We start from the raw sequence: 115,343 nt of genomic DNA, 5'->3' as shown, positions 1-115,343 counted from the left end.
ATATTAAATGAGCAGATGAATCTTCGATAAGTACATTAACTGTTAACAATGCAAAAGAATTATTAAAAAGAATTGTACCTGCTTTTGGTACAGCGAACGTTGATGAGAAAACACTTAAAGAAGCAATTTATATTAATAATGTTTATAATTTAGCATCTCCTTCTCAATGAAATACAGTTTTATTTGATGGAAAAGAATTAAATTCACAAAATAGTTATTTTGATCTTGTTGCAAGTTATCCAACAAAAGCTGATGATTTAAATTTGAATACAAATACAGATAGTGAATTATATGGATTTTTATCAAATTCGCAAAGATTTGTTGTTGACAGTTTCTTTCAAAACCAAAAACCACTTGCAATAACTGAAGTTGTTTTCAATAAGGGGACAGGAGATTTAGCAAAAGAAATCAATGGTGAAGCTTTTTTTGATAAAACTACAACTACTGACGCTAAACAATTTACTGGTTTAATGGACTTTTTAAATAACTATGTAACTGGAGCAAAAACGATTGAAGGAACATCACAATCACCTTTTGATACAATATTTGCAAATCAAAATAAAGCAAATAATGGGAAAATTTTTGTTAAGAATAATGAAGCTTGAAATACAGACAGTTCAAATTACTATACAACTAAAAACGATAGTGAGTTATTAACACTAAGTGATTCAAGTCATTCTAAAATTACTAAATATTCTGTTTATGATTTCTTGCAAACTCAGGGTAATATAGAAGAATTTGATATTGCAGATAATGCAATTGAAGTTGAAAGTAGGGATGATTTAGAAGACCCAGAAAAAGGTGCTTTTTTACCTGACAATGCAACAGCTATTGCGAATGTGATCAAAAGCTTACCTGATGAAAACCAACAATCTGAGGCTTGAGCAAAATTAGGGCAAGCATTGGGATTGATTAAGTCTTTAAACAGAAAAGTAAATCAAGATGGAACCGGGGAATTTTCTACTTCTGATAAGCAATCTGATAACAAAGTTTATAAAGTTCTAAACAAAGAATTAGGGATAATTGCTTTCATGGATACCGATGGTTTACATATTACCAAAATTTCGGGATTTGATATTCTTAAAGGTTCAGAATTATTATCGGCTCAAAAAACTGTGGATTTCGAAAATGATAAAGTAGGTTATCTAAAAGATGCTCAAACTTTACAAAAAATAAATAATTATGCCAAAGGCCAAACTAATGGAGACTATCGTTATATTTTTGGGGATTATAAAGGAGCATTTAAACCAAATTCAGTTTCATCTTCTCAACTAAACAAAACAAAAAATAAAGCTGCTAATGATACAACAAAAGAAGAAAGCATGGAATTCATTTCCGCTGATAGAATTGAAGATATTAAGAAACTTGGATTGGATTATTCTCGTATCAATAGTTCTATTTCGAATAAGTACGAACAATACTTAGTAAACAATTCAATTGGAACTAATATTAAAGATTCAAACTCAACAATTGACACAATTGCTAAATACAACATTATTGATGCTGCATTCAATTATGCAACTGCCAAAGATTCATCAACAACCGAATTATCATTAGGTGCTTCATGAATGTTTGATTATTTCGTCAGCATTACAGGACAACAGCAAATTGATCAAGTTATTGAATGGTTAATTGAATTTGATGAAACTAATTCATTATCAAAAAAATTCAAACAAGATTTAACGAACAAAATCAATTATTTAACTAGTTTGACTATAATGAAAGGCCAAAACGATTTTAAAGATGGTTGAGATGAATGAAATAAATCAATTGATGATTCTAAACTTGAAAGTGGTTTTGGTGGTAAAAATAAAGACTTACCTTTAAGCAAATTAGATTACAATACAAAAAGCGAACAAGAAAATTCAGTTGATGAAGCTAAACTTTCTATAACTAAAGAGGAATTGACTTCACATATTGATAAATTAATACAGTTACAATGATTTGATCCATTTAAAACATCGTCAGTTTCTAGAAATAAATATGCAACACAAGCAAATGATTTGATTGAATGAAAATTTACAAAATCATTAATTAATGATTTTGTAAAAACTCAAACTACATATGATTTAAATAATAGAAAAATAGGAGGTAAAAAATAATGAAAAAGCTATTAACTTTTTTAGGGTCTTTTGCCTTGATTTCAGCAACTGCAGGAGTTGTTGTAGCTTGTGGTAACAATCAAAGCATTAAAAGATTTGACACTTTAACTTTAGAAAAAGAATTACGAGACAAAATATTAAATCAAATTAAAGGGGATAAAGATTTCAGTACGACTAACTTTGATATATTTAATCAAATTGACATCAAGACTGCGATGATGAATTTAGTTAACGATAAAATTAGTAAATTGTATTATGAGCAACAACAAAAAAAACAAAGCACAAACTTAAAATTAAAAGGTTTTGATCAAAAAATATATGATCAAAAAATTAATGAAATTTCTGCTAATATTGCTGGAGATAAACTCTTTTACGAATATACATCAGCAATCATTGATGGAAAAGCTGCTAAAAAAGAAAGTGAATTATTTGAGAAAAAATTAGGAATTAATCCTTCTAATTTACAAAAAAATGATACCGAAAACGAAGACAAATATACAGTTTGATTTAGTAAAGGTGGAGAAAATGATTCATACAGTTTATGACGTATGGCAAATGAATATATTTCAAAAGATGCATCAACTGAAATCAAAAAACCTAAACTACCATCAATTGAAGAATTAGAAGCAGGTAAATTTGTTGTTCTTTTTAAAGCAGAAAAAAATAAAGTTGAATTAAATAATGCAGAACTTGCAAGTTTGGGTAAATTCACTTTAGGTCAAGAAAAAGCCACAGGAACAGATACTAAAGTTTTAGGAATCGATGAAAATAATATTAATTACCTAAATGGGGTTGAAGCGTTACAATATCGTTTTCAAGAATACTTTAATTCAGAAATTAAAGCAAAAATTTACGATAGTGTATTAGCAATATCATATTTAGATGCTCAAATGTGAAGAACTAGTTCAGATGCTAATAAACCAGGATTGTTTTTCGACAAAAATTCACCAGTAGCTAAAAAGGTGCAAACTTGAAGTCAAGAAGATGGTTACAAATCAAATATTAAAATGGTTTGATCATTTACAATGAAAGATCAAGCAACAGCAGCATCAGTTTGGTCTTCAATTAAAAACAACCTTGATAATAACGGAAATATTAAAGATACTAATGTAACTTCACTCAAATCACTTTTTGACACTATGCTAGACATTGGAGACAAAAACAATACAGCAGCTGGAACAGATCCGTATTTAGGAATCTCTGGATTTAATGGTTTTGTCGCTAATGATGGAGAAACCATTAAATCAGTTGATGGTAACTTAATTATTGCTCAAGATGCGTATGCGGCTGTTAATAAAGCAAATGGACCCGCTATTCTTTCAAAAGGAAATTACGGTGAAGGTTATAATTCAAACATTAAAAACTCTAAAGATTTTTATTTAGTTTTACCACTATATATGATTGATTTACTACACGATAAAAACAATAGTTATACTAATGGACAAAAAACAGAAATTGAGGTTGATGCAACTGGTGTAAAAAATTTAGATGCTTCAAAAATAAATGACATTAAAGCTTTATTACCAAATTTAGAGGATTTAAAAATTAAAGTTGATGGTGTTGTTTATACTCAACAAAAGGCTTTAGATGTTTTCAAAGACTGAACACAGATAAACAAACCCAATACTGCTGGTTTCATAGATGGAAATGGCAAATCAACTATCGGAATGCCACAAGGTGCAACAAGTGTTTCCTTAATTGGTTCAGTTGATAATACTCATGATAATACTTATGGAAATATAGCATTTAATGCAAAAGTTAATTTGGGTGTGCTTGCTAATACACCAACAAGCACTGATACAATTAAATTTACTAAAGAAGATGACAACACTATTGTTGAAGTAACTCCAAGCGATGCTAATAAAGTTGGCAAAGTAGTTACAATTGGAAATATTAAATTATCATTTGATTCAGGAAATTCAGCTAATTTAATTACTGTTGATGGTTTGGACACAAATAACAAAACCGCTGGTTATAAAATTAATTTAGGAAACAACGAATCATTTCCAGATAGTTTAGTTCAAAGTGGAAATTTCGATTTTTATAAATCTAATAGTTCTAGTTTAGATATTCAAAGTTTAACTAGTGATAAAAAATGAAATATTTTACGTGAATTGCAATATATTGCTGCAAAAGATGAAAATAATATTGAACAAGCTAAAGTAACTATTTATCCGCAATTTATTACAAACAACGATATTCTATACAATGAGTTATATAACACAATTTCAAAATACCTACGTGATGATATTTTTAGCAACGGATCTTCAGACTAATGGAATGTTTATTTTGCAAAATCATTAATAATGAGATTCCGTGTTATAAAATTTATGAAAATGAAACAACTTTAGCATTTTTAGATATTTTCCCAAATGCTAATGGGCACTGCTTGGTAATTCCAAAAAAACATGTGGAATCTTTTAGCAAAGCTGATTCACAAATTGTTTGTGATGTAGCAAAAGCTAAGTTAGCTGTGATTGGTAAATTAACAAAATTAAATCCTAAAGGTTTCAATTTTGTAAGCAACGATGGAAACGAAGCTTTTCAAGAAGTATTACATTATCATGAACACATCATTCCTAAATACAAAAAAGAGGAAGGCTTTACTTTCAAAATTAATAAAGTTAATTTAGATGATGTTAACAATATTTACAATAAGTTAAAATAAAAAAATATCTTGAATTATTCAAGATATTTTTTTATTTTAGAGTTTAGGTAGTTATAATTATAATAATCACAAGGAGATTATATTATGAGTAAAAAAGTATTAGTTATTTCAGGAACAATAAGTCCAAAAGACAAATCTTATTCATGAGAACTAAGTAAAAAGTTTATTGAAGAATACACTAAAAACAATCCAAAAGATGAATTAATTTATTTAGATTTAAATCATGTACCAATGGCACAAAAATCGCTAACAGAACAAAATTTCGCCACTTACTTCAATGAAGAAGATGCAATGAAATATATTCAACAATTACGTGAAGTTGACAAGATTGTAATTTCTAGTCCTATGCATAACTTCAATGTTCCAGGAATTGTTAAAAATTATTTAGATCACATCTTATTGGCTAACGAAACATTTTCATATAAATATTCAAAAAAAGGTGATGCAATTGGATTATTAACTAATTTAACCGTACAAATTTTAACTACCCAAGGCGCACCATTTGGATGATATATGTGAGGAAATCACACAGATTATCTAAGAGGAACTTGAGAATTTGTAGGTGCTAAAGTTGTTGAACCAATTTTATTAGCTGGAACTAAAGTTAGTGGTTTAACACCAACTCAAGCAGTTGATAATATTGTAGAAGATATAACGGAAGCGGCAAAGAAATTTTAATTAAATTATAAAAAATCTCGTTTTATATACGAGATTTTTTATAATTTAAGTATTTTTTTTATTAAATTTTGGTTTATTAAAATCCGCTCAAGAGATTGCATTTTTATCGTAATCTGTTGAAAAAACAATTTCTTGACAAAAAGTTCATTTTGATAAATCCTTGTTAAAAGAATGAGCGTTTTCAAACATTGATCGAAAAAATTTAAGATTTACGATATTTCAATTGGAAATATCTTGATTAAATTCTATTGAATCCTTAAACATATATTTCATATTATGAACTCGAAATGTATATAAATCAGAAATGTCATTGTTAAATTTCTTAGCACCTTTAAACATTCCTTCCATGGTTGTTGCATTAAAAGCTCTTCAACGAGAAATGTTTCCGTTAAATTTTTTACAATTTTCAAAAACATATGACATATCTAAGATTAATTTTGTATCTCAAGTTTCAATACCTTCAATAATTTTGTTGGGATTATTACTAAAAAAACTTTTAAGACTTCTAATTTCAATGGGCAATTTATTGGGAACTTTTTTGCCTTTAAAATGATGAATAGTACATCCATTTTTGTCATAACCAAGTTTAAGGATTTCTTTTGCTTTAATTTTTTTAAAATTAAATTCCTTAGTTTTTTGTGAGTCATTATTAGAATCAATATATTCAGTTCATTCCGATTCTATTTTTTTTATCTCTTTGAATTCTTTCATTTATCAAATCTCCTTAATCCACTTTTATTAGTTAATAAAAGTTTTTTAATTAATTAATTTTTGAAACATTTCAAAACGTAAATATATTTTTTGAAATGTTTTATATTAATATATAAATTACTAAAAATAAAAATGCTAATTTTTTTTACTGTATTCATTTATTGTTTCAATTATGTTCTAAAATAATTTCTCCATTATATTTAAAATAATTATTTATATTTCCGTTTCCAACAAATTTTCAAGTCGTGGTGTGTGGTCCCCTTTTTTTAGAAGTATGCTTTATAGTTTCTCCTTCTTCAATAACAATTCCACCTTTAACATCAATATTCATTGAAATTAATAATTGTTCTAATTCAACTTTATCCCAACTTTTTCTTTTATAATCTTCAGAATTTAAAATATCTTGTAAAATATTTTGGATGTTTATAATATTTTCTGATGAATCTTTTTTATTATTTCAATTGTGTTCTAACGTGATATGGTTTGTGTATTTTCAATGATTGCTTTGATCCCCATGACCAATAAATTTTCAAGTTGTGTTTTGCGGACCTCCTGTAAAAGCTCGGGTGTTAATTGTTTTAATTTCTTCAACACTAATTCCCCCAGCATCATCGATATTTGCAGCAACTATGGCTTGTTCTAATGCTGTTTTGGTTCAACTCTTGTTTGTATAATCAGGGGAATTTAGAAGGTCTTGAAGTTGAGAATTGATGTTGATAATGTTTTGGGTTTTATCTTCAAGATTATTTCAATTGTGTTCTAACGTGATATGGTTTGTGTATTTTCAATGATTGCTTTGATCCCCATGACCAATAAATTTTCAAGTTGTGTTTTGCGGACCTCCTGTAAAAGCTCGGGTGTTAATTGTTTTAATTTCTTCAACACTAATTCCCCCAGCATCATCGATATTTGCAGCAACTATGGCTTGTTCTAATGCTGTTTTGGTTCAACTCTTGTTTGTATAATCAGGGGAATTTAGAAGGTCTTGAAGTTGAGAATTGATGTTGATAATGTTTTGGGTTTTATCTTCAAGATTATTTCAATTGTGTTCTAACGTGATATGGTTTGTGTATTTTCAATGATTGCTTTGATCCCCATGACCAATAAATTTTCAAGTTGTGTTTTGCGGACCTCCTGTAAAAGCTCGGGTGTTAATTGTTTTAATTTCTTCAACACTAATTCCCCCAGCAACATCGATATTTGCAGCAACTATGGCTTGTTCTAATGCTGTTTTGGTTCAACTCTTGTTTGTATAATCAGGGGAATTTAGAAGGTCTTGAAGTTGAGAATTGATGTTGATAATGTTTTGGGTTTTATCTTCAAGATTATTTCAATTGTGTTCTAACGTGATATGGTTTGTGTATTTTCAATGATTGCTTTGATTTCCATGACCAGTAAATTTTCAAGATGTGCTTTGCGGACCTCCTGTAAAAGCTCGGGTGTTAATTGTTTTAATTTCTTCAACACTAATTCCCCCAGCATCATCGATATTTGCAGCAACTATGGCTTGTTCTAATGCTGTTTTGGTTCAACTCTTGTTTGTATAATCAGGGGAATTTAGAAGGTCTTGAAGTTGAGAATTGATGTTGATAATGTTTTGGGTTTTATCTTCAAGATTATTTCAATTGTGTTCTAACGTGATATGGTTTGTGTATTTTCAATGATTGCTTTGATTTCCATGACCAGTAAATTTTCAAGATGTGCTTTGCGGACCTCCTGTAAAAGCTCGGGTGTTAATTGTTTTAATTTCTTCAACACTAATTCCCCCAGCATCATCGATATTTGCAGCAAATATGGCTTGTTCTAATGCTGTTTTGGTTCAACTCTTGTTTGTATAATCAGGGGAATTTAGAAGGTCTTGAAGTTGGGTTTTGACTTCAAAAATATTTTTAGTTTTATTTAATTTAAAATTATGAGCTAATTCAATTGAACCTGTATATATGGTTTCATCATTGTTTAAGTTATTGCCTGTAAATTTATATTTTTCAGTTTTTTGTTCAAAAGATTTTTGGGCATAGTTAAAAAAAATTAATTCAACATTAATTGCATTATTACCATATTTTTTATTAAGTTCTTCTTGTAATTCCTCTTTTGTTCAAAATTTATTTAATCTTTGATCTAAAATACTTTGTAATTCATTTTGAATTGATGATATATCTTTAGAAATTTTTTGAGATAATCCAAAAATAATAAAAGGCGTTGCTGCCAAAGGAACCATTAAAATAAGTAACAATATGATCTTTTTAAAATTGCTTTTTTCTTTTTTCATTAAATACCTCGATGATTAATAAAAATTTATATAATAATTCATTTTTTAAAAGAATAAAGGATAAACCTATATTTTGAAACTTTAACACTATTATGTGTTATTCATTCTACAAAAAAAAAAAAAAAAGCAATTGGTTCTTGGAAAAAACTAAATAAATTTAGTATAAACAGTTTGTCAAACAAAAAACTTATTCGTAAAATTATTTGTTCTTGCTCATTTATAATTTACAAGATAAAATTTATAAACAATAATGATTTAAATGTATAAAAACAATGTAGTAAATTTAAAAATGTACAATAAAAAATCTTGCAAATATTTGCAAGATTTTAAAATTTATAATAACTATATTATATTTCAAGTGTAAATTAATAACGTTGTTTCCATTAAAATTCAATTGATACTACAATATACAGCCACAACAAATGTTAATTGTTCTTTGTATGTTTCTGAACAAATAATTTACACAAAATTGCTATTAACTGAAATTATATTTATTTCATAAATTTTATTTAATTTATTTTGTAATTTATCTATTTTTTATTTTTAAAGTTTTTTTCATTTAGTAAAATTTGTATTTTAACTTAAAATTCTTTTATTAAAAGTTGTTAAAATAAGTAATTTTTTTATGTTTCAAAAACTTAAATCTTGATAGAAACTGATGGCAGATTTAAACACACTAATGATATAAATAACATTAGAAATATCACTATTAAATTTTTTCATTCCCCTAAACATGCTCTCCATTGTTTTTGAATTAAAATCTCTTTATCAAGAAATCTCTTCATTAGAATTATTACAAGTTTTAAAAACATATTACATCTAAATTATTAAATTGTACATCTCGACATTTAATTCTCCCAATAATTTTGTTGCCATTTTCATTAAAAAATTTTAAAACTTGCTATTTAGTTGGGTAATTTATTTGGAAGTTTTTTGTCCCCAAAGTGATTTATTATATTGATATATTCATCATAAGCGATTTTATTTATTTGCTTAAGTTTTATTTTTTGAAAATTAAATTCTGAAATTTTATAAAATTTTTATTATAATTCAGATATTTTTATTTTAAAAATCTATCATAAAATATATATTCTTTATGCAATTTTTATTAATTTAAATTATCTTAATTTATAAAAACTTTTTCTATTAATTATTAAATCTTGGTTTGTAATTTGATTGTCATTTATCAGCGCCACTATCATACATACTGTGATAACCAACAGATCTAACATCTCATTTTGATAAATCTTGATTAAAATTTTTGGCATTTCTAAATGCAACTCCCATAGATTCTAATTTCGTTGTTGTTCAGCTAGATATGTCGCAATTAAAATTTATAGCATTTTCAAATGCTCCATCCATAACAACGAGCTCACCTACTCATCAATTAGAAATGTCACCATTAAATGAGGTAGCATTTCTAAAGGTGTTTATCATGAATTCTAAATTTGATGTAATCCAATTTAAATCACGATTAAATGAAGAGGCTCCTTCAAATGCTGATGAAAAATTTATTACATTATTTGTTTTTCAATTTGTAATATTACCATTAAAGGAAGAAGCTCCTTGAAAGATAGATTCTATTGTTAAAGCATTTATAAGACTTCATTTGTCTAAATCTTGATTAAATTTTGAAGCATTTTCAAATGTTCCTTTCATACTTTTTATATTTGAAGTATCTCAATTTTCTATTCCAACAATTTTATCATTAGGATTTCCTGCGAACATGTAATCTATATTTTCTATTTGAGTGGGTAGCTCTTCTGGCATATATTTACCTTTAAAATTTTTAACTGAATTTTCACTTGTAGCAAGTGATAAAATAGCTATCGCATCAGTTTTTTCGAAATCAAAGTATGTTTGATAGGATAAATTTAATTTAGAATCTAGATAAATAATCTTAAAATTATCATTAATTCCATCACCAATAATATATTTTTTAAAAACATAATTACCTTTATATTTATTTTCGTTTTCGATTGAACCTGTTCCAGTTAATTGAATTTGTTGAAGATCTTCTGAGTCATCAATTTTAATTTCGAAAGAATTTTTGCCATATTTTTTTTCTATTGTTAATTTTAATTCTTCATTAAATCAAGCGCCTTTTTTAGAACCGATTATACGATAAAGGTCAATTAACATTTCTTTATCTTTTGTAAAATCAATGGTTGTATCTACTCGCTTATTTCAATTGTGTTCTAATTCAACATGTCCTTTATAGAGATATTGGTTGCTACCATTTCCATTACCTTGAAAAATATATTTGTCAGTATGAGGCTCTGGCTTTCAAGAATAAAAATCTAAATTATCATTTAATTTAGATGATTTTACAGTTATTTGTTTAATTCCAAATGTGTTATCAATCTCTTTTTGTAATTCTGCTAAAGTTCATTGTTTTTCTTGATATTCAGCAGAATCTACAATGTCTTGTAATTTTGATTGGATATCTGAAATTGGTTTGGTTGTGTCTTGGTAATTATTTCACTTTTGAATTAATGTAATTTCACCATTATATTTAAATGGATTTGTTGAATTTCCATTTCCAATAAATTTTCAAGTTGTCTGATGAGGACCACCGCTTGAAGAACGTAAATCAACAGTTTCAAGTTCTTGAACAATAATTCCATTAGCAATATCTAAATTTTGATTAATAATTTCATTTTCTAAAGATATTGCATTTCATTTTTTATCTTTATAAGCATCAGAGTTCAAAATATTTTGAAGTTTATTTTCAATAGTTTTAATATTAAAACTATTGTCTACTTTGTCATTTCAATTATGAATTATCGATATTTGTCCATCATATTTGAATTCATTTTTAATCGTTCCTTTACCGGTAAAAGTTCAAGTGGTTTGTTGAGCTCCTCCAGTTGATGAAAAATTATTATTTTCTTTTTGATTGCTGGTTATACTAATTCCGCCGGTAGATTCAAGTTCTTCAGCTATAATCGCTTGTTCTAAAGCTAATGATGTTCATTGTTTATTTTTATATTCTTTTTTATTTATGATATTTTGCAATTGATTAGCAATATTAAAAATACTTTGAGTAGTATTTTCAATTTTAGTTCAATTAAAATTAAGTTCTATTGTTCCTTTATATTTGTAATTATTATTTTCATTACCCTTACCAATAAAAAGTAATGTTTGTACCTCATTAATTGAATTAGAAGAACGTTGATTAATTATTTTTTCAGAAACACTGATTCCTCCAGGACTATCAATCTTTTTAGAATTATCTATTACATCTTGAAGTTGCTGTTGATTTCAAGGGGAATTTTTATCTTCTTTTTCATTAACAATTTCAACTAACAAATCTGCAATGACACCAATATCTTTGCTTGTGTCTTTATAATCATTTCACTGATGAAGTAGTGTGATCTGCCCTTTATAAAGAAATTCATTGTCAATAGTCCCATTTCCTGTGAATTTTCATTGATCAACATTTAAAGAATCAGTCGATGTTTGAGATTTGAATTCTACTTGTTCAACTTTAATTCCTCCAATCTTATCGATTTTAGAATTATCAATAGCTGTTTGCAAATCGTTTTGTGTTCAACCCTCATTTATTTTTTTTGATAAAAGTTCTTCCAATTGCGATTTTGCATAAAAAATGTTTTGAGAACTATCAATTTTATTATTTCATTGATGAGTTAAAGTAGTTTCATTTTTATATTTAAAATCATTATCAACGTTTCCTTGACCAATAAATTTTCATAAATTTGAATGTTCATCACCAGTTCAACTTCGTTCATCTTTAAAGCTAACTTCTTCAACTAAAATTGCATTTTCTTGATCTAATTTAGCAAAGTTAACCGCCTTTTGTAATTTTTGTTTTGTTCAAATTGAATTTTTATTGTTATCTAAAACATTTTGTAATTCAGTATTAATTTGACTTATTGAAACACTCGAATCTATCTTTGTTAACCATTTATGAATTAGTGTAATTTCATCTTTATAATTAATACCATTACCCACAAAAATTCATTCAGATGAGTTTCATTCATAGCTAGCGGAACGTGATTCTTGTTGTTTTACAGCTTTAACAGATATTCCTCCAGCAACATCAATATTATTAGAGACAATAGCTTGTTCTAAAGAAGCACTTGTTCACGGTTTTTTAAACTCTTTGTTAACAATTTGTTGTAAATTGCTTTGAATTTTTACTATGCTAACAAGGTCGTTCGTTTTTAAATTTCTTGTGTGTTTTAATGTTATTTCAAAATTTAAAAATTGTTTATTAAAACTTTTTTGAAAATTTTTAAATTTCCAAAAAGTTTCAATTTTTTTAACGTTATTAACTTCAATTTCTGTTGAATTTAACTCACTAATTGTAATTTGCTCAGCGTTATCGATGTTATGAGTGATTAATTCATTTTGCAATTCTTGTTCAGTTCATGAAGAATGATTTCTTGTATCTAAAATTTTTTGAATTTCAAATTTTAAACTATTTGCATTTTCATTTATACTTTGTGAATAATATTTTTTTGAACTTAAAATCAAGACCGAAAAACTTCATAAAGTTGAAAAGATAACTAAAAGTAATCCTATTTTTTTAATAGATTGCTTATATTTTTTCATAACCTCCCTTTCTTTTTTAATTCAAAAATTATTTAAATTTAGGTTTAAATTCAGAAATTCAGTTAGGATTTGCATTAGTGTCAAAATTAGCATGATTTGTAACTTTAGATACATTTCATTTACTTAAATCTTGGTTAAATTTTTTAGCACCACTGAACATAAGCGACATATCTATAACATTTCCAGTATCCCAGTTTGAAATATCTTGATTAAAGTTACTTGCATTTTCGAATGTACCATTCATTGAAATAACGTTTGAGGTATCTCAATTTTCTATACCTTCAATTTTAAAATTTAAATTACCTTTAAAGAAATCGGAAATTTTTTTAATTCCAACTGGTAATTTATCAGTTATTTTTTTACCTTTAAAGTTATAAACTGCATTTCCATTAGCATTATAACCAATTTGCAATAATTCTACAGCATCAATTTTTTCAAAATTAAATTTTTTATCAGTTGACAAAATTCCTAAATCTCCTTTTGAATCTATGTATTTAGAAATGGTTGTATCATTAGCATCCGTCAATGTATTTTTTATAGTTATTTCCCCAACATATTTGTAACTATTTGTTTCACTCCCATGACCGATAAATTTAATTTGTTGTTCATTTGCATTGTTGCTTATAATTACAACTGTAATTCCTCCAGATTTATCAATTTTTAAATCAACAGCTTTTTGTAAATCTAGCTGATTTCAAGACGAATTTTTTGAACTTTTTTCAAATATAAGTTTGTTCAATTGACCTTTTATTGATGCATCTTTTGCTAAATCAATTGGTTTATTAACTCCGATTCATTTATGTTTTAGATTTATTGAACCTTTGTATCAATAATCATTTTCAACTGAGCCATGACCGGTAAAAATGTATTCATCAATATTTTCTTTTTCGTTTTTCATGTTTTTATTAGCTTCAGATTTTACATAATCAACAGTAATTGAACCTGGAGGATAGTTATAATCTAATAATCATTGAATTTCATTTAATGTTCAAGATTTAAATTCATGCATTTTGTCATTTAATAATATTTGCAGATCTTCTTCAATTCTAGAAATATCAAACGAACCATCCTTAACAGTTTCTCAATAATGTAAAATACTTATTTCCCCAATGTATTTGTAAATGTTATCATCCTTACCATTTCCAACAATAATTCATTTATCTTCTTTTCAATCAGGAGTTGCTAAGCGAGTGCTTGGTTTTTTCTTTAATTCTTTAACGGTAAAACCACCTTTTGTATCAATCCCTGAATTATCAAGTGCTGTTTGTAGTTCTTCTTTTGTTCAAGCTTTTTTGGTGTGATTTTCTTCGTTGTTAATAAATTCTTTTAACTGATTTTTTGCATTTTCAATATTTTGAGTATTGCCAATTTTTTGATTTCAATCATGTTTTATTTCAATACTTTCATTATAAATTCAAGTATTATTTTCATTACCAAGACCTGTAAATTTAAATGTTTGTTGACCCGTACTTTCTTCATATGAACGATTTTTGACAGGTGGTGTTAAATCTTCAACAACGATTCCTCATTTTTCGTCAGGTCATTTTCTGTTAACGGCTTCTTGAAGATCCTTTACCCATAATTTTTTGTCTTTATTAACACCTTCATTAACAATGATGTTAAGTTCAGATTCTATTGCTTTTATATTTTGTGTTGAATCCTTTTTATCGTTTCAAATATGCTCTAAAGTTATTTCATCATTGTACAAGTAATTATTGTCAATTTTACCATTACCAATAAATTTTCATTTAGTTAATTTAGGTCCACCTGTTCAAGAACGTGTATCAACGTTTTCGACAAGTTGAACAGTGATTCCTTCAGCTACATCAATTTTTTCAATTGCTTTTTCTAAAAGTTCAGCAGTTCAAGATTTATTTTTGTATTCTTCTGAATTTATAATGTTTTGTAAATCATTTTGTTTTGTTGCAATATCAACAGTTGTCTCTTTTATATTATTTCAATTGTGTATCAATGTAACTTCATCTTTAAACATAGATGGGTTACTTTGGCTTCCAGTACCAATAAATTTTCAAGAATTTTTATTCTTTGACCCACTTGAAGAACGGCTTGATTGTTCTAAAATTGGTTGAACAATAATTTGGTTATGAGGATCAAGACGAGAATTATTAATTACTGTTTGTAACTCTGATTGTTCTCAAGAAGCATCTAATTTAGAATCTAGAATTATTTGCAATTCATCACTAATTGTTTTGATCTCATAACTTCCATCTTGTTTATCATCTCAATTGTGAAACAAAGTTATTTTTCCCATATATTTATGTTCGTTGTCAATTTTACCATTGCCAACAAAATCTCAAGTTGTAATTTTTGGCCCACCAATTGACACACGATTTTCAGAAATTGTAGTGCTATTTTCAGAAACTGTAATTCCATTTTGGTCAGTAAGTTCAGCATTGATAAGCGCTTGCATTAATTCTTTTTGTTCTCAAGGTTTTTTTTCATATTCAGAAGAATTTATAATTGATTCAATTACAGGTATAATACTTCGAATATCTTGAGTTGTATCAGATATAGTTTTTCAATTATGTGAAATTTCAATTTGATCAGTATATTTGTATGAATTTTCATTATTACCCTTACCAATAAAAATTCAAGTTTGTGTTCCTTCATTTTTTTGTGAAGATCTATTTAATATTTTTGATTTTTCTTCAACACTAATACCACCATCTTTTCCAAATTCAGAAGTGTTAATTGCAATTTGTAATTCTTCATTTGTTCATTGATATTCACCATTTTTTTTAGATTTTAAAATGCTATCAAGTTCGTTAGAAATAGTTGAAATTTGAGTTTTTTGGTCATTGGCAATTCATTTATGAGTTAAAACAATTTCCCCGTTATAAATTAAATCATTATCAATATTTCCGGTTCCTATAAATTTTCATAATACAAAATTTGTGTTAGAAGAATCAACTTTTGATTTATTTTCAACAAGTTTAACTACAATTCCGCTTTGCAAACCAATCGTTTCATCAATTTGCTTTTGTAAATCTTCTTGTTTTCAGGTTCCATTAACTTTTGAATCCAAAATTTTTTGAATATCATTTTCTTTTTCGATAATATTTTTAGAAGTGTCTACTTTATCATTAAAATTATGAACTATCTCTATTGAATCATTATATTTATATTGCAAGGTTGTTTGATCATTTTTATTACCTTTACCGATGAATCTTCAAGAAGTTTTTTGATCACCACCTTGAGAACTACGATTTTTAATATTTTCTACAGATTCAACAGCAATTGCTCCTTTAGCATCTAATTTAGCATTATCAACTGCAATTTGAAGTTCTTCTTTAGTTCAATTTTTATTTTTTCGAGTAGTTAAAATAGTTTGTAATTCATTTTCAATTTGACTAATTGATACGAAAGAAATTATTTGCGAAATTCAATCATGGGCAATTTCAAGATCACCTTTATATTTTTCTCCGTTACCAGTGAATTTTCATGTTGTCTGTTTTCACTCATAGTTAATCGTACGGAAAATTGGTTTAGTTACTTCTTTAGCAGTTATTCCTTCTAAACCTGCATCTATAATTGCATTATTTAACTCTTCTTCAACTCATTTTTTATTTATATTTTTGTTTAAAATTACTTCAAGATTCTTTTTAACTTTGACAATATCACTTGGATTATTTTTTGCTTCTTTATTTGAATTTTCAATGTTATATTTGCTTGAACTTATTGCAAAAAAAGCTGCTGATGATGCAGGAATTGCTGTTACTAACAATAAACCTAATTTTCTAAATTTTCTATTACTCATATAGTCTCCCTTTAATTTTTAAAAGTAAAAATTTTTAAACTAAACGCTAAAGCATAAATGTATGCTCAATCATTATTTTTCCGTTATACATATATTCATTGTCTATTTTTCCATTACCAATGATAATTCATTCTTGAATTATGTACTCTTTATTAGTTTTTGATGTTCCTTTTTTCACAGTTAAGGCACCAATTTTATCAATTTTTGCTTGTTCAATAGCAGTTTGTAATTCTTCTAATTCTCAACTTTTATTAATGTGCTCTTTATTGTAAACAATATTTCTTAAATCCTTTTGGACTTCAGTTATACTTTGAGTTGTATCTTTGATTTTAATTCATTCATGATTAATCTCGACACTACCAGTATAAATTCAAGTATTATTTTCATTACCAAGACCTGTAAATTTAAATGTTTGTTGACCGTTACTTTCTTCATATGAGCGATTTTTGACAAGTGGTGTTAAATCTTCAACAACGATTCCTCATTTTTCGTTAGGTCATTTTCTGTTAACGGCTTCTTGAAGATCGTTTAATCATAATTTTTTGCCTTTATTAGCATCTTCGTTAACAATAGCGTTGAGTTCAACTTCTATTGTTTTTATACTTTGAGTTGAATCTTTTTTATTATTTCAAATATGCTCTAAAGTTATTTCGCCATTGTACAAGTAATTATTGTCAATTTTACCATTACCAATAAATTTTCATTTAGTTAATTTAGGTCCACCCGTTCAAGAACGTGTGTCAATATTTTCTACAAGTTGGATACTAATTCCTTCAGCTACATCAATTTCTTCGATTGCTTTTTCTAAAAGTTCAACAGTTCAAGATTTATGTTTGTATTTATCCTGGTCTAAAATTTTTTGCAAATCTTCTTTTTTAGAAAATATGTTTTTTGTAGAATCAATTCTACTATCTCAAAAATGTTCTAGTTCTATTGATTCCCCAAATAAATAATTGTTTGTGACATCACCTTGGCCAATAAATTTTCATTTAGAAGATCCAAAATCACCATTGGCAGCCATACTTTGAATTTTATTAATTTCCTCAACTATAATACCACCAGGAGAATCAATTCCAAGACTATTAACTTTTTGTTGGAGTTCTTCTTTTGTTCAAGGTTGCCTTAAATTTTCATTTAAAGTAGTTTTTAATATTTCTTTAATTTCTTTAATTTCAATAGTTGTGTTTTCTGTATCATCTCAAAAATGGTTTATTGTTATTTCGCCATTAAATCTAAAATCATTTGTTGGATTACCTTGGCCAACAAATTTTCACTCAGTAATTTTTTGCCCACCAATAAAACTATATGAATTATTTTTTTCTACCGTTTGCAATTCTTCAACTACAATTCCACCGGGTTTATCTAATCCTTTTTGATCAATAGTTTCTTGCAAATCTTGTTTTTTTCAATAAGTGTGTTGATTTGTTGGTGTATTTAAAATTTCTTTTAATAAGTTTCCAATTAAAGTAATGTCATCAACTGTATAAGTTCACTGATGTTCGAGTTCTATCGAACCATTATAAATGCCTTCATTTTCTTCAGTTCCATTGCCGATAAATCGGTACAAATCATTAACAATTATGTCTTTGAAATCATAGTTTTTCTTTCTTACGATTTCAACGGTTATTTCTCCCTCGCCAAAATTTTCATCTACTCTTATTTGGAGTTCTTGAAAACTCCATGCTCTATCAGTTCTTTCTGATATGATAGTTTGTAATTCATTTTTTATTGTTGATATATTAGTTGTTTTGTTATATTTGTCACATGCTACAATTGTAGTAGCTGTGGTAGATGTTATTCCTAAGGTTGTTAAAATACTTAATAATTTTTTCATATTAATACTCCTTGTTTATTCAAATAAACTGGTGTATTCCGAAATATTTTTAAATATTGATAATCATTAATGTAAAATAATTTTTTATTATTTCCACCGTGCGATATTTACGGTTAGAAAATATGATTGTTTATCAGCGCTATTTAATAAAATAGTGTTAATCTTCATAATATAAAATCCTTCTAAGATATGTTATATTTGTAACCTTTTGTTCAAGAGAATTATAATATATAAAAATTCATTTGAATACATAAAAGTGTAAAAATTTACAAAAAATTTCATAAATTGAATATTTATGAAATTTTAAGTTTATTTTTCCAATCTCATTTAGACAAATTTTTATTAAATTCTTTAGAATTTTCGAACATTTATCTAGTAAATTTTATATTTATGAAAATGACAAATGTTTTGATTAAATTTATTAGACGTTGAAACATCTTTTTCATTGTAGCTACATTAAAAGTTGCTCATTTTGAAATGTCAAAAATAAAATTTTTAGTATTTTTAAAAGTATAAGACATATCAGAAATGTGACATACATCTCAATTTTCAATATCTTTAATAATTTTATTATTGTTGCCGCAAAACATTTTTTTATACTTTTTATTTCGTAAGAAAAAATTATTAGATACTTTATCTCCCATGAAATAATGAATTTTATTTTTATTTTGTCATATCCCAGTTTTAATATTTTTTCAGCCTTAATTTTTTAAAACAGAAATTTTTAGTCTTTTGAAAATTACCATTTTTATTTAAATATTCAATTCATTAAGAATCAATATTTTTTACAAAATTTGCTTCATTCATAACTTTTTTATACTACTTGCTATTTTCTAATTTTTTTAATCAACATCTTTTTGATAAAAAAATTAAGAAGTAAACGAATATTTTTTATAGTTTTTAAGTTTTATATAATTTATTTAAAATTCATTCTTTTTAAAAAAATCAAGAAAAAATTAAAATATTAAAAAATATACTAAAATTTTTAATAATTTAACTTTTAAAAAGTGTTATATAACCTTTATGCAACGCTATAATTTATTAAAAATGCAAATATTTAAAATCAATAAATAAATTTTTGAGTAAGTTTATAAAAAATATTATTAAAAAAATTAAACAAAAGCATATACACTTAAAAGTGTTAGTGCTAACATTGAAGTGAATAAAGACGAGATCAATATTCTGGCCAACTATTTGTTTTTGTTTTTATTCAAAACTAAATAAAGGAGGGTATTAAAATGATTAAATTAATAGCACTATTAAGTGGAATTATAACACCCGTTGCAAGTATTGCCCCTGTTGTTTCTACAGTGCAAAAAAATAATATTTTACAAGAAAAAAGTGATGATGCAAAAGCTGAGGAAAAGATTCTGTATTGAAATAACAATCATTCAAGAGAAATTAGACGTACCACATCATTTCCTGCCACAAAAAATGATTCACCAGAATTAAATTCAATTTGAAATTTTGACTTAGGAACAGAAAAACCCAATTACAAAACGTTAGATTTTATAAACGCCAATGGTATTTCTCTTAAGTGAGGAGGAGATCACCTAATGTGAAAGTGACCTACAAAAGTTAATTTAGAATTTAACGATTTAAATAAAGTTCAAATATATGGTGGTAAAGATCCAGCTTTTTATGATTATGTAAGAAAAAATAAAATTGTTGACCATGAATACACAGACATTTTAGCAAAATGTTTAGTTAAAACCTATTTTGGATATACATGATACCAAAAAGATGGACATTACTATATGCAATTTTTGGCATGACAAGTAGTCTTGGAATCAAATTCATTTTCTAAAGCTTACCTAACTGCCGATTTTGGTCTAGGAATCAGTTTAAAATAATAAATAAATCATATTTAAAAATTAAATAGCATGTATTAGAGTGAACCCTAAAGAGTAAATGCGAAAATGCAATAGTATTTATTTTTTGGAGTTCATTTTGATATGCCTAAAATTGAACATATAAAAAACTTATATTTGATTTTAAGTATAAGTTTTAATAAAGGCAAGTACAAATTTTTTAAAAAAAATGAATAAAAATTTGTGCTTTAAATAATAAATTTTAATTTGCATAATTAAAAAAAATATTTAATAAGTGATTTGCTAAAAAAATAAAAGTAAATTTCAATTTATAATTTTTTATAGTTAAGGTTTTTCTACAAAAAAACAAGCTTTTGCGCTTGTATTATCTTTATGAAATTATTTTTTATTTTTACTAAAATGATTAAGAAACATTTTCCCTTCTTCGCTCATAATTCTTGGAGTTCATTCATTATTTTCAACTTTATTAAGATCATCATTAACACGATAAATTCTTGCATCTAGACTATCGAATGTTGATAAAATAATTGCTTCAATAATTACAGGTTCTGTTGGAGACCCATATTCATTTTTTCCGTGACTTGCTAAAATCATGTGTTGCAATAAAGTTACATCTTTATTAATTGAACCATCTTCCAACTTATAAAGATTTAATTGTTCAGCGATTTTAGCAATTTCAGCATTACCAATTGAAATATGTCCCAATAATTTGCCTTCAAGTGAATAGTCAACTCCTGATTCATCAATAATTTCAATTATTTTCCCAATATCATGGAGAATTGATCCACAAATAACCAATTCTCAATCGATATTTGCATATTTGTAATTGTCCTTAATTGCTAAAGCGTTTTTTACTAATGTATAACTATGTCAAAACAAACCACCTCTAACATTATGATGAATATTCATTGCTGCTGGATAAATTAAAAAATCATTTTTATATTTCTCAATTAAATCTAATGTAATTTGTTTATATGTATTATTTTCTAAATTATTTAAAATTTCTAATAAATTAAAGTATTCTTTTTCAATATTAACTGGAGCAGAAATAAAAAAATCATCAAAAGTTAACCCATAATTACTCAATTCATCTTTATCAATGATTTTGTAATCATTGATCTTTAATTGTAAAACATTACGATATTCTGAAGCAGTTGCATTAGCAGTGTACAAAAATTTATTTGCCTTGATAATTTCTTTATCTTGTTCACTTATCGTTCACTTACGAGCCTCTAATCTTCCGGTTTTATCAGTTAAATGAATAATCATGTAACCACTACCATTACTGCCTGTAGAAACTACAACTTTTTCAATTCTTGCTAAAATTTCAATATTATTGTCTTCAGCTGTTACACTTTTAATTTTTTTCATAATACTACCTCAAATCTCTTTAATTTTACACTTTTATTAACAGGAATAAAATAACAACAAAAAACCAAAAGCAAATGCTTTTGGTTTATTTTCTAATTCAAGCAATAATAACTTTTAGATCTCCTGAAAATTCAACATTTTCAACTGCACCTAAAGAGATTGCTGATTCTCCTAAACTAAATCTTTGACCGTTAATTGTCCCACTTCCGTGAATTACAGTAAAAGTTAAAAAATAAGGATTTTCTATGGTTTGAAAATATTTTTCCTTTGTTGCGTCCATAATATAAATTGAAAAAAATTCAGAAGAAAATATTTGCCCACTTGCTTGATGAACAATTTGTTCAGCAGTATCAGGGATTACTGTACAATTAATTGAATCTTCGATGTCTAATTGACGTGGTAATCCTTGATCATCAACACGATCATAATCATAAAATCTGTAAGTTATATCACTAGATCTTTGGACTTCGCAAACTGTAACTCCTGGGGTTATTGCATGAACTTTTCCGGGTTCTACATATAAAAAATCACCTTTATTAACACTGACTTTTTTTAAAAGCTTATCTCATTGTTGAGTTGCAACCATTTCTTCTAATTGAAATAAAGACTGAGCATTGTGACCATAAATCAAAAAAGCATCATCGGGACAATCTAAAATTAATCATGATTCAGGTTTACCTAATGAGTGATGTTTTTTTAATGCATAAGCATCCGTTGGGTGCACTTGCACTGATAAATAATCATTGGCAGTAATTATTTTAACCAATAAAGGAAATTCGCCTTGATAGTTTCCAAATCATTGACGATTATTTTCAAAAACATATTTTAAAGATTTACCTTTTAAATCTTTTTCTTCAAAAAAAGTCATGCCGTTATTATGTGCAGAAATTATTCAGGCTTCACCGATTTTTTTATTTTCAGGAATATCAAAACCTAAGTTTTTTAACTTAGATCCTCCTCAAAGTTTCTCGGAATAGAATGGTTTTAATTTAACGATTTTCATGATTACTCCTTTTTTAATTAGTTTAATATATTTTGAATATCTTTAAAATATCTCAATAAGTCTTCTTTAGATTTGGAATAATAATCGTAATTTTCTACCCCTGGAGTTAATTTATCAACCAAACCCAAATTTGCTTTCATTGGATTAAATTTTTTAATTTTGCTATTAGTAATGTAATTTACCAATGATCCCATAACAATCGTATTGGGCATTTTTGGTAATTTTTTATTTTCTATTGTTGCAATAATTCCTAATGCTGCCATGATTCCAATTGCGGTTGATTCCACATAACCCTCAACACCAGTTATTTGACCTGCGAAAAAAACATTTTTTTTACGCATAACTTGTAATTTATGATTCAAAATTTTAGGAGAATTAATATAATTGTTTTTATGCATTACCCCATATCTAGAAATTTTAATATTTTGCATTCCTGGTAGTGATGATAAAATTATTTTTTGTTCTGGTCATTTCATATTTGTTTGAAAACCAACAAAATTATATAAACTATCTTTAACATCATCTTGACGTAACTGTACAACAGCAAAAGGTTTTTTATTATCTGGAGTTTCTAAATTATTAGGCGATAAAGGTCCTCTTAAAAGAATTTTATTACCTAGTTTTGCAATTGCTTCAATTGGTTGACAACCTTTAAAATAAATTTCTTTTTCAAAGTTCTTTAATTCTATAGTTTGGGCATTTCTTAATTTTTGAGCGAAACTTTCAAATTCTTGTTCGTTGAGTGGCACACAAATGTATTCTCCATCACCGGTTTTATGACGAGAGTTCTTATAAACTTTTGTCATATCAATTGAATCTTTTTCAATAATTGGAGAAGAAGCATCTAAAAAATACATCTTCTGATTACCGATTAGTCTTTGAATTTCAATTTGTAAATTATCAGTTGTTAGTGGTCCTGATGCAATTAAAGTTATATCATTTTCATCATCAATTTTATCAACTTCTTGGCTAACTACTTCAATATTAGAATTCGTTTTAATCGCTTGGGTAATGAAATTAGAAAAAATTTCACGGTCAACTGCTAAAGCATCATCTCCAGGAATTTTAGCAAATTCAGCCGCTTTTAAAATTAAAGAACCAAATTGCTTCATTTCTTCTTTTAGAATTCCAACAGCATTTTTAAAAGATTTACTTCTTAATGTGTTGGAACAAACTAATTCAGCAAATAAATTAGTTTTTTGCACATCATTTCTTTTTATCTCTTTAATCTCATAGAGTTTAACTTTATAACCTTTTTTAGTTAGTTGATAAGCTGACTCACAACCTGCCAATCCAGCTCCAATTATTTTTATGTCCTTCATTTGAATATCCTTAATAAATATATTTTACAAAATAAAAAGGTCTAGTGACCTTTCTAAAGTAAATGTTTTTTCATCTCGTTAATTTTTGCAATTGAAATAGGCACATTTCAAGATTTTGATTCACGAACTGCGGTTCCAACATGAACTTCATTAACAATTGAAACAATTTTATTGATATTAGAAAAATCAACACCACCACCAGCAAGAATAATTATTTGTTTTTGATTTGTTAAATCTTTTAACAAATCAAAAGATTCATTAATATTTAATTTACCAGATGTTAAAACAGTTTTAACCCCTAGTTCTTTTAAAATTGATAAAGATTTAATTGGATCTTTTAATTGTTCAAAAGCTTTATGAAAGGTAATAGTTTTATTGCCAACTAATGCAATAATTTTTTTCATTCTTTCAACATTAATTTCTCCGTTAGGAGTAATAATTCCTACGACCACTCCTGCAACTTTTGTTTGATCAATAAACTTTGCATCTTCAACCATTTGCTCAAATTCAGCATCTGTATAATAAAAATCTCTTGCTGTTGGTCGTAACATTACATTAACTGGTAATTTAGATATTTCACCAGCTTTAATGATATCTTTACGGTCAGGAGTTAATCCTCCTACTTCAAGTTCTGAACAAAATTCTATTCGATCTGCTGTAGATTTATTGATTTCAATAATATCTTGCAAATCTTTTGCAATAACTTCTAATTTCATATTTACTCCTATGTACAATTTAAAAAAATTTGTCTATTTTAGATATTTTTTTAGTAATGGAACTTTGTCTAGTTCTTCTCAAGCGAAATGATCTTTACCAAAATGACCATAAGTTGCCGTTTTTAAAAACACCGGTTCTCTTAATTTTAAATTTGTAATCATATCAATTACTGAAAAACTGAAATTTTCTAATAATGCTTGTTCGATAATTTTTTGATTAACGTGATTTGTTTTAAAGGTCTCTACAAAAATTGAGACAGGCTCAGGCTTTCCAATTGCGTATGAAACTTGAATTTCTAATTTATCAGCTAACCCTGCAGCGACTAAATTTTTTGCAGCATATCTAGCCATATAAGCGGCTGAACGATCAACTTTAGTTGAATCCTTACCAGAAAATGCTCCTCCACCATGACGTGCATATCCACCATAAGTATCAACAATAATTTTGCGACCTGTCAAACCTGTATCTCCTTGAGGTCCTCCGATTACAAATTTACCAGTTGGGTTAATCAAAACTTTAAAATCTGTATTTAAACCGAAATCTAAAGCTACTTTGTCCATAATGTGTTTTTTTACATAAGTTTTAAATTCTTGTTCATTAAAATTTTCATCATGTTGAATAGACATTAAAATTGTATCAATCACTGGTTTATTTTTATTGGTGTAATCAATTGTTACTTGTGATTTCATATCTGGTCTTGCTCATTTAAATTCTTTATTTTTGCGTAGTTTAGTCGCTGTATAAACTAATTCATGAGACAAGGTAATTGCTAAAGGTAAATATGTTTTAGACTCATTAGTTGCATATCCGAACATAATTCCTTGATCTCCTGCTCCGATTGTTTGAGCATTTAAATCAATCCCCAAAGCAATATCGGGAGATTGACCTTCAATTTTAATATCAATTTTGCAAGTCTCAGCATTAATTCCATAATCATCATTGTTATAGCCGATTTTTCTTAAAACATCACGAGCAATTGCTTCGTAATCAACTTTAGCAGTTGTTGTTATTTGTCCACCGATCAAAAGGTAGTTTGTTGTTGCAAAAGTTTCGCATGCAACTTTTGCATTTGGATCTTGTTTTAAAATTTCATCTAAAATAGCATCACTAATTTGATCACATATTTTATCAGGATGTCCTTCTGAAACAGATTCGCTAGTAAATAAATTTCTCATATTTCTTTTTTTCACTTTCTACAATTTTTATTATAACTAAATAGCCTTATAAAGGTAATAAAAAACGCTGTATTAAAGATTAAATTCACAGCATTTCTTCATTTAATTTAAACTTAAATTTTTGAGCAACAGCATTAATCAACAAACCAATAAAATTTAATGAAAATGAGTCAATTAAATTTCATGTCTTTAAATTGGCCAAGTAATTAACATAGCTAAAAGTTTTTGTTATATTTAAGATAAATCAATAGATTGATAAAAAGAACAAAACAATAATTAAAATATCAACAGGATCATATTCAACATAATTAAATCAAAGTTCACTGCGATTTAGAATCGGGCCAAAGTAATGAATTAAAGCTGTGATAATAATAACAATTAAGTTAAAGGCAATTGGTAAAACCATTCTTTTATCCATGTTTTTTTTAATATATATTTTTAATCCTGTATTTTTAATCCTATTAGTTTTGAACACAAATATAAAACTCACAATAATTAAAATTGGGTTAAATGTTATAACTTCCAAAATGGACATTCAAATTGGATATTCACGATTAAAATCTAAATAATATTTTTGAAACAATGTAAAAAACATCATCACAAGAAGAACAATATAAAGTATATAAATTAATTTTGTATTTAGTTTTGAAACAAAACCAGGATTGCCTAAAACTATAGCCAAAAAAATTGTTGTTCCTGTTAATCCAGACAAAATAATTCAATACATTGATCATGTTAAATAGTTTAAAGATACATGTCAAATGTCAGAACCTTTGCCTTTTATACGCATATCTTCATCGTATTCAGATAATCAAGAAAGCAACATTGGTTTACTCATACTGATTTTTAGAAAAACAATAGAAAACGGAGGAATTATTGAAAACATCGAAAAACAATTAACCGCTAAACGGGCACGAATTTCAGATTCTTCAAGATAAGCGTGTTTAGATTCCGAAATATTAAGCAAAGTAGAAAATCACATTGGAGGAACCAATATTATTGTTAAAACACTAAAAAACATAAATCAATTTTGTTGAAGTTTATTTTTTTTATTAAAATAAGCATCGTTAGTCATAATTAAAGAAGAAAAAGTTTCTTCTGGATCTTCATAATTATCTACAATATACTGGATTAACAATAATCCTAAAATATTTAAAGATAACATAGCTGCAATTTTTAAATCATTTTTACGATGAACGATTCGATAGTGTGGGGCAAATGCAATAAATAATCAAAAACCACCGTTAATTCCTAAATAAACCGAAACAACGGAAAAGGCGATAATTCCTTTAACGACAAATCAGTTATGAACATATTTTTCGTTTTCTGAAATTGCATCAACTATCAAATATCAATCAGTTACATAAAAAGTTGTGGACAGCACAAACAAAAATAATCCCAACATGAAAAATACACGATCTAAATCTCTATTTGAAAAAAGAATATTAGAAATATACTTTCAACTAAATCTTTTTTTCATTATTTTGTAGCTCATTTCTTAATTTCTTCAAATGCTAATTGATTCATATTTTCTTTTAAAATAAAATGTTTTGCGTTTTCGATATAAACAATTTTTAAATTAGTAAGAATTGTTTTTTGTATCAACTGTTGTAATTTTTCATAATTCAAATAAACGTCATTTTTAGGTTGAATAATTAATTGTTGAATGTTCATTGATTTCATTTTTTTTAAACTAATTTTCGAAATTCTTTTTAATTGATAATATTGTCTAGTAGTAATGAAACCTTTAGTCATCATATTTGTATCAATTTCATTTACAAAAACTTGGTTATTGGAAGAATCAATCCCTTTCATTAACACAGGAATTAAACGGTTGTGAGAAAAAAATCAAGAAGAAAAGATCTTTGCTCGATCTGCTGCTCCATAATTGTAAGGCATTCTTGTAATAGGTCCTAGAGCAACTATGGAACTTACATTAACATTTTTTCAACCTGCATAGAGCGCTAAATAATAACCAAAGCCCTCTCCAATTAAAATAATTTTTGATTGGGAATATTTTTCTTTAATAATATTAATCATATTGTTTAAATCAAATAAAACACTTGAAAAACTTGGAGATTGTTCAGGAATATTTTGGCCAAAGTTTCTTTGATCAAAACAAATAAAAGCATTATTTTCATCATCTTTAAAGAATTTCTCAAAGTCAGTAAAATCTTCTTTATTCATTCCTAATTCGTGAACTCCAATAAAAATATTTTTTGCTGTCGATTTTAATGAACCTAATAAATGCAATTGATATTGATCATCAGTAATAAAGAACTTATTATCAATAAATTCTGATTTTTGTTTTAACTCAGCTTTAAACTTTAATGAATAAAGATTTTTTAATTTGTAAAACAAAACACTTAAAAGCAAAACAATTAAAGAAGTTATTATTACACTTAAAATAATTTGTACAATTTTTAATACTGATTGCATATCCATAAAAAACCTCCGCAAATTTTATTTTAAAAATATTCTTTTAATCATAGATACTTTGTTAGTTAATTCATTTATTTCAAAAATAGAACCACAAAGTTGTGTAGCCCCTTCTGCTGGTTTAAATCTTGCTGGCAACTGAGTCCTTTCTTTGAAAATGACTTCTTTAGGATTAGCTCCAATCACAGAATTAATAACTCCTGTCATTCCTAAATCAGTTATAAAACCAGTTCCTTTAGGAAGAATTCGTTCATCAGCTGTTTGAACATGAGTATGAGTTCCAGCAAACCCTGTGATAATACCATCGTAGTATAGAGCAAAAGCAATTTTTTCAGCACTAGCTTCAGCGTGAAAATCCACCATTAAAATATCATAATCTAATGCAAATTCTAAAAAAGCATCCATTATTTCATAAGGGTTGTTACAAGGTTCCATGAAAGTTTGTCCCAAGAGGTTAAGAACGCAAATTTTTTTGTTATTTTTTTCTACAATCACAAATCCGGGCCCTGGTGTATAACTACTCATATTTGCGGGTTTTAATAAATCATTTACATCATCAATAAATTCCAAAGTAGTTGATTGTTTAAAAATGTGATTACCGCTTGTAACTACATCTATGCTCATATCTTTTAAAAATTTATAGTGCTCGTACTTTATTCCTTTACCATGTGAAATATTTTCTCCATTAGCAATAACAAAATCAATATGGTTTTCTTTTATAATTTGTTTCAAATTTTTAGCAATTGCATCACGCCCTGGTTTTGCATAAATGTCACCTAGCATTAATATATTCATACTATTCCTCTTCTAGTTTTCTAATTAGTTCTTGCGTTTCACTATTTGATGAGTTTTTATAATAAGAAATGATTTGATTTAAACGATCTTTTTTAGATTTTAATTTTAATTTGCTTTCAAAATTATAAATAGCTTCACTTGTTTTAGTAATTGAATCATGAACAGCTGCTCTAGAGATTCCAAACTCTTCGGCTATTTCTTGCAAAGATAAATCTTCATCAACATATAATTCAAAATATAGTTTTTGTTTTTCGGTTAATAAGTTTTTATAAATTAAAAATAAATTTGACAACTCCAACGTTTTTTCAATATTAGTCATAATTAAAACCTACTCTTCTATAATTTGATCATTTTCCATAAACCCAGCACCTAGACCATAAATATAATCTTCAATGTTGAATGGAATGATATCTTCAACTTGCTCACCTATTCCCATCATTTTAACCGGAATATTTAATTGATCTTTAATTGCTAAGGCTATTCCACCTTTGCTAGTTCCATCCATTTTAGTAAGTATAATACCACTAACATCAGTTACACTGCTAAATTCTTCTGCTTGGACAACACCATTTTGACCAGTTGTAGCATCAATTACCAATAATACTTCATGAGGAGCATTTTTATCAAAACGCTTAACAACTTCATGCATTTTTTGTAATTCTTTCATTAAGTTAATTTTATTTTGTAGTCTTCCTGCAGTATCAATTAATAATAAGTCATAATTTTCTACTTGAGCTTTTTTGATTGCATCAAAAATAACAGAAGCTGGATCTTGAGTACCTTTAGCACCTTTAATTAAATCAACATTGTTGTTGAGTCTTGAACTAACTCATTCTTCTAATTGTTCAACAGCTCCGGCTCTAAAAGTATCAGCGGCAGCTATCAAAACTTTTTTATCTTGTTCTGCATAATAATTAGCTAATTTAGATAGTGAAGTTGTTTTACCTGTACCATTAACTCCGATAATCATAAAAATATTTAATCTATCTTCTCTAAAGTCTAAATTAGTATTAACCCGGTTCTTGGGGTCGTAAGCTTCATAAAGTTCTTCGATTAATAATTCTTTCATTTCTTCAAAAGAAGTGTCTTTTTTAACACTTTTTTGAAGACTATTTGAAATTTTTAAAACCATTTTCATTCCCATATCAGTTTTGATTAAAATTTCTTCTAGTTCTTCAAAAAATTCGTTATCAGCTTCTTTATATTTTTTAGAAAGTTTTTTAATATCTTTAGAAAAAGCAAGTGAAGATTTTGCTAAAACTTTTTCGGCTTTTTCTTTTTTTAACTTTTCTTTAAGAATTTTTTTATCAAGTTTAGATTGTTTTTTTGGAACAATTTTTTTTGGAAGATTAGATTCTTTATTTTTTTCTTTTGGTGCAATATCTTGTATTGTTTCGGCTATTTGAGCATTTTCTTGTATATTAACTATTTTTTTCTTTTTATTTAATAACTTATCTCAAAAACCCATAAAAACAAAACCTCACTTTTTGATACCAATACTTTAATTATATTATATTTTTAAACTCAAATATCTCTTTATTACTATCAATATAATTAATAAAACACCTATGTTAAAATAATTTTGTATCAATAAAGATAGGAGACCTTATGGAAATTAATTATTTGTTTATTTTGTATTTATTTATAATTTCTTTAGGAATTAATTTATTATTTTTTGCAATTGCTTTCACTTTTAAATCTGATGTTTTTACAGATATCACTTATGCACTAACTTTTATAGTTTGTGCCACAACAATATTAATTTGAAAGCAAAATGTTTCTTGAATTCAAATTCTTATCTATGCTTGTGTAATTATTTGAGCTTTAAGACTAGGAACATATTTATTAACAAGAATTTTAAAAACTAAAGTGGATCATCGTTTTGATAAAATGCGTGATAGTTTTGTTAAATTTTTAGCTTTTTGATTATTACAAGCAACAACAGTATTTTTTATAATTTTGCCAATTGCTTTCATGTTGTCGATAAAACCAATTTATTTCGATACTAATAATTACTTTACAATTATTTTCATATTAATTGCTTTAGGAGGATTGATATTTGAAGCAATAGCTGATTATCAAAAATCTAACTTCTATAAAACAAAAGCCGTTGATGATTTTATGAAAACAGGACTTTGAAAAATTTCTCGTCATCCTAATTATTTTGGAGAAATGATTTTCTGATGATTTTTAAGTTTAGGGTTTTTATTTAACATTATTGTTAAAAATTATGGAACTAATTCTAATGTTTTAATTCATTTATTATGATTATTATCACCTTTATACATACAACTTTTGTTGTTATTTGTTTCAGGTGTTCCATTATTAGAAATTAAGAGCTACAAAAAATTAGAAGCAAATAAACTTTATTCACAGTACATCCAAAACACAAGTGTTGTAGTACCTTGAATTGGTAAAAAAGGTCACATTACCAGAGTTAAAAAAAGTTACATTAAATAAATGTAACTTTTTTTATTTTTTATTATTACTAATTTCGGATAACTCAACAAATTTTCCAAGACGAATAAAGTTCACTATCTCTTGAACATTGAATAAATGGTCTCCTGCTCGACCTAAATTTTTGATTTGTTTTAAAGCTTCACCAATTTCTTTGGCTTCTGCAGCGTTTTTACTTTCAAAAATTTGATTCATTAAATAATCATAAACATTTTCAACTTCAATTAATAATTTTTCTTCTAAATCTCTGACAAATTCGTTTTGATTTTCATTCACATTTCCAAATAAATGCGAAATTCCATCCAACATTTCCATTATTAAACTAAATAGTTCAATTATTGAATTAATATATTTTTTTGTTGGCTTAAATGTTGAAAAAAACTTTGCTAGATTTTTGGCATAATCAGCAATAATTTCAATTTCTTTTGAAATTAAAATTCCTCCAACAGCCAATCGCAAATCTTTAGCGACCAAGTTTTGTTTTGAAATTTTTCACAACGCTGTAGTTGTAAATTTATTTTGCATTTCATTAATAACTTGGTCGTGTTCAAAAATTTTAGCAGCAGCAGCTTCATCATTGCTTTTTAAAACTCCGAATGCTTCAGCGTATTGAATTTTAGTTTCTTCAATCATTATTTCTAAAGCATTTTTTAATTCTTGTAAGTCTTTATCTAATATTTTGTTAAATGACATATAGACCTCTTTCTAACCATATCTTCCAGAAATGTAATCTTCTGTTCTAGGGTCTTTGGGATTGGTAAATATTTTACGAGTTTTATTGTACTCAACAAGTTCCCCTTTTAAGAAGTAACCAGTCATGTCACTAATTCTTTTTGCTTGAGTTAATGAGTGAGTAACCATAACAATTGTATATTCTTTTTTTAATTCTAAAACTAATTCTTCAACTTTTAATGTTGCAATTGGGTCTAAAGCTGATGTTGGCTCGTCCATAAGCAAAATTCTTGGTTTCATAGCAATTGCTCTAGCTATACACAAACGTTGTTGTTGACCACCAGATAAACCTAGTGCAGGTGTATGCAAGATATCTTTAACTTCATCTCATAAAGCTGCCTTCATTAAAGAATCTTGCGCTGCTTGTTCTAAAACTTTTTTGTCTCTAATACCCCTTTGTTTTAAACCATAAACAACATTTTCATAAATTGACAATGGAAAAGGGTTTGGCTTTTGAAAAACCATTCCAACTTCGCTTCTTAATTTAGGCACATCTGTTCCAGGTTCGAAAACGCTTTTATCAAAAACGGTTATGTCTCCGTCGTGAACAGAACCTTCAACCAAATCATTTAATCTATTAATTGATCGTATTAATGTAGATTTACCACAACCAGAAGGACCAATAAATGTGGTGATAGAATTTTCTTTTATTGATAAATTAATATTAAATAAAGCTTGTTTTTTACCTTTGTTGTAATAAAAATTAAAATTCTTAATTTCAATAATTTCTTTTCTTTTAGAAAAGGGTAAAGTTTTGTTTTTATCTAAAGTTTGTTCTCGTTGTTGAACTGTAGTTTTATCACTCATTATTCTTCTCCTCCTTTTTTAATCTCTCTAATTTCTTTTTTGCGATTAATATAATTAATAAAGTTAGTTTTGATAGTAGAATATTTAATTTTACTAATAGCTAGTTGAAAAACTTTACTAATATAATTTATTTTATTTTTAAAAGCTGTTTTGAAACTGTAATTTTTAAAATCAACAAACCTTTCTTTAATAACTAAATATCATGCCTGTTTATTAATTTTTGAAATTGAAGTTGAAATTCTTGATGATGTAGTATTTAAAGCGAACACTAACACAATTGTCATTAATGACATTAAATAAGCAATGCTTTCACCTTTACCTGGACCAGCTTCACTTGCAAGTTTATAAATACCTGTTGTTAGAGTGGCTCCCGATGACAAGAACCCTTCAGTTGGCATTCTGATAGCAGTTCCAAGAGTTAAGTACACTGGTGCTGATTCTCCAATTATTTTAGCCATTGCTAAAATAATTCCAGTAATGATTGCTTCAGCAGAGTTTGGTAAAACAATTTTTAACAAGATTTTGGTTTTACTCATTCCTAATGCGGCTCCAGCCTCTTTATAGGATTCAGGTACAGAAGTTAGTGCATCTTCAAAGTTTGAAATTAACATCGGCAAAATAACGATTGCCATGGTCATCGATGCTGCTAAAACCGAAAATGGCAATCCTAGCATAACAATAAATACCGATAGTCCAAATATTCCAAACACAATTGATGGAGTTGAAGCTAATAAATTAATTGAAAATCTAAAAATTTTTGTTAACAAACTGTTTTTTCTTGAAAATTCCGCTAAGTAAATGGCGGCAGCGAGTGCTAAAGGAATTCCAAAAATAAGAGTTGAAAAAATTAAAAGAATAGTTGTTAATAAAGCTGCAAATATACCTGATTCGCCATTAATAGAAGCAAAAGCATCAACATGTTGGAATCCTATTAAACCTTTGAAGGCAACAACACCTAGTAATCAAAAAGTAAACCCAATAACTACAATTGTTGAAGATCACATCAAAAACATTGTAAATGTTGAATAAAGATTTTTACTTCATTTATTTGCTGTCCCTTTTTTAACTAATGTTAGCAATTCATAATTTGTGTATGCTTTAGTATTAGAACTTGTTATTAAAACACTTTTTGCAATGTTTTTTTCTTCTCTAGAAACTAGTCTTTTTCTTTTTGCTGTTTCTAAATTTGAAACTACTAAAATAGATATATTGATAATAAAAACTAAAATAAATAAAACTAATCCAATTGCAAACAATGCTGATTGATGATCGGTTCCGGCATTTTCTTGCATTTCTATCCCGATTGTTCCCGCTAATGTTCTTATTGAAGAAAATAAAAATCCTGCAAGTCCAGAATCTGTATTAAATCCTCCAGTTGCATTTCCGGCAATCATCATAATAGCCATTGTTTCACCAATCACTCTACTCATTCCCATTATTACTGCGGTAATAATTTTTGGAGTAGCTGATTTTCTAACGATCGAGAAGGTGGTCTTTTCTTTAGAAACTCCTAATCCTAATGAAGAAAATCTATATACTTCAGGCACAGCTTGAAAAGCATTGTAAGATAAAGAAATCATTGTTGGAATTGCCATAAAGGCCATTGTGAAAGATGCAACCATTAAATTGTCATTTGATGGGGCTCCAAACATTCTAAATAAAGCTCCAATTTGTTCTCTAGCAAATAAACCAAAAACAACAGAAGGAACCCCCGCTAAAACTTTAATAATACCCATAACAATTTTTTGATTGCGTCTTGATAAATATTCACTAATAAATAAAGTACTAAATAAAGTTAAAGGAACAGCAAAAATCATTGCAATAATTAGCATCACTAACGTAGTTGCAATTATCATCCCAATTCCATATTGACCCTTACCGTTTGATGCAGGATTTCAAGTAGAACCAAAAATAAAACTAAAAAATCCATCTTTAGCAAAAATTGTTGTTGATTTAACAATTACGAAAACAACTAAAACTAAAAGCACTAAAGCAACAATGATTGTAAATGCATAAATGAATGCTTTGAACAGTTGTTCTTTTTTAGATTGACGATTTTTAGGTTGTTTTGCTGGCAAGGTTTCAAAATTATTTTGCTTTTTTTTCATTTGTAGCATTATTTTGGTCCCTCACTTTTCCAAGGTCTAATCAAACCTTCGTTTAAAAATTCATTTTCAAGACTATCATCTAAAGAAAAATAATAAACAAAATCACAAACTTCTTTAATTTCATCTCTTGTTAATAATGTAGTATTAAATAAAGCGTTAAAATTTCTTGTAAGTTTGTATTTATATAATTGTTTATTCACAAATAAGCTAATTGGATTTTGTTCTTTTTCTTCTTGAGCGGTTGCACTTAAGTTAACAACGTTCATTCATTTTAATTTCAAATTCAAACTTGGTTCTGCTAAATATTTAGCATAAGACATTGAAACATATCCAAAAGCTCCTGATGAAGCTTTTATTTGTGAAAATACAGATCCATTGGATGGATAAATATTAACCGCTGTTCCTGGAGTTACACCAGAAAATTCAGTAAATGAAGATTTGGTTCCTGAACCTGGTGATGTAGAAAAAGGAATAATTTTATCGTTTTTCACTTTTAATAAATCGTTTTGAAGAATATCTAGAGATAGACCATCCTTAGATAAATCTATTTTTTCTTTTATTACATAATCTAAAATAAATTGTGCTAGTTCTCTTCAAGTCATTAAATCGTTTGGATGGTTAACATTGTAAATTTTATCTAACATTTTATGAGTAAATTCTGAAGCGACATATTTGCCTTTATTATCTTTATCTTCAATTTCTATTTTTAAAAGTTTAGAAAAGTTTTCAAAACCTTTGTCTTTATCGTTATAAATAAAAACTAATGAATCCTTTGCAAAATTAGATGCATGAATTCCAGAATTCTCTTGAACAAATTGATAATATTCATCTGCAGTTTTAAATTTATCTCCCAAATAAGCTTTCTTATCATCGATGAAATCTCCAACATCTGCTGGTACATTTTTAGAAATAAAACCTATTTTATAAACTCCATTATTCATATTGTTTATACCAGCTTGCGAACCTGTTGAAGAGTACACAAAATTACCAGATTCTTTGCGGTCGGTTTTATATTTATTGGTTAAGTGTTGAATTATAGGATCAACTGACATTGAGCCCCCAATACTAATGATTTTCCCAGGGGCAACTAGTGTTCATATTCACAATCCTGTTATCAAAATGGTAAACAGAATTAATGAAACGCTAATTTTCTTGCTCATTTATTTCTCCTTGTTTTCTCTTGTATTTTTTATAGGTTGATTATAACAAATTGTAATACTTTATAAAAAATAAAAGGGTAAACCTTTTATTGATTGTCCGGGTCTTGAACCGCTAAAGCTTTTGCATCAATAAGCTTAATTTTAACAATTTTTGTAACTCCTTTAGCTTCCATTGTAACTCCAAATAGTACATCACAATTTTCCATTGTTCCTTCACGGTGAGTAACAATGATAAACTGGGTTTCTTCAGTAAATAGTTTTACATATTTAGCAAATCTTTCGACATTGGCTGGATCTAATGGTGCTTCGGCTTCGTCTAAAATAACTAGTGGTAAAGGTCTTGCTTTCAAAATTGAAAATAAAACCGATAATGCCACTAATGATTTTTCTCCACCAGATAAAAGATTTAAGTTAGAAATCTTTTTACCTGGAGGATTAACTTCGATATCAATTCCTGTTTCTAAAATGTTATCAGGTTGAGTATAAATTAATTTTGCAGTTCCTCCACCAAATAATTTTTGGAAAGCTTCTGGTAGTGCTAAATTAACATCATCGACAACTTTTTTAAATTGTGTTTCCATAGCTATATCAATATCTTTAATAATTGTTTGTAGTTTTTCTGCAGCCTCATGAATTTCTTTAGTTTGTATAGAATAATAGTCAAATCGTTCTTTTTCAGCTTCGTATTCAACAATTGAATCAATATTAACCGGTCCAATATCTTTTATTTGTGTAGTTAAGAAAATTATTCTTTCACGAACTTCTTGTTCGTTTTCAAATTCAGGAATTTCCATTTCTAAAACAGTTTGTTCAGTTATTCCATAACTTTCGGCCAACTTTTGCAATGAACGTACATTTTTTTCTTGAATTACAGCTAATTCTGCACGAATACTTGCAAGTTCTTCTTTGTCTTTATCTAATTCTTTACGTTTTATGCTGTTAGTTTGATTTAATTCAATTTGACGATCAGCATATTTATTTTTATTTGAAGAAAGTGAATTAATCTGAACTTGGACTTCATCTCTTTCACTTTCTAATTTAGAAATTTCGCGAGTTATTTTAATTGATTCACTTTCATTTGAAAAACTATTTTGTTCAGTTTCTAATAAATTTTTACCTGCAATAATTCGATAATCTTCAGAAAATTCTTTCATCGATATTTTTAATGATTCAACACTTTGTTGTGAAGAACGAATCGAACTTTGAACATCAGCTAATTCATCTCTTATTCTGTCGCGTTCAATTTTTAAATCATTAAGTTTTTGATTTAATTCTTTTTCTTTTATATCTAATTGAATTAAAGTTTTTTCTATATCTTCAAGTGAGTTAACTGGTTTAACATCACCAAAAATATTTTGACTTTTGCTTTTTCCACCAATAATTGCTCCATGAGGAAGAATTCTTTCTCCTTCTAATGTAACAATATTAAATTTATAATTCATACTTTTAGCAAGCGCGACGGCTGAATCGTAATCTTTAACCACAATTATTGTTCCTAAAGCATAATCTAATGCTTTGCGATATTTGTTATCAATGCTTGCAAGATCATTTGCAAATCCCACAAATCCTTCAAAAGCTTCAATTGCTGTTCTTTGTGGACCTTGAATTGAAGAAGGGTTTAATGTATCAAGCGGCAAAAATGTTGCTCTTCCAGCTACATTTCTTTTTAAAAATTCAACTGCATTTTTAACATCTTGACTAGTTTCCATAACCAATGATTGCATTGACGCACTTGCAACAACTGAAATAGCAGTTTGAAATTTTTCTTGTACAGTAACCAAAGAAAGTAATGTACCAATTACTCCTTTTAAAGTATTAGATTGTTTAATTATTGCTTGGACACCAAAACTTGGTCCAAAAGATGTGGAATTACGGTTTCCATTTTCATTAACTTCTTTTTCGTTTTGTAAACGATATTTAGTTTTAGTTAATGATTGAATTTCATCGTATGTATTGTTATATTCGTTTGATAAATAATCATATTTTTCTTTTAGTTCTATAATACGATTGTTTAATTTATATTGTCTATCTTTTTCTGTTTGTAAACTAATTTTAGCTTGATCAAATTGCTTCTTGATTTGTTTAATTTTGATTTCATCTTGTGAAGAATTTTTATCTTGTAAATTTTCTCTATTTTCAGCATCGATTTTTTTAACTTTTAAATTACTAATTCTTTGTACATATTCATTAAACTTAGCATTTAGTTCTGTTAACGATTTTTCAGAAGAAGAATTTTGTTCAATCATTTGAGCAAATTCTTCTTCTGAAAAATTAATTTCATTAGAAAGTTTTTTAACTTTTTCTTCAAAAATATTTCTTTGTTCATGAAGTTCATCAATTCTAAATTTAAATGTTTTAACATCTTTTGCTAAAATTGCTAATTCATATTTTTGTAATTCTTCAATTGCTTCTCTATATTGCAAAGCTTTTTTAGCAGATTTTTCTAAATTAGGTAAACGTCTTCCGATTTCATTATTTATGTCTTCTAAACGCGATAAGTTTTCCATTGCTTTTAAAAGTTTAATTGTTGTTTCGCGTTTACGTTTTTTGTATTTAGCAACACCTGCTGCTTCATCAAAAATTTCGCGACGTTGTTCTGGTTTAGCTTCGGCAAATGTTGAAATTGTACCTTGTGAAATAATCGCAATAGATGATTTTGTTAATCCAGTTTCTAAAGCAATATCTTGAACATCTCTCATTTTGGCTTTTTGACCATTTATTAAAAATTCAGAATCACGAGTTTTTTTATTAAAGCGACGAGTAATTTCTACAATTGGTGAATCGACTGTAGAAAATCTATCTTTTTGATTATCAAAAACCAAAGTTACTTCAGCTTGATCTAAAGCAGGCTTATTAACAGAACCTGCAAAAACAACATCATCTAAATTTCCACCGCGTAATGATTTAGCTGATTGTTCACCTAAAGCTCAACGAATAGCATCAGTTATGTTTGATTTACCAGAACCATTTGGACCCACAACTCCAATCATGTCATGTGTAAAGTCTAAATTAGTTGGTTCAGCAAAAGACTTAAACCCATAAGCTCGGATTTGTTTCAAAAATAACATTAATACCTCCAGTTTTATTCTAATTTTAAAGAATAAAAAATTATTAAAATAATTCCATATTATTATATCAAATCAGGCCAACAAAAAAACAAACACAAGTGTTTGTTTTAGCGGTTTATCACAAGTTTAGAAAGACAATCTTTTGCTGCATTTTGCTCAGCTTCTTGCTTGGAAAAACCTTTTCCTACACCAAATTTTTGACCGTCTAAAACTACGTTGATCGTATATTCGGTTTTATTATCATTTTTTAAATTTTTTTCAGCAGCAACAAGATATTTTAATTCTCTTCGATTTTCGGCTTGTAAATATTCTTGAAGTTCAGATTTATAGTCTTTTACTTTATCCATAAAGCCTGGTTTACTAATTTCTTTGAACAAAGTTTTTTTCAATCATTCAAGCATTATTTGTTCACCTTGATCTAAATAAATTGCTGCTGTAAATGATTCAAATACATCAGATAAAATGGAAGGTTTTTCAAAACCTCTAGAATTTAATTCACCTTGACCCAATCTAATTAATTGACCTAAATTAATTTCTTTTGCAACCATAGAAAAAGATTCCTCACGAACAATATTCGAACGATATTTAGTTAAAATACCTTCACTAAGTTTAGGATAGTTTTTATATAAATAATTAGAAACATACATTTGGATAATTGCATCACCTAAAAATTCTAATCTTTGATATGTGTATTTTAAATGTTTTTCGTTTGCATAAGAATTGTGAGTTAAGGCTTCATCAAAATAATGTGAATTTTTAATTGTGATTCCAAACTTTTTTAAAAATTCTTGAACCGTCATTATTTTGTTAGCTCCTTTTTCATTTTTGTTAAAACATCCCCAGTTATTGCTGCATAAGTCATTCTTAAAGTTGCTCTAAATGATTTAACATCACTTGATCCATGTGATTTAAAAACAATTCCATCCACACCTAACAAAATTGCTCCGGCATGATTTTTATAATCAAAAGTTTCAGCAACTTCTTTAAAAGCTTTTAAAAGTAAAACAGCTCTCAATTTACGAAATAAATTTTTTTTCATTGATTTACTAATCACTGACATCATGTTTTTTAGAGAACCTTCCATCGATTTTAGAGCGATGTTACCTGAGAATCCATCTGTGACAATAATATCAACTTCTCCACTAATCATTTCGCGAGACTCAATATTACCAAAAAAATTAATAGATTTATCTTCTTTAAGCAACTTGTAAGTTTCTTTTTGTAAATCTTTACCTTTGCTTTCTTCAATACCCACATTTAATAAACCAACTTTAGGTTTTTTTATATTCAAAATTGTTTTTGCATAAATTGTTGCTAATTGAGCATATGTATGCAAATCTTGACTTGTGTTTTCTAAATTAGCTCCTGCGTCTAAAAATAGAGTTGTATTATTTTTAATTGTCGGTCATGTCGGCATAAAAGCTGGTCTAGAAACACCGTCAAATTCACCAATTATAAAATGTGATCCCCCAAGAAAAGCAGCTGAAGAACCAGCAGTTAACATACCATCAACTTTTTTATTTTTTACCAATTCTAAAGCTTTAACCATTGAAGCATCTTTTTTTCTTCTAACATCCAAAATAGAACCATTCATATCAATAGTTTCTGTGGTTGCTAAAATTTCATATTTATTTTCGGAAATATTGAATTCTTTAATTGCACTTTCAATTTCGGCTTTATCACCAACAAAAATAATCACTAAATCGTTTTTATCTTTTAAGAATTCACTAGCTGCTTGAATCGCAACTTTAGATCCATGATCTGAACCCATAACATCAAATGCTATTTTATACATAATTTCATTCCCCTATTCTATTTAGTTTCAATAAATTAATTATATATTTTAAATAAACAAAAACCCATATTTTTATATGGGGTTATAACTATTCAATTCCAATAATAAATGAGTAAATTTTTTGTCCACCCTCAATAATTTCATATTCAACATCAAAATTTTCATCTAAAAACTTTCTTAAATCATTGACATTTTTAGCATCTGCATCTTGACCAATAAAAATTGTTAAAATTTCAGTTTTATTAGTAATGTATTTTGCTAAATGTTTTTCAAAAACAGTTTTTAAGCTTTGAGCAACATCCACAATTTTGTTGTCAACAATTGACATTTGTTGATTCTTTTTAATTTTAATTCCATCAACAGTTGAATCTTTTGCTGCTTTTGACACACTAAACGAAACAACATTTTTAATTGCTTTAGTTAAGTTAGTGTTATTTTTAGAAGGTGAAGTTGCTGAATCAAAACTTAATGCCGAACTCATTCCTTGTTGAATTGTTTTTGTAGGAATAACATAAATTTTTGATTTTGTTTCTTCTTTTTCTGCTTGCTTAGCTGTCAAAATAACATTTGAATTATTAGGCATTATAAAAACAGTTTTTGCATCAACTTGCTCAATAGCTTTTAAGAAATCATTAGTTGAAGGGTTCATTTTTGATCCTCCATTAATAACTAAATCAATTCCTAATTCTGATTCATAGTAGTCTTTTAATTCTTGAGAAGGAACAACAGCAATTGTTGCCATTTCATTCCTTAATTTACGTTCAGCTTTGATTGATGAAGTTTCTTTTCATTCAGTTTTAACATTAGGGTTTCCACCTTTAATTTGTTTGTCGGCTTGAAGATTCATATTTTCCACTTTAACAGTTTTAAAGTCTCCATATTGTTGTAAGAACAACAATACTTGTCCCGGAGTTAATGCGTGTGTATGAATTTTTAAAATATCTTCATCAATAACAACAACCATTGAAGTGTTTCCGTAAATTTGCAATTGTTCTTTAATGGTATTAACTTCCAATTTGTCGATTCAATCTTGCGAAAGTAAAACAACCGCTTCAGTACAATAACCAAATTCAGAATCTTCTAATTGCATTTCAATGTTGCCACCTTCGTTGATTTCCAATTTATCAGTTTTAGGAATGATTTTATCTTCAATTGCCACTGATGCAATTCCTTCAAAAAATTTAACTAATCCATAACCACCGGAATCAACTACTCCAACATCCTTTAAGGCTTGTAATAAATTAGGTGTATTTTCCAAAGATATATTAGCAACTTTAACAATTTCTTTTCAAAATTCTTTAATATCCATATCATCTGCAAAGCTATCAGCAGCTTCACTTGTTTCACGAATTACAGTTAAAATTGTTCCTTCAACAGGTTTCATAACTGCTTTATATGAAATTTCTTTAGCACCTTGCAATCCTTGTTTTCACTCAGCTACAGATAATTCCTTAGCTGAAGTCATTCCGCGCGAAAAGCCTTTCATGATTTGCGAAAAAATAACTCCCGAATTTCCGCGAGCTCCCATAATAAGACCACGTGCAAAAGCCGACAATAAATCCCCTATTGATTTAAAATCACCATCAACAATGTCGTTGTATCCATTGTTTGCAGTTAAATTCATATTCGTTCCCGTGTCACCATCAGGAACTGGAAAAACATTAAGTTTATCAATATGTGGGTAATTATTGTATAAGTTGTTAACTCCACTTGTTAACATATTCATTAATTCTTGTATTTTTTTCATCTCTATTTTCACCTAAGTATTTATATATAAAATTTTCTTTTAAATCAACATTAAATCATCAACAGCAACGTCAACCATATATTTAACTGTAAATTTTGATACTTTTTCTAATTCGTATTTAACTCTAATTTGTATTTCATTTATTACATCTTTTATATTTACTCCGCCGATTAAGATCACGTGGATTCTAAAACGAGTAATATTATCGGTGTTTGTGTACTCAACGGCATTATCAATATCGCGTGTGGCAAGTTCGTTTATATCTTCTGTTTGAAAATTCGCAAATGAAGCTACACCAGGAACTGTTACTATCGCATCTTTGATGACCTTAATGACATTTTTGTCTATATTGTTCACAAAATTCACCGACCTTTACTTAAATAATTTTAACATATTAGAAAAGAAACAATAATATTTATAGTTTTTCAAATTATTCATAATTAGAGTTATTTTTTAATTAGTTTAATTAATTTTTACTTGATACAACAAAACGAAACGATCGTTTAAAGTTTGATAATTTTTTAATTTCTACGGTTATTACATTTCTATTATAATTTTAAAATTATATTAATGAATTTATTCGTAATTAGATATTTCAAATACTAAATTAAAATAAAAAAATAAAAAAGCACTTCATTTCCAATATTGTTGCTTTTTAGTAAATAATTTAGTATTATCTACAAGTATTGAAAAAAGTTTAGGGGTGAAACAAATATGGCAAGAAAAGATACATTAACAGGCAAAGGTGCTCTTTCAGGAAATTCAAGATCACATGCTTTAAACGCAACTAGAAGAAAATGAAACTTAAACTTACAAAAAATTAAAGTTATGGACGAAAATGGTAGAACTTTCACAATTAAGGTTTCTGCTAGAACTCTAAGAACTTTGAAAAAACAAGATAAAGTTGTTGGATAATAATTATAATGAACCGCTTTTGCGGTTCATTTTATTTTAAAAACTCTTTTTCTTTGTTATTTTTAAAGTTATAATAATTAAGTATTGCCCTTTTGGCGGAATTGGCAGACGCATCAGACTCAAAATCTGACGAGGAAACTCGTGTCGGTTCGACCCCGACAAAGGGCACCAATTCAAAAATAACCACTTCTTTTCTGTAAAGAAGTGGTTTTTTGTTAAAATGAAGTTAAGAAAAGTAGGAAATGACAATGAAGAAGTGAAAGGTTTTTACAGATAATAAGGGTGTTGTTAATATTATTGAAGCCAATGATGGTAATTTTTTTACATTAGAAGATGCACAAATTATGGCAAAAAAAATTGCCAAAGGTAATCGAGCAGTTATGAAATTTAAAAATATTGAAGATGATGATGTAGACATTACTTTAGATTACACAAGCATTTTAACAAGAGATGAGATTATTAATAAACAACATTCGGAAGTGAAAATATCTAAAGCTGAATTAATTGTTGCTAAAGCTCAAGCTTTAAAACAAAAACAACTATATCGTCAATCTACAGGTCAACAAAAATTTGAAAATAAGCGCAAATATAAATATACAAAAGAACGAATTAAAAGAGAAAAGATTGCTTTAAAAGATGCTGAAAGAAAATTAAAAGAAACATTAAAATCTAAAGAAGAATAAAAACGAACACATTTAATTTGTGTTCGTTTTTATTTTGTGGCAATGCAAATAATATCTTGATTGGTTTTGATATAGGCATCTTGAAATGTTATTAATTCATTTGAAATGCAAAAATTATCAAAAGGTTTTAATAAATAATTTTTTAAATTATATTTCATATTTTCAATACTAATTAAAGTATCGGTTCACGAAAAAAAAGAAATATAAGTTTTATCTTGAAAATCTTCGAATTTTAAAATTTGATTAGGTTTTAAAATTTTAAATATTGTTGTTTCATCATTAAACATTGTTATATTGTATTTAACAACTAAACCAAAAATTGATAAATTTTTGTCGTATCTTTTGGTTGCATTAGCTACAAAAAAGATTGGCGAATCAGTAATTTCTTTAGCCTTCAAAATTGCTAATTCACCATCTAAAAAATCTTTTTCAGAGGAAGCTAATTCAAAATTTTTACAATGAGCTTTAATTAAATTTATTTCTTCTAATTCCACCTTATCAAAATCACCAACGGCAAAATCAATTTTAATGTTTTTTTCAATAAGATCTAAACAACCTCTTTCTACACCAATAATTAAAGTATTGTCATTATTAAAATATTTATAATTTTGATTAGTTTTGGCAGTAACTATTAGAACTCTATTGTACATTTAGTTTCCACCCGCTAATTTTTTAGCTCTTTGAGCAAAATCTTTTTGACCAAATAAATAACTACCCGCAACAATTATGTCAACACCATAATCTTTTACGATTTTGCTAGTTTCTGAATTGATTCCGCCATCAACTTCAATAGTTGTTTTGTAATTATTTTGATCAATTATTTTTCTTAATAATCCAATTTTGCCTGCAGCATGTTCTATAAAAGATTGACCACCAAAGCCTGGTTCAACAGTCATAACCAAGATATTATCAATTATTGGTAAATACTTAATTATTTTTTTAATTGGAGTTTGCGGCGAAACAGCAAGAGAAGCTTTAATGTTATTTTTTTTGCATAAATCAATAAACAATTTAGTTTCTTTAGCATTCATAGATTCGATGTGCATTGTCATCATTTGAGGATTAGCTTTAATGTATTCAACAAAAAAATCTGTAAAATTTTTGGTTTTAACTTTAACCATAAAATGAATGTCAATATTCATTTTGATTTGACTAGTAATGTCTTGTAAAATTTTTGATCCAAAAGTTAAATTAGGAACAAAATCATAATCCATAACATCATAATGAATTCAATTAATATCATTTTCTAAACATTGAGTTAAATCGTTTTTTAGATTCATGTAGTTAGCACTTAAAACACTTGGTGCAATAATAAATTTTTTCATCTTATTTTATCCCCTTTTTGAAGTTGCCAATTCTTTAACAAGCTTTTTATAATCATTATAAATAAAATGTGGAATTAATTTTTGTTCAACAGCAATTTTTACTTGACATTTTTTTTCATTAAGATGCTTACAGTCATTAAATTGACATTTATTAATATAATTTTTAAAAATTTTTAAATTATAAAGTAAATCACTAATTTCAATAGATTTTAATTCAAAAGAAGAAAATCCAGGTGTATCAGCAATAAGAATATTTCCGTTAATTGGATAAAGTTGAATATCTGTTGTTGTATGTTTTCCTCTGTTTAATGACATAGAAATTTCTTGAGTCTTGATTTGTTTTTCAAAATTTAAAAAATTATTTAAGGTTGAAGATTTACCTGCACCACTTTGTCCTGTAAATACATTTACTTTGTTTTGTAATTGTTGGTGTAAATTATCAAGAATAATTTGGTCTGGTTTTTTATTGTCAATACAAAAAACTTCATATCCCATCTTTTTATAAGAAGAAATTTTATCAATAATGTATTGATCATCGGAAGTTATTAAATCTAATTTAGTGAAAATCAAAACTGGTTTAATTTTCATAATTTCAAGCATTCAAATATATTTATTCAAAATGTAAGTCGCTAATTCAGGTTCTTTAACGGAAGTTACAATTAAAACTTGATCTAAATTGGCGATTTTAGGTCTATATAACTCATTTTTTCGAGGGTAAATATTAGTTATTAATGCATGTTTCGTTAATTCATCAATAATTTCAATATCCACAACATCACCAACCAAAGGATTGAATGTTTTTTTAATATTACCCCGCGCTTCACAAATAAAATATTTACCATCTACCAAAACTTTACTTTGACGACTAGCAATAGAAACAATAATTCCTTTCATTTATCCTCCTTTTAACTAATTAATATGACTATTAATAAACCAATAACTAAAATTCCCATTGTTAAAAATAAAGGAATAATTCATTTTTTGGTAAACTTATTAAAAAATCTTTCATATTTTAGACCTTTATAAGAATTTAACGACCTTTTGACATTCTTATTTTTAATATCGTTAGAAATTTCAAGATTCTTAGCTTCCGATTTAACATTGATTTGCTTTAAATCAGCAATTAAATCTTTTAAATTTTGATAACGATTTTTATAATCTTTTGCTAAACATTTCATCACAATATTATCTATGAAAGAATTTAGATTAGGATTATAAACGCTTGGTAATTCAACTTTACCATATATGTTAAGTTTAGCAATTTTCTTTTGCACATTAGGGTCTTGAATTTTTTGTGTTGTAAATAATGTATGCGGCTCAACTCCAGTCAAAGAAACATACATCATAATACCGACAGAATAAATATCAGATTGCTCTAAATAAACTGATGAATCTAAAATTTGTTCAGGGGCAATATATTTAGGAGTTCCTTCAAAGCCTATATTATTAGGAGTTTCTTTATTTAAAATTGAACGTAAACGAGAAATACCAAAATCAGATATTTTAACAGTTTCCGTTTCTGTTATCATAATGTTTCCGGGTTTAATATCTCTGTGAATTATTCCTGCATCATGAATTTCACTTAGTCCTTCACAAATTTGTAAATAATAATATTTAAATTCTTCGGGGGACATAACCGAAAAATAACCCTTAGAGAATAAATTGTTTAAATCTTGTTTACCTTCAATTAAATCAATAACCATGTAAAACATTTTTTTCCAAATGTTAAAATCCTTCAAACTTACAACTTTATTAGAAAAAGAAAATTTAGCAAATGCTTCTTTTTCAATATTTAATGCTTGAGCTTGTGCTAAAGAATTATCTTCTTGAATTTTGATAAATTTAATTGCTACTGGTTTGTTTTTGACATAAGTATCGTAAGCCTTATAAATTTGTGCAAATGCACCTTTTCCGATTATTTCAACGATTTTGTATCTGTCATTAACCAAAGAATCTTTTGATACTCAATGTTCTTCATTTTTTTTAACAACCAAAGGAGCTGAGTTGATTTTAAAGTTTTGTTTATCAGTTTTTAAAAGTTCTTTGTTAACTTGTAGAGTTTTGCCTTTTTCCATAATTTTTACTTAACCTCCACTAATAAAATTGAAAGATTATCAGTAGAAAGATCACCTTTTGCATATTCAACAATTTTAGTACATTTGCTTTTTAACTTAGCTTTTGAACTTAAAATTTCAATCACTGATTCTTGGTCAATATAATCATGAACACCATCTGTTGTTAACATGTATAAACCAATTGGTTCTTTAATTAAATAAGTATCAATTTTTAAAGTTTTCTTAGGTCCTAAAGCTGAGGTTAAAACTTTTCAATAAGTAAATTCGTTAAATCTGTTTCCATAATTGGCTGCTTTATTAATTTTTTCTTTTTCTTCGTCAGCTGTTGAATTCCATAAGTTTTGATCTTTGGTTATTTGAAATAATTTTTCATTAACAAATTTATAAGTTCTTGAATCCCCAATATTAATTACAAAGCCCTTTTTATTTGTAAATAAAATAGCAGATAAAGTTGTTCCCATGTCTAAAGAATCAGGAAAATCTTCAGCATAGGAAAGCATAACTTTCATAGTTTTATTGGTTGTTTCTCTTAATCAAACATTTATTTCAGAATTGGTTAAATTATTAAACTTACTATTTTTAAAATTAGAAATAAATGTTTGTACTGCTAATTTGGAAGCGATTTCACCATGAGCATGACCACCCATACCATCACACACAATAGCGAATAAATCGCCATCTTTATTTTTTTCTGCAGCTAAAAAATCTTGATTGCTTTTACGGAAATTACCTATTTCAGAAAGACTTGCTGATTTAAACTTCATGAACTACCTCTATATAGATATGATTTTATCATTTAGTCCTAGTTTTTTCGTTTTTGTAGAATTTTTTTAATTAGGAATCAAATAGTTATCAATAATGTTATAAAGCCTAAAACTATAACAAGAATATAAATTATTTTAATTTTTGAACTTTTATCTAAATTTGAGGAATTCGGTTTTGTAATAATTTCTTCTTTATCGGTGTTTGCTGGTTGAGACACAAATCTAAAAATAGCAGATATGGAACCTTCATATTTTTTACTAGTTTTTTTAACTGTGATTTCTAAAATGTTGTTTGAAATAAAAAAGTTAAAATAATTTTTTGATTCGTTAAGCGTCGTTTTGTTTTCTTCAAACCAAATATCAAACAATTTGTTAGCATCATTAAGTAAATTTATATCTAATTCAATATAAGTAAAATCATTAATTAAGTCTAAATTATTGATATTGGTTTTAATTACTTCCACAAATGATTCAAATGTTAAAAATATACTTCCTTTGAAATGTTTATTTGTTTTTTTAGCAGTTAAATTACCAAATTCGTTATCAATGAATAGGAGAAAATCATCATATTTAAATTCAACAGTTTTTTCTTTATTTAAAGTTAACAATTTATTAAAAATAATTATCTCTGGGTTAATCTCATTTTCTAAATTAATTAATCCTAAATTAGTTATCAAATTCAAACTACCAATATCTATTTTACGATCCTCTGGTGTTTCTACTTGTAAAAAAATTTGCACTGTTCCATAAAATTTTTCATTATTAGTGGATGCTGTAATTTCAACAACTCCAGTTTTGTAACTCCCGACAATATAATCTTCTAATTTTTGTTCAATCAAAATTGGCATATTTTGGTTTTTTCATTTTTTAAAATAGAATTCATCAGATAAATATCAGTCATTTGTTTCAACTTGAATCAAACCTAAATTATTTTTTAAATTTAAACTATTTAAATCTTGTTTAGGTGGTTTAGGTTTATAAAAATTAATTTGAATTGATAAATTATTAGTTATTAAATCATTTTTTCCAGTTATAAAAATTTTTTTGGTTTTTATGTCGTATTCTAAAAGACAATTTTGCTCCATAAATGCTTTATAAACTATGTTGGTTTTGAGAAATTCTTTAATGGGGTTTTCGCCTTCTTTTAAACTTAGTTGATTTTTAATGTTTAACATTGATAAATCTACTTTTTGAGCAAATTTTACTCGCAAAAATTTATTGTTTAATAAATATTTGATAATCGGGTGATTATATTCTGGTTTTACCAAAATTTGAATTGAAATGTATTTTTGCAAGTTGACATCAAGATATAATAACAACGTTTTTTGTTCGTTAGTTAATTTTGCTATTTCTAAATATTTATCAAATTCTAAGTCACTTTTTAAATATTTTGCAATTTGAATATCTAAATTATTAATGCTATTAGAATCAACGTTATAAGGAACATTTATTTGATAATTATTTAAATTGTTAAATATCTGTGGCTTTTGAAAAATTAATTTAATGTTTTCAACCCTAGTTAAACGTTTTGAAATATAAGTATATTTTTCCATAATAGGATAATTAATGGTTCTATTGGTTGTAAAAGCAATGTTGCCTTCTTTAGTGAAAGAAAATTTTAACAAAGATTGATTAGGATAAGCAGAAGGTGCACCTCCAGTCATTGTAAAATACACATTATAATCATTTGTTACAAATTCATTTTGAAATTTCTTAAAATTAAGTTCTTGGACAACATGAGTTTGAGCAATTGAGCGATGACCTTCTGAAACAAGATTTTCTTCAAAATCAAATTCTAAAAAACTTGGAAATAAGTTTCTATTAATAAAATCTTTGTCATAAATATCTAGTTTTATTTCAAAAGTTCTTAAATAATTTTTTAATTCATACAAAGAGTTATTTGGTGATGATGCATCAATCGTTAATGGTTGAGTGTAAATTTTTTCAAAACTAGAATCTGTTTCTCGGTAATTTCTAATATTGAAATCTGGTTGTTTTTCTCTAGTTTTAACGTTGTTTTCACTTTTTATTAAAGATAAAGGTTGAAAGCTAAATATTGATAAAAATAACAAAAATAATCTAATCATATGTTTTCTCCTATATAAGATTAGAAAAAAATAAAACAATCCGAAGATTGTTTAAAAAAATTATTGTTTTTGCATTTTACAAATATAAAAACCATCTGTGTTATCTTCAAAACCAAATAATTGTTGTTCTGAAATAATTGTCATATTCGGGTAATGTTTGATAAATTCTTCTATTTGTTTTTGATTTTCTTCTTTATTGATTGTACAAGTTGAATAAACTAATGTTCCCTGAGTTTTTAAATTAGCAAAGGCTGTAACTAATAATTGCTTTTGAATAATTGTTATCTCATTAACAGATTTAATGTTAAAATTGTTTTTAATCTCCGGTTTACGCTTTAAAACCCCAAAACCAGAACATGGAGCGTCCAATAAAATATAATCAAAGCCTTGTGAATCATTAATTTTAGTAGCATCGCTACAAATTAATTCAACATTAGTAACACCTAATCTTAAAATATTTTCTTGAATATATTTGAATTTATTGTCTGCAATTTCGTACCCTATAATTTTTCCTGTATTATTCATAATCGCAGCTAAATGAGTTAATTTACCACCGGGAGCTGAACACATATCTAAAACTCGAGAATTCAATTTTGGTGACAATGTGTTTCCTACTAGAATTGAAGCTTGGTCTTGGATTGTAATTAAACCATTTTTAAAAATATCGGTTTTTACTATTGATTGATCTGTAGTAAAACAATCTGTAACTTTAGTTTTAACTAGAGCTAATTGTTCATGATAATTATTTCAAAATTTATCGCTGGAAATTTTTAAAGTATTGACCCTAAAACTAATTAGTGGTTTAGTTAATGAATTTTCAACAACTTTTTGCGCTATTCCCTCTCCATAATCAGCTAGTATTTTTAAATAAAGCTCATGCGGAAATGAATTTTCAATACAAAATTTTAAGGTTGGTGATTTAATGTCAATATTATAAAAAGTGTTTTCTTCGCGAAGAATTTTTTGTAAACAAGCATTAACAAAACCGGCAAATTTAGGATTAACACTTTTAGCCATATTTACCGCTTCATTAAGAATGGCGTAACGAGGAATTGCTTGTAAAAAACGTAATTGATAAATACTCATCCAAATAATAATTTGAATTTCTATTGGAGTTTTTTTAGAGTCAATTAACTTGTCGCTTAAATGTTGTAAATAAATTTTATAAGTAATAGTTCCGTGTACAATTGCAAAAATTAAATTTTTAAATTTGTCTTCAAGATCTTGTTTAGATATTTCGTTTAATAAAATGTTAGAGAAATTATTATGAATGAAAACTTTTTTTAAAAGATTTCAGGCTATTACTCGAGAATTATTCTTCAAATTTTTGCTCGATACTAAAGAAATTAATCTTAAACATTAAACGTTGAACTTGGTTTTCAACAAAATCTCTATCTAATAAATCACTAAATTCCCCATGTGCTAAAACACGATGATATAAACGCGCGGTTAATATATTAATCATTTTTTCTTTAGCATCAAAATCATTAAACTCTTCAGTTGTGATAACTCCATTATCGCGCAAAATTTTAACGTTCATTTCTCAGTTTTCGACAAAAAACATGTAATTGTTTTCAACAAGATTACCCATCATTACTTTTAAACGATCGAAAACTGTTGGACCATCACTTTGAGCTGCATTTTCTTTTTCTAGAATATCAGTAATTTTAGCAACAGCGTTTTCGACAGTGTCATTTTCTACAACATATTGGTAAGTATGTTTTAAAGGCACTTCTAATAAAGCTTTATCTAATCTTTGTTTAATTACTTCAGGAGTTTCTGATTGTCGCCCTTGCAAACGATTAGCTAATTCTTGTAAAGTTGGAGGCATCAAAAAAATTGAAAGAACATCTTTTTCGTTTTTAATAACTTGTGTAGCGCCATCAACTTCAATTTCTAAAATTACATTTTTACCATTTTGCAATTGCTGTTCAACATATTTCCTAGGAGTTCCATAGTAGTTACCAACAAATTGCGCATGTTCAATTAATTCATGATTAGCAATTGCTGATTCAAATTCTTCATTAGTAACAAAAAAATAGTGAACGCCATCAATTTCTCCGTTTCTTGGTTCTCTTGTTGTCATTGACACAGAGTATTCCAATGATAAATGTTTGTCTTTTCTCAAAACTGAATTAATGCTGCCCTTACCAACTCCACTTGGTCCTGAAATAACAACTATTCTACGCTTAATATTACTAGACATTTTAAACTCCCCTTTCTAATCTAAAGAAATATAAATGTTTATTTTTTCAGTCTTTGTATTTTAATAACGATAACTCAGGTAATTTTGTGAAATCTAACAATTCTGGAGTTTCAGTCATAATAATTCCTCATTCTTTTAATAAATTATAATTCAAAACTCGATTAAAGAAATCATAATAATATTCAATGTGTGGAAATGGTGGATCTAAATAGATTAAATCTACTTGCACCCCTTTATTTTCTAGTGTTTCTAAAAGTTCACCATAATCCAATTGAGATAATGCATAGCTTTGTTGATCAATGCCTTTTAAATTTTCTTTAATTACTTGAATCGCAGCAGGGAAATGATCATTAATATAAGCAAACTTAACTCCTCTACTTAAACCTTCAATTGATAAAGCTCCACTTCCGCCAAATAAATCCAAAGAAGTTTTACCTTCGTAAATAAAATAATTAGACAAAATATTAAACATATCTTCTTTGACACGTGCGCTAGTAGGACGGGTGTTTTTTCCTTCCAAAGCTTTTAATTTACGTCCACGATACTTACCACTAATAACAATCATCTCAAAAAGATCTCCAATATTTATTTATTAAATAAATTATAACTTAACATTTAGGCTAAAATATAATCTTTTATCTATGTATAATTTTAGTTGAGGTATTTATGAAATTGGATATTACAAAAGATTTATTGCAAAAAGACATTCCTTCAAATTCTTGACTTGTGAAAGACACAAATCCTCAAATAATTCGTTCAATTTCAACTAATGTACAAAACCCTGAACAATTAACTTCAGAAGAAGAAAATTGCATGCAAAGACTGATTGATTTTACTCGTTACAGCCAAGATGAAGTTTTAAATCATTCTGGAAATGCTGATCATTTACGCCCAGCAGTTGGTTTAGCAGCTCCTCAAATTGGTCTTAACAAAAACATGTTTTTTGTTCGTGTTGATTGAGGTAATAATGAAATTGAAGAATATGCTATGATCAATGCTGAAATTATTTCTAAAAGCTCACAAATGACAGCTTTAGAAGATGGGGAAGGTTGTTTAAGTGTTGATCATGATTGAGAAGGGATTGTTCCACGTCATTACAAAATTATTGTACGCGGTTATGATTATTTAGCTCATGAATATGTGGAATTAAAATTACGTAGTTATGTCGCTATTGTTTTTCAACACGAATTAGAGCACAATATCGGTAAATTGTACTACGATCGCATCGATAAAGACAAACCAAACCATATTGAAGATGATTGAATTTTAATTTAAAAAAATCCTACAGTTACAGTGTAGGATTTTTTTATTATTATTATTGTTGTTGTTTTGGGAACATTTTTAAAATGTAATTATCAAATAAATCGTTAGCTACACTTGTGTGAGCTCAACTTCCAGGATGAATACTATCTCAGAAGAAATAATTATCAAGATCAGCAACAGTTAAACCATCTTTAATTTTGTGGGTCATGGTAATTTCAAGAGTTTTATCGGTTATTTTTGGATCTGGAAAAGCGGCAAATAAGTCAACGCTAGGCTTATCCGCTATTTTTTTAGGGTTGTCTTTTGTGAATTCTTTTAACATATCGTCCATTTTTTTAACCAAATCATAAGACATCATTGTGTTGCCGTATTTTTTGTTAATCTTGTCAAATTGATCAAAGAATTTTTTGTTAAACTTTCCAGTTATGTAGTGAGCAAATTCTTTGACAGCTAGATTTTCTTCTTTATCGGGATTGTCTTCTTCGAATAGACTTGGATTATTGTATAAAGGCAATAAACTAACATCAGGAGCATTAGCTACTATAATTTTTTTAACATCATTATTCAATAAAGTTAATAATGCAGCTTTGATGTTACCGATGGCTTCGTCTAATTTAGTTTCAATTTGTTGTTCTCAATTTGATGTTTTATTTCTATTATGAAAAATATCAATTAAACTAAATAAATCATTACCACCAATTTCCATAAAAACTAAATCAGTGGATTTTGTTTGGTGTTGTTTTACTAGTGCCATTGCTTGATCATTAATTTGAACAGAATTTAAAAGTATACCAGTAAAATTATCAACAGTGCTTGAGGTTGCACCACCAATAGCGTAATTGTTTCCATTATATTTATCTTTGCTAGAACCATATTGCTCTGATTCTAAATCGAGACCAACAACATTTGTACTAACACCTGCTTTAAATTCTTTACCATTCGAAGCTTTAGTGACTTCGGCACTAGGATCAACAAAACCTAATTTTTCAGCAACTACAACAGCAGCTGGTTTTTGATTTGTAAATCCGTGACTATATCCGGCAACTTCAACACCATCTGCATCAGTCATTTGAATATTAAGTTTAACATTTTCAACTTTTTCCTTTTTAATTTTTATAACAAGGTGGGCAAGCTTTTTAGCTATAGGTTTTAATTGGTCAGGAATTTGTTCCATTCCATCAATAATACCATCAACCAAACCTTCTAACATAATGATAAGATCAGGTATTTTGTCTAATAAAGGTCTTACTAATTGGAAAATTTCATTAAGTCCTAAACTTCCAATAGTCTCTATTCCACCACTGTCACTTAAACTATCACCGATTGTATAAAAATTTGTAATTCCTAAGTCGTTTACAAGATTGCTATCATCAAGTGCTTTACTACGATCAATTCCTAAACCAACTTTTAAATCATAATCTTCTTTAATTTGTGGCACTGTACAAGAAACAACAGTGGCTGCCGCAGTTGCTGTAAGTCCAAGCGAACTTAATATGTATAATAATTTTTTCATATTAGTTGTCTCCTTTTTTTGGATTATTCTTTTTTATCAAATGAATACCAACACCACCAGCAATTAATGATAATGGACCTATTATAAATAGGAAAGAAATTCCAACTTGAGTTGTTCTGATTCCTCTAACAAAGTTAGGTTGATATAAATCACTTACCTTTGCTAGTGGTGGAATATCATTCATATCTTTGGGAGCTTTTTCAAAAATTCCTGTAAGTCCTCCAAGATTCATTTCCATCAGTAATTTAATATTTTCCCTTTGAATATTTAAAAATCAAACCTTATTATTAACAATATTTGCCCCAATAGAATTTTGAACATTAACACCTGTTAAACCTGGTCCTGTAGAAATAACTGAATTATTATATGTGTTTTGATCTATTGTCGTTTGCTTAGTAACAACATTGGTGTATCATTCTGTTTTTTTTAAATTAGGGTTGAAAAGCCTACCCAAAGTTCCAGGTTGAAAAATTCATGTCAATCCTGGATTGACATATCCAAAATCATGATAAATGCCTGCAAATGCACGATCAAATTCAATTAAATCTTTTGAAACATCATACAAATCAATAGATTTTTGATCTTCAATAACTTTTCCTCAACGAGTTTCAAATCATAAATTAGTATATGCTTCGTAAATTCGACGTTTATCAGCAGTTCCTTCAGAAGCGCTTCAATTAGTTGCACTCATTACATCGGCTAAATAACTTGATTTCAAACCATCAATAACCGTTTTACTAAAAGTCCCTGATGTTTTTAAAACATATTTTCCCTTTGGAATATTTTTCTCGATAAAATCGTCAACACTTGAAATAAATTTAAGTGATTCAATTCCCATTCCTGGCAATGTTAATGCCGCTCCCAAAACTATTGGAGTAGACATTGCGATTGAAGTAATAATAATTTTAGTTCTTCGACTAAGATTTTTTAAATAAGTTGGCGTTAAACTTATATTGAAATTTTTTAATTTTGATTTCATTTCTAAAATACCTTTTCCTTGAATATACAATTATCTCAAAACGAGACAATTAAAGACATTTTAGCACCGTACATAAGAAAAACAATAATTTTACAAAATTATTTAAAATTTCTCATTTTGAGATTATTAATCAATTAATTACTAAAAAAGTTTCATATGAGACACTCAGTAAACATTCTGATTTTTATTGTCTAATAATTATTTATTAATGTTATTATTAACATAGAAAACAAGTTTCCTTAAAAGATATACATACAAACTAATTTATAATAATAATTTTGATAATTAATCATTACTAATAATTACAACACTATACTTTTAAGATACTTTAGGAGGAAAAATGAAAAAAGAAACAATGGTTGACATTCCGGCTAACGGTGATGCTTTAGAAAAAGAAGTTTTAAATAACGAAGATATTAAACCATTCATTTTTAAACAAAAAGAAGTTAAACGTCGTTATTCAGAAACTCAAATATCAACAAAAGTTTTTGCATTAGGTGGTTTAGAAGAAATTGGAAAAAACACTTACTGCATTGAGTATGGCGATGAAATTATCATTATTGATGCAGGAGTTAAATTTCCAGATGCTGACATGTTAGGTGTTAACGCAGTAATTCCTGATTATTCATATTTATTAGAAAATCAACATAAAATTAAAGCAATGTTTATTACTCACGGACACGAAGATCACATCGGAGGAATTCATTACTTATTAAAACAAGTAAAAATTCCAGTAATTTTCGCTCCACCATTAGCTGCAGCTTTAATAAAAGATCGTTTAAAAGAAAATAAATTAACTGGGGCAACAATTGTTAACGATTATTTAGCAGACGATGTTTGAAAATCAGCAAATTTACGTGTTAGTTTTGCTGCATTAAATCACTCAATTCCTGATGCCTTTGGAATTTTAATCGAAACACCAAACGGAAATATTTTTTCAACTGGAGATTATAAATTCGATTGATCACCATTAGGTCATTATTCAGAATTATCTAAATTAGCAGCAATGGGAGATAACGGAATCGAATTATTAATGGCCGATTCTACCAACGCTGAGGTTGAGGGTTACACTCCCGGAGAACGTGGAATCATTGAAAATATTGATAAATTATTCATCAAAGCCAAAGGAAGAATTTTTATTACAACTTTTGCATCAAATGTTCATCGTATTCAATATATTATCGAAACAGCACAAAAATATAATCGTAAAATTGTCATTTTAGGACGTTCAATTGAGAGAATTATTAAAATAATTCGTCAAATGGGTCACTTAAAAATTAGTGAAAAAGAATTTGTTAAACCAAACGATATTAACAAATATAAAGCAAATCAAATTATGGTTATTTCAACCGGTTCACAAGGTGAACCAATGGCTGCTTTATCAAGAATCGCTAATAACAAACATCAACAAATTAGCATTATTTCTGGGGATACTATTATTTTTTCTTCATCACCAATTCCCGGAAACAGAGCTGATGTAGAAAGGTTAATAAACCGCTTAACCAGAGTTGGAGCTAAAGTTATTGAATCTTCAATATCAAACAAAATTCACACTTCTGGACACGCTTCTCAAGAAGAACAAAAATTATTATTTACTTTATTAAGACCTAACTACTTTATGCCAATGCATGGGGAATTTAGAATGTTAAAAAAACATGTTGAAACCGCAGAATCAGTAAACTTAGAAAAAGGTCATGGTTTTGTAATGGCCAATGGGGATACTCTAGAATTATTAAACGGCCATGCTCAAATCGGAAAAAGAATTGATGCTGATGCAGTTTATGTTGATGGAAAAGACATGACCGGACAAGCTTCAAACGTAATTCGTGAACGAGATATCTTATCCCGTGATGGTTTAATAGCTGTTGTTGTTTCAATTGATTCACAAACAAATAAACTTTTAAGTCAACCAAGAATTATTTCACGAGGAAGCTTCTATGTTAAAGATTCAGGTAATATCATTGGTGAATCTATTAATATTGTTACTACAGCAGTGCTTGAAGTCTTGAACTCTTCTAAACCAACTTTCGGTGCAATTAAAGGTGCAATCAAATCTTCTCTTTCGCCATATATTTTTAGAACTAAACGACGTAACCCTTTAATAATTCCTGTAATTTTAAATAAAAATAAACATTAACTTTTTAATAAAAACCCTTTGAAGGGTTTTTATTTTGTTAAAATATAGAAAACCAAGGAGGTTTAAGAAAAAATGTATAACTACAATCAAGGTTCGATTGTTCCTCGTACGTGAATTTATTTTGCGCAAATTCTTGGAACAGTCTTAGCAGTTATATCTATCTTTGCTTGATTCTATTACGCAGACGATATTTTAGCTGGTATATCAGGATCAGCAAATTTAGGTATATTTGCATTGGCAACAGCTTTAGTTGCATATATCGCCTGAAAAACTATTTACACAGCATTTGTTATTTGTTTATTTGTTAAAAATAACGATGACCAAACAATCTTAGCAAACAAATTTGTGTTGATTTCAATGAGTTTAACTCTTGGAGGATTTTTTACTCCATTTGTATTATCAAGCATGCCAAACATCAACTCAAAATCAACAATGAATCCTCGTGTTTTTATTTCTAAACAATTAGGAATGACATTGTTAGTAGGAACTGTAATTGCAGCAATCGCTTATTTTACAACTATCGCTGGGAAAAATGCTGCAATAGTTTTTGATAGCACTACTTTTGGAACTATTAACACTGTTGTAACAATTCTAATTGCATTAGGTTTTGCCTTTGGAGCTTCATCGGTGTTGTTATTTTGATCTAAAGATGCAAACACCAAATACCAAGAAAGCGGTTTAATGAAAGTTATTGGAGTTGTGTGAACAGTTATCATGACTGTTGAACTAGTCTTCATTTGAATATTAGCTTTAATTAGATTAATCGGTGCTGTTTTAGATGTATTTAGAACATTAGCTTCAGATGATGGTGGATTCTTCAAAATCTTCTATTTCTTATTAGCTTTAGCAAATCTTATGTTCACTCTATTATTCACTATCTTTATAATGCGTATGGTTGGGGAAACAATGGCTGGGCTTTGAAAAAAAGATCAAGTTATCGAATACAACATATATGAAAAACTTGCCCAAAAGAAAGCAAATTTAAATAAATAAAACAAAAAATCACCAATGGTGATTTTTTTATTTTTAAATGATAATTCTTGAAGAAAATGGAATCAATCTTCAGACTTTAAAATAATGTTTTAAAAGTTTAAGTTCTTCTAAAGATAAATATTTCTCTACTAATTTAATTAATTCTTCACCTTTAGAAATTGTTAAATTGTATCACCAAAAATAAATAGTTAAACATAAAAATCAACCTAGAATTGATAAACCTTCCACTCACACACGATTAATTCTAGCGATACTTCCATCAACTGTCATAAATGAATGTTTACTTAGAGAAATGATTAACACCAAGGCAATTAAGTCAAGAACAGCAATGAGTAACAAAACAACCACACCTAAGACTTGTTATTTATAACTATTTGTTTTATCTTTATTGTCTTGAATTTGATTAAACTGATACGAGATATTAAATAACGAATTTAAATTAGCGGCTTGTAAATGATTTTTAACAACAATCAAAGTTTTGGGTTTTTTGTGATTTCAAAATAAAATTGGTCTTCAAAAAAACTTCTTTTCAATAATGGTTAAATTGTCGATTTGATAGTTTAACGATAAGCTTTTTAAAAAATCTTTTCCGTTTAAATTAATTTTGCATTTATTGCCTCAAAAAAATAAGATGAGCCTGATAATTAACACTGAAATTATTAACATAGCAAATAATATAAGAAAAATAAGAAAAATAATTTCTGAACTTGTCGTTAATTTGTTATTAAACATAAACAAAATCCTTCCTAGTAAATAAAAATTACGGGTTGAAAATAGTTTACTTCATTAAATCGATCATACATAGGTTTGCCTATAATTAAATCTTGTTTATAGCATTCTAATCTAAAGAAATAATTTCCTTTAGAAACTATTACTCGTTCACGAAAGTGAGAGTCCTTAAAATAAAATAACTCACGATTATTTTTAGAGGATATTAAAATATTTTTAGTTCCAAAATTACAAATATTAATTTCTCCGCTTTCATCGTAAATAAGTTCATTATTTAAATATATTTTATATTCATTAGTTAATACGAATTTACCGGCAAAATTTTCAACAATTTTTAAAATTGGTTTCAATTCTGGTTTAGTCGAAACTAAAACCGGTGTAGGAATTTGATTATTGTTAAAAGTTAAATCAAGTAAATAACCTTGATATTGTGAGATTAAGGTCACATCAGTGAGTTGATGAGTTAAATTTGTGTGGTTAGAAAGTAATGGATCAGAAATAAATTTTCTTTCAATTTCATTTTTGTTATCAAGATTTTCTTTTAAAACCCCAATTGAAAGCATAGATAGTGAAGATTTATCTTTATCGCTTGTGGCATTGGTTAAGTACAAATAATCGCCTTTTATTCAAAAATTGGTTATCCAAGCTGATTCTAAAAAAGATCTTTGTTTTAAACCTTTTTTTAATTTTCTATTTTTATTTCAAAACATATTTAAAATCCTTATAACTAAATTATAAATAAAAAAGAACCGAAGTTCTTTCTCAAAAAAATTTACAAGCAAAATAACTAAATTAAATTTTGTTTATTTTGATAAATGATCTAAAAAAGTAATTGCTCCAAAATATTTTACAGCGTTGTTGGCAAATTGGTTTGCGCTCTTGATTATTTCAAAGATGTCTTCTTTACTAGTTTTTGAATTTACTTCTTTATTAACAAATTCGTTAATTAATTTAGCAACAAAAGCATCCCCTGCTCCTGTAGTATCAATTACCTTTTCTAATGAAATTGTGGGTACATTTAAAATTTCTTTATTTCAACCAATTAAAGTATCTTTGCTGCCTCTGGTAATGCAAATTAAAGCACGAAAATTAATTTGCATTAAATGATTAATAGTGAGATCTAAATCATGTATTTCTGTTAATAAAAATAACTTTTCTTCTGAAAACTTCAATAAATCGCAACCACTAATATAAGGAGAACATAACTTTCGAAACTTTTTAATGCTTTCTTTAGTTTTTCATAACTTATCACGAAAATTAGGATCAAATGAAAATTTAATTTCGTTTGCCAAACAATAAGCTAACATTTTCTTGTAAGAAGTTCTTAATTTACCTCGTAAAAAAGCGGTTGCACTACCAAAATGCACAAAATTCAAATCATTCAGGCTATCTTGATTAATTCTTGAAAATTTAAATTTATTATCACTTTTTCGTAAGAAATTAAAATTTCTTTCACCTTTGGCATCAAGAGTTACTTTAGCGATAGTGTTAGGCGCACTATATGTTTTAATAAAGTCTTTTTCAAGATTGAATTTATGAATAATTTTATTAATCTCTGTAGTGTATTTGTCGCTCCCCAAAGCCCCCATAAAATAACTTTGGTTATCTTTGATTGCTGCTATTGAACAAGCTACATTAAATGATGCTCCCCCAACTTCAACTTGAGAAATACCATCTTTTGTATATACATCTAACAAAACTTCTCCAATAGATATGGTTTTTTTCATTTTAAATTTCCTTTAACTTATTTTCAAAAATAATATTGTTTCATTGATAAGAATAACCTTTTAATTGATAAACTTCTAATTCATTAATATTTGTAAAAATTTGATTATGTTTATCAAGGTAAAACCTTACAGACATTGCATATTGGCCATCATTGACAAAAATTTCCATAGCACTTCTATCAATTAAAATTCTTATACTTTTTATTTCCACATTGTCAATAGTAACGATTGTGGGTAAATTAATTTCGTCTTGGAATGATGTTAAACCGCGGTCGACAATTAATTTACTTTTCTTTGCATAAATTTTAATACTTTCGTTTTGGTTATTATTTATAACAATTTCAAAATCGCTATTTAAGTTGCCGGCTTCAATTTCACAAAGTCCTTCTTCATATTTAAAAATAGAATTTTGAGATTCAAGTTTTTCAATTCTTAGATTCTCTAATTCTTTAATAGGAAGTTGATGAATTTGATTATTTTTAAAAGTTAATTCTCTCGGGATTGATAATTGATGACTTCAAGTTGTTAAATTTGAAGGCAATGGGTTAGATTGTGAATTACCTAATCAACCAATCATAATTTTACGATTATCTAAATTATTAAAAATCTGAGGTGCATAAAAATCATAATCATAATCTAATTTTATTAATGGCGTTTTGAATTTTATATTAAAATTTTGATCGATATCAACTTGACGATATTGAACAAAGTGACTACCACTTTCTAAATTGCCTTGTTTTTCTAAACAAGCTATCAAAAATTCTTTGTCAGCAATTTTTAAATAATTGGGGCACTCTAACATATAAGCATCTTGCTCATCATCTAAGTCCAATTTGATATCTTGAAAATTATTTCAAGAACCTTTTTGGAATTTATGGATATTTAATAATGCTTTTTTATCAATTGTTTGAGCTCCATTCAGCATGTACGAATGTTGATCTTTTTTTACTTAGTAATTTTAAAAAAATAATTTCGAAAAGATTTGAAATTTGGATTTTATTACTAAAAATGTAAAAATATTCAAAACCTTTTCAAATTCATTTTATTTATAAAATTTTAATTTGTCTTAAATTAAAGTTATAAAAACAACCTTATAATCATACCTTTTAAACTAATTGCTCTTAATAGATAAATACAAAAAAAGAAGCATCACTGTTTCTTTTTTGTAAAATTTATGAGCCAAAAACTGCATTGTTTAATTTTGCAACATCTTTTTCAAGTTTGTCCAAAAGTTCGTCAATCGAAGATAATTTTGTTAAAACTATTTTTTGAAATTCTTTTGTAGTCATAGTTGTTTTCTCCTGGGGTTCGAAAAGGTTGATTAAAATTTTAGAGTGTTTCAAAAGTTGGTTTTTGAAAATTAATTGTTCATGATTATTGCAATTATTTGCCAATTTAGCCATTTCATCAAAATCTAATTTAATATTATTAGATTTTAGATAATAAATTGCTAAAATTTGATGATTTTGTTTTGTATTAATTTTAATACCCCTTATAGGTATAGAAAAAAATATAAAATATTGTTCAATTAATTTCCTTTTTACAAATTAATTATAACAAAATAAAAATCTTGCTTTTAACAAATAAAGTCAAAAACAAGATCTTGTTTTAAATTAAATTATTTAACTTGAATAGCTTCAATTCCTGGTAAAACTTTACCTTCCATGTATTCTAATGAAGCTCCTCCACCTGTTGAAATTCATGAGAAGTCATCTTTAAATCCTAATGAAATTGCAGCGGCAGCTGAGTCTCCTCCACCAATCAAAGTGAAAGCATCTTTTAAATTGGCTGCTGCTTCACAAACCGCGATTGTTCCTTTATTAAAATGTTTAAATTCAGAAACTCCCATTGGTCCGTTTCAGACAACTGTTTTTGCTCCTGCTAATTCTTTTTGGAATAACTCAATTGTTTTTGGCCCAATGTCTAATCCCATTACATCTTCTGGTAAATCCACTCCTGAAAAAGTAGGAACTTCATCAGCAAATGTTGTTGAATTAGCTGAATCGATTGGTAAAACAATTTTACCTTTACCGATTTCTAAGTATTTTTTAGCATCTTCTAATTTATCAGCTTCTAATAACGATTTTCCAATTGAATGTCCTTGTGCTGCGAAGAAAGTGTATGCCATTCCTCCACCAATTAAAATTTTGTCACATTTAGTTAATAAGTTATCGATAACTCCAATTTTGTCAGAAACCTTAGCTCCCCCTAAAATAGCGATAAATGGTCTTTGTGCATTATCGATACCTTTACCAAGCATTTCTAATTCAGCTTGCACTAAAAATCCGATTGCTGAAGTTTGAATATAAGTTGAAATACCAACGTTTGAAGCGTGAGCACGGTGAGCAGTTCCGAAAGCATCATTAACAAAAACTTCACCTAAAGAAGCTCAATATTTTCCTAATTCAGGATTATTTTTTGATTCAAATTTAACTACTTCATTATTTTTGACATCTTCGAAACGAGTGTTTTCAACTAATAATACTTCCCCATCTTTTAAATTATTAATTGCTTTTTCTAGTTCATGTCCACGAGTTGTTGAAACAAAAACAACAGTTTGTTTTAACAATTCTTCTAATCTCTTAGCAATAGGCGCTAGCGATTTAACGCTTTTATCTTCTTCGGTTTTAATACGACTTAAATGTGAAAATAAAACAACTTTAGCTCCTTGTTCAACTAAATGTTTAATAGTTGGTAGTGCAGCTTGAATACGATTATCGTCAGTTATTTTACCGTCTTTTAAAGGTACATTAAAGTCAACGCGTACTAAGACTTTTTTCCCAGCAACATTAATATCTTTCAATGTTTTCTTCTTGTTATAATCCATAATTTTCTCCTCTTAATAATCTTTCTAATTATACTACTTTATCAATGGACTATGTAGTAAAAAAAGTAGCACAAAGTGCTACTTAAATATTGTTTGTGTTTTTAAAACTTATTCTTAAAGACCCATGAAGTACATAGTTGTTCTAACTAATTGTGAAGTATATGAATTTTCGTTATCATATCATGAAAATACTTTTACCATTTGATCTTTTCCTGAACCGATTACTTTTGTTAAAGTAGCATCGAAAATTGAACCATATGATGAACCAATAACATCTACTGAAACAATTTCTTCAGTGTTGTATTTAATTGCTTGTTTTAAATCAGCATCTTGTTCAATTGCTTCTTTCATTACTTTGTTGATTTCATCAACTGTTGTTTCTTTTCCTAATTTAACTGATAAATCAGTAATTGATCCTGTGATTACAGGCACACGTAATGCTAATCCATCTAATTTACCTTTTAATTGAGGTAATACTAAAGATACGGCAACTGCAGCTCCTGTTGAAGTTGGGATTATGTTTCATGCTGCTGCACGTCCACGACGTAGGTCAGAGTGAGGTAAGTCTAATAATTTTTGATCGTTTGTTACAGCGTGAACTGTAGTCATTAATCCATTTTCGATTCCAAATTTTTCATCTAAAATTTTAGCCATTGGAGCTAAACAGTTAGTTGTACATGAAGCACCTGAAATGATTGTATCTTCTTTAGTTAATGATTTGTGGTTAACACCATAAACGATTGTTTTCATATCACCTTTTGCTGGTGCTGAAATTACAACTTTTTTTGCTCCGGCATTAATGTGAGCTGCTGCTTTTTCTTTATCAGTGTAAAAACCTGTTGATTCAACAACTAAGTCAACTCCTAATTTTCCTCATGGTAAATTATTTGCATCTCTTTCAGCAAATACTTCTACTTTGTGTTTTCCAATCATGATGAAACCTTCACCATGCGAAACTTCACCTTCGTGGAATTTACCTTGAGCTGAATCGTTTTCCAATAAATATGCTAAAGTTCTTGTGTCTGTTAAATCGTTAATAGCAACAATTTCAACACCTTTGTTAAATAATTGTCTAAATGTTAGACGACCGATTCTTCCGAATCCGTTAATTGCAACTTTTTTTGACATTTTGTTTTTCTCTCTTTCAATACAAATTTAATTATATTACTTTCTCATAAATAATTAAAGATTATTAACGATACTAAATATTTAAATTAACGATAAAAATCAACTAACGATGACTATTTCCATTAAGTTGATAAACAACAGTTAAAGCCTTTATACGTTCAATAAAACGCTTTTGTTTAATACTTTCAATTCGACTGTCAGCACCTTTAATTTTATAGCTTAAATTTAATTTATTAAAATCAAAATTTGACGTGAAAAATGTTAATTTGTTATTTTCCATTCTAAAATTTAAAATAGAGAATAAAAGATCATCTCGTAATCAACTAGTTACGTTTTCAGCTCCAATGTCATCTAAAAATAATACATCTGCTTTTTTTAATTTTTCTGTCAAAGAAACATTTTTTTCACTCTTTAAATTAAAAGAATCTTTAACTAGGCTAATTAAATTAGGCACTGCAATAAAAGCAATTTGCTTTTCACCACGGTAAGCAAATTCATTAGCAATAACTTTCATTAATGTTGTTTTGCCAACACCAGGTTCACCCTGAAGATAAATTCCTTTTGTGCTTTGATTTTTTTCAAAAAAAGAAGTAACTACATTTTTGAAAAATGACTTACGAAAACCTATTTCTTCAGGGGTAAATAAGTTTGATTCAGGATTTAATTCATTAAGCAAATATTCTTTTATATTGTAATTAAATTGATCTAGATCATAGTCGATATAAATAAAAGATTTTTTTAAATTTTCATATTTGTGATCGTGATATCAATGTTCGCAATGTTTAATTCCTAAGTAAAATACTCCACTTTCATATGTTATAGAGTCTTCATATCCTTTATTAATTTGCAAACATTCATCTAAAGGGTTTGAATCGCATTGAATATGTTTAGCTAAGTATTCTTCAATTGTTTCTAAGTTGCCTAAAATTATTTTTTCTGTTTTATCAATTGAATCAGGAATGTTTTTAGAAATCAATTGACCCCGAATATCATTAACTAAAGTTTTTAATTGTTTATCATTAGCGATTTTATGGATCAATTCTTTTTCTAACATTATTTTGATTCCTTTCTAGAGTTTTATTTAGATATTCCTAAGATTTCGTCAATTGTAATTTTTGAATTATTTTCCAAAACATTAATTTGTACATCAGAATATAAGTCTTCTTCCAATTTAATAGATTTAGTTTCACGAGCTGTTTTCATAATCTTACTAAAATTTGATCTTTCAACACTGTTTTTAGCCGCTTTTAAATAACACATGACTTTTTTTGTTTCTGTTATATTTTTTTCTAATAATGTTGCAGCAATTTTTAAAATGTAATTAGCAACTATTTGACCGTTATTTTTATAAAAAGAATAGTCAATCAATGCATTAATAGCTCCATTTGAGAAACCTTTATTTTTTAAACTTTCAATCATTTGTAATTCATTTCTTTCGGTCTTTCTATCTGTAAAATTTTCAATAAAATCTTCAGGTTTATTCAAGTTAAATTCTAAGGCTTTAGAAATTATACTTGGTTCAAAAACTTCATTATCATTGTTAGAATCTAATGTGGCAATTTCTTTTTGAATTTCTTTTTCTATCAAATCATTATCTAACATTAAATTTTCGTGATCATAGCTTCTAACAATTATTCTTGCAAGTTGATCAAGATTAAAAGATTTAAAAGCAACAATTGAATCAAGTTGATTAATAGTCTTTTTATCTTTTAAATTTAGATTAATTGCATATTTTTTTAGTTCTTGAATTAAAGAATCTTTATTAATAACTTTTTCAAATAGATTTTTTTTCTTAGAAAAAGAAGATAGAGATATAAAAGATACTTTCAAAGTTTCGGGGTTCACATCAGCAATGTTGGTAATTTCATCTTTGAAAACATCAACAAAGCTGTTGGTTGTTTCGGTTCATTCATCCTCAATTATGGTTTCTTTTGAATCTTTTAATAAAAAACTTAAGGCTTCAACATTTTCTTCGCCTAATTTTGCTATTAATGCCTTTTTATAAATTGCATTACCAAAGAAATCCTCAACACCTAAAGGTGCTAAAATTGAAAAACGTTGAATTGATTTTTTGATATTAATCGAAGTCGTTATTAATCGCATTCCCGAAAGTTTCGCAATAGCATCGTTAAACTGCTTTTCGGTTAAACCGGTGATTTTATGTAATCTTTTTATATCAAATTTAATATTATTAAGTTTCTTTAAAGTTTTTTCTTCATGCAGAAGTGTTAAGTACACGCCAACTCCAGTAGTTCCCAAAATTGGTTGGTAAAGGTCAAATATTGTATCGATGTCAATATTAGAAAGAGTTTCTTTACTTACAACTGTATAATTGTTTGCCATAAAAACCTCTCTTTCAATAAAAAAATTTTAAACTTTTTCAAGCGTTTTTTTCATAAAAATTATGGAAAAAACTTATTAATGAACAAACAAAAACTCAAACTATTTATTACAAGGGTTTGAGTTAAGTTTTCCACATAATAACATTAATAATTAAAACTATTTTTGACATTTAGGACAAAAATACGTTCCTCGTCCACCAACGAACTCTTTTTGTATTTTTGAACCGCAATAAACACAGTTGTTTCCTGACTTTCCGTGTACTTTTAAATAATTTTGGTAGTTACCAGTAACTCCGGCTGCTGATTCAAAACTGTGAATACTTGTTCCACCTTGTTCAATAGATTTCTTTAAAATTCTTGAAGATTCTTTTAGAATATTTCCACAATTTTCCAAAGAAATTTCATTGGCCGGAGTATTAGGGTTTATTTTGGCTTCAAACAAAACCTCATTTACGTAAATATTGCCCAATCCAGATAAAACGCTTTGATCCAAAAGTACAGTTTTGATAGGTCTTTTAGATTTAGTGACAATCTTGTGAAAATTTACAGCATTTACATTTACTTTAGTTGGATCAGGTCCTAATTTAGATAGTGGGGGTATGTTTTTGTACTCATTTTTGCTCAATAATTCTAGAGTTCCAAATTTTCTTGTATCATAATATCTTAAAGCTTTATTATTATTTAAAATAAACTGTGCTTCTAAATGTCTTTCAGGATAAGCAAAAGATTCTAAATCTTCTACAATTCATTTACCTTCCATTCTCAAATGAGAAATTAAAACATCATTTGCTAATTCAATAACAATATATTTAGCGAAGTTAGAGATATTTAAAATCTTTTGATTAATCACTTTCTTTTTAAATTCTGATATTGATGGTCTTTGTAAAAGTTTTCCGTAAAAAATTTGAAAATCAATAATTGTCTTATTGACTATTTCGGGTTTTAACATTTTACAAACTGTTACGACTTCTGGAAGTTCTGGCATATATAAAATCTCCTATTTTAATTCAAATCAATTTTTTCCAATTGCTTGAGATACTTTTAATTCTACATTAGCAATTTGATTTGTATTCAATAAACCAAACATTTTGCTAATTGCATTAATCATTTTATCTTTAATTATTTTTGGCACAATATTTAGCTCAATTTCAGGGATTTCAAAAATAATTTCATCATGAATTTGAGCAATCATTTTGGTTTTGTAATTATTTTTTATAATTTCACTATAAATATCAATCATTGCGACTTTAAGTATGTCAGCTGCAGTTCCTTGAATAGGCATATTTACTGCAACTCGTTCACCAAATTGTCGAACTTGATAATTGAGTGATTTTAATTCATTAATTATTCTTTTTCTATTTGCGATGGTAGCTACATAACCGTTATCGTTTGCAAATTTGATTATTCTTTTTTTAAATTCTAAAATATCTGGGAAAGACTCATAATATTTTTGAATAATATTTTTAGCTTCAGGAATTGAAATATTTAAATCATTTGCTAAACCAAAATCGCTTAAACCATAAATAATTCCAAAATTAAAAACTTTGGCAACTCTTCTCATTTCTGGCTCTACAATTTGATTTTCATCTAAACTAAAAATTTTTCGCGCAGTTGCTTCATGAACATCACCATTATTAGCAAAAATTGATAACAATTGTCTTTCAGGTGCCATTTGTGCAAGGACTCTTAATTCAATTTGCGAATAATCAAAACTATAAAAAGTCGATGAATTTCTTACTACAAATATTTTTCGAACTTCCTTTTGATCTAAATCATGAATAGAAATATTTTGTAAATTAGGTTCTATCGAACTTATACGTCCTGTATTTGTTAGGGTTTGATTAAAAATTGTATGAACGCATTTGTCTTCAAAAATATATTTTTCAAAACCTTTTAAGTATGTTGAATACAACTTAGATAATTTACGATATTTTAACATTAAGGGCACTACAGGGTGTTGATCATAAATTTTTTCTAGAATATCTTTGCCTGTGCTTCCTTTAGAAACGTCAGATAATTTCAAATCTTCAAATAGTAATTTTTGCATTTGTTTAGGTGAAGAAAAATTAAAAGACAAAGGTATTATGTCTCCTAGAATGTTTCGCATCTCATTTTCGATTTCATTCAATTTTTGTAAAGTATTATAAGTTTGATTGTTTAATTCGGTTTTATCAATCATGACACCATTCTGTTCCATGCTAAAAAGAACTTTTCAAAACGGAAAATCAATTGAACTATACAAATCATACTGATTATTATTTTTTAATTTTTTAATAATGTCATTATAAGTTTGCATTATTAGAGAAGATTTTTTACTGATAAATTCAAATTTGATTTCATCATCTATTTCTTTATTAGTTTTGGCACCTTTACCATAAATAAATTCATCTTCTTCTATGTTAAGTTCTGTAGACGCCAGTTTTAAATAATTGGTAAAAGAAGATTTTAAATTAGAGTCAAGAACATAACCCGCAATCATCATATCGTATACAAAAGAATCATAATTTATTTCATAACCAAAATTTTTTAATAAAGTCACTGTTTTTTTAACATCATATGTATATTTTTTAACTTTTTCATTTTTTAGGAAAGTATTAAAAATTTGATCAAAAAAATTTACTGTTAAATCTTCAAAAAAATTAAGTTGTTGTTCTTGCTTTTTTTGAACCTTTAGAAAATAACTACCTTTTTCGTTCGTTATTCCAATTCCTAATATTGTTCCATTGTGGTAATTTTCTTCCAAACTTTCAACAAAAATATAATTTTTTTTACATTCGTAACTTGTGTCTCATTTTTCTAAAATTTTATACTCATGTTTTTTGATGTCGTTAATTTTTTCGGCCCTATTTTGCATTCTGTTTGTTAACGAATACATTTCATATTTATTCAAAAAATCAATGAAAGATGAAGTTGTTATATTTAATTTTCTAATTTGTAAATTGTCAATATAAAAATCTGTTCTAATAATGGCAATTTCTTTGCAAAGAAATGCCGAATCCTTATCGTTGATTAATTTCTGTTTTAGAGCTCCTTTGATATTTTCGATATTCTGATAAATTCCTTCTACTGTTAAGAACTCATTAATTAATTTGATTGCTGTTTTTTCGCCAACTCCAGAAACACCTTTTAAATTATCCGAAGTATCACCCATAAGACCTTTAAGATCTACAACTTGTTCAGGAACAATATTTCATTTCTCTTTTAATTCTTTTAGGCCAAATTCTTTCAAATCAGAAGTTCCTGAAATTGGAATTAAAATTTTGGTCTTATCAGAAATTAATTGAAACATATCTTTATCGCTTGTTAAAATTTCGACAGTTGCATCTTCAATATTATTTTCAATAAATTTATCAATCGCACCAATGATATCATCTGCTTCAAAATTTTCGATTTCAAATCAATCAATTCCTGCTGAATCTAGCATTTCTCTAACTAAAGGGAATTGAACAACTAATTCCTCTGGTGTTTGCAATCTTCCTGATTTGTAATTTTCTAATTTATCATGTCGAAATGTGTGTTTGCCTTTATCAAAAGCAACTTTAACATCATAATATTCGCCTTTATTTAAAAGGCTAGTAATCATATTCGCAAAAGAAAAAATAGCATTTGTAGGTGTGCCAAATGTTGTTTTTAAAATAGTGCCTGTATAAGCACTTGCGAAATATGCTCTAAAAATCAAAGAATTACCATCAATTAACAAAATTTTTTTTCTATCCATGACTTAATTCCTTATCTACATTTATATTATTTTACCAAATATAAAATAGAAAAGACCCTAATTAAAATTAGGGTCGTATGTATAAGGTCTGGAGGGGCTTGACCTCCAGTCTTTGACCTTATACATTTTAATTTTGAATTACGTAATATAAATGAACAAGTTGTTTTTTTAAAAAAATTGTACTAATTTAAAAAACCTCTCCGCATCTTTGGAATGATTATTTAAAGTAATAAAAAAGCTTATCAATTCAAGAATTTTTAAACTAGTTTTTTATGATTTTGATAATTTTGTTCAAAACAAATGAAGGCTTGTCATTAAATGAATCGATATTAATTTCGACACATAATACCGAACCTAAAAGAATGTCATTTTTAAAATTTTTAAATGTTCTTGAAAACACAGTTATTTCAATATTTTCTGTTTCATCAGACATTTCAATAAAAGCCATGGGGTCTCCATGCTTATCGTTTTTTTCTTTGATAGCAGATACATAACCAATGATAATAAAATTTCCTTTTTTATTTAAAAGATTAATAATTTTATGTGCTTTTAAAAATGAGTATTCTGTTCTAATTTTTTCAATAGGATGAGAAGAAATAAAAAAACCAATAAATTCTTTTTCTTTGTTTAACAAAATTTCTTCTTTATCTTCATAGTTAGTTAATTCAGGAATTAAATTGTTATTAATTATTTCAATGTCTTTATTAAAATTTGCAAATTTCAAAATCTCTTCATAATTTTCAACTAATGTTGATCTGCTATAACCAAAACAATCTAATGCCCCCGATCAAACTAGTGCTTCAAAAACATTTTTGTTTAAACCATGATTAAACATTAAAGTAACCAAAGAAAAAACCGAATCCATTATTTGCGGATTACTTTTGTACTGTTCACGTAACTTTCTAATAAATTCAATACCTACGCCTTTAATCAAAGTTAACGGCATTATTAAAGCAGTTTTAAAACCAATATAATTAAAATTAATGTTTTTTATTGAAGGTTTAATTATTTTAATTCCGTAATTATTTATTTCTTTTAAATATTGTGAAGTTTTTTCAACGTTTCCAGTAACTCCATTTAAAAGTGAACAGTAAAATTCCGCAGGATAATGAGTTTTTAAATAAGCTAACCAATAAGAAATATATGAATAAGCAATTGAGTGTGATTTATTAAATCCGTATGCTGCAAATTTTTCAATTCATTCTCAGATCATTTTAGCTTTTTGAATTTGATAATTATTTTCAGTAGCTTTTTCAATAAATTCATTTTTAGCTGCATGTAATTTTTGGAAATCCTTTTTACCAATTGCTCTTCTAACAAGATCTGCTTGAGCTAGAGAAAAATTTGCTACTTTACGTAATATTTGTATAACTTGCTCTTGATAAACAATAATCCCATATGTTGGCTCTAAAATAGATTTTAAATCTTTATCGATTAAATATTTTTCAACAGGAACATTCGAAAATTTTCTCTTTACATATTCAGGAATCATTTCTTGAGGACCTGGTCTAAATAAAGCTGAAGCAATGGAAATATCTTCAATAGAATTAGTTTTAATTTTCATTATCACATTGGTCATACCAGGTGATTCTAATTGAAAAATTCCTGAAGTTTTACCTGCTTGTAAATTTACAAAAGTTTCATTATCTTGCAAATTAATTTCGTCAAGATTAATTAATTTTTTTTCCGATTTGTAAACACTTGATAAAATTTCTTGTAAAGTTGTTAAATTTCTTAAACCTAAAACATCCATTTTAATCAAACCTAATGGTTCTAGATACTTCATATCAAATTGAGTTTGGTTAATTCCGTTATAGCCAATTCTTATAGGGACAATATTTTTAATATCAACGTCAGAAAGAATAACTCCCGCTGCATGAGTTCCTGTTTGCCTTGGTAAACCAATTAAAGCAGAAGCATGATCAAAAATTTCGGGATATTCTTCTTGATATTTTCTTAATTTACTTGATTTGTTAATAATCTCAGCAAATGATTGGTTTACAACAAAGCTAGGAAATAATTTAGCAATTTCATTAACAATTTTTAAATCTATTTCATAAACTCTAGCAACATCTCTAATTGCTGACTTCAGACCAATTGATTGAAAAGTTACAATAGTTGCAACTTTATCAGCACCATACTTTTCAAATAAATATTCGATGATTAAATCTCTTTTATCATCTTGAAAATCTAAATCAATATCAGGTAGTGATACTCTTTTTGGATTCAAAAATCTTTCGAATAGCAAATCATATTGAAGAGGATCAATTGTTGTTATTTTAAGCAAAAAAGAAACTAATGAACCAGCTGCTGATCCTCGTCCAGGGCCGACCATAATTTGATTTTCTCTAGCATATTTAACATAGTCTCAAACTACTAAAAAATAATCAATGAAACCTGTTTTATAAATAACATCTAACTCATAGTTTAATCTTTCAAAATAATCAACATTTGGATTTTTTTTGTTTTTTGCAAAAAGTAAATATGAATTTAAAGATTCTTCGCATAATTTTCTTAAAAAATTACCTGAAGGCATGTTTTGTGGAGTTTTAAATTTAGCAAAATTTCATTGCCTATTAGAAAATAATTCAAATGAGCATTTATTAGCTATTTCTAAAAGACTTTTGTTATTAATATCTAAATTAACATTTAATTTTAATAATTCTTCATCAGATAAATAATGTTCATGGCCAATGTTTTGAACTTCAGCAATAGTTAAATTATTTTTAATTGCGTTTAAAATTACAAAAGTCTCGTAATTTTTATCTTCCAAATATGAAATTTTTCGTAAATCAACAACGTTAAAATAAATATCATTAGTTTTGATTAATTCTTTAACTGAGTTTTTAAAAGTTAAACTATTAGTAACCATAATTAAATTATCACTAATAAATTTAGTTCATTGAAAATCAAAATTAAAGTGATTATTTTCATTCATTAATCAAGAAGACAAAATTGTTAAATTTTGATAACCTTGTTCATTTTTAGCGATTAAAATAGCGATTTGATGCTCAAATTCCAAGGTTAATCCTATAATTGGTTTAATATTATTTTTTTTAGCCAAATTCACAAATTCAGCTACTCCATACATAGAGTTCAATTCAGAATAAAAAGCAAATTTAAAATTATTTCTAACAGCAAAATCAATATAGTCAGGAACTTTAATTAATGACTCTTGAAAATTGTAACAACTACGTAAATTTATTTGTGGAGAAAATTTCATAAATGCCTCTTTCTTATATTTATTTTATTTGTTTACCTCTTCGAATTTATCATCATTTCAAACAAATTCTTTAATTAGATTATCCATAGTATGTTCTAAGATTTCTTCTCACATAATTGTTTGTTCATTAAATTCGGCTACTTTTAATTTAGGTTTAGTAATTGGGTTTTTAGGAACAAACATTGAGCAAACATCATCAAAAGGCAATATAGAAATATCATAAGTATTAATTTTTTTGGATATTTCAATAATCTCTTCTTTATCAAACGTTAATACTGGACGAAGAATTGGCAAAATGCTTGTTGAATTTATTACATTAATAGATTCAATTGTTTGTGATGCTACTTGTCCTAGAGATTCTCCAGTTATGATTCCTCTAGCATTAATTTTAAAAGCTAATTTATTAGCAATTCGAACAAACATTCTACGCATTAATGTTATTTTGTAGTTTTGATCAGGCATGTGGTTTAACTCTTGCAATAACATACTAAAGTCAACAACATATAAACTAAAATTTTGATAATTATATTTAGCTATTTGAGCAGCCAATTTAAAAACTTTATCTAGTGCTTCTGTACTTGTATGGGGAGGAGTCATAAAATGAATGAAATCGACTTGCATTCCTCTTTTCATTGTTAAAAAAGAAGCGACCGGAGAATCAATTCCCCCGCTTAACAATGATAAACCTTTGCCCGAAACTCCTACAGGTAAACCTTTAAGAGCAACCAACCTTGTGTCAAAAATATCTACATGATCTTTTTTAATAACTATTTCTATTTTCAAATTCGGATTGTGAACATCCACTTTTAAATCACCAATTGTTCTTAAAACAATTGGTGCAATTTGTTGTTTAATTTCTGTTGAGGTTAAGGGGAACTGTTTATCTTTACGATAAACCTCTAATTTAAAACGTTTATTTGTGCTTTTTTGAGCAATTTTAATAACTGCATTTGTAATTTCTTCCATATTCAAATTTGTTTTTTCAATGACTGATAAAGAATAAATTCCAAATGTTGTTTGTAATTTTTCAATAACAATTTCAACATAATTATCGACAACAGTTAAGGTTAAAGAATTGTTATCTTTTGTATATGACACAAACTCCTTATAAGCCTTTAATTTAAACTTGATGTTGTTAATTAATTTTGTAACAAAATAATTTCTATTTGCTCCTTTTAGAGTTAATTCTCCATATCTAACTAAAATATTTTTCATAATTTTCTCTTTTCTATATTTATACTAATTATTTTTAAATTTAATGATTGAATTGATTGCTATAGATATAGAATTTTCAAAATCATTTTGTCTATATGCTTCATTAACTTGTTCATAAACTGATTCGAAATCTTCATTATTCACAAATCTATTTAAATAGATTATTAACTCTTGAGCAAATGCTTCTTTAATTATTTTATTTTTTATTTCGTTTTTTAATTCAATAATTAAATCAAACAACTCATTAGCTGCTTCAATGTTTTGTATTATTTCTGCATCTTCATAAAATTTATTTATATTTTTATAAAAACTATGAATTTCAGGAACATTCATATTGTTAGCTAGAATAACTTCACAATTTGATAAAAGCGTTTGTATTTCCAATACCTTATTTTCGATTTCTTGTTTTAAAGAAGATGGAGTTCTTAAAGAACTTGCAATTTTAGTAAATTCAATATAAATATTTTGCACATCTTCTAAAATTTTTGTTAAAGAAATTTTTAATTCTTCCAAATTTATAAAGCCTTTATCGGCTTTAATATTGTTAATTGACTTACAAATTAATTTTCATTTTTCATCAATTTTAATTGCTTCTTTTCTTGAAAGTTTTAACATTGATGAAAATTGACTAACTTCTTGTCCTTGATTTTTATTTTCTAATGCTAAATTTTCAAGTTTGTTTTGGCTATCTATAACTGATTCACAAAAATAATTAAGATTTGAAAAATTTTGTACAAAAAAATCTTTAATCTTGCTTTCTCGTTTGATGTTGTTTTCGAAATCAAACACCATATCATTTATTTCTGACAGCAATGAAAATGCTTTTTCAGAATCTAGTTTTTTAAGATTTTCAAAAATTTCATTATAATAATCAATAAATTTGTTTTTTAAAACCGATATTGCTAATTGTTTTTTATCTATTTCTTCTTTTGTAAAAAGTATTTTGTTTGAATCAGTTTCTAAATCACGCATTTTATCTTTAAGCGTTTTATTTAACAGTTTATCCGCTAAATAAAAAGTATCAATAGTTTGTATTGTTTTAATAATTTCTTTTGTTGTTACAGATTGAAAATTTACAGCTTTAGAATATTCCCCTTTTTTTAAAGCAATATTAATCAACTTTAACGCTAAGTCAATTTTTTGAAAATTTACAATAAAAACTTCTTTATCAAAAATAAAATTAGTATCTTTTAAAAAATCAGCAACAATTGGTTTTAACGAATTGTAAACATCACGAATTTGAATACGTGTATCTCTTTGAATAAATTCTTTCATTAAAATTTTATCCATTTGTTTAAAAATAGCAAAAAGCTTAATTGAAATATTTTTGGTTTCATCTAAACATTTTTTAATTCTACGATAATTTAAAATTGTTGGTCTTCTATATTTGCTATCAGAGAATGTGTTTAAAACAATGTTTTGTTGGGAAATAAAAGTTTTGTCAATTAAATTTTTATATTCAATTCTTCAGATGTTTAAATCGTTTTCAATACCACTATTAGAATTATTTTTGACAATAAAATTTAATCTTTTTAAACGATTTTGAACAGGACTTTTTGCTATTTTAATTAGTTCTTTGTGAGCTTCATAAGCTGTTTTTAAAATATTTTTATATAAATTAAACAAACAAAAAAGAATTATTATCAAAATTAAACAAACAAAAAAAACCGAAAGACAAAGAATTTGTATAGTGTTTAATGAACCAGAAATATCTCATCCACTTAATAAGTTCATTTAATCACCCTACAGTCCTTTTATTACTATTAAATTATAACAAACAAAATTATTGAAAGAAAAGGATTATAGTTTATAATAATAAAGTTATTTACAAGTATTCTGCATGCAAATATTTATTAATTTCTGTCTAAAATTTTTAATTAAAAAGTAACTCTTGGCAGTAAGAGCGAAAATTTAGACTCCTTAATAAAAGAATTTGTTCAAAGTATTTTAATTAACACGATTTAAGAGGAGAATTTATGTCAAGATATACTGGATCAACATTCAAAAAATCTCGTAGATATGGTTTCTCAATTCTTGAAAATGGTAAAGAATTTAGTAAAGGTAAAAAAAGAACCACAGCTCCTGGTCAACATGGAGCTAGAAGAACTAAATTAAGTGGATATGGACAACAATTACAAGAAAAACAAAAAGTTCGTTTCATGTATGGAATTAATGAACGTCAATTTAGAAACACATTTGCAAAAGCTAAAAAAATTCACGGAGTTACAGGACTAAACTTCTTGATCTTATTAGAATCAAGATTAGACAACTTAACATACCGTTTAGGATTTGCGATGACAAGACAAGGAGCACGTCAATTAGTTGCCCATGGTCACATTTTAGTAAATGGTAAAAAAGTTGACATTCCTTCATACACACTAAAAATCGGAGATATCATCGAAGTTAAAGAATCAATGAAAAAAAACGATAAAATTGCTGAAGCATTACAAAATAATGAATCAACAGTGGAATTTGTAAAAGTTGATAAAACTAAACTAAAAGGTGAATTTGTAAGACTACCAGAAAGACAAGAATTGAACATCGAAATTAACGAAGCATTAATCGTTGAATGATACAACCGTTTAATTAAATAAAAAAGAAAACCACTTTTAAGGTGGTTTTTTAATTTCTTAAAGAAAACCTTCTTTGATGCAAAAAGAAGGTTTTTATTTTATGATTTTTACAGCTTTTTCAAGCTTTCCTATAAAAATGTGTAAATACAAGAGAAAAAGATTGAAAGTTATAAATAAACTTTCTATTTTTAGGAATAGTAAAAAAATAATTTGAACGATAATATTTTAGGTATGATAGTCGTTTCCAACTATCACAACATTATTATAATACTTTCCATTAAAATGTAAAGTTTTTGGAAATTAATTCCACAAATATTTAATAAAAAAATTCTTATGAATTTTATTTTAATTTAATAACATAATATTTCTTCTTACCACGTCTCACAACAATATACTTTTTGTTAATTGGAGATGTTTTTTCAATTAATTCATTTTCGTCAGAAATTATAGAGTTATTAAATGAAATTGCATTAGCATTAATAAATTCACGAGCCTCCCTTTTTGAAGTGGCAGCTCCCACAGCCACTATTGCATCAATGGCTGTAGTTTGACCAATTAATTCTAAAGATGGAATTGATGTTAAAGCAATTTCGAAAAGTTCCTTGTTTAAGTTGATTAATTCACCATTAAAAAATGCTTCAGTCAATTTCAAAGCTTTAATGTACCCTTCTTCTCCGTGCACGAATTTAGTTACTTCTTCTGCTAATTTTTTTTGCAAAATTCGAGCAGAAGGATTTTGATTATGTTGATGAATGACTTCGTTAATTTCTGATTCGTTTAGGAATGTAATAAATTTTAACATTTGTTCACAATCTTCATCGTCTTGGTTTAATCAAAATTGATAAAAATCGTATTCACTAGTTTTTTGCGAATCTAATCAAACAGCGCCTGATTCTGATTTACCAAATTTTTTACCATCCTTTTTAGCTAGCAATTTAATGGTTAAACCGCAAGCACCAGAATTTTCTCTTCCAATTTGAGTTCCAATATAGTCAATTCCTGAAGTTATATTACCTCATTGATCAGAACCACCAATTTGGACAAAACAGTTTGATGTTGTATATAATTGGTAAAAGTCATAGCCCTGCAACATTGTATATGCAAATTCTGTAACTGATAAACCAGTTTCAATTCTTGTTGCAATTGATTCTTTGGCCAATAAATAGCCTAATGTAAAGTTTTTGCCTACATCTCGCAAAAAATCAATTAACGATAATTTGCGCAATCATTTAGCATTATTTTGGAAATCAACATTAGGAATTAATCTACGCAATTGTGTTTCAATACCTAAAACATTTTTATCTACTTGTTCATTTGTTTGCAAAACTCGCTCAGCTGATTTAAATGATGGATCACCAATCATTCCTGTTCCTCCACCCAAAAGTGCAATCGGTTGAAATCCGACTCTTCTAAACCTTTCTAATAAAATGATTGGAATTAAATGTCCAACATGCAAAGAGTCAGCAGTTGGATCAAAACCACAATAAACACCACGATTTTCATTTTGAGCATTTAATAGTTTTTCTTCATTAGTGATTTGTTTTACCAAACCTCTTCAATTTAATTCTTCAATAATATTCATAGTTACCTCTTGTATTTTTTCTATTGAATTCTAATTAATCTTGTTGATTCAATGTTTTTTCTTCCAACCTTTGCTTCAGGTTTGCCGTTAATTAAAACCGCATCCCCTGTGAAAGAAATATTTATTTTACTAATCGCTTCTCCAACTCCATAAATATCTACAGGTGTGTTTAGAGATTCAAAATAAGCAATTTTTTCAGCGTTAAAACCTGAAGAAACAATAATTTTTACTTTATGATGACCAGCATTATCTAATGCTTTGCGCACTTCTTGAACCAAAAAAGGATTAACACCTTTTAAATTAGCATTTTCAGGATAATTATCATAATTTTGTTCTAGTGTTTTATCTATTAAATTACCAGCAGTATCTAATCTTATTGCAAAAAGTTTATCTCCAAAGTGGTTTGCTACTTTGATAGCATCAACAACACAATCGTTATTGTAATCAACCAAAGAAACTAAATTAACATTTGGAAAAGTTTCGTTAAATGCAATTGTAGCTTTTAAAATATCACCATCAAAAGACTGAATTAAGGCATGAGGCATTGTCCCACTGGGTTTAGGAACACTAGGATCATTTATTAAACTAATTGCGGCTTGAGACACAAACGCTCTAAATCCCCCAATATAAGAGGCATAACCATCTTCTTGCTGAGATAAATAAAGATCAGCACGATCATTCATATTTAATAAAGGTTTTCCTTTTGCTGCTACAACTATTTTTGCTGAGTTAGTTGCAATTGAACTATTTCTTGCTAAAATTCCGTCGATTATTCCTTCTAATCAACCAAAATCCTGATAACAACCCTCAATTTTTAAAACTGGTTCTAGTGGTTGAACCATGCTGCCATCTTCTAAAGCTCAAATTTTTAAATTATTAAAATTTGGTGAAGCAAATTTTAATAATTGTAATACATGCTCTATTCCACATAAAATAGTATCTTCTTTTCTTTGAAAAAATTGCATAGTGATGATTTGATTAGGTTTAGAAGAACTTAAAATTTTATTTGTTTTAATAAAATAATCTGCAAGGTAATAGCCTTTTTTAATTCTTTCATCAAAACTATATTTTGGTTTTTTGTTCATAATATTCACCTCAAAAACTTTTGCCGACTTTAGAATGATATGTTATAGGTAATTCAATAATTCCTTCGCTATTAAACAAATTATCTTTGATTCCTAATTCTTTCGCTGAACAAATCATTCCGTGAGAATCATAACCACGAAGCTTACCTTCAGTGATTATCAAACCATTAGGCATATATGTGCCAACTGTTGCAACCACCACATACAAATGAGTGGCAATATTTTTAGCGCCACAAACAATTGAAATAACTTCTTCACCTATATCAACAGTTGTATTATGCAGATGAGTTCCTTCAATAATTTCACATTTTAAAACTTTACCAATTTTAAATTGTGTCACTTGTTCCAATGGATAGATATTTTTTAATTTAATTTCTAAAAACTTTAAAACATTAGGATTTTCACTTTGTAGACCAGGGTTTAATTTGATACTTTTAGAAACATTGAAAATATTTATTGCAATGATTTCTTCTCCGTTTTTAAGAATTTTAATATCATCTTTATCAATAATGTTTTCAACTAATTTACTATTATCAAAATTTAACATTAAAACATCAAATTGCTCATTAAAAAATGCCCCAAACTTTATATTCATTGTTTCAACCCCTTTATCGTTAATTATATTATAATTATTTATAATACTTGGAGGTATTAATTATGAAAATAGCAATCCTTACCGATTCTTCATATGACGGTAAAGAAAAAGATTATAAAGATTTGTACGTCATTCCTTTGATGATTTCCAAACAAAACAGTGAACAAATCTATGATGATGGCAATTTAAGTAAAGATGCTTTTTATGAAATGCTTGATGGAGAAGCACTCAAAACTTCACAAACCTTACCAGGTGATATGATGAAAATGTGAGATAAACTATTAAGCGAATATGACCAAGTTATCTTTTCGCCAATTTCCAAAGGCCTTTCAGGACAATTTAATACTTATCGAATGCTAAGTGAAACCGAAGAAGCTTATAAGGGTAAAATTTTTGTCGCTGACACTAATGGAGTATCTGTTGTTGCCCAACAACAGATAAGAAATATTGCAATGTGAATTGCTGAAAATAAAACAGGATTCGAAATTTTAGAATTAGCAAAATTGCATTCTCAAAAATTTGTAGCATTTATTGTTCCTAAAACTGTAGAAACTTTAAAGCGTGGTGGACGAATTGGTTCTTCGGCAGCTGCATTAGCAAAAATGTTAAAAATTGTTCCAATTTTAAGATATGATGGAGAAATTGAAAAAGAACAGGTGGCAAGAACTTTTAAAAAAGCGATTTTAGAATCAATTGCATTTCTCAAAAAAGAATGCAAAGGAATTAAAAAAATAGATCTATCTTATTCGAGAACTCCGGACGAAACAATTACTTTCGTTAAAAGTTTAATTGAAAAAGAAGGTTTAAAAATTAATATTGAATCAGAATTAACTAATGTAATTTGTGCACACACAGGGCGTGAAACTATAGCTCTTGTAGGATGAAAGGGATAAAAAATGAAAATAGGAATTTTAGTTGATAGTGCTTCAACATCACAACCAGAATTATATAAAGGAACATGCGTAGAAATGATTCCATTGCATGTAACTATTTCCGGAGGAGCTGATATTAAAGATACAGCAGAAAACATTAAAAAATATGATTTCTATAATCAATTAGCAAATGGTGCCGATTGAAAAACTTCACAAGCTTCACCAGGAGAGTTAGAACAAAAATGAGACGAAATGCTAACTCGCTATGATCACATAGTTCATTTACCAATTACAGCAAATCTTTCTTCAATGTTAGCAACAACTCAAATGGTTGCCAATGAAGAAAAATATATTGGTAAAGTAACAGTTATTAACAATCAGTTTCTTGCAGCACAGGGTTTAAAAGAAATGGCTTTACATCTTCATAAGTGTCTTGAAGAAGGCAAGGTTTCAACCCCAGAAGAAGTTCTTAAAGAATTTTATGCTTTTGGAGAAAAAATTTATGTAGCAGTTATTGCTGGTGATTTAAGAAAATTAGCACGTGGAGGAAGAGCTGTTAAATTAATTTCAACTGTTTTAAATATTTTTAAAACTAAAGTTCTAATTGCTTGAGGGGTTGAACCTAAAAAAGAAGGAATTGCAAGAACAATTTCTAGTTTGGCTGAAAAAGTTGCCGAACACATTAAAAAAGACAAAATTTACCAAAAGGGTTATAAGTTAATTTTTGCCTCGACTCCATTAGCATCAGAAAAAATGTTAACAGCTATTAGAAATACTTTTAAAGAACAAAATATAAATTTCGTTGAAGAACCAGTCCCTCATTTATATGTTGTACATGCAGGCGTACAAACTGTAGGATTTACAATTATTCCTGCATAATAAAAAACGCTATTCATAAATAGCGTTTTTTTTCATTTTAATCTGGCAGGAGTAAAAGGAATCGAACCCTCAACGCACGGTTTTGGAGACCGTCGTTCTACCATTGAACTATACTCCTAAAAAAACGACACAAAAAGTGTCGTTTGTGATTCTAAATGGCAGGGGCAACAAGACTCGAACTCGTGACACTCGGTTTTGAAGACCGATGTTCTACCAACTGAACTATGCCCCTATTGTGATTTTGTCTAATAACGACTTTTATATTATAGCAAAAAAGTGTTAGACAAAAAATAAAATTTAATGTTCAAATAGATTTTATTTAAGAGCGCATTTGGCGCAAGTACCATGAACTTCAATCTTGAAATGATCAGCTGTTATAGAATGGTTTTTAGCAATCTCATTGATATTTAAAATTTGGATTTTATCCAATTCGTGATTTTTAATTTCTTGAACTTGACCACAATTATCGCATTTTAAATGCATTGATTTATTTGTTGCGATTTCATAACAAATTTGCTTTCCATTAAAAGTGTTAGAAAAAATTATGTGTTTTTGCAACAATAAATCAATGGTGTTGTAAACACTCATTACATTTATATTTTTATATTCTTTTTGTAGTTCTGCAATTATATCCATTGTTGTTGGATGATCTAATTTAATGATAACTTTAATTGTTGAAAGGCGAATTTCAGTTAGTCTGAAACCTTCATTTCTTAAAAAATTAGCAATTTTTTCATATTGTTGATTTTGTTGATTATTAAGTTTAGGCATGTGATTACCCCTTTAATTTTTCAATAATATTTAATAAATCCTCGATAGTTTTAATAGTTAACAATTCATCATCAGGAACACGAATTTCTAGAGTGTCTTCTAATTTGACAATCATGTCCATTAAATCCAAAGAATCAACGCCAACATTTGCAAATCTTGTGTTTTTATCTAAAGTGCCTTTTGCACCAGCTTTTTTTAAAGCTTTTAAAATTTCTTCATAAATGTTCATTTTTAATCACCTTTTATTTCTTTCCTATATTATACATTATTTATAAAAATTATATTTTTATAATACTGTAAAATCAGTCACCAAAATATGTATTATTTCAATAGTGGATTTTAATTTTTGTTGGACTAATAAGGCTATTTGTAAAAATTTCATAATTTAAAGCAAATGTTTTTGTTTTTTTGGCAAAGATTTCTTGAAATAATTTTAAATCAAAAATTTCTTGTTTCACTATTTGTTGTTCTTCATTAATTTCAATAATTGGTTGTTTGATTTCTGGTATTTTAGTATCAATATTTACATTTTTTTCTTTGGAAAAACCAAACTTGTAAATCGCAAAACAACTTGCTCCAAAAACCGAAATCGAAATCAAAAAGATAGAAAAGCTATTAAAAAAAGTTTTAATTTTCATTGTTTGCAATCTTTTTAAAAAGTTTTAATGATTGATCAAAAAAATAGTCATAAGAAATTTTAGAATTAAAAATTTTTTTTGATAATTTCAGAGTTTTGCCAAAATATACAAATTTTAAATTTATTGTTTGAACATTTTTACAGTAAGGATTAAACAATAAACCCGAATCTCCAATTTTTTCTTCGATTTTTTGATTGACATTATTCAATTTTAAATTGTTTTCACAAATAATTTTAAAACCGTTAATACTTTTAATAATTTTTAATGATGGTTTAAATTTATAAAAATCACTAAAGTCATGTTCAGCAATGTCTATTTTGAAATCTTCAATTTGCGGATTATCTTCTCAAATTTCGTTTTTAATAATATCGATCATGTTTTTAATTGGAGATATATTGGTATAAGTACTAGAATTTAAATCGATTAAATTATTTGTTATCTGTCCGATTTGTTTATAAGTTTGATTAGAAACAAAATCATTAAGTTGAGAATTAATTGTCCTTGCAAACAAAGGCACTGAAATGCCATTTTCAAAAACATTTAATTCGTTAATTATATAATCAGTGTCAGTGTTAAGATTTAAATTTATTTCACCTTTATTATTGTTATTGTCGTGCACCAAATTGTAATATAGTTGATTAAAATCAGAAACGTGTTCTATTGGTAAGTTAAATTCTAAATAACATTGCTCATTTGTTTCCATTTGCTTTCAAATTTTGTTCGGTGGAATACTTAATAATCCGATCTTAGTTTTTAATTCCAAATTAAATGCAAAATTTTGCAAAAGTTGTTTGTCATTATTTTTAAATCAAATTAATATTTTATAAAAAGATTTTTTGTTTAATGTGATTTTTTTATTCATAAAAACAATACGCATTTTTGTGTCGCTTGAATTTATAGTTGGATACTCTTGAACATTAATTACTTGATTAATACTTTGTTGTGGAATACTAACAATCATATAAACCTCCATAAAGGTTTAGAAAAAAATAAAAAAATCGATCATAGACCGATTTTGTTTTTTAAATTAATGGGGCGCCATAAGGGGATCGAACCCTCGAATGTCAGGACCACAACCTGATGTGTTAACCACTTCACCAATGGCGCCATATATGTGTTTTAACAACATATAGATTGTATAAAAACACATACGCAAAGTCAATTACTTGCTTAATTATTCTTTAGCACCACTGTTTGATGTAATTCCTTTTACTAAGTATTTTTTAGTAAAGACAAAAATGATAAACATTGGTAAAATTGCAACGATTGAGGCTGCCATTTTTAAGTTTTGTGGGTCTAATGAACCATCCATGTTTCAAACATCTCCACTGATGCCCGAAGATTGCATAATTTGTCACAAAATCATTGGTAAGGTTACAAATTGTGAATCTTGTTTAATAACCATTGTTGGTCATAGAATTGAGTTTCATGAAGCAATGAATGAAATTAAGATTGCTGTAAAGATAGTTGCTCTTACATATGGAATAGCAATTTTAATAAAAAATTGTCAATTTGATAAACCATCTACTTTAGCTGCTTTTTTAACTGAGTCATTAATACTATCAAAAGCGTTTTTAAACATGTAAATTGTAAAGGCATTACCAATAAACGGAATGATTAGAGCTATCAATGTGTTCTTTAACTGTAAGTCGGTAATAATCATGTACTGACCAATTAATAACGCTTCTCCTGGCAACATCATAGTTGCTAGAATAATCATGATAAAGACTTCTTTATATCTACTGTTAATATAAGATAAACCAAATCCCCCAAGCAAGGAAACAAAGATTTGTACAATTGTAGAAATGATTGCAATCAAGAATGAACTTCCTATTGCTGATCCGATAGAAATTTTAGCATTAGGATTATTAAACAAGAAATCGTATGCATCTCAAGTTCATTCCTTAGGTCATAAACTCATCGATCCTTTAATTCCTTCAGTTATTTCATCTGATGATCTAAAAGATACTGAGATCATTCAATAAAAGGGGAACAAGAAGACAATCATCATAATTAGAATAAAAACTGTCTTAATAAAATTACCTAAGATTTTTTTACCAAGACTTTCTCCAGCCATTGATGCTGTAAACATTATTTTACGGTTAACAGATTTAATAAATCAAAAGTTAGTTATATGATAATGAAATCGCAAACTTCTCATCACGAACGAAAGTTGCATTAAAACAAATCAAGCTTTTAAACCATTAAAATAGTAATCCCTAACATTATCTTTGTATTTTTCTAAATTGTTTTTCAAAGATACAAAACGTTCTTCTTTTAGGCTGCGTTTTGATAATTTATTATTTTGATTAGCAATTTTGTTATCAAATGAAGATTTTATGTTTTTTTTATTTTCGATGTAATCTTCACGAATTTTAATTTCAATTTTTTCAAATGTTTTTATTTCGTTATTTTTTTGCATAAAACCTCCTATTTATATCTCACGGCTAATTTTTTAGTGATAAATCTATTAACAACTGTTACTGCTAAAATAATAAACATTAAGAACAACGAAGCAGCTCCTGCTTTTGGATATGAAATAGCATTTGTTGATGAACCAGTTGTTCTTTCATAAATCCAGAAAATGATTGTTTGGGCATTTACTTTTTCAGCTTCAGCTTCATTTCCAAATAATCCCAAAGGTAATACTTTGAATGAAGCAATTAAAGCTAATGTTGTTAAATATACAATCATTGGCGTTAATTGTGGCATTGTTATTCTTCAAAATTGTTTTCATTTACTCATACCATCGATACTTGCAGCTGCATAGTATTGTTTATTAATTCTAATAAATGCTGAAGTTAACATAACGATTTGGAATGGTAGTGTTTTTCAAATCCCAAAAATGAACACTGTAAAAATTGCATATCTTGAATCTTTTAATCATGCAACTGAATCAATTCCGAATAAGCCCATGAATTGGTTAAATACCCCTCCAGAACTTGAACTAAAGATAAATGAGAATGCCATTGCAACAGCCATTGCACTTGTTACATATGGTAAGAAGAAAACTCCTTGTACAAATGAGAAAATTCTTTTGTTTAAAATTGATGACAATGCTTTAGCACAAAGGATTGAAATAACTAATCCAATCGGCACCGTTACAACAACATACAACAATGAATTTTTTAAAGCAATTAAAAATGTTTGATCAGTTAGAATCGCTTTAAAGTTTCAAGCTGATAAATACCATTCATAAATTGGTCTTGGAGAACCGTTAGTACCATTTTTAATAACCATGTATAGTGAGAAAAAAACGAAGACCCCAATAAAAAATAAACCTGGTATTATTCATATTAATTGCAAGAAAAAGGAATCAAAATTTTTCTTATTTTGTTTTCTTTTACGAGCATTGACATGTGTAATATTAAAACCTTTATTTTTTTTAAAAACCACCATCTAGATTACCTCCAACAATGGTTTATCACCAGCATTATCAAAGATATAAACTTTTCCCTTTTGAATATTAAATTTAATACTTTCATTAGCATTAATTCCTGTTTGACCATCATAAATAACACGAACTTCTCTTTTATCTCAAATAAATTTCATGTAATCAGATCTTCCTAATTTTTCAATCACATCCACTATTCCAATAAATGGTTTTTTATTTGCAAATTCAGAAAAATTTAAATCACCATTAATATTAATGTGTTCAGGTCGAACACCTACAACAATTTTTTTTGCTTTTGTCTTTGATTTTAACTTACCAATTTTTTGATCATTTAAAATAACGTTTCTTTGTTCATCAACTTTAGCATTATCAAAAAAGTTCATCGAAGGTGTTCCAATAAAGTTAGCAACAAATTTGTTAGCTGGTTGTTCGTAAACAGACATTGGTGCATCAGCTTGTTGTAATAATCCCTTGTTCATAATAAAAATTTTATCAGAAATACTCATCGCCTCTTCTTGATCGTGAGTAACAAAAACTGTTGTAATTCCTGTATCTTTTTGGAATTTTTTAATTCATTCTCTTGTTGAAACACGTAGTTTTGCATCTAAGTTAGACAAAGGTTCATCTAATAATAAAACTTTAGGTTTTTTAACAATCGCACGTGCAATCGCCACACGTTGTTGTTGTCCTCCTGATAATTCAGCAGGACGTTTTTTCAATTGTGATTCGATTTCAACTTTTTTGGCAACTTCTAAAACCGCTTTTTTAATTTCTAATTTATATTTTTTGATTTTAGAATTTAAAATTGCTAATTCGTTTTCGCTTTCTGCTTCAGTCATTTTTTCATCAATTGCAAAATCATTAATTGCCACTTCATAATGTTTTAAAAATTTTTCAATAATTTTTAATTTTGCTAATTTTTGATTAATTATTTCATCATATTGAGAAGCAAAAACTTCTTTTAAAGCTTGTGCTTCGCTTTCGTATTCAGCAATTAAAGCATCACGTTCTTCAGTTGTCACCAATCATTTGACGTCTTTTCCTGAAATTGCTGATAATCTACGGAAAGATTTCACGTCTTCAATTAAGATTTTTTTGTGTTGTGCCACAGAAGCACCAATTGCTTTTGCTTTACGTTTAAATAAGTCTAATTTTTCGATTTTAAGTTTTTGTAAAAATTGTTGAATTAAAAATTTAACAAAATCATCGTCTTTGATGTGTGCAGAAACTAATGCTGCTTTAAATTCTCCAGATTGAGATTTTAAGTTAGAAATAATTTCGTTGTACATTTCTTCTTTTTGTAATTCAATTCATTGTCTAAATTCGTCAAATCACATTGTAAATAATCTTGATCTAAAGTTATTTAATTCTTTGTCTCCGTAAATTGCTAATGCATATTTATCAGCTAATGCTTTAAACATTGCAACAAAGTCAGATTCCATTAAATAAAATTCTTTTGAATATAAGTTTACATATTTTTCGAGTTCTGCTTCAATTTTAGATTTTAGTTTTCTTGAAGCTTTTGATACACCCATTCTGTAGGCGGTTTTAATTTCTAATTTAACAAGTTTATTATTTTTCTCGATTTCTCTTTGAAAATCATCATTTTGTTTTAAAGGAAAAGCTATATTTTGGAAAACATTTAAATGTGGATACAAAGCATAGTTTTGGAAAACAAGACCAATATTTCTCTTTTGTGGAGATTTTTTAGTAACATCAACTCCATCAAACAAAATTTGCCCTTGTGAAACTTGCAATAAGCCTGCAATTGCATTTAAAGTAGTTGATTTACCACAACCTGATGGTCCCAATAAACAAACTAATTCTCCTGTTTTGATTGACATACTTAAGTTGTCAACAGCAATTGAATTACCGTAATCAATCACTATATTTCTTAATTTAATACTCATATTATTTGTTCTCCATTCATTTCAATTCTGCAAACGAACCAAATAGGTCAGCGATTTTGGTTTCAATATTTCCGGTCTCAGCTTCTCAAAAGAAGTCAACACTACTGTCATCTCATTTTGCAGAAATATCAGCAGTTCCATAATATTTGCCGAAAAAGTCTGCAATAACTCCAGCTCTCATAATGTCGCCAAATGGCGATGGTGTTACTGTTCAAAGATTAATTTTCTTTTGAATAATTGCATCCAAATATTTTTCAACAGCTTCTTTTGCATAAACTGTTCCATAATCTTTATCGTTTTGATTAAAACCTTTTTCAATAAAGATTCCTGGTTGTCCATTATATTCATATGCGGATTTGGTAGATGGAATATAACTTGCCTTAATTCCAAAACGACTAACAGCATCAGGTTGTAAGAAGAAATTTAAGAATTTAGCAGCAACTTTGTTTTTAGCTACATTTTTGTCTTTAAACATTGCAATTCCTGGTCCTTGCTGAACAACACTTGACTTATCAGACCCTCCGTCTGTAATCCCACCAATTGTAACTAAATCTTCTGGATGTACTTTAGTTGTTATATCTAATCTTTTGTATTTATCTTGAGTTTTTGGTTTTTGTCAGTATCAATGAGACGCACCGGCTGACGAACCATAATAATTCATCATTCCTCCATCAACAAAATAGTTAGAACCATAACCTCCAGATCCGCCAAAAATAGTTCCAGGGTGAGACCCATTTCCGCCATTACCATTACCATCAAAAGGTGCTAATTTATTTGCCATACCAAATAAATCTAATGTTCTTTGTAACCCGTGTGATTCTTTTTGAATTTGTATTGAATAAGGATCATCATTATTGTAATTATATAAATTCTCTTCTCCTCCGGTTGCAATGTTAGCATAAACTAAACCAGTAATATCATCAGCACCCATTGCATAAGAATTAACTTTATTTTGATCAGAAAGAGAAGAATTATTAGTAATTTTTCAAAATACATAAGTCATAATTTCAACATTGTTCATATCACTAAATATTTTGGTTAATTTAGATTCTTCAGCACTTTTAAAAGTATCCTTTCTAGTCAAAGAACCTTCATGTTTTAAATCTTTAAAAATTTCTATAACTAAATCTTTAATTGATTTTGTTCCGTCTTTTTTATACACATTATTTGAAGAAATTGCCGAAATGTCTTTAACTGTTTCTGAAAAATCAACTTTTGGTTGGTTTTCTCTGACCTTATTTTGCAGCTCTGGGTCTGAAACGGCAGTTTCATAATTTTTATTAAAATCATCTTGATTTGCTAAATCTGCATTTTCTTCATTGTTTAAAACCTTAAAGTATTCAGCCATCGGAAAAATTGTTGGGTCTAAAATATTTCCAGTTACGATGTAGTAAACTTCAGAAACAATTTTTTTGTTAATAATTCCGGTCATAATCGATTTTCCGATTGGAGCAACATACATTTTACCATCATTGCTCAATCCTTCTTGAATAAACGAATCTAAATAAGGAGTGTAATGATTGTAATCTTCTTGAACTTCTTTTGTTTGCATTGTTTTGTTTTTATTTTGTTGTGGTTGAGGTGTCGGAACTGCTGATGGAATATCTTTATAATTTTCCATTAATTCATCTAAATTACCTTTACCAATGAATTCGTTATTATTTTTATTCGACTGTTTTTTTCATCTTTTTAAAGAGTCCATCAAAACTTGTTCTTTTTTAGTTGGTTTACCAGGAGTAGCAACAGTAACTTCATATTCATCGTTTCAATTAATAACGTTTCCAATGTCAACAACTAAATCTTTTTGTTTTTCTGGTAATAATTTTTCATATCTTACAGCACCATCAGCATATGTAAGATATAAGTTTGGTAATTGTGCTTTAGAATTTAATTTATTATAAACTTCGTTTGCTGGTGCAAAATCTAGTTCAACATCAATTCCTGTATAACCATGAGTTTTATTTCAAGCATTAAAGTCATTAACTGCTCTACGGTAAGCATCAGCAATAAATCCCGAGCTCTTAGCAACGTTTAAATCTATTTCAAATACTACATTTTTATTAGATCTATCCTTAAGTGAAACTGCTAAAGTTGCTGAAGCTCCAGCAACCACAACTGCTCCTAAAAAAAATGGCAACAAAGCTTTTTTTACTTTGTATTTCAAAATCATTATTTAAATTCTCCTTTTATCATTTTTTTAGCATCTTCAATAACATTATTAATTGTGTTGCGATCATCAACAATGGCCCCAGATGCCAAGTTGTGACCTCCTCCACCGTATTTAACAGCAATGGGATTAATTGCTAACTCTCGACTTCTAAATTCAACTCTTCATTTTTTGTCTGCTCTAGCAGCAAATGTTAGTCATATTTCAATTCCTTCAACATCTTTTAACAGATTTGAGAATTTACCGTTTTCTTCAAATGGTATTTGATATTTATTTAAAATCTTTTCATCAATGATAAGGTAACCAACTTGATCTTCAACTTTTACTAAATCGATTAATTCAGCTTGTATTTTTAAATCTGACAATTTACGTTTATACATTTCCTCATAAAGTTGACCTAAATCAAAATTTGATTTTAATAATCAAGAAGCCACTTCCAAAGTTCTTGAGGATGTAGATTTGATTAAAAATCTTAACGAATCTGTTAAAATTCCATGATAAATTATTCTTCCAGCTGTTGGTGATACTTTTCAATTTAGTTGTTGAGCTAAATATCCAACCATTTCACTAGCTGAAGTAAATGTTACATCAACTCATGAAGTATCCCCATAGGGAGTTGCGTTTGGGTGATGATCAATCTTTAATAAATGCTTACCTAATTTAAATCTTTGGTTATCAATTCTTTCAACGTTTCCGCAATCAGTAACAATTACCAAAGCATTTTTATATTTTTCGTCTATTATATTTTTATCCATTAATCCAATAAATTTTAAGTAGTTAATGTCTTCACCAACTGCATAAACTTCTTTATTTGGATAATTTGTTTTTATTAATTCTTTTAATCCTAATTGTGATCCATAAGCGTCACCATCAGGAATGATGTGCCGATGAATGATTATCGTTTCATACCCTTCAATTAATTTCTGAATGGCTGATACGTACTGCAAATTAGTCATAAATAGACCCCTTCTAAAAACGTATGTTACAAGAAGCTCGTAAGGTAATAATTTCTCACGGGAATTAATAAAACTTATAGTCTCTACTTTTGGTCTAGAGGTGGAATCGATAACCCGTTTGTTATCCTATATAAGCTTCTTTAAAATATTAAGTTCTCAAGTTAATCATAACCATTTTTTTAAATAAAAAAAATGAGAAAGTCTAATAAAATTTTCCATTTCTAATAAAAATTTTAATTTTTAAAAAACATATAAAAAAAGTAAACTTTTAAGTTTACTTTTGTGCTAATTAAGCTTTTGATTTAGATTGTTTTTCTTTAAATTTTTTATCTGCTTGAATTCCGGATTCTAATAGTTGCATTGCTGATTTTTTAGAAACAATGTTAGCAATTAAGAAATTAGAAATAAATAGATAAATTCAGAACACTATTAAGATACCTAGGTTTGCATAAGATAAAATTGATCTTACTTTAGCAACTCAATCGGGATTGGTTGTCGCACTAATTGGATACATGTTATTTAACACCATCATCGCGATGTTTGTTCCCGTTACTAATAATCAAGCAACAAGTGGCAAGATAATTCCATCAATAATCAAGGCTTTTGTCAATCCATCTGGTGAACGGAATGCATCAACTAATGTTGAAATTACATACCAAATTAAACATGCAGATAAAACTAAGTAAGCTAATGCTGAAAATCATACTCAAATTAAACCAGCTGTACCAGGGCTTCTAATATCCCCAACAGCCATTAATGAAACTGCACCAAAACCAATTGTAATAAACATTACAAAGTATAGTGAGTAGAAAGTTAAAGCAGGTTTAATTAATTTTTTAATGTTTGTTCTATTTTCTTTATTTTTGAAAACTAGCAGTGCATGCAAAATGATTGCAAAAACAACTCATAAAAATGTTAAACCAATATACAAAGCATAACCGGCTGGCAACACTTGACCTAAAATTCCGGCAATTGCTGAAGATAGTAAAATTGCTGGAATAAATGCTACTATTAATGAAATATTAAATTTAGTAATTTCTAAACTAAATAATTTTCATTCAATTTTAGTTTTGTCGTTAGTTTTTAAGTTTGAATAATATGCAATAATGTATTTTGATCCATTTGCACAGTATTCATAACCACGTTTGAAATCGAAGAACATTTCTTCTCCTCTTCCATTCAACGAACGACGACGTTCTTTTTCATACATTTCTTCTAATGCAGCAACAACTTTTTCAGAACCTGTTGAAAAAACGTCAACATCTTGGAAATTAATTAACTTTAAAGCAATTTCTTCTAACATATTAGTTAAAAATCTTGGTTTAAACGCTAAACCAGAATAGCTTGCGTAAAGTCCTTTAGTTCCTTCAAAATCATTTGCTAATAGTTTAGAATGTAAATCTTTTGCATAATCAATTGTTTTTTGATAATTGAATAATACATTTGTTTGGCGTGCTGAAATATATTGTTTCATACCAATTAAAGTTGAAGCAAATAATTGTTTTGCCAAGGGTACAAATAATCCAATAACACCCCCAAATAAAAGTAATTTAAATGGTGATAAAATTTTGTACATCAATGAGCTTGAAGACATAATACCTGATAAAATAAGTTGTTTATCAGTTGCTGCTGTACTATTGTAAAGATCCAATGCTTTTTGCAATTCAGATCAATAATTTGGTTCAAATGTCCCTGGTAAATTTGAAAATGTGTCAACTGCTGCTTTTCATTCAGTTGAACCTTCTAAAAATCCATTGATACTAAAAAGCGCAACAGAGTCAATTCATGCTGAATAACCAAAATACATCACAGCTGCTACTAATAACAAAATTGATAGTTTAACTGTTTTTCTCATATCTTTCCTTTCTTATTAAAAGTATATCAAAAAAGCAAAAGCAAGCGTATTTACAAAATAAAATACGCTTGCTTTTTTAGTTAGTCTTTAACAACTATATTAATAATTTTATTAGGAACAACAATTTCTTTAACAATAGATTTTCCTTCAATAAATTTAACAACATTAGCATCTTTTTTAGCAATTGTTAAAATTTCTTCTGAAGATAAATTTAAATCAACCTCAGCTGAACCGCGCAATTTACCATTTACTTGAAAAGCAATTGTTACTTTATTAATAATCATTTTTGTTTCATCATATACTGGTCACTCACTTAAAGTTACTGTTGAGTTTTGCCCTAGCATTCTTCACATTTCTTCTGCAAGATGTGGTGCAAATAAACTTAACATTTTTACAAAACCTTCAACATAAGGTTGATAAACTGATCCTGGAATTTCTTTATAAAAAGCATTTACTAAAATCATTAATTGAGAGATAGCTGTATTAAATTTATATTCTTCAATCATCTGAGTTACTTTTTTAACAACGTCATTGTAAATAAAATCTAAATTGCCATTATTTATTAATGAAAATGTGTTTTTATAAACAACGCGGTATGCTCTGTTTAATCATTTTAATCCTGCATCTAAACCATCATAACTTCAAGGTAAAGACGCTTCTAAAGGACCCATGAACATTTCATATAAACGCAAGGTATCAGCACCATGAGAATCAATGACATCATCAGGGTTAATAACATTTCCTCATGACTTTGACATTTTACGTCCATCTGGTCCAAGTATCATTCCTTGACTAAAATAATTTTGAAATGGTTCAGGGGTTGGTACAATTTCTAAATCATATAAAACATGAGTTCAAAAACGAGCATATAATAAATGACCAACCGCATGTTCCTGACCACCAATGTACAAATCTACTGGCATTCATTTAGCAAATCTTTGTTTAGCTTCAGCGCTGTTGATCGCAATTAATTCACCCGGTTTATTAGTCAACAAGTAAGCTAGGAAATATCATGCCGATCCTGCAGTTTGAGGCATTGTATTGGTATCGCGCACAAAATGTTTGCCAGCAATTTCTACATTCACTCAATCATGAACATTTGCTAATGGTGAACGACCATCACCGCTTGGTTTAATGTATTCAGTTTTAGGTAAAGTTACTGGTAATTCTTGTTCTGGAACTAATTCAATTTCTCCTAATTCATTATATAAAACAGGAAATGGTTCTCCATAAAAACGTTGACGAGAAAAAATTCAATCGCGTAATTTATAATTAATTTTTTTTGAACCTAGGTTTTGTGATTCTAAAATTTCAATAAGTTTTTGAATCGCTGCATTTTTATTTAAACCCATTATTGATTCAGAATTTACATAAGCACTTTCACCAACAAAAGCTTTGCTTTCATCTTTTGTTTTTAAAACAAATTTAATTGGTAAATTAAATTTGTGAGCAAATTCTCAATCACGAGGGTCATGAGCTGGTACCGCCATAACAGCTCCTGTGCCATAACCATCTAAAACATAATCTGCAATTCATAATGGAGCTTTTTCTTTGGTAATTGGATTAATTACAAAACTTCCTGTAAAAACTCCGGTTTTAGGTTTAGATTCATCTTTACGATCGATTTCATTTTTCATTTTAGCTTGATTAATATACTGTTCAATTTCTTCTTTGTATTCAGGAGTGGTTACTTTATGTACCAATTCATTTTCAGGGGCTAAAACAACATAACTCACACCGTAAATAGTGTCAACTCTAGTTGTAAAAACCGGAATTTTAATACCTAATTCGGTTTCAAACAATACTTCAGCTCCTACTGATTTTCCGATTCAATTTTTTTGTGCCTCTTTAACAGCTTGAGGTCATTGCAAATTATCTAAACCAATTAATAATTTTTCAGCATATTCAGTAATTTTTAAAACTCATTGACGCATTTTACGTTTAACAACTAAGTGTTCACCACGTTCAGATACCATTTTGCCATTAACAATAATAACTTCATCATTTGCTAATACCGTTCCTAATTCTTGACATCAATTAACATCAATATCACGATTTTCTGCTAAACCTTTTTTGTATAGTTGTTGAAAAATTCACTGAGTGGTTTTGTAATAATTAGGATCACTTGTGTTAACTTCTTTTTCAAAATCAAAAGAGAAAGCCATAGCTTTTAATTGTCTTCTAAAAGTGTCGATATTTTTTAAAGTAAAATCACGCGGATCATTACCTGTTTTTAGAGCATATTGTTCGGCTGGTAACCCAAAAGCATCTCATCCAATTGGGTGTAAAACATCATAACCTTGCATACGACGAAAACGAGCAAAAACATCAGAAGCAGTATAACCTTTGATATGACCAACGTGTAAACCAGCGCCACTAGGAAATGGAAACATATCCAAAATAAATGCTTTTTTAGAATTTGATTCTGTGGTTTTATATGTGTTGTTTTCTGCTCAATATTTTTGTCATTTTTTTTCAATTGCCTTATGTGAAAAATCCATGTGTTACCTCTTTTACATTATATTTATTTTACTATTTTTGACATTAATTAAAAAGATAATCTCAAAAATAAAAACAAGCATAAAATGCTTGTTAGTTCATTGATTCTACTTTTTGTTCTTTCTTCTTAAACTTGTTTGATATTTCTTTAAATTTTGAAGGTTTTTCAACTTCGATTGTTAAGTTGTTTACTCATCTTTTACGAGAATAAATTGCAAGTCCTCAAATAGCTTTAAAAATCTCACAAGCAGTAACTGCTAAATGAATATATATAATATCTAAATGAATAACTCCATTAACTGTTAATAAAATTAAAATTGCTAAAACTGGAATTTCAATACTTCAGTTAAAGACCCCATCAAGTAAAGTCGCAGACCATACAGCTCCTCCGGCTCGCAAAATGGAATAAGCAGCATTGGCGACCATTGTAGCAGGATATATGAAGGCGTAAATAAAGAGCATTCAAAAGGCAATTCTTTGCGATTCAGCATTAGCACTACTAAACATTGTTTGGGGAATTACATAGCTCATTCCAATCAAAATTGAAGAAGCAATAACGGCAATCACTAATCCTAGTCCTAATAAGTAACGAGCGTTAAATTGCGCTTCATCGAGCTTATTGGCGCCGAGTGAATTCCCAACAAACACGGTTATGCCAGCATTCAAACCATGGTATAGTGGTGAGAAAATGGCAGTTGTTATTGTTGAGAAAATTGCATTGGCTGTTAATGCTTCAACTGAATACATACCTTTTAGTTTTACTTGTAAAACAGCTGCAAATGCAAATAATAATTCATTCATTAGCAATGGTGAAGCCTTTTTCATTGAACGAGAAAAAACATTTTTTTGAATCTTAAATGAATATCATCCAGGAATAAATTCATAACGTTTAATTGATAATAAAGCTACAATAAAAATCATTTGTAAAATACGTGCTGAAAATGTTGCAATCGCAGTTCCTTGTACTCCCAATCCTCCAAATGATCCCAAGAAAGTTGGGGCAGTTAGAAAGACATTCATTAAACAGTTAGTTGATAATGCAATTAATGACATTCAAAACGAAATGAATGGTCGACGTGTTTCTCTTAATGAAGTAATTGCTGTTTCATTAATTACTAATATTAAATAAGATGGGGCAATAATTTGATAATACATAACTCCTTCATCTGTTGCTAATACTGATGATTGATATTGAAAGTAATTAAACCAAGCTTTAATGTCTTGTCCATCACTTCCGGCGGCCAAAATTGAAGTTGGTTTGTCAGCATATTTTGGTTCAGTCGTGAATTCAATAATGTGACGAGTAATGCCCGGAATTGTCATAATTGCAAACACAAAAGTAATTGCAAACACAACATACATTTTCAAAGCTGTTACTTGCTTTAGTTTATTGTAATCTTTAGCTCCAAAATATTGAGCAGAGTAAATTCCACATCCATAACAAAATCCTGAAACTGCACAAAACATAATCATATACATTTGGTTAGAAGCAGTTACTCCGTTAACGGCGATTTGTCCAGCTTTGTATTGTAAACCTAAATAACTTTCACTTAATCCAGCATTTATTAAATCATCAACAGTTAAATTTAAAAAACCTGACATCTTGATTGAATCGTTTAAACCACTCAATCCTTTGACTTGATCATCTTTCAAAAAATTAACAAAAATATTATCAACTATATCTGTAGAGGCCATAATTATTTCTTGTAAAATTGCTCATAAAATTATTGATAGAGCTGCCACATATCACGCACGACTAGCGAACCAGCGATTCTTCTTTTCGCCCCTAGTTCGTTTAAACATTTTAAGACCCCTTCCCCTCTAAAAAATGACTTTTATATAATCTTAAATGTTTAATTTAAAATAGCAATAAAAAAAACACCAATTAGTGGTGCTTTTGTTGTTTTTTATAATGGTCGGAATAATTGGACTTGAACCAACGACCTCTCCGTTATCAGCGGAGTGCTCTAACCAGCTGAGCTATATTCCGAACAACATATTTATTTTATTGATTTTCGTCATTAAAAGCAAGGCAAAAACAGCACTTTTTTTAAAATAAAAAAAACAACTGTAAAGCTGTTTTTTCTTTCATTAACGTTTTGAGTATTGAGGTGCTCTACGTGCTCCACGTAGTCCGTATTTTTTACGTTCTTTAATACGAGCATCGCGAGTTAATAATCCGTGAGCTCTCAATTGTTTACGGTAATCTTCACTAGCTTCGATTAGGGCTCTTGCGATTCCTAAACGAGCTGCTCCAGCTTGACCTGTAAATCCTCCACCTTTAACTACAACAGTGATGTCGAAGTCTTTTGAAGTTGAAGTTGCAACTAATGGTTGTTCCATGTCTTGAACTAATGTTGGGTATGGAAAGAATTCTAATGCAGCAACACCATTAACAATGATTGAACCTGTTCCTGGTGTTAGGATAACTTGAGCAACAGAAGTTTTTCTTCTTCCTGTTCCACGATAAATAACTTTACTTGATGCCATTATTTAGTTTCTCCTTTTTTAGTATTAATTACTAATACTTCTGGTTTTTGAGCTGCATATGGGTGTTCTGTTCCGGCAAAAACATGTAAAGCTCTAAATTGGTTAGCTCCCTGCACATTTTTTGGCAACATTAATTTAATTGCACGTTCAAGAATTTTTCTTGCGTCTAATTCTCTTTGTGTAGCAACATTTCTTCTTCTCAATCCACCTGGGTGCATTGAGTGGTGATAGTAGTTTTTATCAGATTCTTTATTACCTGTAAAAATTGCTTTTTCAGCATTAATGATAATAACGTGATCTCCGTTATTAATGTGGGGTGTAAAAGTAACTTTATTTTTACCTCTTAAAATTAAGGCAACTTGAGTTGCTAAACGTCCCACTGTTTGTCCTTCTGCATCAACGATATATCAATCTTTTTTAATATCTTTAGCAGAAATAAGTGTTGTTTGTTTCATGTGCTATATCTCCTTGACATTGTCCGGGGTCTTGAATGTATAAGCATAAATAATTATATTTTAAAGCAATTGCTTTTTCAATCAAAAATCCATTAAATAGTTTGTGCTTGTAAAACGTGTGTTGGGTTAATTTTTGCAATTGATTTAAATCCAACTGCAATTGTTACAGCATAAATTCCCATAACAGATAAAATAACTGCTGGTAAAATTCACCAAGTGAAACTAAATGGTAAGACTAAGGCGGTATTTTTTGCTAAGAAACTAATCATAAATGCTGATAATAAGTAACTTGCTACAAAACCAATTACAAAGGTAATAGCAATAACGATGAAGTACATTCCTAACATATTTTTGGCAATGTATTTGTTTGAGTAACCCAACACTTTCATTGTTGAAATAAATTTAGCATTATCGCTAATTATCAATGATGTGGTTAATAAAATGATTACAAAAGTTAATACTAATACTAATAAAATAATTAGAACTAATACTGAAAGAATTACATTTGAAATTTGATTTAAAATTGCTTTTGACATTTCAACAGGAACAATTCCCGAGAATCCTGATTGACCAATTCCTTCAACATCTTTGTTATTACCATTCATAGTTGTAGGGTTGTAATCACCAAATTGCGTTCAAACACTAATTAATGAATCCAGGTCTCCCATGTTTGGATCTTTTGAATATTTATAGTTAAAGACTGGGTCAACTTTTTGAAATAGTTTTAAAATGTTGTGAGCAACACCCTCTTCTTTGCTGTCAATTTCTGGTTTTAAATAATTGGTTTCAAAATCAGCAAATTTTTTAAATTTATTTGCATCATAATTTTTTAATTTATATTCTTCTAAATCAGGGTTTTCGAAGAAATTCCCAAATTGCGGAACAAATTGATTTTCTCATAGATATTCTTGAACTTTATCGTATCCTAAAATTTCATTAGCAACATCATTATTAATTCATGCTGCTGGTTCTCCATATTGTTCATGAATTCCTACAACTTTAAATTCTTCAGAATGAGAAACTTTTGAATTATCTCAGTTACCTTTTAGATAATCTTCAAAAAGCGGTGAGTGCACTTGAGGAGATTTCATTGGATCTATTTTAGAATAGATACTAATATCCTCTTTAGCATCAGCTGCTTTTTCTCCAACAATTGTTGAGTGCAAAGGATTAATTGCGCTTTGTTGAATAAATCCCATTTCTTTATCATAGTGTGGCACCTCACCTAAGGCTGGTGCAAACAAAGTTTTATTCACTAAATTTGTGTTTTGTTTTTCATCTTTTCATTGTGATAAATTTATAATTTTTCCATTGTGTTTTAAGACATTTTGTTCAATATCAACAATAATTGAATCACCGCTTTTGATATCTAACTTTTTAGAAAGTGTTTTATTAATGACAATTTCTTTCTTATTATTTTTATATAATAATTTGTTTAGTTCTTTATCTTTATCAAAAAGTTGCATTAAATTTTTTTCTCCACTGATTCCAAAAATTTTGAAATTTAATTTGTTGTTTCGAGCCCTTAACAAAGTACCTAATTCATCACTTTCAAAATTAAAATTTATTACATTGAAAGCCTGAGTGTAAGTTTCTGAGTCTCAATCTTTTTTCATATATTGTTGAACAAAATATGGAGCTCTAGAATATGCTGCTTGTATGATTGCTTCATCAACTCTTAAACCAAACATAGCTGAGTATCATATTAAAAATTCATAAATACCTATTTGCATATTTTTATTTCTAATTTCTAGGTTAGTTTCATTTTCTGGATTATATCTAGAAAAATCAAATCCTGAATCCTGCGCTTGTATTGAGAACTTTTTATCATTTATTCCATCAGAAATTTTAACAGTAATATCTTTTACTATATTTTGTTCTAATGAAGTCATATAAACTTTGCTAAACATAAAATCATTATCTTCTTCAAGAACGGTTAGATATTTTTCATTTTGTAAATTGTTTTGATTTTTATTAAATCTTAAAATTATTTCTTCTTGACTTAAATTTTCACCTTTTAAATTAGAAATTGTAAGCCCGATACTATTAATATATTTTAAATAAAATTGTTGAAAAATATTAAAAATTTTATTTATTTCATTAATATTAGACATATCTGAATACGAACTAGAATAAATATTTTTTAACTCTTCAATCATAACTCTTCTATCCACTCATTCATTTGATAATGTGCCTCACATTATTCGATTAGCAATCATTCCTATTAGACCCCCTGCTTTCATGTCCATAGGTTGAGCTAAATGTGCCATATACTTAAGAAATGAATTAGAAAGTGCAACATTTGATCCAACCAGCATTCTTGAATTTGCATAAGATAGTTCTTGACTTGTCGGAATTTCATTTGCTGTTTTAATAAATGGTGAATAAAAGTCTGAACTCACATTACCTTCAACATATGCTTTAGTAATTGCTGCCATATCATATGAACCATCTTCATTTAAAGGTAATCCAGTTATTCCTTGAAGTTTCGAAGAGTACTTAAAGTTATCAAATTCACCATTACCATTGTAAGTTGAATTTTTATTATAAGTTTTCAAGAATGTATATGGATTATTAGCAACCGGTTCTGCATATTCGACTAATTGTTCATAATTAATTCCGTTAAACGACATTGTTTTATATTTGTTTAATATATTTGGGGCCAAATAAGAAATCGTCATTAAGAATGTTGAGAAGAGAACAACTAATCCAACACCAGCCATTTTACCACCAGCATCAATTAATAAAGCAGTTCTTAATTTTGAACCAAATGAACGACGTAAATTAATTTTTTTAACAAATAATCCTCAACGATTAATTTTGGCGCTTTGGTTGGCAGCAATTAATGATAGTGCTGATGCTCTTAAGATTAATCAAGCCATTAAGAAAGCAATTGCTGTTAATGCTACTCACATGAAAATAACAACAACTAAAAATCCTACTCAGTCAAAACTGAAAGCAGCAATATCTAATGAGAAATATAATTTTAATTGACTAACAAGAACAGATTGAACTCCAATTGAAATTATAAATCCTAAAACTCCCCCAATAATTGAAGTAATTAATGGTGTCATAATAAAGTTTGTAATAATACTAATTTTTTTGTAACCAAGAGCTTTCATAACTCCAATTTGGCCACGTGCTTTTTCAATTTGTTTTTTAGTAATTAATGCCATTACGTATAATGCCACTCCAAAAATAAGAATCAAAATACATCCGGCAATTATTTGATAAATTTTAATTGTTGATTCAATCATTGAAGTACGTGAAACATAAACATAATCATGATCGCTAAGTCCATAAATATATTTAGCAGATTTATCATTATTCTTTAAAATTTCAGTTCTAAAGTAATCATTCATTTTTTGTAAAAGATCATAGCTAGGTTCTTTTCCATTAATAGTTTTGAATGAATAAAAAACCTCTTGATCAGCTGTTGAAGCTGGTTCTAATCTTCCTAAAGAAATATCAAAACGAAAAGCATCATTTGCATCGTTTTTAACTATTCCCATAGCTTGTGGTTGTAAATATACTAAAGCTTCAGTTTCACGATTAGGTAAAACTCCAGCTTGAGTTAAAACCGGAGCCATAAAGTCAGCAGAATTTCCTAACCCCACAACTTGGAATCATCCGTAATTACTATATAAACGTTCGTATAATCCCCCAGCTTTAGCAATTCCTTCACTTTTAATAGTTTCTAAGTCTTTTTTAAGGTCTTCAGTCATTTTTGCATTTTTATCTGAAGTTACTAAAAATTGTTCACCAAAATCATCTAATTGCATTCTAATTAACGAACCAATTTGAATATTATTGATTTCAGCAAAAGTTGAATCCAAAACAACTTCGTGTCATCCAAAATCAGTATCAGCAGGTTTTCTTCCAGAAGATAATACTAAATTATCAACCCCTGTTGATCCATCAATTGTTAATTTTGAGACAGCTTTAACTGTCATTTGTTGACCTTTTTCGTTAAAAGTTTGTGAGAAGTCTCTTCCTTCTGTACGTGATCAATTAAAAGCTAAATCCGCATCATCTTTAAATGCTTTTTGCAATTCTTTAACCAAATACTGTTGAGCTTCTGTGTTATTTGTTGTTTTGTATCCTAAACTATTAGCTTGAACGATAGCTCCTAAGTCAGGATCCATTTTTAAAACAACATTGTGTTGATTCGAGTCTTTAATTAATTGTTCGTGTTTACTCAATACCCTATCATTAATAGAGGTCATTAAAGTGATGACCAAAGCTAGCATTGTAACTAGCATTATCATCCCAAAAAGTTGACTAAAATTACTAAAAGTATTTTTAATTGAGTTTTTGAACGTTAAATGTACGCTCTTTCTCATGTTAAAATTTCCTCCTATTTATTTTTAAAAATTAAAATAAATAGTCTGGAGGTGTTAAACCTTTTTTTGCTTCTTTTAGCTTTTGATTTTCTATTGTTGTTATTTTTAATTCAACGTCACTATATTTATCAACAACAAAATTATCATTTTTAAATGATTTTTTTTCTTCTATGTCCTTAATTTCTTTGGTTCTTTTTTTAAATAAATCTTTAATTAATAAAGAAACGTTATAAGCTAGTGTTCAAACTCCAGTTACCAAATCACCATTTTGAGAAACAAAAGCAAGTGCTTTTGAAGCTAATAATAGCAAGACAGTTGAAGTGATTGTTGTTACTAACATTAGTGAAATCGAAACAATTTCAGTAATATAAACAGCATATAAAACTTCATTATTCATTTTTCCTAATTCAATTAGAGAGTTCATTTCTCCCATATGGTTTGTTAAAGACGAAATGAAAATAATAATTTCTATTAAAACTTCAAATGCTCATAAAAATAATGCAATTTTAAAGTTTTTTGAAATCTGAACTTTAACCAAATTTTTAATGCCTAATCGATAATTTTTTAAAATCTTTGACAACAAAATTAAAATTGTTAACGAAAACAATAATGTTGCAAAAATTAATCCTAAGTTTAAAGTTGTAAAAGCAAAAGAATAAAATCATTTATCTGGAGTGATTAAAAACGCCAATAAAAAATGAGCTAGCGATGTAGCTGTAAAGAAAATTGAAATTTTATCAACTAAAGTTTTTTTTCTTTCCATTTTATCATTCCTTCATATTTATATAATTTTACTAAAATTGCATAAAAAAAACTCTATTTTCATAGAGATTTTCATATTAACTGAGAGACTAAATTTGTTAAAAATTATTATTAATAAACACTTCCTTCTCACCGAAGATCATCCAAAAGTATTTAAAAATAGTATTTTTTAACTAACGTGACATTGTTTTAAACTTTGTCTCTCATAAAATAATAATACAATAAAAAAATAAAAAATAAGTTTAAAAATACTTATTTTTTAAAAAATTATTTTCTTTAAACACAAACCAGCAGCATTAGCTACATAAGGTAATTTAGTTCCTGATCCCTGAAGTTTTTCTGAAATGGTTGAAAGCGAGACTTTACCCAAATATGCTTTAAGAGCAGTACCGACAATCATTCTAATTTGATAACGAATAAAAGCTTTACCGTTAAAAATGATTTTAACCTTGTTGTCGATCCTTAACACTTTAATATTTTCAATTGTACGTACCGTTGTAATGGTTTTTTGCTCTTCAAGACTTAAACCTGAAAAAAGTTTAAAATCATGCTCACCAATAAAAACCTTTAAAATACTTTGTAATTTTGCAATATCAATTTTTCCGTATTTTCATTGTTCTTCAAAACGAGCGCTAAAAACATTAGTGTCAACATCATTAAGAGTATACTCATATTCTTTTTGTCGAGCATGACGAATATTAAAGTCAGAGCTAACAATTTCAATAGAAAGAATTTGTATTGCTGTAGACAAAGCTTTATTTAGCGCTTGTTGAAAACGTTCTAAATTTTTTATTTCAAAATTAATAGTTAATAAAACTTTTTGATCACTTGCATGCACATGAGCATCTGTTTTTGAAGATCCTATTGTTTTAAAATCATTATTTTTAATAACATTTTTAATTGCTTTATTCAATTCCCCTTGAATGGTTAGATGTTTTTTTTGAATAACTCAACCACTATAATCTGAACCATCATAAGCTAGTGTTAATAATAAACTCATCATTAACTTAATAATTGATCTACATATGGAATATGTAAAAATGCTTCAGATACGGGGAACACAAATGAATAAGTAATAATAAACGTTGCAATAGCAATTCCTGCTAAAAAAATTGCCACGTCAATTCCTCTAAATTTAAATTGAATATATCTTGTTCTTTTTGCATGTGGATCATACCCACGAGCATCCATAGCATAGGCTAAATCTTCAGCTTTTTGGAAAGCAGAAACTAATAGCGGAATAATTAATGAAGTTAAACCTTTAACCTTGTCTTTGGATTTTCCATTTTTAATATCAATTCCTCTTGAAGATTGAGCCTTCATAATTCTTCCTGCTTCATCAATTAAAGTTGGAATCATACGTAGAGCAATTGAAATAATCATTGAAAGAATATAAATAGGAATTCCAATCATTTTTAAAGGATATAACAAGTCTTCGATTGCTAATGTTAACTCTAATGGTTGAGTTGAACCCGTTAAAATAGTTGTTAAAGTTATCATTAAGTAAATTCTTCAACCCATCATAAATGCTGAGTATAAGGCTTTTTCACTAACTCAAAATACTTTTCATTTAACAAAATGCCCTAAAGAAACCATTTGACTAAATGCACTAGCAACTTTAGGATCTAAATTGTTCATATCAACATTACTTCAAGCACTAGGACCAATAAAACCATAAATGTAATCACTACTACTAAAAGTTACGTTTCAATTTTGTAAATTTGGAATGCTAGATGCATTAGTCACAATAGTATTAATATTATCAGCACTTGGATGCATCATGAAAATATTAATAAGGAAAATAACAAAGAAGATAATTCCTACGGGAGCTAATAAAGTTAATAACATTCTTCAACTTAATTTTGATGCAGCAAATAAAGTTAAAATTGTTGCTGATAAAATTATATATCCTGTAAATCCAATTGGAAAAAAGACTGAAACAATTAATAATAAAATCATAAACAATTTCATTCTTGGATCCATTTTATGAATTATTGAATTTGTTGGAATATATCTACCAAAGGTAACTCTCATAATTATTACTCCTTTCTATTTTTTCTTATTTGATATCGCTAAACTATATTCTTTTGCAAAATCAGTTTCTGTTCGAATTGCTTTTTTGGTTAAATCTAAACCTTTTTCTTTTAATTTGTAAATTAATTGATAAATTTTTGGAGCATCAATTTCAATTGTTTTCAATAATTTCTCATTACCAAAAATTTCAAATGGTGTTCCACGATCAATTAATTTTCCTTTGTGTAAAACCACAACTTCATCGGCGATTCTTAATACTTGGTCCATATTGTGAGTAACCATAACAATTCTTTTGCCTTGTTCACGATTTAATTTCAAAAATAATTCCATGAAATCATTTTCACCTTGAGGATCTAAACCTCCCGTAGGTTCATCAAGTACTAATGTGTTACCATTCATTGCAATAATTCCAGCAATGGCCACACGACGTTTTTGTCCTCCTGATAATTCAAAAGGTGAACGTGTTAAGTAATCAGCAGGAATGTCAATTATTTTTAATAAATCAGGAACTTGACGATAAGCCTCTAATTTATTACCACCCAAATTGATCGGACCAAAAGCGATATCTTTTTCCACAGTTTCTTGAAATAATTGATATTCAGGAAATTGAAAAACTAATCCGATTTCTTTTCTTAATTCTTTAACTTCGTTAATTTTTTCAATTGATGCAGGAATTTGATAATCACCAATAATTGTTCTTCCTGTTTCACTCACTAATAAACCATTAGTCAATTGAATTAATGTTGATTTTCCTGAACCAGTAGTACCGATTACACAAGTGATTTTTCCCTTAGTAATCGTTAAGTTAGCGTTATCCAATGCTCTAAATTCAAAGGGAGTTTTTTTTGAGTATGTGTATGAAACATTTTCTAAAACAATATCACCCGAAAAATCAAAAACCTTTTTCGCTTTACGATCAGCTTTTAATTCATTCATATATTGTTTTTGAAGTTGTTTTTCTTTGTTATCAATTATTTTTTTTGCCATAATTTATCCACCAACTCATCCATATTTTTTGAACCAGAAACATTAATTCCCACATTTTGTAATTTCTCTTCAACATTTGCAATAAACGGAATATCTAAATGAATAGAACGCAAGAACTCTTTATCTGATAAAACTTCACTTGGAGTTCCCATTTTTACTAATTTACCACCGTTCATTACAATTACTTTATCGGCATTTAAAATTTCATCCATATCATGAGTTATTGAAATAATTGTTTTATTTCCCGCATCGCGTAGTTGAACCATAATTTCTTTGATTTCTCTTTTACCTTTAGGATCTAGCATTGAAGTAGCTTCATCAAAAATGATAATGTCTGGATTTAAAGCTAAAGTTGAAGCAATTGCCACACGTTGTTTTTGTCCTCCAGATAAATTTAGAGGCTCATGATCTAAAAAGTCAGTCATACGAACTTTTTTAGCAGCCGAAGTAATCATTGTTTCCATGTCTTTAGGATCAACACGTTTATTTTCTAAGCCAAAAGCGATATCTGCTCTAACTGTTGAACCAATAAATTGATTATCAGGATTTTGAAAAACAATTCCTAAGAAACGACGAATTTGGTCTAAGGTGTTTTTGTTTACAGTGTTTCCAAAAATTTGTAAATCTCCAACCTCAGGAGTTAACACTCCAATCAAAATTTTTGATAAAGTTGATTTACCAGAACCGTTGTGTCCAATTATGGTTACATACTCTCCATGTTTAATTTGAAAATTAACATTCGATAAAGCGTAAGGAAATTCAGGTCCATATTTAAAACTTAATTTTTTAACTTCAACAGCAATGTCATTTAATTTTTCTAACTGAGCTCCACGTCCACGTTCTTTAATGACCGTTTTTGATTCTCTATACATATGACGAGCAAAAGCAAGTTCGCTTTTAGCATTAGCAAAATCGACGTGGCCTTCTTTAATTGGTTTTAATAAAAATTTGGCATTCTTGTAATTTTCTTTAAAGGCTTTGCTCACGGCAATTTTTGCATATTCATTATTTAATAATTCCACATGATTTTTGATTTTTGTAAACTCTTCTTTTGAGATTTCTTCTCTTTTTAAAGCTTTACGAGCTACAAACAATTTTTCTTGTTCAGTTGCTTTTTTTAAATAAAATTCACTTAGTAATAACTTAAATTCATTTAAGTCATTATCTGTTAATTTTATTTCTTTAAATTTTTGTAATGACATAATAAATAAACCTCCATTATTATAATTAAATACAATCTATTATGTATTTTATAATTTTTATAAAATAGAAACAAGATAAAACAAAAAAATAAACCGAAAATGGTTTATTTTTTTAAGACTATACCAATTCGATAATTACGATTGGGGCGTTATCACCTTTACGATTATCTAATTTAAGAATTCTAGTGTATCCACCATTTCTTGATTTATATCTTTTTGCTAAATCAGTAAATAATTTTGTTAAAATTGGTTCTTGTTTAGCTGTTTCAATATCACGCAATCAAGCAGCCGCTTGTCTTCTTGCGTGTAAATCTCCGCGTTTTGCTAAAGTGATCATTTTATCAAAATGTTTTCTTAATTCTTTAGCTCTAGTTTCAGTTATTTCTAATTTTTCAGAAATAATTAATTCTGAAGTTAAGTTACGCATAAGAGATTGTCTTCATGCTGTATTCTTACCTCTTTTGGGAATGTATGACATTAATTTTTACCTCCTAAATTCTATTTCTTATACTTGTTTAAAAGTTAAACTTAATTGAGCAACTTTATCTTTAATTTCTTTAAATGATTTACGTCCTAAGTTTCTAATTTCTTGGATTTCATCTTCACTACGAGAAACTAATTCTCTTAAGCTATCAATTCCGGCACGTTTTAAACAGTTTAAACTTCTTTGTGTAAAGTCTAATTCTTCAACTGTTTTATCTAATTCTTTTTCATCTTCATCAGCAATTCCAATAATTTCAACATTATCTAATTGTGAAGACAAGTTAACAAAGAACTCTAAGTGTGCTACAAGAACTTTAGCAGCTGTTGCAATTGCTTCAACAGCTGTAATTGATCCATCAGTATTAACTTCGATTTCTAATTTTTCTAAATCAATTGAACGACCGATTTTAGTAGTATCTACATTGTAAGCAACTTTAACGATTGGTGAGTAGTTTGAATCAATTGTAATTGCTCCATTTTCTACACCCTTTTCTTTTTTGTTGTCTTTAAATGATTTATATCCACGTGAGTTTTTAGCAAATAATGTTAAATTAAAAACTCCTCCATCAGCGATTGTTGCGATGTGTAAATCTTTATTTAAAACTTCAACTCCAGCAGGAACTACAAGTTCTGCAGCTTTAACTGGTCCAGTTACTGATGATTTGATTTTTAATTCAACTACTTCATCATCACTATACATTTTTTCATCAATTTTTAAAACTAAGTTTTTAATGTTCAAGATTATTCTTGATACATTTTCAACAATTCCGTTGATTGCTGTAAATTCATGAGCCGCACCGTCAAGTTTGATTGCGAATACTGCTGCTCCAGGGGTTGCTGCTAATAAAGTTCTTCTAATTGCGTTTCCTAGAGTAACTCCGAATCCTCTTTCAAGTGGTTCAACCATAAACTTACCATATGTTTTATTATTTTCCTCTTTAAGAAGAGTGAATTCTGGTCTCATAAATTGCTTCATCTTAACCTCTTGGGCGTTTTGGTGGACGCACTCCATTATGTGGGATTGGTGTTGTATCTTTAATTGCTGTGATTTCTAATCCAGCTGCTTGTAAACTTCTTACAGCTGCATCTCTTCCTGGTCCTGGACCTTTAACTTCAACAGAAATAGTTTTAACCCCATTATCCATTGCTCCTTTTGCAGCAGCTTCTGCGATCATTTGTGCTGCATAAGGTGTTGATTTTTTAGAACCTTTAAATCCTAAAGCACCTGCTGAAGATCATGATAATACATTACCTTTTTCATCACTAATAGTAACAATTGTATTGTTAAAAGTAGAATGAACGTGAGCGATACCTTTAGGAATATTTTTCTTGATACGTTTTTTACCTTGTGGTTTTGGATTTGCCATCTTAATATTCTCCTTCTACCTATTTTTTCTTGTTAGCTACAGTTTTTCTAGGACCTTTAACTGTTCTTGCGTTTGTTTTTGAAGATTGTCCTCTTGCTGGAAGCCCTTTACGGTGACGTAGTCCTCTGTAGCTTCCATTTTCCATTAAACGTTTAATGTTTAAAGAAACTTCTCTTCTTAATTCTCCTTCAGTTTTAACTGTTGCTAATGCTGAAGAAATTATTTTAATTTGTTCTTCTGTTAAATCTTTAACACGAATTTCTTCGCTAATTTTTGTTTTAGCTAAGATTTCTTGCGAAGTTGTTAACCCTACACCATAGATGTATGTTAAAGCGATAACAACTCTTTTATCATTTGGGATTTCAACTCCATTAATACGAGCCATATTTCGTTTCCTTTCTGAATAAATTTTTTAGACTAATAATTAACCTTGACGTTGTTTATGCTTTGGTTGAGCACAAATAATCATTACGCGGCCTTTACGTCTAATAACACGACAGTTGTCGCACATTTTTTTGACTGATGATCTTACTTTCATCGTGAACCTCCGTACTTTTTTGTCTATTGATTCTTTTTGTTTAGAAAAACAAAAAAATAACTTAGATAACTAAGTTAACTAATTACTTTTGATTATTTAAATCTGTAAGTAATTCTTCCACGTGTCATATCATATGGTGAAATAGCAACTGTTACCTTGTCTCCGGGTAAGATGCGAATGTAATTCATTCGGATTTTACCCGACACGTGGGCATCGATAACAATTTCGTTTTCCAATTTCACTTTAAATGCAGCGTTAGGAAGAACCTCAACAACAATTCCTTCAACTTCTAACAAGTCTTCTTTAGCCATAATTTTAGTTCTCCTTTCTTTCTGCTAATGACACCTTAAGCAAACTGCAGGCATGCTTAATACAAAATGTCACCTTATTAAGTATAACATAAGGCACCAAAATATTTTATGTATGTTTAATTTTACACTTTAAATTTCGGCATATTATCATAGTTAAATTTTTTCTATTTTTAAACTTTCACAAACTATTAAAAACATAGTTTGTAAAAGAATTGTTCTATAAAAAAAATCGTTATAAGCAATGTGAGATGAAATTACAAAAACATTGGGGAAATCTTGAACTTTTTCTTTTTGTCCGTTACTAGTTATTATAAAGATTTTCTCCCTATTTTCATTGTTTTGAATTGCATCCATAATTTCATTAGTGTCATGACCTAATAAAAAAAATAAATAAATAGCATTTGCATGACAATAATTTTGCCAAGAATTAATATCGTTTTCGCTTGGATTAAAATTTTTTACACTTTTGAAACCTTTTCCATTCAATAAATTCATTATAAAATCTCCAACTTTATTAGTTTGATGACTATTATAAATTATTAAATTTTGTAATTTATTTAAATTTTTTATAAATTTTTCAAAAAAATTTGAGCTAAGAATAATGTCTTTAAAAAAATTGTCATAAATTTCACGCATATAATCAATATTTAATGAGTACTTCTTTTTTTGCATATTTAAATTAATATTATTTCTACTAAAATATTTTTCATAATCTAATTTTAAATATATTAAAAATTCTCGATAACCACTATAACCAATTTTCTGACAAAAAATAGTTATTAAAGGTGCTGATACATGTGCTTCTTCAGATAATTTTTGTTGTGATAAAAAACAACCCTTTTTGAAATTTTTCAATATAGTTTCAGCAATTATTTTATAAGAAGAATTTTCAAGGGAATTTGCTACTTCTATTAATTTATTAAAATTATTTTTCATTTATACCTCTTTTGATGTCATGCCCAAATGTAGTAGACCAATAAAATAATAACCCCTGTATCTAAATAGGGGTTAATTAATTATTTTAAATCTTTGCCGTTAGTAGCAATTACTTTTTTATATCAAGCAAAAGATTTTTTAGGATAGCGTTTTAAATCTTTAAGATCATCTTCAGTTCTATTGACAAAAACAAAACCGTAACGTTTTTTGATTCCTTCATGAGTTGAGACTAAGTCAATTGCACTTCAAGGATTGTAACCAATTAAATCAACACCCATTTCAATAGCTTTTAGCATTTCTTTTAAATGATTTTTATAATAATCAATTCTGTATTGATCATTTATTTGATTCTTTTCATCAAGCTCATCATAACCTCCGATTCCGTTTTCTGTAAGTAAAAGCGGCAAATTATATCTTGAGGTTAATTCTAACATTGTATTTTTAAAACCAACAGCATCTATTTCTCAACCAAATTGAGTTTTCTTTAAGTTTGGATTTTGAACTTGTTCATAAAAGCCCTTTAAACCAAATCCAGTTTGTTGATCAAGTTTACCGCCATATTTTGAAATATAATTTTTGTTAGGATCAGTTGCTTTAACCGTCCCTGAAGCATAATAGTTAAATGCAATAAAATCTGGTTTTGATAAAGGATTATTTAAAATTT

Annotated in this window: 95 protein-coding genes and 5 tRNA genes (2 of these 100 running past the window's edge); 15 read left to right on the top strand and 85 right to left on the bottom strand. The window is 27.8% G+C overall.

Annotation, left to right across the window (positions count from 1 at the left end; genetic code table 4):
• The 4 genes from ESOMN_RS01275 to ESOMN_RS01260 form a co-directional block, all read left to right on the top strand.
• Nucleotides 1–2,102: the 3' portion of a lipoprotein gene (locus ESOMN_RS01275; RefSeq protein ID WP_024863867.1), read on the top strand. It extends 853 nt beyond the left edge of the window; 2,102 of the gene's 2,955 nt are visible here — the last part of the coding sequence; its start codon lies beyond the left edge, outside the window; it ends in the stop codon at nt 2,100–2,102.
• Nucleotides 2,102–4,378 (top strand): Vmc-like lipoprotein signal peptide domain-containing protein, encoded by a 2,277-nt coding sequence (locus tag ESOMN_RS01270; protein ID WP_024863866.1) that lies wholly within the window; start codon nt 2,102–2,104, stop codon nt 4,376–4,378. Before ESOMN_RS01275 ends, ESOMN_RS01270 begins: the two co-directional genes overlap by 1 nt.
• Nucleotides 4,378–4,770, top strand: coding sequence for an HIT family protein (locus ESOMN_RS01265; protein WP_024863865.1), 393 nt, complete (start codon nt 4,378–4,380; stop codon nt 4,768–4,770). The genes ESOMN_RS01270 and ESOMN_RS01265 overlap by 1 nt, the downstream gene beginning before the upstream one ends.
• Before the next feature lie 84 nt (nt 4,771–4,854).
• The gene (locus ESOMN_RS01260; protein WP_024863864.1) at nt 4,855–5,448 is read left to right on the top strand and encodes an FMN-dependent NADH-azoreductase; all 594 of its coding nucleotides are present in this window, start codon (nt 4,855–4,857) and stop codon (nt 5,446–5,448) included.
• A 45-nt stretch (nt 5,449–5,493) separates the two neighbouring features.
• Here ESOMN_RS01260 and ESOMN_RS01255 read toward each other — a convergent pair whose 3' ends face one another.
• From ESOMN_RS01255 to ESOMN_RS01230, 6 genes are all read right to left on the bottom strand, one after another.
• Nucleotides 5,494–6,159 (bottom strand): BspA family leucine-rich repeat surface protein, encoded by a 666-nt coding sequence (locus ESOMN_RS01255; protein WP_024863863.1) that lies wholly within the window; start codon nt 6,157–6,159, stop codon nt 5,494–5,496.
• 145 nt (nt 6,160–6,304) lie between these two features.
• Entirely contained in the window at nt 6,305–8,428 is a 2,124-nt protein-coding gene (locus ESOMN_RS01250; RefSeq protein ID WP_100608750.1) for a hypothetical protein, read from the bottom strand.
• Between the two features lie 1,146 nt (nt 8,429–9,574).
• A complete protein-coding gene (locus ESOMN_RS01245; RefSeq protein WP_157844491.1) occupies nt 9,575–13,006 on the bottom strand; it encodes a BspA family leucine-rich repeat surface protein in 3,432 nt (1,143 codons plus the stop codon).
• 28 nt (nt 13,007–13,034) lie between these two features.
• The gene (locus ESOMN_RS03840) at nt 13,035–16,784 is read right to left on the bottom strand and encodes a BspA family leucine-rich repeat surface protein (RefSeq protein ID WP_024863686.1); all 3,750 of its coding nucleotides are present in this window, start codon (nt 16,782–16,784) and stop codon (nt 13,035–13,037) included.
• A gap of 46 nt (nt 16,785–16,830) precedes the next feature.
• The gene (locus tag ESOMN_RS01235; RefSeq protein ID WP_024863687.1) at nt 16,831–18,618 is read right to left on the bottom strand and encodes a lipoprotein; all 1,788 of its coding nucleotides are present in this window, start codon (nt 18,616–18,618) and stop codon (nt 16,831–16,833) included.
• Nucleotides 18,619–18,986: 368 nt separating this feature from the next.
• Nucleotides 18,987–19,208: a BspA family leucine-rich repeat surface protein gene (locus ESOMN_RS01230; RefSeq protein ID WP_024863688.1), complete on the bottom strand. Its 222-nt coding sequence runs from the start codon at nt 19,206–19,208 to the stop codon at nt 18,987–18,989.
• A gap of 648 nt (nt 19,209–19,856) precedes the next feature.
• Here ESOMN_RS01230 and ESOMN_RS01225 point away from each other — a divergent pair.
• On the top strand, nt 19,857–20,471 hold the full coding sequence (locus ESOMN_RS01225) for a hypothetical protein (protein WP_024863689.1): 615 nt from the start codon (nt 19,857–19,859) through the stop codon (nt 20,469–20,471).
• Nucleotides 20,472–20,828: 357 nt separating this feature from the next.
• Here the strand turns inward: ESOMN_RS01225 and ESOMN_RS01220 are convergent, their stop codons facing one another.
• The 10 genes from ESOMN_RS01220 to ftsY form a co-directional block, all read right to left on the bottom strand.
• Entirely contained in the window at nt 20,829–21,821 is a 993-nt protein-coding gene (locus ESOMN_RS01220; RefSeq protein ID WP_024863690.1) for a 3'-5' exoribonuclease YhaM family protein, read from the bottom strand.
• Between the two features lie 85 nt (nt 21,822–21,906).
• Nucleotides 21,907–22,824, bottom strand: a complete 918-nt coding sequence (locus ESOMN_RS01215; protein WP_024863691.1) for a type I phosphomannose isomerase catalytic subunit — start codon at nt 22,822–22,824, stop codon at nt 21,907–21,909.
• 17 nt (nt 22,825–22,841) lie between these two features.
• The gene (gene trmFO / locus ESOMN_RS01210) at nt 22,842–24,146 is read right to left on the bottom strand and encodes a methylenetetrahydrofolate--tRNA-(uracil(54)-C(5))-methyltransferase (FADH(2)-oxidizing) TrmFO (protein ID WP_034942644.1); all 1,305 of its coding nucleotides are present in this window, start codon (nt 24,144–24,146) and stop codon (nt 22,842–22,844) included.
• Nucleotides 24,147–24,199: 53 nt separating this feature from the next.
• A complete protein-coding gene (locus tag ESOMN_RS01205; protein WP_024863693.1) occupies nt 24,200–24,862 on the bottom strand; it encodes a copper homeostasis protein CutC in 663 nt (220 codons plus the stop codon).
• Between the two features lie 33 nt (nt 24,863–24,895).
• Nucleotides 24,896–26,038 (bottom strand): methionine adenosyltransferase, encoded by a 1,143-nt coding sequence (gene metK, locus ESOMN_RS01200; RefSeq protein WP_024863694.1) that lies wholly within the window; start codon nt 26,036–26,038, stop codon nt 24,896–24,898.
• Between the two features lie 79 nt (nt 26,039–26,117).
• Nucleotides 26,118–27,518, bottom strand: coding sequence for a hypothetical protein (locus ESOMN_RS01195; protein ID WP_024863695.1), 1,401 nt, complete (start codon nt 27,516–27,518; stop codon nt 26,118–26,120).
• A complete protein-coding gene (locus tag ESOMN_RS01190; protein ID WP_024863696.1) occupies nt 27,518–28,483 on the bottom strand; it encodes a serine aminopeptidase domain-containing protein in 966 nt (321 codons plus the stop codon). Before ESOMN_RS01190 ends, ESOMN_RS01195 begins: the two co-directional genes overlap by 1 nt.
• 18 nt (nt 28,484–28,501) lie before the next feature.
• The gene (locus ESOMN_RS01185) at nt 28,502–29,272 is read right to left on the bottom strand and encodes a TIGR00282 family metallophosphoesterase (RefSeq protein ID WP_024863697.1); all 771 of its coding nucleotides are present in this window, start codon (nt 29,270–29,272) and stop codon (nt 28,502–28,504) included.
• Nucleotide 29,273: 1 nt separating this feature from the next.
• A complete protein-coding gene (gene ylxM / locus ESOMN_RS01180; RefSeq protein WP_024863698.1) occupies nt 29,274–29,591 on the bottom strand; it encodes a YlxM family DNA-binding protein in 318 nt (105 codons plus the stop codon).
• Between the two features lie 9 nt (nt 29,592–29,600).
• Nucleotides 29,601–30,740, bottom strand: a complete 1,140-nt coding sequence (ftsY, locus tag ESOMN_RS01175; protein ID WP_024863699.1) for a signal recognition particle-docking protein FtsY — start codon at nt 30,738–30,740, stop codon at nt 29,601–29,603.
• A gap of 140 nt (nt 30,741–30,880) precedes the next feature.
• Between ftsY and ESOMN_RS01170 the strand changes: the two genes are divergently transcribed.
• A complete protein-coding gene (locus ESOMN_RS01170) occupies nt 30,881–31,732 on the top strand; it encodes a DUF1295 domain-containing protein (protein WP_024863700.1) in 852 nt (283 codons plus the stop codon).
• 12 nt (nt 31,733–31,744) lie between these two features.
• Here the strand turns inward: ESOMN_RS01170 and phoU are convergent, their stop codons facing one another.
• The 9 genes from phoU to ESOMN_RS01125 form a co-directional block, all read right to left on the bottom strand.
• Complete coding sequence (gene phoU / locus ESOMN_RS01165) at nt 31,745–32,422, bottom strand: phosphate signaling complex protein PhoU (RefSeq protein ID WP_024863701.1); 678 nt, start codon at nt 32,420–32,422, stop codon at nt 31,745–31,747.
• 12 nt (nt 32,423–32,434) lie between these two features.
• Nucleotides 32,435–33,268 carry a phosphate ABC transporter ATP-binding protein PstB gene (gene pstB, locus ESOMN_RS01160; protein ID WP_084027489.1) on the bottom strand — a complete coding sequence of 278 codons (834 nt, stop codon included), beginning with the start codon at nt 33,266–33,268 and terminating at the stop codon, nt 32,435–32,437.
• Nucleotides 33,268–35,385, bottom strand: coding sequence for a phosphate ABC transporter permease PstA (pstA, locus tag ESOMN_RS01155; RefSeq protein WP_084027490.1), 2,118 nt, complete (start codon nt 35,383–35,385; stop codon nt 33,268–33,270). The genes pstB and pstA overlap by 1 nt, the downstream gene beginning before the upstream one ends.
• Nucleotides 35,385–36,536 (bottom strand): phosphate ABC transporter substrate-binding protein, encoded by a 1,152-nt coding sequence (gene ptsS / locus ESOMN_RS01150; RefSeq protein ID WP_024863704.1) that lies wholly within the window; start codon nt 36,534–36,536, stop codon nt 35,385–35,387. The genes pstA and ptsS overlap by 1 nt, the downstream gene beginning before the upstream one ends.
• Nucleotides 36,537–36,622: 86 nt before the next feature.
• Nucleotides 36,623–39,604 (bottom strand): AAA family ATPase, encoded by a 2,982-nt coding sequence (locus ESOMN_RS01145; RefSeq protein ID WP_024863705.1) that lies wholly within the window; start codon nt 39,602–39,604, stop codon nt 36,623–36,625.
• Nucleotides 39,605–39,711: 107 nt separating this feature from the next.
• Entirely contained in the window at nt 39,712–40,404 is a 693-nt protein-coding gene (rnc, locus tag ESOMN_RS01140) for a ribonuclease III (RefSeq protein ID WP_024863706.1), read from the bottom strand.
• Nucleotides 40,404–41,399, bottom strand: a complete 996-nt coding sequence (plsX, locus tag ESOMN_RS01135; protein WP_024863707.1) for a phosphate acyltransferase PlsX — start codon at nt 41,397–41,399, stop codon at nt 40,404–40,406. Before plsX ends, rnc begins: the two co-directional genes overlap by 1 nt.
• Nucleotides 41,400–41,487: 88 nt before the next feature.
• Nucleotides 41,488–43,146 carry a DAK2 domain-containing protein gene (locus ESOMN_RS01130; protein WP_024863708.1) on the bottom strand — a complete coding sequence of 553 codons (1,659 nt, stop codon included), beginning with the start codon at nt 43,144–43,146 and terminating at the stop codon, nt 41,488–41,490.
• A gap of 39 nt (nt 43,147–43,185) precedes the next feature.
• Entirely contained in the window at nt 43,186–43,503 is a 318-nt protein-coding gene (locus ESOMN_RS01125; RefSeq protein WP_024863709.1) for an Asp23/Gls24 family envelope stress response protein, read from the bottom strand.
• A 357-nt stretch (nt 43,504–43,860) separates the two neighbouring features.
• Here ESOMN_RS01125 and rpmB point away from each other — a divergent pair, with 357 nt between their 5' ends.
• The 3 genes from rpmB (at nt 43,861) to ESOMN_RS01110 (ending at nt 44,744) form a co-directional block, all read left to right on the top strand.
• Nucleotides 43,861–44,061: a 50S ribosomal protein L28 gene (gene rpmB, locus ESOMN_RS01120; RefSeq protein WP_024863710.1), complete on the top strand. Its 201-nt coding sequence runs from the start codon at nt 43,861–43,863 to the stop codon at nt 44,059–44,061.
• An 86-nt stretch (nt 44,062–44,147) separates the two neighbouring features.
• A tRNA-Leu gene (locus ESOMN_RS01115) sits at nt 44,148–44,232 on the top strand.
• Between the two features lie 77 nt (nt 44,233–44,309).
• Nucleotides 44,310–44,744, top strand: a complete 435-nt coding sequence (locus ESOMN_RS01110) for a hypothetical protein (RefSeq protein ID WP_024863711.1) — start codon at nt 44,310–44,312, stop codon at nt 44,742–44,744.
• 29 nt (nt 44,745–44,773) lie between these two features.
• On the opposite strand, the gene ESOMN_RS01105 is transcribed toward ESOMN_RS01110, so the two are convergent.
• Genes ESOMN_RS01105 through ESOMN_RS01065 form a run of 9 tightly spaced genes read right to left on the bottom strand, consistent with a single transcriptional unit; the run spans nt 44,774 to nt 53,766 of the window.
• Nucleotides 44,774–45,394, bottom strand: a complete 621-nt coding sequence (locus tag ESOMN_RS01105; protein WP_024863712.1) for a thiamine diphosphokinase — start codon at nt 45,392–45,394, stop codon at nt 44,774–44,776.
• Nucleotides 45,395–46,069, bottom strand: coding sequence for a ribulose-phosphate 3-epimerase (rpe, locus tag ESOMN_RS01100; protein ID WP_024863713.1), 675 nt, complete (start codon nt 46,067–46,069; stop codon nt 45,395–45,397). It lies immediately after the preceding gene.
• A 6-nt stretch (nt 46,070–46,075) separates the two neighbouring features.
• Nucleotides 46,076–46,963, bottom strand: a complete 888-nt coding sequence (gene rsgA / locus ESOMN_RS01095) for a ribosome small subunit-dependent GTPase A (RefSeq protein WP_024863714.1) — start codon at nt 46,961–46,963, stop codon at nt 46,076–46,078.
• A gap of 11 nt (nt 46,964–46,974) precedes the next feature.
• Nucleotides 46,975–48,144, bottom strand: coding sequence for a serine/threonine-protein kinase (locus tag ESOMN_RS01090; RefSeq protein ID WP_024863715.1), 1,170 nt, complete (start codon nt 48,142–48,144; stop codon nt 46,975–46,977).
• 5 nt (nt 48,145–48,149) lie between these two features.
• Nucleotides 48,150–48,908 carry a PP2C family protein-serine/threonine phosphatase gene (locus ESOMN_RS01085; protein WP_024863716.1) on the bottom strand — a complete coding sequence of 253 codons (759 nt, stop codon included), beginning with the start codon at nt 48,906–48,908 and terminating at the stop codon, nt 48,150–48,152.
• A gap of 38 nt (nt 48,909–48,946) precedes the next feature.
• Complete coding sequence (locus tag ESOMN_RS01080; protein ID WP_024863717.1) at nt 48,947–50,995, bottom strand: hypothetical protein; 2,049 nt, start codon at nt 50,993–50,995, stop codon at nt 48,947–48,949.
• 60 nt (nt 50,996–51,055) lie between these two features.
• Nucleotides 51,056–52,318 (bottom strand): 16S rRNA (cytosine(967)-C(5))-methyltransferase RsmB, encoded by a 1,263-nt coding sequence (rsmB, locus tag ESOMN_RS01075; RefSeq protein ID WP_024863718.1) that lies wholly within the window; start codon nt 52,316–52,318, stop codon nt 51,056–51,058.
• Nucleotides 52,308–53,201 carry a guanylate kinase gene (gmk, locus tag ESOMN_RS01070; protein ID WP_024863719.1) on the bottom strand — a complete coding sequence of 298 codons (894 nt, stop codon included), beginning with the start codon at nt 53,199–53,201 and terminating at the stop codon, nt 52,308–52,310. The genes rsmB and gmk overlap by 11 nt, the downstream gene beginning before the upstream one ends.
• Nucleotide 53,202: 1 nt before the next feature.
• Nucleotides 53,203–53,766 carry an RsmD family RNA methyltransferase gene (locus ESOMN_RS01065; protein WP_024863720.1) on the bottom strand — a complete coding sequence of 188 codons (564 nt, stop codon included), beginning with the start codon at nt 53,764–53,766 and terminating at the stop codon, nt 53,203–53,205.
• A gap of 101 nt (nt 53,767–53,867) precedes the next feature.
• On the opposite strand from ESOMN_RS01065, the gene def reads away from it, so the two are divergent.
• On the top strand, nt 53,868–54,476 hold the full coding sequence (gene def / locus ESOMN_RS01060) for a peptide deformylase (protein ID WP_084027492.1): 609 nt from the start codon (nt 53,868–53,870) through the stop codon (nt 54,474–54,476).
• 40 nt (nt 54,477–54,516) lie between these two features.
• On the opposite strand, the gene ESOMN_RS01055 is transcribed toward def, so the two are convergent.
• Both ESOMN_RS01055 and ESOMN_RS01050 read right to left on the bottom strand, forming a co-directional pair.
• Nucleotides 54,517–55,977: an SGNH/GDSL hydrolase family protein gene (locus ESOMN_RS01055; RefSeq protein ID WP_024863722.1), complete on the bottom strand. Its 1,461-nt coding sequence runs from the start codon at nt 55,975–55,977 to the stop codon at nt 54,517–54,519.
• Between the two features lies 1 nt (nt 55,978).
• Nucleotides 55,979–56,956, bottom strand: coding sequence for a hypothetical protein (locus ESOMN_RS01050; protein ID WP_024863723.1), 978 nt, complete (start codon nt 56,954–56,956; stop codon nt 55,979–55,981).
• A 355-nt stretch (nt 56,957–57,311) separates the two neighbouring features.
• On the opposite strand from ESOMN_RS01050, the gene ESOMN_RS01045 reads away from it, so the two are divergent.
• Together ESOMN_RS01045 and ESOMN_RS01040 are read left to right on the top strand one after the other, a co-directional pair.
• On the top strand, nt 57,312–59,093 hold the full coding sequence (locus tag ESOMN_RS01045; RefSeq protein WP_198511468.1) for a ribonuclease J: 1,782 nt from the start codon (nt 57,312–57,314) through the stop codon (nt 59,091–59,093).
• 72 nt (nt 59,094–59,165) lie between these two features.
• Nucleotides 59,166–60,086, top strand: a complete 921-nt coding sequence (locus ESOMN_RS01040; RefSeq protein ID WP_024863725.1) for a hypothetical protein — start codon at nt 59,166–59,168, stop codon at nt 60,084–60,086.
• A 33-nt stretch (nt 60,087–60,119) separates the two neighbouring features.
• Here the strand turns inward: ESOMN_RS01040 and ESOMN_RS01035 are convergent, their stop codons facing one another.
• The 14 genes from ESOMN_RS01035 to ESOMN_RS00970 all read right to left on the bottom strand — a co-directional run bounded on the left by ESOMN_RS01035 (nt 60,120) and on the right by ESOMN_RS00970 (nt 78,729).
• Complete coding sequence (locus ESOMN_RS01035) at nt 60,120–60,434, bottom strand: hypothetical protein (RefSeq protein ID WP_024863726.1); 315 nt, start codon at nt 60,432–60,434, stop codon at nt 60,120–60,122.
• 12 nt (nt 60,435–60,446) lie between these two features.
• Complete coding sequence (locus tag ESOMN_RS01030; protein ID WP_024863727.1) at nt 60,447–60,818, bottom strand: hypothetical protein; 372 nt, start codon at nt 60,816–60,818, stop codon at nt 60,447–60,449.
• Between the two features lie 14 nt (nt 60,819–60,832).
• Nucleotides 60,833–61,525 carry a hypothetical protein gene (locus ESOMN_RS01025; RefSeq protein WP_024863728.1) on the bottom strand — a complete coding sequence of 231 codons (693 nt, stop codon included), beginning with the start codon at nt 61,523–61,525 and terminating at the stop codon, nt 60,833–60,835.
• 93 nt (nt 61,526–61,618) lie between these two features.
• Nucleotides 61,619–62,542 (bottom strand): carbohydrate kinase family protein, encoded by a 924-nt coding sequence (locus tag ESOMN_RS01020; protein ID WP_024863729.1) that lies wholly within the window; start codon nt 62,540–62,542, stop codon nt 61,619–61,621.
• A 1-nt stretch (nt 62,543) separates the two neighbouring features.
• Nucleotides 62,544–63,467, bottom strand: coding sequence for a GH32 C-terminal domain-containing protein (locus tag ESOMN_RS03920; protein WP_024863730.1), 924 nt, complete (start codon nt 63,465–63,467; stop codon nt 62,544–62,546).
• 693 nt (nt 63,468–64,160) lie between these two features.
• Complete coding sequence (locus ESOMN_RS01010; protein WP_024863731.1) at nt 64,161–65,369, bottom strand: phosphoglycerate kinase; 1,209 nt, start codon at nt 65,367–65,369, stop codon at nt 64,161–64,163.
• A 114-nt stretch (nt 65,370–65,483) separates the two neighbouring features.
• Nucleotides 65,484–66,497 (bottom strand): type I glyceraldehyde-3-phosphate dehydrogenase, encoded by a 1,014-nt coding sequence (gap, locus tag ESOMN_RS01005; protein ID WP_024863732.1) that lies wholly within the window; start codon nt 66,495–66,497, stop codon nt 65,484–65,486.
• A 103-nt stretch (nt 66,498–66,600) separates the two neighbouring features.
• Nucleotides 66,601–67,551 (bottom strand): DnaA ATPase domain-containing protein, encoded by a 951-nt coding sequence (locus ESOMN_RS01000; RefSeq protein WP_024863733.1) that lies wholly within the window; start codon nt 67,549–67,551, stop codon nt 66,601–66,603.
• Nucleotides 67,552–67,574: 23 nt separating this feature from the next.
• A complete protein-coding gene (locus ESOMN_RS00995) occupies nt 67,575–68,840 on the bottom strand; it encodes a DnaD domain protein (RefSeq protein WP_024863734.1) in 1,266 nt (421 codons plus the stop codon).
• Nucleotides 68,841–68,996: 156 nt separating this feature from the next.
• Nucleotides 68,997–69,824 (bottom strand): DNA-formamidopyrimidine glycosylase, encoded by an 828-nt coding sequence (mutM, locus tag ESOMN_RS00990; RefSeq protein ID WP_024863735.1) that lies wholly within the window; start codon nt 69,822–69,824, stop codon nt 68,997–68,999.
• Between the two features lie 12 nt (nt 69,825–69,836).
• On the bottom strand, nt 69,837–72,557 hold the full coding sequence (gene polA, locus ESOMN_RS00985; protein WP_024863736.1) for a DNA polymerase I: 2,721 nt from the start codon (nt 72,555–72,557) through the stop codon (nt 69,837–69,839).
• A gap of 262 nt (nt 72,558–72,819) precedes the next feature.
• The gene (locus ESOMN_RS00980) at nt 72,820–75,780 is read right to left on the bottom strand and encodes a DNA polymerase III subunit alpha (protein ID WP_024863737.1); all 2,961 of its coding nucleotides are present in this window, start codon (nt 75,778–75,780) and stop codon (nt 72,820–72,822) included.
• Nucleotides 75,781–75,804: 24 nt separating this feature from the next.
• Nucleotides 75,805–76,995 (bottom strand): tRNA uracil 4-sulfurtransferase ThiI, encoded by a 1,191-nt coding sequence (gene thiI / locus ESOMN_RS00975; protein ID WP_024863738.1) that lies wholly within the window; start codon nt 76,993–76,995, stop codon nt 75,805–75,807.
• 24 nt (nt 76,996–77,019) lie between these two features.
• On the bottom strand, nt 77,020–78,729 hold the full coding sequence (locus ESOMN_RS00970) for a hypothetical protein (protein WP_024863739.1): 1,710 nt from the start codon (nt 78,727–78,729) through the stop codon (nt 77,020–77,022).
• 242 nt (nt 78,730–78,971) lie between these two features.
• Here ESOMN_RS00970 and rpsD point away from each other — a divergent pair, with 242 nt between their 5' ends.
• Nucleotides 78,972–79,589, top strand: coding sequence for a 30S ribosomal protein S4 (gene rpsD, locus ESOMN_RS00965; RefSeq protein ID WP_024863740.1), 618 nt, complete (start codon nt 78,972–78,974; stop codon nt 79,587–79,589).
• A 319-nt stretch (nt 79,590–79,908) separates the two neighbouring features.
• On the opposite strand, the gene tyrS is transcribed toward rpsD, so the two are convergent.
• Genes tyrS through ytpR form a run of 3 tightly spaced genes read right to left on the bottom strand, consistent with a single transcriptional unit; the run spans nt 79,909 to nt 82,830 of the window.
• Nucleotides 79,909–81,150: a tyrosine--tRNA ligase gene (gene tyrS / locus ESOMN_RS00960; protein WP_024863741.1), complete on the bottom strand. Its 1,242-nt coding sequence runs from the start codon at nt 81,148–81,150 to the stop codon at nt 79,909–79,911.
• Nucleotides 81,151–81,170: 20 nt separating this feature from the next.
• Nucleotides 81,171–82,235: a nicotinate phosphoribosyltransferase gene (locus tag ESOMN_RS00955; protein WP_024863742.1), complete on the bottom strand. Its 1,065-nt coding sequence runs from the start codon at nt 82,233–82,235 to the stop codon at nt 81,171–81,173.
• Nucleotides 82,213–82,830, bottom strand: coding sequence for a YtpR family tRNA-binding protein (gene ytpR / locus ESOMN_RS00950; protein ID WP_024863743.1), 618 nt, complete (start codon nt 82,828–82,830; stop codon nt 82,213–82,215). The genes ESOMN_RS00955 and ytpR overlap by 23 nt, the downstream gene beginning before the upstream one ends.
• A gap of 62 nt (nt 82,831–82,892) precedes the next feature.
• Here ytpR and ESOMN_RS00945 point away from each other — a divergent pair, with 62 nt between their 5' ends.
• Nucleotides 82,893–83,723, top strand: a complete 831-nt coding sequence (locus ESOMN_RS00945) for a DegV family protein (RefSeq protein WP_034942655.1) — start codon at nt 82,893–82,895, stop codon at nt 83,721–83,723.
• Nucleotides 83,724–83,726: 3 nt separating this feature from the next.
• Nucleotides 83,727–84,581 (top strand): DegV family protein, encoded by an 855-nt coding sequence (locus ESOMN_RS00940; protein WP_024863745.1) that lies wholly within the window; start codon nt 83,727–83,729, stop codon nt 84,579–84,581.
• 43 nt (nt 84,582–84,624) lie between these two features.
• Here the strand turns inward: ESOMN_RS00940 and ESOMN_RS00935 are convergent.
• The 32 genes from ESOMN_RS00935 to ESOMN_RS00775 all read right to left on the bottom strand — a co-directional run.
• Nucleotides 84,625–84,699 (bottom strand) — tRNA-Trp (locus ESOMN_RS00935).
• A 38-nt stretch (nt 84,700–84,737) separates the two neighbouring features.
• Nucleotides 84,738–84,813: transfer RNA gene (locus ESOMN_RS00930), tRNA-Trp, on the bottom strand.
• Between the two features lie 83 nt (nt 84,814–84,896).
• On the bottom strand, nt 84,897–85,352 hold the full coding sequence (locus ESOMN_RS00925) for a Fur family transcriptional regulator (RefSeq protein WP_024863746.1): 456 nt from the start codon (nt 85,350–85,352) through the stop codon (nt 84,897–84,899).
• A 4-nt stretch (nt 85,353–85,356) separates the two neighbouring features.
• Nucleotides 85,357–85,581, bottom strand: a complete 225-nt coding sequence (locus tag ESOMN_RS00920) for an acyl carrier protein (RefSeq protein WP_024863747.1) — start codon at nt 85,579–85,581, stop codon at nt 85,357–85,359.
• A gap of 49 nt (nt 85,582–85,630) precedes the next feature.
• A complete protein-coding gene (locus tag ESOMN_RS00915) occupies nt 85,631–85,990 on the bottom strand; it encodes a hypothetical protein (protein WP_024863748.1) in 360 nt (119 codons plus the stop codon).
• Nucleotides 85,980–86,951, bottom strand: coding sequence for a hypothetical protein (locus ESOMN_RS00910; protein ID WP_024863749.1), 972 nt, complete (start codon nt 86,949–86,951; stop codon nt 85,980–85,982). Before ESOMN_RS00910 ends, ESOMN_RS00915 begins: the two co-directional genes overlap by 11 nt.
• Nucleotides 86,952–87,021: 70 nt before the next feature.
• A tRNA-His gene (locus ESOMN_RS00905) sits at nt 87,022–87,097 on the bottom strand.
• Between the two features lie 67 nt (nt 87,098–87,164).
• Entirely contained in the window at nt 87,165–88,412 is a 1,248-nt protein-coding gene (locus ESOMN_RS00900; RefSeq protein WP_024863750.1) for a carbohydrate ABC transporter permease, read from the bottom strand.
• A gap of 8 nt (nt 88,413–88,420) precedes the next feature.
• Complete coding sequence (locus tag ESOMN_RS00895) at nt 88,421–89,389, bottom strand: carbohydrate ABC transporter permease (protein ID WP_024863751.1); 969 nt, start codon at nt 89,387–89,389, stop codon at nt 88,421–88,423.
• Entirely contained in the window at nt 89,390–91,294 is a 1,905-nt protein-coding gene (locus tag ESOMN_RS00890) for an ATP-binding cassette domain-containing protein (protein WP_024863752.1), read from the bottom strand.
• 1 nt (nt 91,295) lies between these two features.
• Nucleotides 91,296–93,464 carry a type 2 periplasmic-binding domain-containing protein gene (locus ESOMN_RS00880; RefSeq protein WP_024863753.1) on the bottom strand — a complete coding sequence of 723 codons (2,169 nt, stop codon included), beginning with the start codon at nt 93,462–93,464 and terminating at the stop codon, nt 91,296–91,298.
• Nucleotides 93,464–94,417: a DHH family phosphoesterase gene (locus ESOMN_RS00875; RefSeq protein ID WP_024863754.1), complete on the bottom strand. Its 954-nt coding sequence runs from the start codon at nt 94,415–94,417 to the stop codon at nt 93,464–93,466. The genes ESOMN_RS00880 and ESOMN_RS00875 overlap by 1 nt, the downstream gene beginning before the upstream one ends.
• 289 nt (nt 94,418–94,706) lie before the next feature.
• A complete protein-coding gene (locus tag ESOMN_RS00870; protein ID WP_024863755.1) occupies nt 94,707–96,272 on the bottom strand; it encodes a hypothetical protein in 1,566 nt (521 codons plus the stop codon).
• Nucleotides 96,273–96,352: 80 nt separating this feature from the next.
• The gene (gene leuS, locus ESOMN_RS00865; protein ID WP_024863756.1) at nt 96,353–98,773 is read right to left on the bottom strand and encodes a leucine--tRNA ligase; all 2,421 of its coding nucleotides are present in this window, start codon (nt 98,771–98,773) and stop codon (nt 96,353–96,355) included.
• Between the two features lie 91 nt (nt 98,774–98,864).
• Nucleotides 98,865–100,574 carry an MATE family efflux transporter gene (locus tag ESOMN_RS00860; protein WP_024863757.1) on the bottom strand — a complete coding sequence of 570 codons (1,710 nt, stop codon included), beginning with the start codon at nt 100,572–100,574 and terminating at the stop codon, nt 98,865–98,867.
• 110 nt (nt 100,575–100,684) lie between these two features.
• Nucleotides 100,685–100,761 (bottom strand) — tRNA-Ile (locus ESOMN_RS00855).
• Between the two features lie 101 nt (nt 100,762–100,862).
• Nucleotides 100,863–101,261, bottom strand: coding sequence for a 30S ribosomal protein S9 (rpsI, locus tag ESOMN_RS00850; protein ID WP_024863758.1), 399 nt, complete (start codon nt 101,259–101,261; stop codon nt 100,863–100,865).
• A complete protein-coding gene (rplM, locus tag ESOMN_RS00845; protein WP_024863759.1) occupies nt 101,261–101,716 on the bottom strand; it encodes a 50S ribosomal protein L13 in 456 nt (151 codons plus the stop codon). The genes rpsI and rplM overlap by 1 nt, the downstream gene beginning before the upstream one ends.
• Nucleotides 101,717–101,808: 92 nt before the next feature.
• Nucleotides 101,809–106,059: an ABC transporter permease gene (locus ESOMN_RS00840; RefSeq protein WP_024863760.1), complete on the bottom strand. Its 4,251-nt coding sequence runs from the start codon at nt 106,057–106,059 to the stop codon at nt 101,809–101,811.
• A 31-nt stretch (nt 106,060–106,090) separates the two neighbouring features.
• Complete coding sequence (locus tag ESOMN_RS00835) at nt 106,091–106,822, bottom strand: hypothetical protein (RefSeq protein ID WP_024863761.1); 732 nt, start codon at nt 106,820–106,822, stop codon at nt 106,091–106,093.
• Between the two features lie 258 nt (nt 106,823–107,080).
• Complete coding sequence (gene truA / locus ESOMN_RS00830; RefSeq protein WP_411572014.1) at nt 107,081–107,827, bottom strand: tRNA pseudouridine(38-40) synthase TruA; 747 nt, start codon at nt 107,825–107,827, stop codon at nt 107,081–107,083.
• Nucleotides 107,824–108,855 carry an energy-coupling factor transporter transmembrane component T family protein gene (locus ESOMN_RS00825; protein ID WP_024863763.1) on the bottom strand — a complete coding sequence of 344 codons (1,032 nt, stop codon included), beginning with the start codon at nt 108,853–108,855 and terminating at the stop codon, nt 107,824–107,826. Before ESOMN_RS00825 ends, truA begins: the two co-directional genes overlap by 4 nt.
• A gap of 15 nt (nt 108,856–108,870) precedes the next feature.
• Entirely contained in the window at nt 108,871–109,791 is a 921-nt protein-coding gene (locus ESOMN_RS00820; protein ID WP_024863764.1) for an energy-coupling factor transporter ATPase, read from the bottom strand.
• 35 nt (nt 109,792–109,826) lie between these two features.
• Nucleotides 109,827–111,044 carry an energy-coupling factor transporter ATPase gene (locus ESOMN_RS00815; RefSeq protein WP_034942658.1) on the bottom strand — a complete coding sequence of 406 codons (1,218 nt, stop codon included), beginning with the start codon at nt 111,042–111,044 and terminating at the stop codon, nt 109,827–109,829.
• Between the two features lie 118 nt (nt 111,045–111,162).
• Nucleotides 111,163–111,522, bottom strand: coding sequence for a 50S ribosomal protein L17 (rplQ, locus tag ESOMN_RS00810; RefSeq protein WP_024863766.1), 360 nt, complete (start codon nt 111,520–111,522; stop codon nt 111,163–111,165).
• Nucleotides 111,523–111,549: 27 nt separating this feature from the next.
• On the bottom strand, nt 111,550–112,503 hold the full coding sequence (locus ESOMN_RS00805; protein WP_024863767.1) for a DNA-directed RNA polymerase subunit alpha: 954 nt from the start codon (nt 112,501–112,503) through the stop codon (nt 111,550–111,552).
• A 1-nt stretch (nt 112,504) separates the two neighbouring features.
• A complete protein-coding gene (gene rpsK, locus ESOMN_RS00800) occupies nt 112,505–112,894 on the bottom strand; it encodes a 30S ribosomal protein S11 (protein ID WP_024863768.1) in 390 nt (129 codons plus the stop codon).
• 19 nt (nt 112,895–112,913) lie between these two features.
• Nucleotides 112,914–113,279 carry a 30S ribosomal protein S13 gene (gene rpsM, locus ESOMN_RS00795; protein WP_024863769.1) on the bottom strand — a complete coding sequence of 122 codons (366 nt, stop codon included), beginning with the start codon at nt 113,277–113,279 and terminating at the stop codon, nt 112,914–112,916.
• A gap of 39 nt (nt 113,280–113,318) precedes the next feature.
• A complete protein-coding gene (gene rpmJ / locus ESOMN_RS00790; RefSeq protein ID WP_024863770.1) occupies nt 113,319–113,432 on the bottom strand; it encodes a 50S ribosomal protein L36 in 114 nt (37 codons plus the stop codon).
• Nucleotides 113,433–113,524: 92 nt separating this feature from the next.
• A complete protein-coding gene (gene infA / locus ESOMN_RS00785; protein WP_024863771.1) occupies nt 113,525–113,743 on the bottom strand; it encodes a translation initiation factor IF-1 in 219 nt (72 codons plus the stop codon).
• Nucleotides 113,744–113,896: 153 nt separating this feature from the next.
• Entirely contained in the window at nt 113,897–114,679 is a 783-nt protein-coding gene (locus ESOMN_RS00780; protein ID WP_024863772.1) for a MurR/RpiR family transcriptional regulator, read from the bottom strand.
• An 80-nt stretch (nt 114,680–114,759) separates the two neighbouring features.
• Nucleotides 114,760–115,343 carry the end of a glycoside hydrolase family 1 protein gene (locus ESOMN_RS00775; protein ID WP_024863773.1) on the bottom strand. The gene runs 823 nt beyond the window's last position, so 584 of the gene's 1,407 nt are visible here — the last part of the coding sequence; its start codon lies beyond the right edge, outside the window; it ends in the stop codon at nt 114,760–114,762.

The organism is Williamsoniiplasma somnilux (genome assembly GCF_002804005.1).
GTDB lineage: Bacteria > Bacillota_I > Bacilli_A > Mycoplasmatales > Mycoplasmataceae > Williamsoniiplasma > Williamsoniiplasma somnilux.
The sequence above is the reverse complement of the archived record's forward strand: the minus strand, read 5'-3'. Positions and strand labels throughout refer to the sequence as shown.